This is a genomic window from Streptomyces sp. NPDC044033 (genome assembly GCF_056434425.1).
The window spans coordinates 109,968-196,743 of record NZ_JBWKFF010000018.1; the positions used below are offsets into that span (position 1 = coordinate 109,968).

79 protein-coding genes, 3 pseudogenes and 3 CRISPR repeat arrays (1 of these 85 running past the window's edge) are annotated in these 86,776 nt (G+C 71.3%); of the genes and pseudogenes, 41 read left to right on the plus strand and 41 right to left on the minus strand.

Annotated elements, in window-relative coordinates; all coding sequences use genetic code 11:
* The 4 genes from AC07AB_RS28490 to AC07AB_RS28505 form a co-directional block, all read right to left on the minus strand.
* Positions 1–266, minus strand: partial view of a hypothetical protein gene (locus tag AC07AB_RS28490; RefSeq protein WP_478572485.1) — the 5' portion only. Its footprint begins 1,114 nt before the window's first position; only the first 266 of its 1,380 coding nucleotides appear in the window; its start codon is at positions 264–266; its stop codon lies beyond the left edge, outside the window.
* 119 nt (positions 267–385) lie between these two features.
* Positions 386–1,312: an N-acetylneuraminate synthase family protein gene (locus AC07AB_RS28495; RefSeq protein ID WP_478572488.1), complete on the minus strand. Its 927-nt coding sequence runs from the start codon at positions 1,310–1,312 to the stop codon at positions 386–388.
* A 91-nt stretch (positions 1,313–1,403) separates the two neighbouring features.
* The gene (locus tag AC07AB_RS28500; RefSeq protein ID WP_478572491.1) at positions 1,404–2,645 is read right to left on the minus strand and encodes a cytidylyltransferase domain-containing protein; all 1,242 of its coding nucleotides are present in this window, start codon (positions 2,643–2,645) and stop codon (positions 1,404–1,406) included.
* A gap of 23 nt (positions 2,646–2,668) precedes the next feature.
* Positions 2,669–4,006, minus strand: a complete 1,338-nt coding sequence (locus AC07AB_RS28505) for a DUF6716 putative glycosyltransferase (RefSeq protein WP_478572494.1) — start codon at positions 4,004–4,006, stop codon at positions 2,669–2,671.
* 187 nt (positions 4,007–4,193) lie between these two features.
* Here AC07AB_RS28505 and AC07AB_RS28510 point away from each other — a divergent pair, with 187 nt between their 5' ends.
* Genes AC07AB_RS28510 through AC07AB_RS28525 form a run of 4 tightly spaced genes read left to right on the plus strand, consistent with a single transcriptional unit; the run spans position 4,194 to position 7,967 of the window.
* Positions 4,194–5,171 carry a glycosyltransferase family 2 protein gene (locus AC07AB_RS28510; RefSeq protein ID WP_478572497.1) on the plus strand — a complete coding sequence of 326 codons (978 nt, stop codon included), beginning with the start codon at positions 4,194–4,196 and terminating at the stop codon, positions 5,169–5,171.
* A complete protein-coding gene (locus tag AC07AB_RS28515; RefSeq protein ID WP_478572500.1) occupies positions 5,171–6,607 on the plus strand; it encodes a polysialyltransferase family glycosyltransferase in 1,437 nt (478 codons plus the stop codon). The genes AC07AB_RS28510 and AC07AB_RS28515 overlap by 1 nt, the downstream gene beginning before the upstream one ends.
* Positions 6,604–6,729 carry a hypothetical protein gene (locus AC07AB_RS28520; protein ID WP_478572503.1) on the plus strand — a complete coding sequence of 42 codons (126 nt, stop codon included), beginning with the start codon at positions 6,604–6,606 and terminating at the stop codon, positions 6,727–6,729. Before AC07AB_RS28515 ends, AC07AB_RS28520 begins: the two co-directional genes overlap by 4 nt.
* Positions 6,726–7,967 carry an acyltransferase family protein gene (locus AC07AB_RS28525; protein ID WP_478572506.1) on the plus strand — a complete coding sequence of 414 codons (1,242 nt, stop codon included), beginning with the start codon at positions 6,726–6,728 and terminating at the stop codon, positions 7,965–7,967. Before AC07AB_RS28520 ends, AC07AB_RS28525 begins: the two co-directional genes overlap by 4 nt.
* A 206-nt stretch (positions 7,968–8,173) precedes the next feature.
* Here the strand turns inward: AC07AB_RS28525 and AC07AB_RS28530 are convergent, their stop codons facing one another.
* From AC07AB_RS28530 to tgmA, 3 genes are read right to left on the minus strand one after another with little or no spacing between them, the layout of a single operon-like run.
* Positions 8,174–9,328, minus strand: coding sequence for a methyltransferase domain-containing protein (locus AC07AB_RS28530; RefSeq protein ID WP_478572509.1), 1,155 nt, complete (start codon positions 9,326–9,328; stop codon positions 8,174–8,176).
* Positions 9,325–10,272 carry an ATP-grasp ribosomal peptide maturase gene (gene tgmB / locus AC07AB_RS28535; protein WP_478572511.1) on the minus strand — a complete coding sequence of 316 codons (948 nt, stop codon included), beginning with the start codon at positions 10,270–10,272 and terminating at the stop codon, positions 9,325–9,327. Before tgmB ends, AC07AB_RS28530 begins: the two co-directional genes overlap by 4 nt.
* Position 10,273: 1 nt before the next feature.
* The gene (gene tgmA, locus AC07AB_RS28540) at positions 10,274–10,501 is read right to left on the minus strand and encodes a putative ATP-grasp-modified RiPP (protein ID WP_478572514.1); all 228 of its coding nucleotides are present in this window, start codon (positions 10,499–10,501) and stop codon (positions 10,274–10,276) included.
* A gap of 295 nt (positions 10,502–10,796) precedes the next feature.
* Between tgmA and AC07AB_RS28545 the strand changes: the two genes are divergently transcribed.
* The 3 genes from AC07AB_RS28545 to AC07AB_RS28555 all read left to right on the plus strand — a co-directional run bounded on the left by AC07AB_RS28545 (position 10,797) and on the right by AC07AB_RS28555 (position 14,799).
* Positions 10,797–11,114, plus strand: a complete 318-nt coding sequence (locus AC07AB_RS28545) for a VOC family protein (protein WP_478572517.1) — start codon at positions 10,797–10,799, stop codon at positions 11,112–11,114.
* 158 nt (positions 11,115–11,272) lie between these two features.
* Complete coding sequence (locus AC07AB_RS28550; protein ID WP_478572520.1) at positions 11,273–13,270, plus strand: hypothetical protein; 1,998 nt, start codon at positions 11,273–11,275, stop codon at positions 13,268–13,270.
* Positions 13,267–14,799, plus strand: coding sequence for a type 1 periplasmic-binding domain-containing protein (locus AC07AB_RS28555; RefSeq protein ID WP_478572523.1), 1,533 nt, complete (start codon positions 13,267–13,269; stop codon positions 14,797–14,799). The genes AC07AB_RS28550 and AC07AB_RS28555 overlap by 4 nt, the downstream gene beginning before the upstream one ends.
* Before the next feature lie 127 nt (positions 14,800–14,926).
* Here the strand turns inward: AC07AB_RS28555 and AC07AB_RS28560 are convergent, their stop codons facing one another.
* Complete coding sequence (locus AC07AB_RS28560; RefSeq protein WP_478572526.1) at positions 14,927–15,589, minus strand: TetR/AcrR family transcriptional regulator C-terminal domain-containing protein; 663 nt, start codon at positions 15,587–15,589, stop codon at positions 14,927–14,929.
* Between the two features lie 72 nt (positions 15,590–15,661).
* Here AC07AB_RS28560 and AC07AB_RS28565 point away from each other — a divergent pair, with 72 nt between their 5' ends.
* From AC07AB_RS28565 to AC07AB_RS28585, 5 genes are all read left to right on the plus strand, one after another.
* Positions 15,662–17,188 carry an FAD-dependent monooxygenase gene (locus AC07AB_RS28565; RefSeq protein ID WP_478572529.1) on the plus strand — a complete coding sequence of 509 codons (1,527 nt, stop codon included), beginning with the start codon at positions 15,662–15,664 and terminating at the stop codon, positions 17,186–17,188.
* A gap of 541 nt (positions 17,189–17,729) precedes the next feature.
* Positions 17,730–18,673: a CRISPR direct-repeat array (repeat unit 30 nt; unit sequence GTGGTCCCCGCGCGTGCGGGGGTGATCCCG).
* Positions 18,674–18,768: 95 nt separating this feature from the next.
* On the plus strand, positions 18,769–19,365 hold the full coding sequence (locus AC07AB_RS28570) for an MvdC/MvdD family ATP grasp protein (protein WP_478572532.1): 597 nt from the start codon (positions 18,769–18,771) through the stop codon (positions 19,363–19,365).
* Positions 19,366–19,381: 16 nt separating this feature from the next.
* Positions 19,382–20,527 (plus strand): methyltransferase domain-containing protein, encoded by a 1,146-nt coding sequence (locus AC07AB_RS28575; protein WP_478572535.1) that lies wholly within the window; start codon positions 19,382–19,384, stop codon positions 20,525–20,527.
* 176 nt (positions 20,528–20,703) lie between these two features.
* Positions 20,704–21,338: a CRISPR direct-repeat array (repeat unit 25 nt; unit sequence TCCCCGCGCGTGCGGGGGTGGTCCC).
* 97 nt (positions 21,339–21,435) lie between these two features.
* Positions 21,436–21,666, plus strand: coding sequence for a hypothetical protein (locus AC07AB_RS28580; RefSeq protein WP_478572538.1), 231 nt, complete (start codon positions 21,436–21,438; stop codon positions 21,664–21,666).
* Positions 21,663–22,325: an HAD family hydrolase gene (locus AC07AB_RS28585; protein ID WP_478572541.1), complete on the plus strand. Its 663-nt coding sequence runs from the start codon at positions 21,663–21,665 to the stop codon at positions 22,323–22,325. Before AC07AB_RS28580 ends, AC07AB_RS28585 begins: the two co-directional genes overlap by 4 nt.
* A gap of 1,426 nt (positions 22,326–23,751) precedes the next feature.
* Positions 23,752–24,512: direct repeats of the CRISPR family, unit length 29 nt; unit sequence GTGTTCCCCGCACGCGCGGGGGTGGTCCC.
* Between the two features lie 469 nt (positions 24,513–24,981).
* On the opposite strand, the gene AC07AB_RS28590 is transcribed toward AC07AB_RS28585, so the two are convergent.
* Positions 24,982–25,944 (minus strand): hypothetical protein, encoded by a 963-nt coding sequence (locus AC07AB_RS28590; protein WP_478572544.1) that lies wholly within the window; start codon positions 25,942–25,944, stop codon positions 24,982–24,984.
* 341 nt (positions 25,945–26,285) lie between these two features.
* Between AC07AB_RS28590 and AC07AB_RS28595 the strand changes: the two genes are divergently transcribed.
* Positions 26,286–26,627, plus strand: a complete 342-nt coding sequence (locus AC07AB_RS28595) for a hypothetical protein (RefSeq protein WP_478572547.1) — start codon at positions 26,286–26,288, stop codon at positions 26,625–26,627.
* Between the two features lie 163 nt (positions 26,628–26,790).
* Here the strand turns inward: AC07AB_RS28595 and AC07AB_RS28600 are convergent, their stop codons facing one another.
* The 4 genes from AC07AB_RS28600 to AC07AB_RS28615 all read right to left on the minus strand — a co-directional run bounded on the left by AC07AB_RS28600 (position 26,791) and on the right by AC07AB_RS28615 (position 28,635).
* The gene (locus tag AC07AB_RS28600; RefSeq protein WP_478572550.1) at positions 26,791–26,997 is read right to left on the minus strand and encodes a DUF397 domain-containing protein; all 207 of its coding nucleotides are present in this window, start codon (positions 26,995–26,997) and stop codon (positions 26,791–26,793) included.
* 191 nt (positions 26,998–27,188) lie between these two features.
* Positions 27,189–27,395: a DUF397 domain-containing protein gene (locus tag AC07AB_RS28605; RefSeq protein WP_478572552.1), complete on the minus strand. Its 207-nt coding sequence runs from the start codon at positions 27,393–27,395 to the stop codon at positions 27,189–27,191.
* Positions 27,396–27,587: 192 nt separating this feature from the next.
* Entirely contained in the window at positions 27,588–27,716 is a 129-nt protein-coding gene (locus tag AC07AB_RS28610; RefSeq protein ID WP_478572555.1) for a DUF397 domain-containing protein, read from the minus strand.
* Positions 27,676–28,635, minus strand: coding sequence for a helix-turn-helix domain-containing protein (locus AC07AB_RS28615; protein WP_478572557.1), 960 nt, complete (start codon positions 28,633–28,635; stop codon positions 27,676–27,678). Before AC07AB_RS28615 ends, AC07AB_RS28610 begins: the two co-directional genes overlap by 41 nt.
* A 739-nt stretch (positions 28,636–29,374) precedes the next feature.
* Here AC07AB_RS28615 and AC07AB_RS28620 point away from each other — a divergent pair.
* The gene (locus AC07AB_RS28620; RefSeq protein WP_478572560.1) at positions 29,375–29,830 is read left to right on the plus strand and encodes a DUF6255 family natural product biosynthesis protein; all 456 of its coding nucleotides are present in this window, start codon (positions 29,375–29,377) and stop codon (positions 29,828–29,830) included.
* Between the two features lie 63 nt (positions 29,831–29,893).
* Here the strand turns inward: AC07AB_RS28620 and AC07AB_RS28625 are convergent, their stop codons facing one another.
* From AC07AB_RS28625 to AC07AB_RS28635, 3 genes are all read right to left on the minus strand, one after another.
* The gene (locus AC07AB_RS28625; RefSeq protein WP_478572563.1) at positions 29,894–30,037 is read right to left on the minus strand and encodes a hypothetical protein; all 144 of its coding nucleotides are present in this window, start codon (positions 30,035–30,037) and stop codon (positions 29,894–29,896) included.
* 10 nt (positions 30,038–30,047) lie between these two features.
* The gene (locus AC07AB_RS28630; RefSeq protein ID WP_478572566.1) at positions 30,048–31,445 is read right to left on the minus strand and encodes a GntT/GntP/DsdX family permease; all 1,398 of its coding nucleotides are present in this window, start codon (positions 31,443–31,445) and stop codon (positions 30,048–30,050) included.
* Positions 31,446–31,602: 157 nt separating this feature from the next.
* On the minus strand, positions 31,603–32,121 hold the full coding sequence (locus AC07AB_RS28635; protein ID WP_478572569.1) for a gluconokinase: 519 nt from the start codon (positions 32,119–32,121) through the stop codon (positions 31,603–31,605).
* 172 nt (positions 32,122–32,293) lie between these two features.
* Between AC07AB_RS28635 and AC07AB_RS28640 the strand changes: the two genes are divergently transcribed.
* Positions 32,294–33,019, plus strand: coding sequence for a FadR/GntR family transcriptional regulator (locus AC07AB_RS28640; protein ID WP_478572572.1), 726 nt, complete (start codon positions 32,294–32,296; stop codon positions 33,017–33,019).
* A gap of 167 nt (positions 33,020–33,186) precedes the next feature.
* Here the strand turns inward: AC07AB_RS28640 and AC07AB_RS28645 are convergent, their stop codons facing one another.
* The 4 genes from AC07AB_RS28645 to AC07AB_RS28660 form a co-directional block, all read right to left on the minus strand.
* Positions 33,187–34,098 (minus strand): glutamate ABC transporter substrate-binding protein, encoded by a 912-nt coding sequence (locus AC07AB_RS28645; RefSeq protein WP_478572575.1) that lies wholly within the window; start codon positions 34,096–34,098, stop codon positions 33,187–33,189.
* 46 nt (positions 34,099–34,144) lie between these two features.
* Positions 34,145–34,951 carry a hypothetical protein gene (locus tag AC07AB_RS28650; RefSeq protein WP_478572577.1) on the minus strand — a complete coding sequence of 269 codons (807 nt, stop codon included), beginning with the start codon at positions 34,949–34,951 and terminating at the stop codon, positions 34,145–34,147.
* Positions 34,948–35,415 (minus strand): hypothetical protein, encoded by a 468-nt coding sequence (locus AC07AB_RS28655; RefSeq protein WP_478572580.1) that lies wholly within the window; start codon positions 35,413–35,415, stop codon positions 34,948–34,950. The genes AC07AB_RS28650 and AC07AB_RS28655 overlap by 4 nt, the downstream gene beginning before the upstream one ends.
* 335 nt (positions 35,416–35,750) lie before the next feature.
* Entirely contained in the window at positions 35,751–37,523 is a 1,773-nt protein-coding gene (locus tag AC07AB_RS28660) for an alpha-keto acid decarboxylase family protein (RefSeq protein ID WP_478572784.1), read from the minus strand.
* Positions 37,524–37,670: 147 nt separating this feature from the next.
* Between AC07AB_RS28660 and AC07AB_RS28665 the strand changes: the two genes are divergently transcribed.
* On the plus strand, positions 37,671–38,159 hold the full coding sequence (locus AC07AB_RS28665) for a MarR family winged helix-turn-helix transcriptional regulator (protein WP_478572582.1): 489 nt from the start codon (positions 37,671–37,673) through the stop codon (positions 38,157–38,159).
* Between the two features lie 11 nt (positions 38,160–38,170).
* On the opposite strand, the gene AC07AB_RS28670 is transcribed toward AC07AB_RS28665, so the two are convergent.
* Positions 38,171–39,802 carry an amidase gene (locus AC07AB_RS28670; RefSeq protein WP_478572585.1) on the minus strand — a complete coding sequence of 544 codons (1,632 nt, stop codon included), beginning with the start codon at positions 39,800–39,802 and terminating at the stop codon, positions 38,171–38,173.
* A 183-nt stretch (positions 39,803–39,985) separates the two neighbouring features.
* Here AC07AB_RS28670 and AC07AB_RS28675 point away from each other — a divergent pair, with 183 nt between their 5' ends.
* From AC07AB_RS28675 to AC07AB_RS28740, 14 genes are all read left to right on the plus strand, one after another.
* A complete protein-coding gene (locus tag AC07AB_RS28675; RefSeq protein ID WP_363133489.1) occupies positions 39,986–40,117 on the plus strand; it encodes an SCO1431 family membrane protein in 132 nt (43 codons plus the stop codon).
* A 170-nt stretch (positions 40,118–40,287) separates the two neighbouring features.
* Positions 40,288–41,787 (plus strand): alpha/beta hydrolase, encoded by a 1,500-nt coding sequence (locus AC07AB_RS28680; RefSeq protein WP_478572588.1) that lies wholly within the window; start codon positions 40,288–40,290, stop codon positions 41,785–41,787.
* Between the two features lie 93 nt (positions 41,788–41,880).
* Positions 41,881–42,459, plus strand: a complete 579-nt coding sequence (locus AC07AB_RS28685; RefSeq protein WP_478572591.1) for an SseB family protein — start codon at positions 41,881–41,883, stop codon at positions 42,457–42,459.
* Complete coding sequence (locus tag AC07AB_RS28690; RefSeq protein WP_478572594.1) at positions 42,456–43,031, plus strand: hypothetical protein; 576 nt, start codon at positions 42,456–42,458, stop codon at positions 43,029–43,031. The genes AC07AB_RS28685 and AC07AB_RS28690 overlap by 4 nt, the downstream gene beginning before the upstream one ends.
* Positions 43,031–47,920, plus strand: a complete 4,890-nt coding sequence (locus AC07AB_RS28695) for a putative T7SS-secreted protein (protein WP_478572597.1) — start codon at positions 43,031–43,033, stop codon at positions 47,918–47,920. Before AC07AB_RS28690 ends, AC07AB_RS28695 begins: the two co-directional genes overlap by 1 nt.
* A gap of 1 nt (position 47,921) precedes the next feature.
* Positions 47,922–48,281: a hypothetical protein gene (locus AC07AB_RS28700; protein ID WP_478572600.1), complete on the plus strand. Its 360-nt coding sequence runs from the start codon at positions 47,922–47,924 to the stop codon at positions 48,279–48,281.
* Between the two features lie 1,155 nt (positions 48,282–49,436).
* Positions 49,437–50,270 (plus strand): SGNH/GDSL hydrolase family protein, encoded by an 834-nt coding sequence (locus AC07AB_RS28705; RefSeq protein WP_478572602.1) that lies wholly within the window; start codon positions 49,437–49,439, stop codon positions 50,268–50,270.
* Positions 50,271–50,279: 9 nt separating this feature from the next.
* Positions 50,280–51,521 (plus strand): acyltransferase family protein, encoded by a 1,242-nt coding sequence (locus tag AC07AB_RS28710; RefSeq protein WP_478572605.1) that lies wholly within the window; start codon positions 50,280–50,282, stop codon positions 51,519–51,521.
* Positions 51,522–51,737: 216 nt separating this feature from the next.
* Positions 51,738–52,436: a response regulator gene (locus AC07AB_RS28715; protein ID WP_478572608.1), complete on the plus strand. Its 699-nt coding sequence runs from the start codon at positions 51,738–51,740 to the stop codon at positions 52,434–52,436.
* Positions 52,433–53,959: a sensor histidine kinase gene (locus tag AC07AB_RS28720; RefSeq protein WP_478572611.1), complete on the plus strand. Its 1,527-nt coding sequence runs from the start codon at positions 52,433–52,435 to the stop codon at positions 53,957–53,959. The genes AC07AB_RS28715 and AC07AB_RS28720 overlap by 4 nt, the downstream gene beginning before the upstream one ends.
* Positions 53,956–54,489 carry a hypothetical protein gene (locus AC07AB_RS28725; protein ID WP_478572614.1) on the plus strand — a complete coding sequence of 178 codons (534 nt, stop codon included), beginning with the start codon at positions 53,956–53,958 and terminating at the stop codon, positions 54,487–54,489. The genes AC07AB_RS28720 and AC07AB_RS28725 overlap by 4 nt, the downstream gene beginning before the upstream one ends.
* 119 nt (positions 54,490–54,608) lie before the next feature.
* On the plus strand, positions 54,609–55,082 hold the full coding sequence (locus AC07AB_RS28730; protein WP_478572617.1) for a hypothetical protein: 474 nt from the start codon (positions 54,609–54,611) through the stop codon (positions 55,080–55,082).
* A 249-nt stretch (positions 55,083–55,331) separates the two neighbouring features.
* Entirely contained in the window at positions 55,332–55,526 is a 195-nt protein-coding gene (locus AC07AB_RS28735) for a DUF397 domain-containing protein (RefSeq protein ID WP_478572620.1), read from the plus strand.
* Positions 55,527–55,675: 149 nt separating this feature from the next.
* Entirely contained in the window at positions 55,676–56,008 is a 333-nt protein-coding gene (locus AC07AB_RS28740) for a hypothetical protein (protein WP_478572623.1), read from the plus strand.
* Positions 56,009–56,176: 168 nt separating this feature from the next.
* Here AC07AB_RS28740 and AC07AB_RS28745 read toward each other — a convergent pair whose 3' ends face one another.
* The 3 genes from AC07AB_RS28745 to AC07AB_RS28755 all read right to left on the minus strand — a co-directional run bounded on the left by AC07AB_RS28745 (position 56,177) and on the right by AC07AB_RS28755 (position 59,363).
* Positions 56,177–56,389, minus strand: coding sequence for a hypothetical protein (locus AC07AB_RS28745; RefSeq protein ID WP_478572626.1), 213 nt, complete (start codon positions 56,387–56,389; stop codon positions 56,177–56,179).
* A gap of 225 nt (positions 56,390–56,614) precedes the next feature.
* Positions 56,615–57,772 (minus strand): nucleotidyltransferase domain-containing protein, encoded by a 1,158-nt coding sequence (locus AC07AB_RS28750; RefSeq protein ID WP_478572629.1) that lies wholly within the window; start codon positions 57,770–57,772, stop codon positions 56,615–56,617.
* A 1-nt stretch (position 57,773) separates the two neighbouring features.
* Positions 57,774–59,363 (minus strand): acyl-CoA mutase large subunit family protein, encoded by a 1,590-nt coding sequence (locus AC07AB_RS28755; protein ID WP_478572631.1) that lies wholly within the window; start codon positions 59,361–59,363, stop codon positions 57,774–57,776.
* A gap of 193 nt (positions 59,364–59,556) precedes the next feature.
* Here AC07AB_RS28755 and AC07AB_RS28760 point away from each other — a divergent pair, with 193 nt between their 5' ends.
* Positions 59,557–60,510, plus strand: a complete 954-nt coding sequence (locus tag AC07AB_RS28760) for a L,D-transpeptidase family protein (protein WP_478572634.1) — start codon at positions 59,557–59,559, stop codon at positions 60,508–60,510.
* A 383-nt stretch (positions 60,511–60,893) separates the two neighbouring features.
* On the opposite strand, the gene AC07AB_RS28765 is transcribed toward AC07AB_RS28760, so the two are convergent.
* The 9 genes and pseudogenes from AC07AB_RS28765 to AC07AB_RS28805 form a co-directional block, all read right to left on the minus strand.
* Positions 60,894–61,643 (minus strand): sulfite exporter TauE/SafE family protein, encoded by a 750-nt coding sequence (locus tag AC07AB_RS28765; RefSeq protein WP_478572636.1) that lies wholly within the window; start codon positions 61,641–61,643, stop codon positions 60,894–60,896.
* A gap of 160 nt (positions 61,644–61,803) precedes the next feature.
* A pseudogene (locus tag AC07AB_RS28770) lies at positions 61,804–61,974 on the minus strand (rhodanese-like domain-containing protein); the annotation flags it as partial.
* Between the two features lie 73 nt (positions 61,975–62,047).
* A pseudogene (locus AC07AB_RS28775) lies at positions 62,048–62,248 on the minus strand (antibiotic biosynthesis monooxygenase family protein); the annotation flags it as partial.
* A 316-nt stretch (positions 62,249–62,564) separates the two neighbouring features.
* On the minus strand, positions 62,565–64,082 hold the full coding sequence (locus AC07AB_RS28780) for a hypothetical protein (RefSeq protein ID WP_478572639.1): 1,518 nt from the start codon (positions 64,080–64,082) through the stop codon (positions 62,565–62,567).
* Positions 64,082–64,732, minus strand: a complete 651-nt coding sequence (locus AC07AB_RS28785) for an RNA polymerase sigma factor (RefSeq protein ID WP_478572642.1) — start codon at positions 64,730–64,732, stop codon at positions 64,082–64,084. The genes AC07AB_RS28780 and AC07AB_RS28785 overlap by 1 nt, the downstream gene beginning before the upstream one ends.
* A gap of 34 nt (positions 64,733–64,766) precedes the next feature.
* Positions 64,767–65,978, minus strand: a complete 1,212-nt coding sequence (locus tag AC07AB_RS28790; RefSeq protein ID WP_478572786.1) for a DUF4328 domain-containing protein — start codon at positions 65,976–65,978, stop codon at positions 64,767–64,769.
* 312 nt (positions 65,979–66,290) lie between these two features.
* Positions 66,291–66,836: a hypothetical protein gene (locus tag AC07AB_RS28795; protein WP_478572644.1), complete on the minus strand. Its 546-nt coding sequence runs from the start codon at positions 66,834–66,836 to the stop codon at positions 66,291–66,293.
* Positions 66,837–67,097: 261 nt separating this feature from the next.
* Complete coding sequence (locus tag AC07AB_RS28800) at positions 67,098–69,242, minus strand: glycosyltransferase (RefSeq protein ID WP_478572647.1); 2,145 nt, start codon at positions 69,240–69,242, stop codon at positions 67,098–67,100.
* A 243-nt stretch (positions 69,243–69,485) separates the two neighbouring features.
* Positions 69,486–71,081, minus strand: a complete 1,596-nt coding sequence (locus AC07AB_RS28805) for a beta-N-acetylhexosaminidase (protein WP_478572650.1) — start codon at positions 71,079–71,081, stop codon at positions 69,486–69,488.
* Positions 71,082–71,334: 253 nt separating this feature from the next.
* Here AC07AB_RS28805 and AC07AB_RS28810 point away from each other — a divergent pair, with 253 nt between their 5' ends.
* The 5 genes from AC07AB_RS28810 to AC07AB_RS28830 all read left to right on the plus strand — a co-directional run bounded on the left by AC07AB_RS28810 (position 71,335) and on the right by AC07AB_RS28830 (position 75,608).
* Complete coding sequence (locus AC07AB_RS28810; RefSeq protein WP_478572653.1) at positions 71,335–71,874, plus strand: 2-oxo-4-hydroxy-4-carboxy-5-ureidoimidazoline decarboxylase; 540 nt, start codon at positions 71,335–71,337, stop codon at positions 71,872–71,874.
* A gap of 321 nt (positions 71,875–72,195) precedes the next feature.
* Positions 72,196–72,576 (plus strand): succinate dehydrogenase, cytochrome b556 subunit, encoded by a 381-nt coding sequence (gene sdhC, locus AC07AB_RS28815; RefSeq protein ID WP_363133459.1) that lies wholly within the window; start codon positions 72,196–72,198, stop codon positions 72,574–72,576.
* A 1-nt stretch (position 72,577) separates the two neighbouring features.
* Positions 72,578–73,048: a succinate dehydrogenase hydrophobic membrane anchor subunit gene (locus tag AC07AB_RS28820; protein WP_030893260.1), complete on the plus strand. Its 471-nt coding sequence runs from the start codon at positions 72,578–72,580 to the stop codon at positions 73,046–73,048.
* A gap of 23 nt (positions 73,049–73,071) precedes the next feature.
* Positions 73,072–74,826 (plus strand): succinate dehydrogenase flavoprotein subunit, encoded by a 1,755-nt coding sequence (gene sdhA, locus AC07AB_RS28825; protein WP_478572656.1) that lies wholly within the window; start codon positions 73,072–73,074, stop codon positions 74,824–74,826.
* On the plus strand, positions 74,826–75,608 hold the full coding sequence (locus AC07AB_RS28830; RefSeq protein ID WP_478572659.1) for a succinate dehydrogenase iron-sulfur subunit: 783 nt from the start codon (positions 74,826–74,828) through the stop codon (positions 75,606–75,608). Before sdhA ends, AC07AB_RS28830 begins: the two co-directional genes overlap by 1 nt.
* 147 nt (positions 75,609–75,755) lie before the next feature.
* Here AC07AB_RS28830 and AC07AB_RS28835 read toward each other — a convergent pair whose 3' ends face one another.
* Entirely contained in the window at positions 75,756–76,487 is a 732-nt protein-coding gene (locus AC07AB_RS28835) for a PIG-L family deacetylase (protein WP_478572662.1), read from the minus strand.
* Positions 76,488–76,903: 416 nt separating this feature from the next.
* On the opposite strand from AC07AB_RS28835, the gene AC07AB_RS28840 reads away from it, so the two are divergent.
* The gene (locus AC07AB_RS28840; protein ID WP_478572664.1) at positions 76,904–76,993 is read left to right on the plus strand and encodes a K(+)-transporting ATPase subunit F; all 90 of its coding nucleotides are present in this window, start codon (positions 76,904–76,906) and stop codon (positions 76,991–76,993) included.
* A gap of 273 nt (positions 76,994–77,266) precedes the next feature.
* A complete protein-coding gene (locus tag AC07AB_RS28845; protein ID WP_478572667.1) occupies positions 77,267–79,132 on the plus strand; it encodes a DUF4132 domain-containing protein in 1,866 nt (621 codons plus the stop codon).
* Here AC07AB_RS28845 and AC07AB_RS28850 read toward each other — a convergent pair.
* Both AC07AB_RS28850 and AC07AB_RS28855 read right to left on the minus strand, forming a co-directional pair.
* Positions 79,061–80,584: an ABC transporter substrate-binding protein gene (locus AC07AB_RS28850; RefSeq protein ID WP_478572669.1), complete on the minus strand. Its 1,524-nt coding sequence runs from the start codon at positions 80,582–80,584 to the stop codon at positions 79,061–79,063. The genes AC07AB_RS28845 and AC07AB_RS28850 overlap by 72 nt on opposite strands.
* 116 nt (positions 80,585–80,700) lie before the next feature.
* Positions 80,701–81,129 (minus strand): ATP-binding protein, encoded by a 429-nt coding sequence (locus tag AC07AB_RS28855; protein ID WP_478572672.1) that lies wholly within the window; start codon positions 81,127–81,129, stop codon positions 80,701–80,703.
* A 340-nt stretch (positions 81,130–81,469) separates the two neighbouring features.
* On the opposite strand from AC07AB_RS28855, the pseudogene AC07AB_RS28860 reads away from it, so the two are divergent.
* Positions 81,470–81,697 (plus strand): annotated as a pseudogene (locus AC07AB_RS28860) (SCO4848 family membrane protein); the annotation flags it as partial.
* Positions 81,698–81,824: 127 nt separating this feature from the next.
* Here the strand turns inward: AC07AB_RS28860 and AC07AB_RS28865 are convergent.
* Complete coding sequence (locus tag AC07AB_RS28865; protein ID WP_478572675.1) at positions 81,825–82,529, minus strand: TetR/AcrR family transcriptional regulator; 705 nt, start codon at positions 82,527–82,529, stop codon at positions 81,825–81,827.
* Positions 82,530–82,690: 161 nt separating this feature from the next.
* Here AC07AB_RS28865 and AC07AB_RS28870 point away from each other — a divergent pair, with 161 nt between their 5' ends.
* Complete coding sequence (locus AC07AB_RS28870; RefSeq protein ID WP_478572678.1) at positions 82,691–83,824, plus strand: FAD-dependent oxidoreductase; 1,134 nt, start codon at positions 82,691–82,693, stop codon at positions 83,822–83,824.
* A gap of 122 nt (positions 83,825–83,946) precedes the next feature.
* Here AC07AB_RS28870 and AC07AB_RS28875 read toward each other — a convergent pair whose 3' ends face one another.
* Positions 83,947–84,276: a branched-chain amino acid transporter permease gene (locus AC07AB_RS28875; protein ID WP_478572681.1), complete on the minus strand. Its 330-nt coding sequence runs from the start codon at positions 84,274–84,276 to the stop codon at positions 83,947–83,949.
* Complete coding sequence (locus tag AC07AB_RS28880) at positions 84,269–85,144, minus strand: AzlC family ABC transporter permease (protein WP_478572684.1); 876 nt, start codon at positions 85,142–85,144, stop codon at positions 84,269–84,271. Before AC07AB_RS28880 ends, AC07AB_RS28875 begins: the two co-directional genes overlap by 8 nt.
* Positions 85,145–85,206: 62 nt before the next feature.
* On the opposite strand from AC07AB_RS28880, the gene AC07AB_RS28885 reads away from it, so the two are divergent.
* Entirely contained in the window at positions 85,207–85,665 is a 459-nt protein-coding gene (locus AC07AB_RS28885; protein WP_478572687.1) for an Lrp/AsnC family transcriptional regulator, read from the plus strand.
* A gap of 138 nt (positions 85,666–85,803) precedes the next feature.
* Here the strand turns inward: AC07AB_RS28885 and AC07AB_RS28890 are convergent, their stop codons facing one another.
* Together AC07AB_RS28890 and AC07AB_RS28895 are read right to left on the minus strand one after the other, a co-directional pair.
* On the minus strand, positions 85,804–86,193 hold the full coding sequence (locus AC07AB_RS28890) for a VOC family protein (protein ID WP_478572690.1): 390 nt from the start codon (positions 86,191–86,193) through the stop codon (positions 85,804–85,806).
* A complete protein-coding gene (locus tag AC07AB_RS28895; RefSeq protein ID WP_478572693.1) occupies positions 86,190–86,483 on the minus strand; it encodes an ArsR/SmtB family transcription factor in 294 nt (97 codons plus the stop codon). Before AC07AB_RS28895 ends, AC07AB_RS28890 begins: the two co-directional genes overlap by 4 nt.
* Positions 86,484–86,776 lie beyond the last annotated feature (293 nt).

The window sequence follows — 86,776 nt, forward strand, 5'->3', positions numbered from 1 at the left end:
GACGGGTCGGACGAGTCGGACGAGTCGGACGAGTCGGACGAGTCGGACGAGTCGGACGAGTCGGACGAGTCGGACGAGTCGGCGCCCACGGCCTCGTACGGCTGGCGGGGGACGCCGTCGTAGAGGGTGTGCACGGGCGACCGTACGACGTCCGAAGCGCCGGGTGCGGGCGCGGGGGCGCCGCCCGGCACGACCGCTGCCTCCTTGTCCGCGCTTTGGGAGTAGGACCACTCCAGTACGTTCAAGAGCTGGACCGGGCTCTCCACGAAAGCCAGGGTTCCGCTCGCGGCGGCCCGGGGCCCCCGGAAGCGGGCGGCGGGAGCGGCCGCCGCTTCCGGGGGTGGGCCTGCCGGCCCCGCTGTCGGTGTCACCGGGTCCGGCCGCCTCAGACCGCGACCGGCTCGCGGTCGCCGGCCTCGGCGACGACGCCCGCGACGCGGCGGAGCTTCTTCATCGGGCCCAGCTCGCTCTCGTACACCTTCTTGACGCCGTCGCCCAGCGACTCCTCCACCACGCGGATGTCGCGGACCAGCCGCTGGAGGCCCTGCGGCTCGACGGAGGCGGCCTGGTCGGAGCCCCACATGGCGCGGTCGAGGGTGATGTGGCGCTCGACGAACGTGGCGCCGAGGGCGACGGCGGCCAGCGTGGTCTGGAGCCCCGTCTCGTGGCCGGAGTAGCCGATCGGCACGTTCGGGTACTCGGCCTGGAGCGTGTTGATCACGCGCAGGTTCAGCTCCCCGGCCTTGGCGGGGTACGTGGACGTGGCGTGGCAGAGGAGGATGTTGTCGCTGCCGAGCACCTCCACCGCGTGCCGGATCTGCTTCGGCGTGGACATCCCGGTGGAGAGGATGACCGTCTTGCCGGTGGCGCGCAGGGCGCGCAGCAGCTCGTCGTCGGTGAGCGAGGCGGAGGCCACCTTGTGCGCGGGCACGTCGAACTTCTCCAGGAAGGCGACGGCCTCGGTGTCCCACGGGGAGGCGAACCAGGAGATGCCGCGCTTGGCGCAGTGGTCGGAGATCTTGCGGTACTCGTCCTCGCCGAACTCGACGCGGTGCCGGTAGTCGATGTACGTCATCCGGCCCCAGGGGGTGTCGCGCTCGATGTCCCACTGGTCGCGCGGGGTGCAGATCTCCGGCGTGCGCTTCTGGAACTTGACCGCGTCGCAGCCCGCGTCGGCGGCCGCGTCGATGAGCGCGAAGGCTTTCTCCAGATCACCGTTGTGGTTGATGCCGATCTCGCCCGTGACGTAGACCGGGTGGCCGGGGCCCGCGATCTTGGCGCCGAGGGTCCGGGTGCGGAGAGTGGAGCTCATGGAAGGCGGGTTCCTTGCTGTTGGGGGGACTGCTGGCGGGTGGTTCTGCTGTGGGGCTGGTCGGTTCTTGGGGACTAGAGGGACTTAGGGACTAGAGGGGCTGGAGGGACGGGCCGAGAATCCATGCGGCGATCTCCCGGATGGCCCCTCCGCCCCCTGGCGCCGAGGTCACGGCGCGTGCCGCGCCGCGTACCACGTCGTGTGCTCCGGCGACCGCCACCGGCCAGCCGACGAGGTCGAAGCACGGCAGGTCGTTGACGTCATTGCCGACGTACAGCACGCGCTCGGGTGCGATGCCCTGCTCTTCGCACCACTGCTTCAGTGCCAGGTCTTTACGGTCGATGCCGTGGAGGACGGGAAGTTGGAGCTTCTTGGCCCGTGCGGCGACGACCGGGTTAACTTCCGTGGACAGGATCAGCATCGACAGCTCCGCGCGGCGCAGCGCGGCGATGCCGAGCCCGTCGCCGCGGTGCACGGCGACGATCTCGCGGCCGTCGGCGTCGATCAGGACCCGGTCGTCGGTCTGGGTGCCGTCGAAGTCGAGCACGACCGCGTCGATGTCCGCGCGGCCGGGCAGCGTCCCCGGGCGGGGCGCGTCCAGCAGCGGGGCGAGGGCGCGGGCCCGTGCCAGGTCGTGCGGGTCGTCGACCTCCAGGACGCGGGCGGCGTCGGTCCGTACGAGCTCGGTGCGGCCGAAGAACCGGTGCTTCTCGATGCGGAAGACGTCGGCGCGCATCCCGTAGGCCGCGCCGGTCTCCAGGAAGTCCTGGGGTCGGTCCTGGCGGCGGGGCCGGTAGGACTTGTCGTGGTTGACCCCGGCGCCGCCGGACGCCGTGGCGCCCGCGCCCTGCGCCGGGGCGCCGTCGGCCGGGAGGTCGTCCTCCGCGTCGGGTGCGCGCCATACGAAGCCGTGGAACGGGGCGACGGTCAGCGCGGTGTCCGCGCCGCCGGCGAGGATGGCCTCCGCGACCCCGTCGATGTCCTCGCGGGCGATGAACGGGCTGGTGCACTGGACGAGGAGGACCACGTCGACGCTGGTGCCGTGCGCCGTCTCGTACGCGTCCATGGCGTGCAGCACCGCCGCCTCGCTGGTGGCGGTGTCGCCCGCGATGTCGCCGGGGCGCTGCACGACGACGGCGCCCGCGCCGCGCGCGGCGGCGGCGATGCCGGGGTCGTCGGTGGAGACGGCGACGTCGGTGATGTGGCGGGCGGCCCGGCACTCGTGCACGGCGCGGGCGACCAGCGGCACGCCGCCGACGGCGGCGAGGTTCTTGGCGGGCACGCCCTTCGACCCGCCGCGCGCGGGGATGACGGCCAGGACGGTCGGGGGCATGGCGGCTCCTTGGGGATCGGTCGTCACAGCTGGCCCATGCGGCGGATGACGGGGGCGACGCGCTGCACGCCGTGCCGGTAGGCGCCGCGGGCGGCGTCGCGCATGGCGTTGCGGGTGGCCCGGCGCAGGGCGCTGACCTCGCGCGGTTCGGCGGCGGCGTGCGGCAGGGGGTGGCCGGTGGGGTCGAGGCCGTGCCGGGCGAGGATGCCGGGGAGGTACCCGGGCGCGGTGACGGGGGTGTAGTAGGGGGCGAGGGGCGGGAGTTCGGGGGCTGCGATCAGGTCGGCGACGCGGTCGCGGGCGGCGTCGAAGGCCCGGTCGTACGAGCCGTCGGCGGCGACGCCCTGGCGCGCGGTCCAGTGCGGGTCCGGCTCGGGGAGGTGGCCGGCGTCGAGCTGGTCCCAGGAGGCGAGGCAGCCGGAGCCGAGGAAGTGGTGGTTGCCGAGGGGCTCGCGGATGCCGAGGTCGGTGAGGACGGCGGTGGGGATGGCGCGGTGCAGGGATTCGAGGGCGGCGGTGGAGCTGACCGTCACCAGCAGGTCGGTGCGGTCCAGGACCTCGCCCATGTGCCCGTAGACGAGGCGGCAGTTGCCGGGCACGCCCTCGGGGAGCTTCGCGGCGAGCTTCTGGTAGGGCAGCTCCTCGATGTGCGTGGTGTGTTCGCCGGGCTTGCTGCGGAGCTTGATCAGCACCTCGCGCTCGGGGTGCAGGGTCGCGTGCCGCACGGCCCGCTCCAGCAGGTACGTACGGGCGGCGCGGCTCTCGGGCACGGAGGGCTGGGCGGCGAACACGACGGTGTAGGGGCGCGCCTGGACCTCGCCGGGGGCGGCGGGTGCGTAGCGGGCGCCGCCGAGGAAGGGCAGCGCGCATTCGACGACGCTGTCGGCGGGCGCGCCGACGCCGCGGTAGACGTCGCGGAACCGGTCGGCGTCGTGGCGGGAGTTGGCGAGGACGACGTCCGCGCCGTGGCGCAGCAGGAGGCCGTCCGCGAGCTTCTCGTAGACGACGCCGACATAGCCGGTGACGAGTGCGGGGCGGCGGCGCTGTCCGGCCCAGGAGCGGGCGAGCCCGTGCACCATGGCCTGGACGGCGCCGCCGACGCAGGACAGCACGATCACGTCGTAGCGAGTACGGTCGGCCGTCCGTACGAACTCGACGCCGGTGACCTCGGTGAGCGCGTCGGCGCGCACGCCGACCTCGGCGAGCTGGCGCACCGTCGGGGTGGCGCGGCCGCGCAGCAGGAATCCGTCGAGCCGGCCGCCGGGGGCGATGCGGTGCGCGGTGAGCGCACCCCATTTCCACCGGGTGTCGGAATCGGCGAGGACTGCTACTCGCGGCGGTGAATGCGTACGTGATGGCACGACGCCGACGATAGGAATCCATTCCGATTCGTTGCCCAACGCGAGTTCAACAACCGGTAAACAACAGGCCGACAGAAGAAGAACCAGCCTTTTGGTGTGGCCGGTTCACCATTTGGACGTTCTTCGTTCACCTTCACGTCCGCCCCGCGTCAAGACGAATGCCGGACGGCCCCCTACCGTCACCCGGGTGGTTAAGCTCTCCGTCATCGTGCCGTTCTTCAACGTGCAGACCTACGCCCCCGACACACTGAGGAGTCTGCGTGCCAATGCGCGGGCGGACTTCGAATTCATTCTCGTCGACGACTGTTCGAGCGACGGTACGCCGGAGATCCTCCGGCGGGCCCAGCGCGAGCTGCCGGGGGCGGTGCTGGTGCGGCACGAGAAGAACGGCGGCCTCGCCACCGCCCGCAACACCGGCCTGGACGCGGCGAGCGGCGAATACCTGACCTTCCTCGACGGCGACGACTGGATCGCGCCCGGGTACTTCGCGGAACTCCTGGAGTTCATAGAGGAGTTGGGCGTCGACTTCGTCCGCGCCGACCATGTCCAGTGCTCCGGCCGGGCCCGCTCGGTGCACCGGGTGCCGCAGGGCCGGCGCGGCGTGGTGCTCAACCCGCGGGACGCGATCCTGCCCGCCGACCGCTCCACCTCCGTGGACTACGCCTATGCGTGGGCGGGCATGTACCACCGCCGCCTCCTGGACGACGGGCTGCTGCATTTCAAGCACGGGCTGCGCACCGCCGAGGACCGGCCGTGGATCTGGCGGCTGCACCGCGAGGCGCGGACTTTCGCGGTGGCCGGACTTCTCGGCGTCTTCTACCGGCGCGGCGTCGCGTCCTCGCTCACGCAGATCGGCGATGTGCGGCAGCTCGATTTCATCCACGCATTTGATCAGGTCATCGAGGAAACGGCACGGGACGCGGACGCGGACCGATTGCTGCCGAAAGCCGTACGTACCTATTGCGCGATTATCTCTCATCAGCTCGGCACCATCGAGCGGTTCGAACCGGCCGTGGCCAAAACACTGCGCTCGATGAGCGCGGCCGCGATGAAACGGATGCCGCAAGACCTTCTGAAGGATGCGCTGAATTCCATGGATTACGAGCGCGCGGCACGGCTGCGCAGGGTCCGGCGCCGTACGGCCGCGACGGAGGTGTCGACCTGATGACCTCCCGACCCGACCCCCTCCCCCGGACCGTCCCGAGCGAGCGCCCCGGCCGCACCGGCCGCCTGGCCCGGCCGCGTACCCAGATCTTCCTCGCCTCGACGCTGTACGGGGCCGCCACGCTCGCCGCCGCCCTCGACGCGGGCCGCTTCGCCCCCGCCGGCCGCCGGCTGCTGCTCGTCTCCAACAACGCGGCCATCCCCGAGACCACCCCCTCGTTCCAGGAGGCCCCCGGCTTCGAGTCGCTGCGCGACCGCTTCGACGGGCTGCTGTCCTGGAACGAGACGATCCGCCCCTTCCACCCCGGCGGCTGGTCGCCCCGCCCGGACGACGCCCCCCTGTGGGAACGGCACCTGCGGATGCTCTGGGACCTCGGCGACGACGAGATCGAGCTCGTCGTCGAGTCCATCCAGGTCAACCCGGCGCTGGCGCTCACCCAGCTCTTCCCCGACGCGCCCGTCGAGGTCTACGCCGACGGCCTGATGAGCTACGGCCCCACCCGCAACAAGCTCGACCCCCTCATCGGCACCCGCATCCGCCGCCTCCTCCACCTCGACCTGGTGCCGGGGCTGCGCCCGCTGCTCCTCACCGAGTTCGGCGTCGAGGCGGAGATCATCCCCACCGACGCGTTCACCGAGGTCCTGGCCCGCCTCGGGACCGCGGCCCCGGAAATCACCGCACCGAAGGGGGCCGCGCTCCTCCTGGGCCAGTACCTTTCGGCACTGGACATCCTCACCCCGGTGGAAGAGGAGGAGCTGCATGTGCGAATGCTGCGCGGCGCGGTCGAACTCGGTCATCGAGCGGTGGTGTTCAAGCCCCACCCCACCGCGCCCGCCCGCTGGTCGCGGATGCTGGAGGAGGAGGCCGGGCGGCTCGGCGTCGAGCTGGTGGTCCTGGACACACCCGTTCTGGCAGAGGTCGTCTACCAGCGCGTGCGGCCCGCACTCGTCGTCGGCTGCTTCTCCACGGCACTGCTGACCGCGAGCGCCCTGTACGGCCTGCCGGTCGCCCGGATCGGCACGGAAGTGCTGCTGGAGCGGCTCACCCCGTACCAGAACAGCAACCGGGTACCGGTGACCATCGCGGACGCCCTGCTGCCCGACCTCGGCCGCCCCGAGACCGTCACCGGCTGGTCCCCGCCGGTCGGGGACGCGGCGGGCAAGCAGCTGACCGGCCTGCTCTCGGCGGTCGGCTTCGCCATGCAGTCGCAGATCTACCCGGAGCTGCGCCCGGCCGCCGAACGCTATCTCGCGGCCAACCTCGACTCCCATACCTGGCGGTACTTCAAACGCCGCCGGCTGACCTCGCTGGCCCTGCCCGGCGCGCTCCCCTCCCAGCTCGCCTTCCTGCCGCGCAACCCGACGGTCCGCAAGGTGGCGCGGCGCGCCCGGGCGATGCAGCGGCGGCTGGCCAAGCGGACGGCGGCGCTGGGGTGAGCGCGTACGTCACGGTGGCGGCGGACGACGCCGCAGAGGCGTACGACCTGACGGGGGCGTTCGGCGCGGCGGGGGCGTTCGGCGCGGCGGGGGCGTTCGGCGCGGCGGGGACGGCCCGATGAGCGCCGCCTCCGGCACCGCCTCCCTGGAGCCCCCGGCCCCCACGAGTACGGGCCTGCGCCTGCCCGACCCGATACCGACGCCCCCGCCCGCCGACCCGGCCCATAACGGGACCGCGCCCGCGCCCAAGAGGGCGCACGGCCGGCTGCGCGCCCTCGACGGGCTGCGGCTGATCGCCGCGGTGATGGTCGCCCTCTACCACTACGGCGGCCGGGGCGGCGAGGTCGGCCAGGCGTGGGGCAGCTCGCCGCGCACCCAGTTCCCGTCGCTGTCCACGGCCTTCTCCTACGGCTGCCTCGGCGTGCAGATCTTCTTCGTCATCAGCGGCTTCGTGATCTGCATGAGCGGCTGGGGCCGCCCGCTGCGCTCGTTCTTCGCCTCCCGCGTCGCACGGCTGTACCCCGCCTACTGGGCGGCGATCCTGATCGTCACCGTCGTCTTCGCGCTGCCCTGGGTCGCGTACAAGACCGTGTCCCCCAGCGACACCCTGGTCAACCTGACGATGCTCCAGATGCCGGTCGGCGCGCACCGGGTGCTCGGGGTGTGCTGGACCCTCTGGGCGGAGCTGCGCTTCTACGCCCTCTTCGCGCTCTTCGTCGTGCTGCCCGGCGCGACCCGCCACCGGGTGGTGCTCTTCTGCGCGGTATGGACGCTGGGCGCGGTCCTCGCGGACGCCTCGCACCAGGAGTTCCTCAAGACCGTGCTGATGCCGGAGTACGCCCCGTACTTCATCGGCGGCGTCGGCCTGTATCTGATCCACCGCTTCGGCCACTCCGCCCTGTCCTGGGGCATCGTCGGCGTCAGCTTCCTGATCGGCCAGCACTACGCGGTCGCCGCCCTGTGGCACGCCCCGAACCCGCACTTCTTCTCCTACCGCTCGCCGTACGTCATCATCGCGATCATCGCCGTCGGGTACGCGGCCGTGGCCGCCATCGCGCTCGGCAAGTTCCACTGGGCGAACTGGCGCTGGCTGACCGTCGCGGGCGCCCTGACGTACCCCTTCTACCTGGTGCACGAGCACGTGGGCTGGGTGGTGATCGGGGTCCTGCACCGGAAGCTGGGCATCCCCTCGTACGCGACGTTCGCGCTGACGCTCGCGCTGATGCTGGTACTGGCGTGGCTGCTGAACCGGCTGGTGGAGCAGCGCCTGACGCCCGTACTCCGCAAGTCCCTGGCGGGCAAGCCGCGCCCGGCCCCTTCCCTTTCGGACGCGGTCTCCGAGACGCCCCGGACCATGTAAGATCATTTACGTAACTCCGGCGCACGACGCGGGAGTCACGCGTCTGTGGTCCAAGGAAAGACGCCCGCCATCCAGCGGGAAATGCAGGTGCAAGGCCTGCCGGGCGCTCCACACGAAGGCCCCGTACTCATCGAGTACGGGGCCTTCGGCGTTGCCCCGGCGCGGCAGCGCACCCGCCCGGGAGCGGGGCCGGACGGACCACGCTGTCAGAGGGCGAACGACCAGGATTTGCCGGGGGCGTAAAGCATGCCGCCCTCGGCGCCGAGTTCGGCCCGCATGGTGTGAAGGGGGAACCGGCCGCGCTCCTCCCACTGACGACTCACGTCGTCCAGGGCATCCCAGAGCCGACGGGGGCCGCCCTGATGGATAAGCGGGCGGGGGCCGTCCTCGGCGCGCGCCCACGATCCGTCGGAGGCGAGCAGCCAGACGACGCGGAGTCCGTCGTCGTAGACGGCGGCGCGCGTCTCGACGCCCGGCGTGTCCAACTCGAACAGGTAGCGCAGCGGCCATTCCTGCCACAGGTCCGGGATCGGCCCGTACGGGGACCGCACATCGTCGCCCTCGCGTACGCGGGCGGACCCGAACACCTCGTCGAGTTTGGGCGGGTAGTCCGCCTGCCGTCGGGCCTCCATGAACGTCGCGGGTTCCGGCTGCACCGCTCCCCTGGCGGTGCCGTCCTCCCCCATGTCCGCCGCGATCAGGAGAGCGGTGCGGGCGACCGTCGTCACCAGCCGCCCGCCGGGGCGCAGCGCGCGAAGCCACGACGCGGGAACGGGCCGTACCGAAACGGTCGCCATGATGCGGTCATAGGCGGTGCCGGGCAGTTCCCCCGTCGCGTCGACGGCTGCCATGCGCGGATCGCGCCCGAAGCCGACGAGGCGGTCCCGGGCGGCACTGACCAGGTAGGGGTCGACATCCACACTGGTCACGTTCGCGTCACCGAAGCGGTACCCGAGCAGTGCGGCGGAGTAGCCCGAGCCGGTGCCCACGTCCAGCACGCGGTCACCGGGCCCGACTCCGAGCCGGTCCGCCATCGACACGACGAGCCCCGGCAGGGTCGAGGACGACGTGGGGTCACCGGCCCCCCGCTCGTCCGGCTTCGCGTGGTCGGCGTGCAGGGGCCCGACGCGGGTCACCAGCGTCTCGTCCGAGTACGCGGCGCGCAGGCGTTGCGGGGAGTCCTCGGGGAGGTCCACCAACTCCCATTCCCGCGTCGGGCTGTTGGGGACACGCCGCCACCACCGGGGCACCAGCAGATGCCGAGGCGTGTTGCTCACCGCCTCGTGCCAGTCGGGCGCGCCGGCGGTCACCGCGTCGGCGAGCGCCGACGCGGCTTCGGCCCACGGGGGCGTCGCGGTCATACGGGTTCTCCTTGCAGTGCGCCGGCCATCGCCTCAACGAGCGGGATACCGGCCTTGACGGCGAGCCAGTGCCATTGGCCATTGGGGTTCACCTCAAAGAACACCCACCGGCCGGCAGGCGTCACGGCGAAGTCCAGAGCACCGAAGTACAGACCGAGTTCGTCCATGAGCCGGCGGACACCCTGCGCCACCTCGGGGGGCATGTCCACGGACTCATAGGTGAGGGACTGGTAGTCGGACCGCCAGTCGAGTTGTGCGGCCTCGCTCCCGGCGTGGATGGCGACGGGGAACATCCGGCCCCCGATCACGGTCAACCGCACCTCGAACGACTTGGGCACGCGCTCTTGGAGCAGATGGGCGGTACCGGCCACCCCGTCATCGATCTCCTCGGCGGAAACGAGCGCCACAGGGAGGAAACGCCGCTTGCCGCCGGGGCCGAGCACCCCGCCGCCGAGCCCCTTATAGACGACCTGATCGGACCCGATGAACTCGCGGGCGTGGTCCGGGTCGGACGTGATCACGGACCGGGGCACGTCGAGTCCGACGCGTGCGGCAACGGCGAGTTGCCTCGGCTTGTAGTTTGCTGCGGCGTCGGCTGCGGGATGGTTGATCCAGCGGACCGGCAGGGAGCCGAGCACGCCCAGCAGCCCGGACCGTGCTTCGGACAGGGCCAGCGCCCGGGCGAGGCCGGGCCAGTCGTCGGGGGTACGGAACTCGTTCGGGCGTCGCCACCACACCGACTTGACCGATTCGAGCCTGACTCTGCGGGAGCCGTCGAGTAGCCCCGCCCAGCCGTCCCCGGTGAGGGAGACGGCCAGGCGGGAAGCGGTGGGGAAGTCGGCGGTGTCGAACCTGACGACTTCCTCACCGCGCTTCGCCAGCTCCTCGACCACAGCATCGGCCGTGAGATCGTCCCGGCCCGTGAGGATGAGGATCGATCCCATGTCAGTACAGGTCGGTTCCGCTGTCGGAGCCCGGGGCGCTGCTGTCGCCGTTACTGGTCTCGGTCTGCGTCTCGGGCATCTCCGCCGTGATCGCGTGCCACGGGTTCCCCTCGGCGGACACGTTCATCTGGAGCGCGTCGCTGTAGGTGATCACCGGGGCCTCGCTGGTGTTCTCCGGCGGCGACACCAGGTGCCGGACCCCGAACGGAAGGGCGGGGGCAGTGCTCATGACGTCCTCGATTCCTACTGTTGTCGACCCTCCGCCCAAGATGGGCGCGAGGGTATCCAACCCCGCTTTTCAGTCGGGTTGCTGGATGGCCTTCTCTTGGTCCGTGGTGGGGTGACACGCGGCCGAGATGGAAGCCTGCGGGGAGGAGCGGCGCCGGTTCCGCCGTCGCAGCCTCACTCAGCGACCGCCCGGCCCACACCCCTGCGAGGTGCGGCCCCGGACGTCTCAGTCCTGCCGAAAGAACGGCCACCACACACGGAACGTGCGTGACCAAGTACGGTGAGTATACGAGTTCTTGGGAGGAGGCAGCGGAGTCGAGCTGGACCGGGAAGGTGACGGCAGCATCGAAATCGGGCCGCCCCACGTGGGATTCGGCGGTGCGCAGCCGACCCTCATCCTCAGCCCGAGCCACAACCCCCGGCTCGCAAGGCTCCCGCTGCACATCGACGTCAACGCGACCGACCGCGACCAGGAGGCCGAGCTGGCCAGGCTGCTCGCGCTGGGCGCCATGCCCGCCGACGTCGGCCAGAGCGGAGACGAGAGCTGGCGCGTCCTAGCCGACCCTGAGGGCAACACCTTCTGCCTCTTGCGCAAGCAGCTGAATCCCCTCTGACCTCCCGCCCGGCGGTCGCCCCTCACCCCCGCAGGGGTACTTTCCGCGGACGCGCTGACGCGCCCGTCCCCGTCCGCTAGGTTCCCCCTGCGCGAAGGGGGCGGCCGGCGCCGCCGCCCGGCAGCGGTCGCCCGTCGCGGGCGGATGGGGGATGGTCCATGGTGCGGAGCCTGTACGGCCTCGACGTGCTGCTCGACGGCCTCGTGCCGTCCCTGGTCGGCCGCGAGCGCGGCGGCGGCATCCGCGCCTTCGCGTACCGCGACGGCAATCCGGTGGTGGAGCTGGTGGGCGGCCGGGACACCGGCAAGAGCGCCCTGCTCGAAGCGCTCTTCGCCGCGTACAAGGACCAGGCGCCGCTGGCCCGCGCCGACTTCGCCGACAGCCAGTACGGCGAGCCCGGCCTGGTCTCGGGCGTGCACGACCAGGAGGTGCCGAACGCCTCGCCGGTGAGCAACCTGCTGTATCTCGTCTCGCACAAACTGGGGCTCAAGGCGGGCCCGTTCCACCGGGCGGTGCGGTTCCCCCGGCTCCACCTCGGCCTGCTGGTGGTGACCGCCTGGCGCCCGGACGGCGAGGGCATCGGACCGCCGGGGCTGCTGCGGGCACAGGAAGAGCTGCTGCGGCTCATCACGGAGGACCAGCCCGACCCCCGGCGGCGGCGCGCCGCGCTGCGCCAGTGGGTGGACGCGGTGATCAGCAACCTGGGGACGCTCGTACCCGGCTTTCCCGGCATCGACGCCGTCATCGCCGCCACCCTCCAGAGCGCCAGCGACCAACTGCTGACCCGCCCCGACCGGGGCGCGCTGCGCTGGTGGGGCGAGCACCTGCCGTTCTTCCAGGGCGACGGGCTGCAAAGGCTGTTCGCGTCCGTATGGGACTTCCGGCGGTACGGGGAGCGCCGGAGGGAGGCCGAGGGGCTGCTGGTCGCCGCCTTCCTCGACGACATCGGCGAGCACTACGGCCTCCTGCAGAAGTGGAACAAGGCGCCCCGGCCGCTGCTGCTCCTCGACAACGGGCACATGCCGGCCGGCCGGCGGTTCCTGGGCCTGCTGTGCGACCAGTACGCGCGGGCCGGGGGCGGCACGGAGCGCCCGGCCGTCGTCGTCACAGCCCTCGGCGACGGCCGCGAGCACGCGCCGCCCCACCCCGATGTACGCGACCTTCCCCAGCAGTGGCCGATGATCTCCCTCGGCGTCCCGGCCGTCACCGGCTCCGCGATCAGGGCCATGCTCAACGCGACCCCGGACTACCCGGCCGAGCTGCCCGGCATCGTCGAGCACTACAGCGGCGGCCGGACCGGCAGCGCCCGCCTCCTCGCCGATGAGGCGGTGCGGCTGCGGCGGGACGGGGAGCGCGCGGACGCCCGGCGGCTGCTCGACGCAGCGGCGCCGCGGCTGCTGGAGCGCCTGCTGCCGGACGCCGACTCGCGCGCGGTGCTGACCTTCCTGGCGGCGGCCCGCGACCGGCCGGCCGCCGTCCGGCTGTGGGCCGCCTTCCACCCGGACGGCGACGCCGCCGCCCGGGTCGAGCAGGCCGCGGACCACCTCGCCGCGGCCCGGCTCCAGGACGACCGGGCCGTACGGGCGCTACTGCTGCACCGGCTCGCGGAGGACCCGAGGTGGTTCCGGGTGCACCTGAACCTGCGGGCCGGCTACAACCCGAACGGCCTGGACGAGTACGCGCCGGGGCACTGCGACGCGTACCTGCACCACACCCTCGCGCTGCGCCGGGTCGAGCCCGTGGCCCAGGCGATGCACCGCCGCTTCGCGGACACCCCGCCCGCCCGGTGGCTCGCCTCCGCGAACCTGATCTGCGCCGCCCCGCACCCGCGCGACGCCCTGACGCCCGAGCCGCCGCCCTCGGACCCTCCCCTCCGGCCGCCGGCCTGCGGCGCCTGTCCCCCGGGCGAGGGCCCCGACGACCTGCACTGGGCGATCAGACGGCTGCTCGCGACCGTATGGCGGCTCTCGGACCCGCTGTCGTACGCGCCGCGCCCGGAGGACCTCGGCACGGTACGGGCGGAGCTGGAGCGGCTGCACCAGGCCAAGCGTTCCGAGGACACCACGTACCGCCAGGCCGCGCAGGACTGGGCCGCCGGGCTGGAGAACCAGACGCGCGCCCCCGACCTGCGGATTCCGGAGGGTGAAGGCTCATGAGGTTGGCACGGTTGCGGGCCTGGGGCCCGCTGACGAAGGCCGCGGCCGGGCTGCTGGCGCTGGTGCTGCTCTCCGCGGGCGGCTGGGCGCTGTACGACTGGCTCCGGCCCGACCGGTCCTGCGCGGCGGGCGTCGACCGGAGCGGCGGGGAGTGCGTCGGCGTGACCGACGGCGGCTTCAGCTTCGCCGGGAACCTCGATGAGGTCAGCGCGCGGATCAAGGCCGAGAACGACAGCGTCGCGGGCGCGCCGCACGTCTCCGTCGCGATCATGATCCCGATGACCGCGGCCGAGCCGTTCGAGCAGCGCAAGGTCCTCTCCGAGGTCCAGGGCATGTACCTCGCGCAGTACCGCGCCAACCACCGCTCCAACGACCAGACCCCCAAGATCCGGCTGCTGCTCGCCAACCCGGGGCGCGACCACGCGTACTGGCCCCGGGTCTCCGACGACCTCGCGCGCCGGGCCGGGACGAAGGAGAACCTGCGGGCGGTCGTCGCGTTCAACGTCAGCGTGCGCGCCACGCAGCAGGCCATCGCCCATCTCACCAACGACCGGCACATCCCCGTGGTCGGGGGCGCCGTCACTGCGGGCGACATCGGCAACAGCGCCGCGCACCCGGACGCGTACAAGGGCTTCGTCCGCGTGCTGCCCACCACCCGCGACCAGGCGGTGGCCCTCAAGTCGTTCAACAAGGACCTGGACCCGAAGCGCTCGCTGGTCGTCGAGGACCTGCGCCAGGACGACAACTACACCGTCACCCTCAAGCGCGCCTTCCACGAACTGACCGAGGGCGCGCCGCGCGCGCCCGAGCAGTTCCGCTCCCCTGCGGACTTCAGCAAGGAAGGGAGCACGTCCAACGACTTCCACCAGATGGTCAACACCATCTGCAACTCACCTGCCCAGGACATCTACTTCGCCGGGCGGCCCGTACAACTGCGCCAGTTCATAAACGAGTTGGGTGCGAGGGCCTGCACCGACCGGAAGTACCGCGTCGTGACCGGCTACGCCGCCTCCACCCTCGCCTCGGACGCCAAGCTGAACTGGGACGCGCTGCGGAACGGCGTGACCGTCGAGTACGCGTCCGTCGCGCACCCCGACGCCTGGACCACGCCGGGCGCGCCCGCCACGGGCGGCTCCAAGGCGGCGTACCAGCAGCTGAGCGACCTGGCGGCGGAGGCCGCGCGCAAGCCGGTCGGCCCGATCGGCACGGTGGACCTGACCGATTCGCGGGCCGTGACGACGCACGACGCGGCGTGGACCGCGATCACGGCGATCCGCAACAACTCCCGTAACGGGGCGCGGATTCCCAGCCTGGACCAGGTGCGCAACGCGTGGCTGCGGCTGCACGGCGCGGACAAGGTGGAGGGCGCGAGCGGCTGGATCTGCCTGGACAACTACGGGAATCCGTACGACAAGTCGGTCCCCGTGGTCCGGCTCAACCCTCGCACCAAGAGCATGGACTTCGTCGGCCACGCCTGGCCGGAGCACGGGAAGCCGCCGCCGGAGGACTGTACGGCTACGGGTGGGTGAGGGGCGGCCGACGGGCGGGGGCGGGACAGGCGGACGGGGCGCTGACGAGTCGTCACGAAGGGCTGGCCGTAGGACAGGGGAGGCCGACGCACCGTCACACCGTCACACCGGGAACCGGCCTCCATGGTCAGCGGCGCGGCAGCAACGTCGCCTCGACCCCGGCGACGATCGCCGCCAGACCGGCCTCGAACCCCTCGTCGTACTCGGCGAATATCTCGTACCCCGCCGCCGCGGCCAGCGGGTGCTCCCGCAGCCGCTCGGCCCGCTCGTCCACGTCGTACCCCGCTTCCGCGTCTCCCCCGCTCCACGAGTCGCCGCGCGTCGACTGCTCCTCCACGACGAACCCGGTCGTGTAGGCGTACGCCGTCATGACCGCCCGCGAGGCGGCGCCCAGCGCGAACCCGGCCTCCGTGAGGACGGCGAGCTGCTGGTTCATGTGCGCCGCGTACGCGGTGCCCTGGAAGCGCGTACCGCCGTACACCTTCCCCCCGTCGCGGTAGCGGAGGAGTACGCGCCGCAGCGCGCACATGGCCTGGGTCAGCATCTCCTGCCAGGTGGTCTCGCCGGAGCCGGCGCGTGCCGCGTCGAAGTCGGCGGCGGCGCACCGCAGCAGCTCGGTGGCCATCTCGTCGAGCAGGTCCTGCTTGCTCTTGACGTGCCAGTACAGCGCGGGGGCCTGCACCCCCAGCTCATTGGCGATGCGGCGCAGGGTCAGCCCTTCCAAGCCGACGTCATTGAGGACGCGCAGTGCGGTGCCCACTACCTGTTCGCGGTCGATTCGAGTTGCCACCTTGACAGTTTAACGCCGTTCAGCACATCCTTAACGTTGTTAAATTGAACGCCGTTAAGGAAGGGTGTAGCCATGCCTGAGGCCGCCACCGAAACCGGAGCCGACACCGAAACGACCGAGGTCCTCATAGCCGGGGCGGGCCCCGCCGGCCTGGTACTGGCCCTGGAGCTCAGCCGGCGCGGCGTACCGCACCGCCTGATCGACGCGGCCGCCGCCCCGTTCGCCGGCTCGCGCGGGAAGGGGCTGCAACCCCGCACGCGAGAGGTCCTGGACGACCTCGGGGTCATCGAGGCGGTACACGCGCAGGGCAGCACGTACCCGCCGATGACCACCTGGGAGAACGGCGAACGCGTACGGGACTGGGAGATGCTGACGCGCGGCGAGCCGACGCCGGCCGCACCGTACGCCGAACCGTGGCTGCTGCCCCAGTCGCGCACCCAGGCGATACTGCGCGACCGACTCCAAGAGCTGGGCGGGCGAGTGGAGTTCGGCGTGAGGCTGACACACTTCGAGCAGGACGCGCAGGGAGTAACAGCCGAACTGATCAATGAACAGGGTGCGTTGGAGCACGTACGGGCGTCATACCTGGTAGCGGCGGACGGGGGCCGCAGTACGGTGCGGGCGGCGCTCGGCACCCCCTTCGCGGGCGAGACGGTGGACCCGGCGCCGATGCTGACCGCGGACTTGGAGATGGAGGACCTGCCCCGTACGCACTGGCACACCTGGAACACGCACCCGGACGGCGCGGTCGCCCTGTGCCCGCTGCCGCACTCGAACCTCTTCCAGATGTACATCAGGTTCGAGACGGGCGAGCCGGACCCTGACCCGGAGGCGCTGCGCCGCCTGATCACCGAGCGGACCGGGATGCGGGCGGGGAAGGTGCACTGGTCGTCGGTGTTCCGGGCGCGGGCGGCGATGGCGGAGCGGTTCCGCGAGGGCCGGGTCTTCCTCACCGGCGACGCGGCCCACATCCACTCCCCGGCGGGCGGCCAGGGCCTGAACACCAGCATCCAGGACGCGTACAACCTGGGCTGGAAGCTCGCCGCCGCACTGCGGCAGGGCGCGCCGGACGCCCTCCTGGACTCGTACGAGGCGGAACGGCTCCCCGTGGCCGCCGACGTCCTGGGCCTGAGCACCCGCCTGCACCGGGGCGGCGGCGGCAACGGCCCCATCTTCGGCCGCCGCGGCACCGACAGCCACCAACTGGGCCTCGGCTACCGGGACAGCCCCCTGTCGGCGGAGCGCCGCCGGAACCTCCCCGAGGACGCCCTGCACGCGGGCGACCGCGCCCCGGACGCCCCGTGCAAGGACGCCGGTACGGGCGAGACGACCCACTTGTTCGACGCGTTCCGCGGCCCGCACTTCACGCTGCTGGCGTTTGGTGACGTTGAACTGCCACTGCCAGGCGCGGAGTTGCCGGAGACGATCCACACCTACCGCATAGGCGGACCGACCCCGGACCTCCTGGACCCGGACGGCCACGCGACGCGCGCCTACGCGGAACACGGCCTGTTCCTGATCCGCCCGGACGGCTACGTGGGACTGGCGACGGACGCCCCGGCGGACGTACTGAGGTACTGGCCGGCCTGCACCACCTGACTGGCACGGTCTATCTCCCCGACATGGCTGAGATGGCTGACACGGCTGACATGGCCTGTCGCAGTACGTCGCAGTGCGGTTCCGGCCGCCTCGCGGCGCCCCTCCTTTGAGGGACCTCTCGCCAGCCGAGTGGGGGGCCGCTGTGGCCGCTGTGGACGCTATGGCCGCGCTGTGGCCGCTGTGGACGCCGAACTGGAGCGGCTGCACGGCGCTGTGGGGGCCAGTTTCGGCGGAGTGGGCGGTAGCCTCCGTCTGCTGGTGCGGGGCGGTGGGGTGCGGTGCGGTGCGGTGCGGTGGCCGGGCTTACGGGCGGGTGCCGGGTGACGAGCCCGGAGCAGCGGCTGCTGACCTTGGTTCGATCGTGGTGGCCATTGCCGATAGACGCTGGCCTGGCTGACGTTGAGGGCACTCTGGTGGGGCTGCTCTCGTTGTTCCAATGGTGAGCCCTGGGCCTGGAGATGGGGTTTTGTGCCGTATGCCGAAATCTGCGCAAGTGGTGAGAAAACCGGGTCTGCCGACCTGAAACAGCAGGTCGCGGAGGGTGGTCCCCGCGCGTGCGGGGGTGATCCATCACGCAGCCACATCTCCCCAAGCCGCCCTTCGTGGTCCCCGCGCGTGCGGGGGTGATCCCGGAACCGCTGAGAAGACGCAAGTGCTGGCCAGGTGGTCCCCGCGCGTGCGGGGGTGATCCCGAAGCGTCCGGCCTGGCGGCCGACGACAGCAGTGGTCCCCGCGCGTGCGGGGGTGATCCCGCTGCCGGGGTGACCTTCAACAACGCGTCCACGTGGTCCCCGCGCGTGCGGGGGTGATCCCGGCCGCCCGGTCCGCGTCATCGCCGGCGGCAGGTGGTCCCCGCGCGTGCGGGGGTGATCCCGCGTGACCCTCACCATGCGGCCCGAACCCGAAGTGGTCCCCGCGCGTGCGGGGGTGATCCCGGCCGGGACCCCGACTCCGGATGGGGGATCCAGTGGTCCCCGCGCGTGCGGGGGTGATCCCGCGATCTCGCCGGTCCGGGTGTTCAGCACGATGTGGTCCCCGCGCGTGCGGGGGTGATCCCCACCCGATGCACCATGGCCTTGTGGTAGCCCAGTGGTCCCCGCGCGTGCGGGGGTGATCCCATCAAACTCCTCGACAGCAGGGGAGATGGCTTGTGGTCCCCGCGCGTGCGGGGGTGATCCTTCAGACCCCCTATGTGCCGTGGGACCCGGAAAGTGGTCCCCGCGCGTGCGGGGGTGATCCCGCTACGAGGCCGCGACCCCGTGACGTCACCAAGTGGTCCCCGCGCGTGCGGGGGTGGTCCCATGCGATCAGCGTGGACTCCCCAATTGGGGAGGTGGTCCCCGCGCATGCAGGGGTGGTCCCAGCAGTACACCCCAAAGGTGCGATGACCAGGTGTGGTCCCCGCGCTTGCGGGGGTGGTCCCGAGAGCTTCGCGTGCTCGACCTTGGCGCTGACTTGGTCCCCGCGCGTGCGGGGGTGGTCCCAAGCTCCAGACCGAACAGCAGGCGCGAACCGATTGGGCGCGGGGTGCGGCGGGGATCGGGTTCGGCGGGGTGCTGGCGAGCTTGGATGTGGGGTGGATGAATCATCCGGGGCGGGCGTCGGCGGCGGAGTTCAAGCCGCGGCAGTTGTGTGCGGCGCGGGCGGCGGGGCTGCCTGTTCCACGCACTCTGGTCACCAACAGCGTTGATGAGGTCCGCGGGTTCGCGAAGGCGCTGGACGGCCTGCTGGTCACCAAGCCGCTGGGCGTACCGGTCATCTCGCATGGTGACCAGCGGGAGACGATGTATACGCGGCCCGTGGATCTGGACGCGCTCGATGGCGTCGAGGTGACGGCGCACCTGTTCCAGGAGCAGGTCGCCAAGGCGTTCGAGGTCCGGCTGTTCAGCGTCGGCGATGCCCTGCACGGGTTGCGGATCGACGCGGGCAGCGAGGCATCCCGCGCCGACTGGCGGGCGGACTACGACGCCCTCACCTATGGGCCGGTCGCCGTGCCAGAGAGGGTCGCGGCCGGTGTACGGGCATACATGGCGGCGATGGAACTGTCCTATGCGGCGATGGACTTCATCGTCCGGCCGGGGGGCGAGTGGGTGTTCCTGGAGGCCAATCCGTCGGGCCAGTGGGCGGGTTGGACTCCCCCGAGGTGCCGCTCGCCACCACGATCGCTTCTGTTCTGAAAGGCTGGTGCTCAGCATGAGTGTGGTCTGGAGGCCGTTGGCGCGAGAGCTGGCGGACGTGCTGGAGAAGTCCGGGGACCTGGCCTCCGGTCGGGTGCGGGCTGCGTTCGAGGGGGTGCCGCGGCACGTGTTCGTACCGGCCTACTTCGAGGCCGGTGGCGGGTCGCCGACGGTGTGGCGGCGCCGGGAGGCCGTGGACGAGGACGCCGGGCTGTCGCCGGTGTACGCGAACCGCACGCTGGTGACCGCTCTCGATCCGCGCACGGCGCGGCAGGTGGAGGGGGGCTGGGTGGGGGTACCGACGTCGTCGAGTACGCAGCCGAGCCTGACGGCGCGGATGCTTCAGGCCCTGGCTGTGCGGCCGGGCCAGGCTGTGCTGGATGTGGGGACGGGGACGGGCTATCAGGCGGCGCTGCTGGGGCATTTGCTGGGCGGTGACGGCAGGCTGGTGTCGGCGGATGTCAATCCGGCGCTGACCGACGCCGCTGTGGGCCGCCTGGCTGGGTTGGGGCTGGCTGCGGAGCTGGTCGCCTGCGACGCGACGGACCACGGGTGGGGGCAACGGTTCGACCGGGTGATCGTGTCGTGTGCGCTGCCGCGGGTGACCGAATCGTTGCGGGCGGCGGTGGTACCTGGTGGTCGGCTGATCGCAAACGTGATGCCGCCGGGCTCGGGCCTCATCATCCTCGACGAGTTCGGCGGCGTGCTGGAGGGCCGGTTCCATCCGGGGGGCGGTTCGTTCATGGCCGCGCGCACGGACCGGGCCAGCTACCCGCCACCGGGCCACCCCGCCGTGGAGGACGCCGCGGAGGGGCCGGCGGGTGTGCCGGCGGATGCGTTCAGCGGCTACCACTTCGCGTTTTTGCTGGCGGCTCATTTGCCGGGCGTGCAAATGCAGTTCGGTACGGACGATGAGGGGGTGCCGGTGCGGCGGCTGGTGATGCCGGACGGTGCGAGCGCCGAGGCCGTCTACCCGGAGGACGGGCCGTCGTTGTACCGGGAGCGCGGCGAGGGCGGCATCTGGGCGGCGGCGGAGCGGTGCTGGACGTGGTTCGAGGAGCACGGCCGCCCGTCCTGGGAGCGCTTCGGCCTGACCGTGACACCGGACGGCGGGCATCAGCTCTGGTTCGAGCAACCCGAGCAGGTGGTTCAGGCGTGGTGATCACTGTCGATGATCGCTGGCCTGGCTGACGCTGCGGGCACTCTGGTGGGGCCGCTCTCGTTGTTCCAATAGTGGTCCCTGGGCCTGGAGATGGAGTTTTGTGCCGTATGCCGGAATCTACGCAAGTGGCGAGAAATCCGAGTCTGCCGACCTGAAACAGCAGGTCGCGGAGGTGGTCCCCGCGCGTGCGGGGGTGATCCCCAGTCGGTCAGTAGCTCGACTTCGGCGCCGAGGTGGTCCCCGCGCGTGCGGGGGTGGTCCCGAGTACATCGACCGGCACCGCACCTGAAAACAGTGGTCCCCGCGCGTGCGGGGGTGGTCCCGTCAAGACGTTGCGTGCGAAGTCCTCTTGTCGGTGCTCCCCGCGCGTGCGGGGGTGGTCCCCGATGAGCCAGCGCACCAGCAGTTGGCAGTCCGTGGTCCCCGCGCGTGCGGGGGTGGTCCCTCAAATCATGGCCGGCCGCTGCTATGCCCACCGTGGTCCCCGCGCGTGCGGGGGTGGTCCCGGGCGCGGTCCTGTACGCGGCTTTCGGGCCCTGTGGTCCCCGCGCGTGCGGGGGTGGTCCCAAGCCCGTCAGGGGAAAATGCTGTCGAGCTGAGTGGTCCCCGCGTGTGCGGGGGTGGTCCCTTGTTCAGCACGTTCGCGAAAGTCGCCTCGGCGTGGTCCCCGCGCGTGCGGGGGTGGTCCCGTCTGGCTCGGCGTCAGCATCGAGGACCAGCGGTAGTCCCCGCGCGTGCGGGGGTGGTCCCGCGGCCTGGTGGGGGTGGTACTGGAAGCCGTGGTGATCCCCGCGCGTGCGGGGGTGGCCCCTCTCGGCACTTCACGCGCGGCAGTCGGCGGTGGCACCTTCAGCCTCTGAAACTGGGAAGCGGGAGTCGAAGAGCGCAGTCTTCAAGGTGAAGCCAACGTGTCCGCCGAGCCGGTGGAGTTCGAGTCGCTCGCCTCGGTGCAGACCAGCGTGGCCTTGCACGAGGGGACCTCAGCGTTGAGCTTCGCACCGGCCCCCTTCGCCATCGACGCCGTGGCCTTCTCCTCCTCCTGCTCGGGCGCGTGCGAGGTCGGCGAGCTGGTGCCCTTGACGAGGGGCAGGGCAGAAGACTCCCCCGCGTCCTCGCTGCGCCCTACGCTGCCCGCATGATTCGCGCTGTCGTGTTCGATGTCGGTGAGTGCCTGGTCGATGAGACGCGGGAGTACGGCACGTGGGCCGACTGGCTCGGCGTGCCCCGCCACACCTTCGCCGCCGTGTTCGGCGCCGTCATCGCACAGGGCCGCGATTACCGAGAGACCTTCCAAGAGTTCCGTCCCGGGTTCGATCTGTACGAAGAGCGCGAGAAGCGCGCGTCAGCCGGCAAACCGGAACACTTCGACGAGGGCGATCTATACCCCGACGTACGGTCCGCGCTCGCCCAACTGCGCGCCGCCGGCCTATGGCTCGGCATCGCGGGCAACCAGACCGTACGCGCCGGACGCATCCTCCGCGAGCTGTTCACCGGCGACGTCGACCTCATCGGCACGTCAGACGACTGGGGTGCCTCAAAGCCGGACCTCGCCTTCTTCACACGCGTCGCCGAGGTCGTGCCCTTCACCTCCGATGAGATCCTGTACGTGGGCGATCGGCTCGACAACGACATCCGCCCGGCCGTCGCCGCGGGGATGAAGACCGCCCTCATCCGGCGCGGTCCATGGGGCACGATCCAGCAACATGACCCCGAGGCCGACCGCGTCACGACCATGCGCCTCGACTCGCTCAGTGAGCTGGCGGAGAAGATCGCGAAGTTCAACGCTGAAGAGCGCTGACCGTCGCCTCCCACCCGTACAGCCAACCGTCCAGGTCACGGAGGTACTGCGCGCCGCGCCGTCGCGAAAGGGCCCGCCGCACCTCTCGTACGAAGTCCATTCCCGTGGCGTACCGCTTGAGTGCAAGTTAATCGAGAGCTCGGACCGCGTACTCGCACGCCGCAGCGGGCCTTCCCTCAGCGGCTTCAACCTCCGCGAGACCGCCGTAGATCACTGAGCACTGCTTGTCCGCCGTGGTCGGCAGGTCTTCCAGTACGCCCAGTAGGGTTGTTCGCGCCTGCGCCAAGTACCCATTATTCAAGCGGCGTTGACCTCGAACGCGGTCAACCGCACAGCGCTGAGCCAGTCCATCCATACCGCCGTGGAGTTTCCGGAGCTCGCGCTAAGGACGTCTTCAGCGTGCCCTATGAGGTGCAACGCGGTACGCAGATTCCCGCAGCGCGTCTCACACTCTGCCTCACCAGCGTCCAGCCACGCCCTTACCTCAGCGGACGCTGATGCTCTGCGCGCGTGGGCGCGGGCTGCGGGCATTCGCTCAGCGGCCTGGCCATGCTCCCCGGCCCAACCGGGGATGACTGCCGTGTGTGCGAGGGGCTCCACCCCGAGGAGAGCATCACCGGCCTCACCTGTCGCCTGGAGTGCACGGAGCAGAGTTTCACCGGCCTGACCCGGCCGGCGGAGGTCGAGGGATTCGCCACGGCCCGCCAGAAGATACGGCTCCGCAAGAGGGGCGGCCACGCCAGGCGTGCACGAGTTCGCCGTCTCGGGCAGCCGGGCACACCGAGTCGGGCGTGTTCCAAGAGGGCAGGGTGCAGGGTCGCGGTAGCACGCCCCCAGTACAAGCGACGGTGCGCCCGCGCCACCGAGGCAAAGTCAGGGCTCACGGTGGCCGGTTGTACGACAGAAGCCGCGTGTCGACCGGCACAGTCGCCGAACCTGGCGTTGCGACCGCCCCCGTGATGATCGTGCGCCGGGTCGGGGGTGGTCGCTCGCCCGCCGCCCACGAGGGCTCGAAGCCGAGTTCCTCCAAGCCCTGGCCCAGCAGGTGGGCTACCCCCGGCCAAGCCCGGGATACGGCCACGGCGGGTCCGCCGACACCCACCGCCGCACCTGGCGCGCGCCTACCTTCCACCCTCGGTAGCCGATCTTCGGAGCAGCCACTTCAACCGCGTCAGAGAGTGCCCACCTGAGCCCCACTTCGCAGTACGCGCCCTCACCGAAGCAGGCATCGAGGCCGCCCGCGTAGACGGTAGCTTCGCCAACGATCGCCACCCTGACTGACGTCGCGGGGCACTCTGGCCGGGCTGCTCGCGTTGTTCCAATGGTGGGCCCCGGGCCCGAAGATGGGGATTTGCGTCGTATGCCGGAATCTATGCAAGTGGTTAGAAACCCAGGTCTGCCGACCTGAAACAGCAGGTCACGAAGGGTGTTCCCCGCACGCGCGGGGGTGGTCCTAGCCAGATGAATATCGTGACCCGTATCCACGTGTGTTCCCCGCACGCGCGGGGGTGGTCCCCAGCCCACCAGCCGAGGTCTCGGCACCCCGAGGTGTTCCCCGCACGCGCGGGGGTGGTCCCGCGTCATCGGAAGCGGGCAGGAGGTGCAGCCGGTGTTCCCCGCACGCGCGGGGGTGGTCCCCCGAGGTCGGAGGAATGAGCCACCGTAAAGTCGTGTTCCCCGCACGCGCGGGGGTGGTCCCGGTGTACTCCCGCCCTGGCACAAGCTTCTTGAGTGTTCCCCGCACGCGCGGGGGTGGTCCCAGTTCGGTGGTGTCGTCGTCCGCCATGCGGTCGTGTTCCCCGCACGCGCGGGGGTGGTCCCGCGTCCGATGGGTTGCCACAGGTGGCCGGGGTGTGTTCCCCGCACGCGCGGGGGTGGTCCCGACGGTGTATGGCGCTGCGTGCGTTGAACGGAGTGTTCCCCGCACGCGCGGGGGTGGTCCCCGGTTACCGGCACGGTCGTCAGCCACGGCCGGGTGTTCCCCGCACGCGCGGGGGTGGTCCCTCGGTCGGCAGCCAGGTGCAGAACGTGCTGAGGTGTTCCCCGCGCGTGCGGGGGTGGTCCCGCAGACGAGTACGCCCAGCCCTTGAGCGAGGTGTGGTCCCCGGGCGTGCGGGGGTGGTCCCTGGAGGCGGTCGCGGGTGCGCAGGAGCATGACGTGGTCCCCGCGTGTGCGGGGGTGGTCCCGACTGCCCGGTAAGTTCCCCCTGTTGGAGGATGTGGTCGCCGCGCGCGGGGGTGGTCCCATCAGGGAAAACCCCGCAGTGACCCTGCTTGTGTGTTCCCCGCACACGCGGGGGTGCCCCATGCTGGACCGATCCCCGCCGACCCCGCCCCGCCAACCGGCGCGGCGGATGCGGCGGATGCCGCAGCTACCTCACCGATGCCCTCACCCTCAACACCTCACCTCACCCGGTGCCGCCACCCGGGCCGCAGGCCGCCGGACCGATGCTGCGCGCTGCGCGAATGGGGCACGCGGCCGGACTGCTGCCAGCAGGGGATCACCCCCAACTGGCAAGCTGCACAACTCGACTCGCCCTCCCCAGGCCCCGAACCTGCCACCCGGCGCGGCTCGCAAGAGCCCAAACCGCTCGCCGGCCGCCCCGGGCCCCGGATTCAGGAGCCAAAGGCCAAAGGCCAAAGGCCAAGACGATCGTCAGCCTGGTCCGGCGGCTCGACTCACGGACATGGCCGCCTCGGCTCGCTCCTGCCGACAGGGGCCGCAGTGTGTCTCGTCGGCTACGGGCCGGAAGACGTGTTCGCTGCCGGGCCCTTGGCAGGTCGCGAAGGGGGCGGGCTGCGCGGGGGGTTGGGCGGTGCGGGAACGCCGCTGCTGCTCGGGGAAGCTCCGTGCCTCCGGCAGCTTGTCGGCGAGACGGCGGCGTACGAAGCCCGGTGCGTACCGCACCCCTTCGGGCGGCAGCCCGGTCGTCAGCGCCTCCCGCAGCTCCCCGGCCCGCGCCCCGCGCAGAAACCACTCAGCGGCAGCACCGGCGAGTTCCCGCGCCTCGGATGCGCCGAGGCGTAGGCGGCGGTCGGCGTGGCGGAGTGACAGCAGGACTCTCTCGGCTTCGGCGAGGTGGGGTTCGAGGACCGCTGGTCGCAGTGATGCGGCGGGATCGAGGGGGGTGTGCGGCCCGTCCGGACGATCCTGAACGCCCGGCTCTTCGGCCGGAGCGACGGTGGGTGGGCGGGAGGAGTTCTTCTCCTCGTTCTTCTTCTTACGGAGATAACCACCGGCCCTCCGACCGGTCGGCCCACCGACCGTCGGAGACTGCACACCCGGCGGGACCCCGTCCCGCACCCGGACCGCCTCCTCGCCGCTCAGGACGATGTTGGAGAAGACCTGTTCCGTGATCCAGCGCCCGCGCTCGCCCTGCCACCGCCAGTCATGGAAGTACCCGCCCTCGACAAGCAGCCGCTTGGCCTTCTGGAACGCCCGCCCCGTGATCCCGACCCGCGCCGCATGCTCACCGAGCGGCCTCGCGGACTCGGACTCGGGCAGACCCTGAACGTAGATGAGGAGGATCTTGGCGTCACTGTTCAGACGACAATGACGGACGACGTCGTGCGACGCCTTCACATAGCGCCCGGTGGGCGCGATAACATGCCGGAGCATCCTGGTGGACCTGGTTTCCACTCGCGGTGAAGGCCCTCAGACCGGTGTTAGCGCACCGCTGGGGGCCGCTCCGTACGTACGCACGGAGCGTGATGACCCGGTCACAGTACCGCCAAAGCCGCACCTCGCGCCCCGGATTGGCTTGCACTCACGCCCAAACGCTTACGGGCAAGAGTTCGCCATCTTTGAAGGCCCACCCGGAAGGTCTCCCCTCGACGCCGAGCCGACGATCACGGCGATCAAATGCCCCCGCGTCCGCACGCCCGCACAGGTGAGCGATAGTGCTGGAGCCTGGCGACACGCCCCTCGCCCACACCAAACGCAAGTAGGGGAACACTTATATGGAACCGGACACCCGCGAAGCTCTGGCCAACCTGATCCGTTGGGAGTCACCTCTGGATGGATTGATCTACGCCGCAGGCCAATGCGATCGACTTGCAGACACCCCAGCGACTCTGGACCGCAGCGCCGCACGGGACGTGCTGCACCGGTGCGTATCCAGGGATTTGGACGTCAAGGAATTGCCGCAGTGGGCCACTGCGGTGCACCTGCTGGGTAACGTCGACATCGAAGAGTCAGACACCGACCTGCTGACGCAGCTCCTCTTCGAAGTATCGAGTCCGGAACTGTTCGAGCCGGTCACCACGGACCTGTGCCGGCGCTGGCTCAGCAAGCTGCGCTGAGCACATCACACCGGCTCAGGCAGAAGGAGTGAACCACTCCCGGATCAGTGGAGGCTCTATGCGTTGACCCCAACCGCCAGGCCGGGACTCCACGAACACGAAGCCAGCCGTCACCGAACTTTCTTGTCAGCGGGCGCACTTGAAACTTGACGAAGACCCGCCCTCAGACTTCACAACCGGCAGCGAACGCGACAAACGCCGCCCACGCCTCCAGCGAAACCCCGAGCATCAGCCCCTGCGGATTCTTACTGTCCCGAACCGGGACGACGGGGATACCTACGCCCCTGCCTACCTCGACGCAATTTCCGCCGTTACTTCCGCTATAGCTGCTCTTGACCCACGCCACCGCACTGAGATCGTCTGTGGTCATGCCATCCGAACCCTTCCATCTGGATCGGGATGCCCGCACACGCACACGAACACACAGGCGCAATTACGGTACCCCGCCAGCACGCCGCTAAGCCGCCCACGCGGGGCAATGCTCCTTCACAAGCACAAAAGCCCGCCGTCACCGAACTACGCTGTCAGCGGGCGCACTTGGAACTTGACGAAGACCCGCCCTCAGACTTCACAACCGGCAGCGAACGCGACAAACGCCGCCCACGCCTCCAGCGAAACCCCGAGCACCGGCCCCTTCGGATTCTTACTGTCACGAACGGGGACAATGGGGATACCTGCGCCCCGGCCCACCTCGACGCAGTCGCCGCCGTTGTGACCGCTGTAGCTGCTCTTGACCCACGTCGCCGCACTGCGATCGTCTGTGGTCATGCCATCCGAACCCTTCCATCTGGATGGGGATGCCCGCACACGAACACGGAACATGCAGGCGCAATTACGGTACCCCGCCAGCACGCTATTAAGTCGCGCACGCGTGGCAGTACTCCTTCACGAACACAAAAGCCCGCCGTCACCGAACTGCTTTGACGGCGGGCACACTTGGGGCCTGACGACGAACTACCCTCAGGCTTCACGACCGGCAGCGAACGCGACGAACGACGCCCACGCCTCCGGCGCAACCCTGAGCACCGGCCCCTTCGGATTCTTGCTGTCACGAACGGGGACGACGGGGATACCTGCGCCTCGGGCCACCTCGACGCAATTTCCGCCGTTGTTTCCGCTGTAGCTGCTCTTGACCCACGTCGCCGCGCCGAGATCGTCTGTGGTCATGCGATCCGTACCCTTCCATGATGCGTCTGATCAGAGCGGCAGACTCAGAGGCTGACAGAGCGTCTGCCCTGAGCACATCATAGGTCCGCGCATGCCGCGCGTGGGCTACTGGATCGTCGCTGAAGTAGCCGCGATCCAGAGACTCCGAGTAGACCCATTCTTGGCCATCGGGCAGCGTGATCAACGACATTGACGTGTTGGGCCGCACTATGGCGGCCTGCGGTGCGGCAGGTGCCACCTGGATGCGGATGTTCGCCCTCTGGCCCACGGACAGCAGGTGCGCGCACTGCCCGTACATCACCTCGCCGAACCCCACCACCGTTCGAAGCGCGCTCTCGTCGAGGACCGCCACCAGCAGGGGGCCGTCAGCGGCCAGGAACCGCTGCTGTCGACTGAGTCGCGCGGCGACGCGCTCTTCGAGCAGCTCCCCCGAATCGACCTGCGCGAACAGCGCCCGCGCGTAGTCCTCGGACTGGAGTAGCCCCGGTACGACCTGTGTTTGGTACTCGCGAAGAGCCACCGCAACGGCATCCATCTCTGCTCGCCGCCTGAACCAGTCCGGATGTTCCACCGCCGGATACCAGTCGATCTTGTGCCAGAGCTTCAGGAGCGCCCCGCCGGTGCCCAGCAGCTCGTCGCAGAGTCGGGCGAAGCCCTCCTGCGGGACCCGTGTGCCCGACTCGACGCGCGCGAGGGTCGAGCGGTCGCAGGGGATCTTCCCCGCGAGTTCGTCCTGGCTGTATCCCGCCGACTGGCGGTAATGCTTCAACAGTTCGCCGAACACAGCTCCCGGAGTCTGTACCGTGACCGTCTGGCCGTCCTGGGCATTGCGTCGCCGCATGGTGAACCCCTTTGTTCCAATTGCTTGTTGGAACACTGAAACCCTTGTGACTCTACTCTCCGCGACGCGACGCTTGCCTTGACAGTTCATTGTTCGCCCATACGGGCCACCTGTGACCTCAATCAAGGCACGGAGCAAGGCGGTTGATCCACATGAAGAGCACAGCACGGGCCGCACTCTCACGACTCATCGAGGAGTACGGGATAAACGGCTCACTCCTCGTGCCGAATTCGTTGTTCAGGTACGACGACTCGGAGCGTGACGAGAGCCCGGCGCCCGGCTCGATGGCCTTCCCCGTGTGCCGATGCCCCGAACATCGTGGCGGCGCGGCCTCGTCGCCCATAGACGCGTGTCTGAGTTTCAAGAGCTCGATGGCACGGCGGCGGAATTCGGTGTCAGCCGACCCGTCTGCACCGGCTACGCCCTTCTACGAGGCGTTCGCGCTCCCCCACACCCCGGACCTGTGGCCCGAGTACGGAGTCGTATGCGTCTCGGGCGGAGAAGAGGAAGAGGAGTGCGGCGAGGGGCTGCCGTGCGCGACGCGGGCGGGGTGGGTCGATGAGTGGATGCGGCGGCACTCGTACGAGACCGGGCACGCGTACTTCCGCCGGACCGTCCGCGATTACGCGACGTTGGAGCCCCCGGAGGAGTTCGCGGTCCGCGTGGTCCCCAGCGCAAGGCCGGGGCCAGGGCCAGGGTCGACGCCGGCCGCCACCGGAGCGGTCCGAGACGGTCGTAGATGAAGCGCGTGTACACAGGGGAAGTAATCGCCGCGCTTTTCGCGTTCACGGCGTCGGCGGCCGTCGGGCTGACGGTCACCCTCGCGTTCACCCATCGAGTGCAGAGACCCGCCTCGCCTTCCATTGCCGCTCAGCTCGCGCGGAATCCACGGGCGGACGGAGAACGGGCCGCCGAACGGCTCGCTCGCGTCCTCCGAGTTCCCGTTGCAGAAAGGGAGTCGGTGCGCCGACCGACCGTGTGCGACGGTCCGGCGTTCGGCCGGATGAACGTCGTGTGTCCGCATCCCGAAGGGCTCGTACGCGATCTCGGAAGCGAGTCGTGCGACGTGTGCGGCACTGTCCGGTGGACGGCGTACGGGGCGCTTTCTCCCCGCCTGGACCCGAGAGAGTTCGTGGAATGCGACGCCCCCGACCACCACGGGGCGGAGGAACGCGAGAGGGACTGCGGAACGTAGGAAGACTGCGGAACGCAGGAAGGTGAGCAGCGGAATACGGTCGGCTCGTACGGGCGGGTGGCGTCACCTCCGCCCGTACGAGCCGTACGAGCCGTACGAGCCGTACGAGCCGCACCCAAGACCGTACGAGCCCGCCCCGCCCGTACGAGCCGTACCCGTACCGTCCATACGGGCCGCGTCCCACCCGTACGGCCCCCACAGGCTCACCCCAGCGCCGCTACAACACCAGCGACAGCAGCAGCACGAACACGATCCCGACCACCGAGATGATCGACTCCATCAAGGACCACGTCTTGACCGTCTGGCCGACGTTCATCCCGAAGTACTCCTTCACCATCCAGAACCCGGCGTCGTTGACGTGGCTGAAGAAGAGCGAGCCGGAGCCGACGGCGAGGACCAGGAGGGCGGTGTGGGTGGTGCTCATGTCGGCGGCCAGGGGGGCGACCAGGCCGGCGGCCGAGATGGTGGCGACGGTGGCGGAGCCGGTGGCGAGGCGGATGGCCACCGCGATGAGCCAGGCGAGGAGGAGGGCCGAGATGTTCCAGTCCTTGGAGATGTCCAGGATCATCTCGCCGACCCCGACATCGATCAGCGTCTGCTTGAAGCCGCCGCCCGCGCCGACGATCAGGAGGATGCCCGCGATCGGGGCCAGCGACTTCTCGACCGTCGTCGCGATGCGGTCGCGGCCGAAGCCCGCGGCGCGGCCGAGGGTGAACATGCCGACGATGACGGCGGCGAGCAGCGCGATCAGCGGCGAGCCGACGACGTCGGTGACGCGCTGGACGTGGTTCGACGGGTCGTCCACGACGATGTCGACCAGGGCCTTCGCGAGCATCAGCACGACCGGCAGCAGCACGGTCGAGACCGTGATGCCGAAGCTCGGGCGGCGTTCCAGGTTCTCCGAGGCGCGCTCCGGGGTCAGGCCCTCGGGCGGGGAGATGTCGACCCAGCGGGCGGCGTAGCGGCCGAAGACCGGGCCCGCGATGATCGCGGTCGGGATGGCGATCACCACGCCGAGGGCGAGCGTGACGCCGAGGTTGGCGTCGATCGCGTCGATCGCGGCGAGCGGGCCGGGGTGCGGCGGGATGAAGCCGTGCATGACGGAGAGGCCCGCGAGGGCGGGGATGCCGATGCGCATGAGCGAGTAGTTGCCGCGCTTGGCCACGAGCAGGACGACCGGGATCAGCAGCACGATGCCGACCTCGAAGAAGAGCGGCAGCCCGATGACGCCCGCGATCAGCACCATCGCCCAGGGCAGTGCGCGACCGCTCGACTTGGCGAGGATCGTGTCGACGATCTGGTCCGCGCCCCCGGAGTCCGCGAGCAGCTTGCCGAGGATCGCGCCGAGCGCGATGAGGACGCCGGTCCCCGCCACCGTGGAGCCAATGCCCGTGGTGAAACCGGCGATCGCCTTGTCCAGCGGCGCGCCCGCCACGGCCCCGAGCACCAGCGAGCCGATGGTCAGGGAGAGGAAGGCGTGCAGCTTGAACTTGGTGATCAGCAGGACGATGGCGGCGATACCGGCCAGTACGGCGATGCCCAGCTGCGCGTGGCCTGCCGAGGTGATCGGCGCCGCTGCGTCCGCTGCCAGCATCTCGACGCTGAGATGAGTCACGGCGGGTTCCTAACGTCTGAAAGTTGTTCTCTGTTTCGGCGGGAGCTCGGGGTCCGCGGGGGTTCGGGGTCGGCGGGAGCTCGGGGTCGGCGGGAGCTCTGTTTCAGCGGAGGCTCGGGGTCGGCGGGGGCTCGGGACGCGGGTCCGCTCGACCCCGCTATCGGCCGTCCGGGCCCCGTAGCGCGGCGACCGCCCGTTCCGCGATCTCCTCCGGCGTACCGGTCACATCCACCGCCACACCCGCCTCATCCGTCCCCAGCGGCTGAAGCGTGGCGAACTGCGAGTCCAGCAGCGCCGTCGGCATGAAGTGCCCCTTGCGCTCCGCCATGCGGCCCTCGATCAGCTCGCGGTCGCCGGTGAGGTGGAGGAAGACGACATCGGGCGCGGCGGCGCGCAGCCGGTCGCGGTAGGCGCGCTTGAGCGCGGAGCTGCTGACCACGCCGCCCTGCCCGGCCCGGCGGTGCGCCCACGCGCCGATCGCGTCGAGCCACGGCCAGCGGTCGCTGTCGTCCAGGGGGGTGCCCGCCGACATCTTGGCGATGTTGGCGGGCGGGTGGAAGTCGTCGCCTTCGGCGTAGGGCACCCCGAGCGCGGCCGCCACCAGGGGGCCGATCGTGGTCTTCCCGGTGCCGGCCACGCCCATCACGACGACCACGTGGGGGGTGCGGGTGCTCATGGGGACCTCACTGTCCGCTGTATGCACTGCCTTCTCGGCAGCTGTCTTCATTGACATCGGTACGTCGCCACACTGAAACCCATACGTACGACGTATTCAAGAGCTTGTGACGCAAACGTCATACTTAATATTCCGCCGGGGAGCGACGCGGGGCGGCCCGTAGGCTGAGCACATGGACACGCAGGGGACGCCACCTGGGACGCAGGGGATACGCGGGCTGCACGCGCGCGTGCTCTCCAGCCTCGGCCCCGCGATCACCGCGGGCGAGTACCCGCCGGGCTCGGTCCTGCGCACGGACGAGCTGGAGCGGCGCTTCGACGTCTCCCGCACCGTCATACGGGAGGCGATCCGGGTCCTGGAGTCCATGCACCTGGTCGCGTCGCGCCGCCGGGTCGGCGTGACCGTACGCCCCACCGAGGAGTGGAACGTCTACGACCCGCAGGTCATCCGCTGGCGGCTGGCCGGGGCCGACCGGCCGCGGCAGCTCCGTTCACTGACGGTGCTGCGCTCCGCCGTGGAACCGGTCGCGGCCGGCCTCGCCGCGTCCCTCGCCACCCCGGAGCAGTGCGCCGCCCTGACGCGGCACGCGCTGGGCATGGTGGAGACCTCGCGCGGCCAGCAGCTCGACGGCTATCTCGTGCACGACACGGCCTTCCACCGGGTGATCCTCAACGCGTCCGGCAACGAGATGTTCGCCCGCCTCGGCGACGTCGTCGCCGAGGTCCTCACCGGGCGCACCCACCACCACGTGATGTTCACGGACCCCGACCCGGCCGCCGTCACCCTCCATGTCCGCGTCGCCGAGGCCGTACGGGAGCGGGACGCCGCCCGCGCGGAGGAGCTGACGCGCGAGATCACGGTCGGCGCGATGGCCGAGCTTGACGTGCTGGCTCCGTAACGCCGCATCATCAGGCGACGTTCGACCGCTCCGCGTCGTTCGGGCGTTGGGGAGCTGTCAGCTGGCACTGGGGTAGCTGACATACGGCGCCGGGGTCGCTGTCAGCTGGCGCTGGGGTAGCTGTCATCCGGCGCTCGGGAAGCTGCCAGCTGGCGCCGGGGTCGCTGTCAGTCGTTCACCTTCTTGTTGCCTGGCTCGTCGCGGCAGGAGTAGGTGTCGATACCGGCGTCGGTGGGCCTGGCCTTGTCGCGGATTTCCTTGGGGACGCTTGGCAGATTGATCTGGAAGTCCCGGTCCCAGTCGTTACTGTGCGCATACTCTTTGAGGGCCTGCCGGAGCTTCTTGCAGTCGTCGCGGTGGCCCTTGGTCATGGCGATGCCGTAGTCGTTGAACGGGCCGAACGTCAGACCTTGTTCGACGGTGAGGCTGGGGTCGTCTGCCATGAATCCGTAGAGAATGAGCTGGTCGGTGGAGACGGCCTCGACCGTTCCTTTCCTCAGTCTCTTGACGCAGTCACGCGCGTCTGTCTCCGTGGTGGTGGCGACGCCGTATACGTGTTTCGCCAGCTCATTTGCGGAGGTGGTGCCCCTCCAGACGCAGACGAGCTTTCCCTTGAGGTCATCGAGCTGCTTGTAGCGTCCGGCGTCCTTGGTCCTTACGAGGATGCCCTGTTGGGTGGATGCGTAGGGGCCGGCGAAGTCGAGCCCCTCACCGTCACTGCCTTCCGACTCCGGTGCCATTCTCTGCTCCGTGATGGAGAAGGTGGCCGCGATGAGCTGGACGTCCCCCTCATGCAGGGCTCGGGCCCGGTTCTTGGACAGGACGCCTTTGAAGCTGGGGTCCTTGACCCCCACCCTGCCGAGTATTTCCCTGGCCACCGTGATGTCGAAGCCGTTGAACTCGCCGTCGTGGGGTGAATAGCTCGTGCCCGGCTGATCGCTCTTGGCGCCGACCTCGACCTTTCCTCCGGCGAACAGCGACGAGGGCCCCGAGGAGCAGCCGGCCAGGGCAGCGCCCGCGAGGGCCGCCACTGCGGCCCCGGTGCGGATCGCGCGGGAACGGTGCCCTTTTCTGCCCATGAACGGTCTCCCAGTCGCTTCGCTTCAGTCGTTCAGTCGCTTCGCTTCAGTCGTTGTGCAGCGTTCCGCGGGCCTGTGCGAGGCGCATGGAGCAGCCTGTCTTCGGCTGCACGGCGACCGTGAACCGGAGGGGCCCCTGCTGCCCGCCGAGGTCGAAGTCGACGGTCGACCGCGCGGGCACCTCCCGCGTGCTCGGGGTGACGCCCGGGGTGACGGCGGTGACCCTCGCCGTGATCACGCCGACACAGGTGGCCGTGCCCGGAATGCCGTCGGTGATGGTCAGTGCCAGACGCAGCTTGTTCCGTGCGTCGCCGGAAGCCGGCCGCTTCATCTCCACCGTGAGTGTGCCACCGGCCTCGCCCAGGGGCTGCGAGCCCCGGATGGCCATCTCCACGCCGACCTCGCCGGTGCGGTCGACGTCCACCCAGGCGAGCGCGCCGCCACCGCAGCAGAGCGCGGCGGCACCGACGAGAACGGCACGGACCATCCCGCGCCGCCGGGTGTCGGCGGCCTTCCGCACGGCGTCGCCGGCCTGCGCGGTCCGGCCGGCCGGGTACAGGGCGGCGACGCCGGCGATCAGCAGGGCGAGGGCCCCGAGGACGTAGGCCCACACGTACTGGCTCTGCGGGCCGCCGGGCCACTGGGCGACGGCAAAGATGGCGAAGCCGATGGTCGCGGCGATGACGAGGCAGGCGGACACCGGGAGCCACGCGACGTTCGTCAACGTCCGCTTGAGCTCCCATTTGAACGTGGCGTTGTCACCGACCGCGCCGAACGAGGACGAGCCGACGCCGCTGGAGCTGACATGGCCGGCCTCGGGGGTCTTGTCCTCACCAGAGTCGGCGGATCTCACGATCCTTCCTCGTGACGACCGTCTCCGCCGCCGAAGCGGAAGGTGGCGCCGTCCCCCACCGAGCCGATGGCGGCGGAGTTCGGGCCGTGGGCCGTGACGTGGTATGTGCGGGCGGGTGCCGGGGTGGCTGCCATGAGTTCCGCCAGGCGGGCCTCGTCCGGGCCGCGGTCCTCCTGTTCGCCGAGCCATGCCGCCAGGGCCTCGGCCAGCCGCTGCCTGTCCTCGGGGGAGAGCACACCGAGCAGCTGGTCGGCGCGCTGTTCGCTGCGGCCCTCAGGCAGGGCGATCGGGGTGTCCTCGCCGCTGCCGCGACGGAAGAGCCGGCGAAAGTAGCCCTGGCCCGCGTCGATCGATCCGTCCGCGATGCGCTGTGCGGCGCTCGCCACCATGGCGGCGCCCAAGGTCTCGGCCGCCAGCGAGAAGTAGGTGGCGAGTTCAGCGGAGATCTCAGGAAAACTGGACATGGACGCCCCGTCACTGATCGTTGGTGCGCTACTTCCAAGCTGACAACTCGCCCATGCTAGAACGCTTTTGATGATCTGTGTAGGTTCTCCATACATGCCGTGCGTGAGTGCGCGCGAGGTCCGATCCGGTACGTACGACCGGGCAGCGGCAAGGGTTCGCGTGGTGTTCCGTGCCGCATAAGACAACGTTTCCCACCCGCGCCCGCCACCCAGGCGAACGCTGCCTGATGCCGTATCAGTTGAGCTGCGCGACACGGCCCTCGCGCGTGCACGTACAGGCGTACGGACCGACGCCCCTCGCCGATCCGTACGCCCCCTTCCCCCCTACGCCCCCATCAGGCCCCGTAGTCGTTCTGCGCCGCGAAGCGGCCCGCCAGGGCGGTGAGCAGTTCCGGCGCGTCGTCGCGGGAGAGCACCGCCTCGATCAGGACCAGCTTGTCCGGCGTACGGGCGGCCAGCGCGAGCGCGTCGGCGAGCTGCGCGGGCGTCTCCGCGCGGACCGCGACCGCGCGGTCGCCGCCGCCGAAGACCGCCGGGAGGGCGGTGTAGTCCCAGGCGGCGATGTCGTTGTACGAGGCGGTGGCGCCGTGGATGGCCCGTTCGACGGTGTAGCCGTCGTTGTTGATGACGACGATCACCGGGGCTGCGCCGTACCGCGTCATGGTGCCCAGTTCCTGGGCGGTGAGCTGGAGTGAGCCGTCGCCGATGACGAGGACCGAGCGCCGGTCGGGCGCGGCGAGCTGGGTGCCGAGCGCGGCCGGGAGCGTGTAGCCGATCGAGCCCCACATCGGCTGCCCGATGAACCGCCCGTCCTCGGGCAGCGGCACTTCCTGGCCGCCGAAGAAGGACGTGCCCTGTTCGGCGAGGAAGACGCCGCGCGGGGGGAGGAACGCCTCGATGGACGACCACAGTTGACGCTGCGTCAGAAAGTCTGCGGGAGCGTCCGCCGCAGCCTCCCGCTCCATACGCCCGTATCCGGCCGCGTCCGCCGCAGCCTCCCGCGCCGCACGCCCGTACCCGGCCCCGTCGGTCACCGCCTCCCGCTCCATACGCCCGTACCCCGCAGGCTCCGGCAGCCCCGCGTCCCGCAGCAGCTCCGTCACCCCCGCCACCGCGTCCGCCATCCGCACCCCGTCGAATCCGGCCCGGCCCACGGCCGCGCCGTAGGGCCGCAGTTCGATGGTCCGCTCGGGGGTGAAGTGGTGGCTGAAGCCGCCCGTCACGCTGTCGGTGGCGACCGCGCCGACCAGGATGAGGCAGTCGGCGTCCTCGACGGCGATCCGCGCCGCCTTCTGGCTGAACTCGCCCGTGTACACGCCCGCGAAGCCCGGCGCGGTCTCGTCCACCACGCCCTTGCCGCTGGAGAACACGGTGGCGCGCACCGGGGCCGCCGCGAGCAGTTGGCCGAGCGGCTCGCGCAGCCCGTACCGCTCGGCCTCGTGCCCGGCGAGCACGGTGACGGTCCGCGCGCCGTCGAGCAGGCGCGCGCAGTCGTCGAGGAAGGCGCGGAGCAGCGCGGGTTCGGTGGTCTCCTCGGTCGGTATGAGGGGGCCGTCGGGGGCGGGCACGCGGGCCAGTACGACATCGGTGGGGAGGTTGAGGTGTACGGGCCTGCTGTGCCGCAGCATGGCGCGCAGCACGCGGTCGATCTTCGCGGGGGCGGCGGCGATGTCGTCGGCGGATGCGGCGGAGAGGGTCGCGCGGTCCACGGTAACCTCGGCGAACATCCGGCCGAAGTGGTCGTACTCGCCGTCCATCAGCGTGTGGTGCACCCGCTCCCCGGCTGCCGCGACCGCCGTCGCGGGCATGCCGGTGACGGCGATGACCGGCACCGACTCGGCGTACGAGCCGGCGACGCCGTTGACGGCCGACAGCTCGCCGACGCCGAAGGTGGTCACGAGGGCGGCGGCGCCGCGGAGGCGGGCGTAGCCGTCGGCGGCGTAGGCCGCGTCGAGTTCGTTGCAGTTGCCGACCCAGGTCTGGCCGGGCGCGTCGAGCACCTGGTCGAGGAAGCCGAGGTTGTAGTCACCGGGCACGCCGAAGAGGTGCTCGATGTTCAGCTCGCGCAGGCGGCGGAGCAGGTACGCGCCGACGGTGATGTCCGACATCGCGGTCACTGGCCTTTCTTCGTTCCGTTCCGTGCCGAACGCGCCGCGAGCCCGCCGGTCGGGCGTACGGGCGGCATATCGACACCATTAGGTCAATGTTGTTGACCTTAATCGTGAGCATAGGGAGCCTCGGGCTAATATGTCAACATGCTTGACCTTAATCGTCCGGACGGCTTCGACCGCGACTTCACCCTCTTCTACTTCGCCTACCGCGCCTTCACCGGCGCGGCCGACGAAGCGCTCGACCGGCACGGCATGGGCCGCGCCCACCACCGCATCCTCACGTTCCTCGCGTACTCCCCCGGCATGAGCGTCGGCGAACTGTGCGCGACCCTGCGGCTGACCAAGCAGGCCATCAACGGGCCGCTGCGCAGGCTCATCACCGAGGAGATGGTGCGGGTCGCACCCGGAGCGGACGACCGTCGGCGCAAGGAACTGCACCTCACCCCGCGCGGCGCGAAGCTGGAGCGCGAGCTGCACGAGCGGCAACGCGAGCTGTTCGCCGGGGCGCTGACGGAGGCTCTGGGCGATGCTGGCCCGGAGGCGGCCGAGGGCTGGCGGGCCGTCATGACGCCGCTGGCCGGGGAGGATTGGGCGCGGTTCTCGCAGTCCGTAGCCGAACGCGAAGGCCAGTAGGGCGAGCCGCCTCAGCCCTGGAACCCCGGCGGCCACAGCTCGTACCACCGCTGGTCCGCCTCCAGTTGGGCGGCGAGCGAGACGAGAAGGGGTTCGCTGCCCGCCGGGCCGAGGAACTGGGCGCCGACCGGCAGCTGCCCCGCCCCTGCGCTCACGAACCCGGCGGGCACGCTCACGCCCGGCCAACCCAGTACGTTCCAGGGCCAGTTGTACGGGCACGCCGTGATCATCGCCTCGTCCGTGCGCCAGCTGCCGAGCCCGGACAGCGCCCCGATCCGCAGCGGCGGCACGGCCGTCGTCGGCGTCAGCACCACGTCGAAACGCCGGAAGACCTCCCCGACCCTGCGCCGCAGCGGCCCCTCCGCCGCCCGCGCCAGCCGCTGCACCCCGCCGCCGAGGAGCAGCCCGTTACGGGCGTTGGCGCGCGTACGCGGGTCCAGCGACCGCGCCTCCGGGACCCGCCTCGCCCACTCCCGTACGCCCGCGGTCGAGCGCGGCACGAAGGTCAGCCCGATCGGCCCGTACCGCGGCTCCGCCTCCGCCACCTCGTGCCCGAGCGCCGCCAACCGCTCCGCGACCCGTACCACTCGGGCCCGTACGGCCGGGTCGAGCCGGTGGCGTACGGCCGCGAAGGCGGGCCGGAAGGAGAGCGCGATCCGCCGCCGCCCCGGGTCCCGCGTGGCCGCCGAGCGGACGTCGACGGCCGGCGGAATGTGCCGGTCGCCGGGGTGCCGGCCGCTCACGACGTGCAGGAGGAGCGCGGCGTCGGCGACCGTACGGGCCAGCGGGCCGAAGCAGGTGATGCCCCGGAACGACTCGGGCTCCGGCCAGGTCGAGATCCGGCCGCGCTGCGGTTTGACGCCGATCAGGTTGGTCCAGGCCGCCGGGATACGGACCGACCCCGCACCGTCCGAGCCCAGCGCCGCGGGCACGATCCCGGCGGCGACGGCCGCCGCCGAGCCCCCGGAGGACCCGCCGGGCGTGTGCTCGGGGCTCCAGGGGTTGCGGGTCTCCCCGAAGGCGGCGCCCTCGGTGTGCGGCCACTGCCCCAGCTCCGGGGTGTTCGTCTTCCCGACGATCACCGCCCCGGCCGCGCGCAGCCGCCGTACGGCCTCGCTGTCGGCGGACTTCGGCGGGAAGTCCCCTGGGCACCCGAAGGCCGTGGGCTCGCCCGCCACGTCCATATCGTCCTTCACCGCGACCGGCACGCCCAGCAGCGGCAGCCGCTCCCCCGCCGCCAGCCGCAGGTCAGCGGCGCGCGCCTCCGCGAGGGCGGCCTCGGCCCGTACGAGCCGGAAGGCGTTGAGCGTGGGCTGGGTACGGGCGATGTGCGCGAGGGCCCGTTCCACCAGGGCTTGCGCGCTCACCTCGCCCTCGGCCAGTGCTCGTGCCTGGTCGGCGAGCGTACGGGTGTGAAGGGCCGAGGCGGGTGGGGGCGGCGTACGGGCGTGATCGGGCGACGTGCCGGGGCGACCAGCCGACGTGTGATCGGGCGGCGCGTGATCGGGCGACGTGCCGGGGTGACCAGCCGACGCGTGATCGGGCGACGTGCCGGCCTGACCAGCCGCCGCATGATCGGCCGACGCGTGATCGGCCGACGTACGGGCGCGATCGTCCGGTCCGCGCGGTATGAAGCCGGTCACGGTGCTCCCCCTCATGACGGGTGCCGCTCGGACCAACGAACCGTAGCCGCCCGCGAGTTCACCGCACACCGGCGCCGTCCGGCCCGCGTGTCCTGAATCACTCCCCCTTTACCGCCGGGTCCGGCAGCCGCACTGTGAGGGGATGGGAGGGGCGTAGGGAACACGAGACGAAAGTTGGCGCACATGGCGGAGATCGCGGCGAGCCGGGCCGGTACCGGCGGGCCTTCCGACAAGAACAAGATCGTCGAGCAGGTGGTCGGCTGGGCCCTGGTCGTGGTCCTCGCGATGCTGGTGACGCAGTTGGGCCTGTTCTAGCCCTCAGTCCTCAGCCCTCAGGTAGCACCACTGTCGGCTTCCGGCCCCCCAGGCAGCACCACAGCCCCCAGACAGCACCACTGTCGGCTTCCAGTCCCCCAGGTAGCACCACTGTCGGCGTCTGGTTCGCCGGATGGGCACGGGCTTCGCGGGCCACAACGATGGCCTCCATGAGCCTCTGGAACCGCAGAACCCTCGCCTTCCCGCTGGCGGCCGCCGCGGCGGCGCTGACGATGACGGCACCCGGCGCGGAAGCCGCCGGAACGGCCCGTTCGACCGTTCCCGTCGCGTGGTCGACATGCGAGGGCAAGGGCCTCGACCCGCGCCAGGAGTGCGCGACCGTGTCCGTACCGCTGGACTACCGCGCACCGGACGGCCCCCGCCTCGACCTGGCCGTCTCCCGCATCCGCAGCGAGAACCCCGACCGACGGCGCGGCGCCCTGCTGCTGATCCCCGGCGGCCCCGGCGGATCGAGCTGGAAGGACCCCAGCGCCAAGCTCGCGAAGCTGCCGAAGTCCGTACGCGACACATACGACCTCGTCGGCTTCGACCCGCGCGGCGTCGGCCGCTCCGCGCCCATCAGCTGCGGCCTGTCCCACGAGGACGTGGCCCTGACCACCATCCGGTCCTGGCCCGGCCCCGGCGGCGACATCTCGCGGAACGCGGCAAGCGCCCGCCGCGCCGCCGACGCCTGCCTCCGCGACGGCGGCCCGGTGCTGCGCAGCGTGAGCAGCGTCAACGAGGCCCGCGACATCGACGTCATCCGGCGGGCGCTGGGCGAGGAGAAGCTGTCGGCCTGGGGCGTCTCGTACGGTACGTACGTCGGTTCCGTCTACGCGACGATGTTCCCGGGCCGCACCGACCGCGTGGTGCTGGACAGCAACGACGACCCGAACCCCGAGCTGGTGGAGCGCGGCTGGCTGGCGAACGGCGCCGTCGGGGCCGAGGACCGCTTCCCCGACTTCGCGCGGTGGGCCGCCGCCCCGGAACGCGGCGCGGGCCGCCTCGCCCGTACCCCGGCCGAGGTGCGGCCGCTGTTCCTGCGCCTGGCCGCCCGCCTGGACCGGCATCCGCTCCCCTGGCCAGGCGCCAACCCCGCGGAGCTCAACGGCAACGTACTGCGCCAGTCCCTCTTCGACGCGCTCTACGACAGCGACCGTTTCGCGGCGGTGGCCGACCTGATACGCGCCGCGTCCGACCCCGCGCACCGGGCACTGCCCGCCCCGAACACCCCGCCCGACGCGGCGATGCAGAACACCGCCGCCATGGCCGTCGCCACTCTCTGCAACGACGTGTCCTGGCCGAACCCGATCCCCGCCTACGCCAAGGCCGTCGCCGCGAACCGGGCCCGCTACCCGCTCACCGCGGGCCAGCCGGCCGGCATCCTCCCGTGCGCCTTCTGGCCCACCGGCCCCGCCGACAAGCCCGTACGCGTCACCCCCCGCGGCCCCTCCAACATCCTGCTGATCCAGAACCTCCGCGACCCCGCGACCCCGTACAGCGGGGCCCTGAAGCTCCGCCACGCCTTCGGCGACCGCGCCCGCATGATCGCCGTGGACGCGGGCGGCCACGGCTCGTACCTCGCGCACGGCAACGCCTGCGGTGACGCGCTGGTCACCGCGTACCTGACGACGGGGCACCGGCCGGGGCGGGATGTGACCTGCCGGTAGGCCGCGTGGGGCGGCGGGTGCCGGAATTCGGGGCCGTGCTCCCGGTTGTCAGTGGGGCTTTGTACGCTGCTGTCCACAAGGGGGGTGGGTGCGGTGTCACTGACGAATGAGGTTGCCGCGGTTCACGCGGAGCGGGGGCACCCGGCCGCGATGGTCGGGGAGTTGCGGCGTACGGCGGTGCTGGTGCCGACGGAGGGGCCGGGCGAGGACGGGCTGTTGTCGGTGGAGTTCGGGGGAATCCGCTGGATCTGCGCGTTCACCGACGAGGCGGCGCTGGCCCGGTTCGCCGCCGCCCGGGGAGGCGGCGGAGGCGGCGAGGGCGGCGAGGGCGCGGACTGGGAGTACCGGTCCGTGCTCGGTGCCCGATTGCTGGACGTCGTCGTGCCCGCCGTCGGCGTCCCGGCGGGGGTGGCGCTGGACGTCGGCAGCGAGCACCCGATGATGTTCCCGCCGGTGGTGGGCATCGTGCCGGACGCGTGCGCGGTCGACGCGCCGGAGAACTGGCGGCCGGAGGACGCGGCGGTCGCGGACCCGGAGGGCGCGGACCCGGAGGGCGCGGCGGGTCAGGAGGAGCCGGCGGACGCGGCAGGCCCGGCGGACCCGTCGGACCGGGCCGAGCGGGCGGACCGGGCGGACCCGACGGACCCGGCTGATCAGGAGGGGCCGCGGTGAGCGGCGGGGACGGCCTCAAGGCCGGCAAGGAAGCGCTGGGCAACATCACCAAGGGGCTCGACGGGGCCATCGGTGAGCTGAAGAAGGTCGGTTCGCCGGGCGACGCGGCGGTCGGGCGCGGTTTCTCCGAGCTCGCCCTGAGCGGCCTGGAGGCCGGGCAGGAGGACCTGACCTCGTCCTTCAAGGCGTTCTGCGACCGCTGGGAGTGGGGCGTACGGGCCTTGGTGCGCGACGGCAACGAGTTCGCCCACCGGGTGGGCCTGGCGGCGGGTTATTACCACGAGACCGATGAGTACATCTCGAACACCCTCAAGGTCACCACGAACGCGGCCATGGGCAACCCGCACCTGACGGAGGAGCAGGTCGAGAAGCAGTCCTGGGGAGAGACCCTGGCGGACAACCCGTATACGCAGGTGCGGGACGCGGACTACAGCGCGAAGTCCTTCCAGGACGCGGCCGGGAACGCGAAGGAGACCTGGTCGAGGACGGCCGACGACGTCCAGTCGGGCTGGGGCCTCGGCCCCGTCGGCCCGGCGGTGCATGTGGTGAGCAAGATCGAGGACTACGGCTGATGGGGTTCACGGACTGGGTCGACAAGGGCGGCGACTGGGTCGAGGGGAAGGTCGAGCAGGGCAAGAAGCTCGTCGGCGAGGGCGTCGAGTACGCGACCCACAAGGTCAGCGACGGCCTCGACCACATCGGCCTGCACGACTGGGCGGATTCTGTCGAGGACTGGGGCGACGAGACCGCCTCCGATCTCGGCGCGGAGGTCGACGAGAAGCAGCTCGGGCAGACCGAGGAGGCCGATGAGCTGATTCACGGCGACGTGAAGCGGATCGAGGCGGCGGCCGAGCACCTCAAGAAGTTCCACACCGCCTTCGACACCGTGCACGCCGGGCTGCTGAAGGTCGGCTCCGCGGAGTGGGAGGGCGAGGGCAAGGAGGCGTTCGCCAAGAAGTTCGCGGAGCATCCGAAGAAGTGGGCGCGGGCCGCCGACGCCTGCGAGGACGCCGCGGGCGCGCTGACGGCGTACGGGCACACGGTCACCTGGGCGCAGAAGCAGGCGAAGGAGGCGGTCCGCCTCTATAAGAAGGGCAAGGCCGCGTCCAAGGAGGCCGTGGACGCGCACAACAAGAAGATCGACGCCTACAACGCGAAGGTCGACAAGGGCGAGGACCCGGGGCCGAAGCCCGGCGCGTTCCACGACCCGGGGGTGGCGGACGGCAAGGAGGCGCAGCGGATCCTCGCCGAGGCCCGTAAGCAGCGCAACACGGCGGCCGCCACCGCGAAGACGAAGATCGACGCCGCGACGAAACTGGCCCCGGACAAGCCCGAGTTCCACGACCGGATGGCCGGGGACGCGCTCGACGGGTTCGAGGGCGGCCAGGTCGAGCTGCTGCACTTCACCGGCGGCGTCATCCGCTCGGGCACGGACGTGCTGAAGTTCGCCCGCGGCCTCAACCCGACGGATCCATACAACCTCACGCACCCCGCGACGTACCTCGACACCGTCTCCAACACCGCCGCCGGCATCCTCTCCCTCGCCTCCCACCCGGAGCGGCTGCCCGGCGCTCTGCTGGGCACCGGCTGGGGCTCGGACCCGTCGGAGGCGGGCGGCCGGCTGTTCGGCAACATCATCATGGCGCTCGGCACCGGCGGCGCCGGGACGGCGGCGAAGGCGACCGAGGGCGCGGTGCTCAACGCCACCAAGAAGGCGGCGGAGGAGGGCGCGGAGACCGGCGCGAGGCAGGCCGGCAAGAGCGCGGCGCGGCACGAGGCCGAGCGGGGCCCGCACGAGGGCTCCCGCCCGGACGGCACGAAGGCCACGAAGGGCACGGACCCGGTCGACCTGGCCTCGGGCCGGATGTTCCTGCCGCAGGTCGACGTGGTGCTGCCGGGTGCGCTGCCGCTGGCGTTCGTACGGAAGGCGCAGTCCGGGTACCGGGCCGGGCAGTGGCTGGGGCCGTCCTGGTCGAGCACGGCTGACCAGCGGCTGGAGATCGACGCCGAGGGTGTGGTGTTCGTCGGCGAGGACGGCATGGTGCTGTCCTATCCGCATCCGGTGCCGGGCGTGCCGACGCTGCCGGTCGAGGGGCCGCGGTGGCCGCTGGAGGTTCCCGAGGACGGCGGCTTTGCCGTGCGGGACCCGGCTACGGGGCGGACGTGGCACTTCGGGGTGTGCGGCGACGAGGGACTCGCCTCACGTCCGGGCGAAGGCGGGACCGCCTCACGTCCGGACGGAGGTCCGTACGCGGGCCCGCACGGAGACACGTACGGAGGCGCGCACGAAGGCCCGTACGGAGGCGCGTACGAAGGCCCGTACGGAGGCGCGTATGCAGGCCCGTACAGCAACGGGACGGCCCCGCTGGAGCAGATCTCGGACCGCAGCGGCCACTGGATCGCCTTCGAACGGGACGCGGGCGGCGTACCGACCGCCATCGTCCACGACAGCGGCTACCGCGTCCGCGTGACCACGGGCGCTACGGACGGGGGGCCGCGCATCACGGCGCTGCACCTGGTGGGCGGCGGGCCGGGCGGGGCCGACGCGGAGCTGGTGCGCTACGGCTACACCGGCGGTGACCTCACGGAGGTCGTCAACTCCTCCGGGCTGCCGCTGCGGTTCGAGTACGACGAGGGCGGCCGCATCACGGCGTGGACGGACCGCAATGACAGCCGTTACGAGTACACGTACGACGAGTGGGACCGCTGCGTCTTCGAGTCCGGGGCCGAAGGCCATATGCGGGCCACTCTGGAGTACGGGCCGCGCGACCCGGACACGGGCCTGAGCGTCACGACCCTCACCAACTCGCTTGGCCACACCAGCCGTTACGTCATCAATCGTGCCCTCCAGGTCGTCACCGAGATCGACCCCACGGGCGCGGCCGTCCATTCCCGGTGGGACCGCTACGACCGGTTGCGCTCACGCACCGACGCGCTCGGCCGCACCACCGAGTACCGCCGTGACGAGGCGGGGCGGCTGACCGCTCTCATCCGCCCGGACGGACGCGCGGCCACGGCCTCGTACAACGAGCTGGGCAGGCCGGAGACGATCACGGATCCGGACGGCTCGACATGGCACCAGACGTTCGACGGCGCGGGCCGGCGCACCTCGGTCACCGATCCCGCCGGCGCCGTCACCCGCTTCACGTACGACGCGCTGGGCCACCCCGCCTCGGCGACGGACGCGCTGGGCGCCACCACCCGCATCCGGTGCGACGCGGCCGGGCTGCCGGTGGAGATCACCGACCCGCTGGGCGGCACGACCAGCTACCGGCGGGACGTCTTCGGCCGCATCACCGCTGTCGTCGACCCGGCGGGCGCGACGACCCGGCTCTCCTGGTCGGTGGAGGGGAAGCTGGTGCGCCGCGTCGAGGCGGACGGTTCCGAGCAGTCCTGGACGTACGACGGCGAGGGCAACTGCACCGCGCACACCGACGCGCTCGGCGGCGTGACCCGCTCCGAGTACACACACTTCGACCAGCTCAGCGCGCGGACCGGGCCGGACGGGGTGCGCCACGAGTTCAGGCACAACACTCAGCTCCAGCTCGTCGGGGTGGTCAACCCCCAAGGCTTGGAGTGGAGTTATGAGTACGACCCGACGGGCCGCCTCCTCGCCGAGACGGACTTCGACGGGCGCACGCTGACGTACGCGCACGACGCGGCGGGCCGCCTCACGTCCCGTACCGACGCGCTCGGGCAGACCATCGGCTACGAGCACGACGTGCTCGACCGCGTCGTCGCGAAGGACGCGGCGGGGAACGTCACCCGGTTCCGGCACGACGCGGCGGGCCGGCTCATGGAGGCGGCGGGTCCGGACGCGACGCTCGTCTACGGCCGCGACCGGCTCGGCCGCGTCAAGTCGCAGACGTGCGACGGCCGCACTCTGACCTTCGCCTACGACGAGCTGGGCCGTCGTACGCGCCGGGTCACCCCCTCGGGCGCGGTCAGCACCTGGTCGTACGACGCGGCGGGCCGCCGCACCGCCGTGTCCGCCTCCGGGCACGCTTTCGCGCTGGAACACGACGCGGCGGGGCGGGAGGTCGCGCGCCACTTCGGCGACGAGCTGACGCTGACGCAGGCGTGGGACCCGACCGGGCGCCTCACGGACCAGACCGTGACGACGGGTACGGCCGAGGCCCCACTCCAGTCACGCGCGTACACCTACCGCCGCGACGGCAACCTCACCGCCGTCGACGACCTGCTCGCCGGTCCCCGCGCCTTCAGCCTGGACGCGACGGGCCGCGTCACGTCGGTCGACGCCCCCGACTGGACGGAGCGCTACGCGTACGACGCGGCGGGCAACCAGTCGGAAGCCGACTGGCCGGACGACCACCCGGGCGCCGAGGCCCGTGGCGCCCGCGCCTACACCGGCACCCGCGTCACCCGGGCGGGCGCCGTCCGCTACGAGTACGACGCGCTGGGCCGCGTCGTACTCCGCCAGAAGACCCGCCTCTCCCGCAAGCCGGACACCTGGCGCTACGAGTGGGACGCGGAGGACCGCCTCACCTCCGTGACGACCCCGGACGGCACCCGCTGGCGCTACCGCTACGACCCGCTGGGCCGCCGCACGGCAAAGCAACGCCTGACGGAGTCGGGCGAGGTGGCGGAACAGACCGACTTCACCTGGGACGGCCCCACCCTCACCGAACAGACCACGACCACTACCACCCACCCGAACGCGGTCACCCTCACCTGGGACCACAACGGCCTCCAGCCGATCGCCCAGACCGAACGCATCACGGCGTCCGAAGCACCCCAACAGGAAATCGACCGGCGCTTCTTCGCCATCATCACGGACTTGGTGGGCGCCCCGAGCGAACTCGTAGCCGAGTCCGGTGAAATCGCCTGGCGCAAAAGATCCACTCTCTGGGGCGCCACCACCTGGCCGGTGAACAGCCCCGCCTACACCCCACTCCGCTTCCCCGGCCAATACTTCGACCCGGAAACCGGCCTCCACTACAATTACCACCGCCACTACGACCCGGAAACGGCCCGCTACGCTACGCCGGACCCGCTGGGGCTGGCTCCGGCTCCGAACCCGGTCGCGTATGTTCATAATCCGCATACGTGGATGGACCCCTTGGGGCTCGCTCCGTGCCCAAATAACGTGGCCCTCGGGATCCGGAAACATGGCTTGCGGGAATTCGCCGCTAATAATAACTATACGCATTTTTTGGACCACTGGGACTGGGAATCCGAGGTGCGGGCAGCGGCACACAATCCTGATATCCATCTACACATCCCCATTGATGGTTTCATTGGAAAAACACCGGTGGACCGCTTCATGAGGGCATACGAGAACGGCATGGGGAATAACTGGTGGGCCACAGAGCGTGAAATGTACCACGTTGGGAAGTCGGTTCGCCTTGGAGACCGCTCGTGGGAGAGTGTAACCTTCTACGACAACGGGAAACTGCAACCCATACCACCGCCAGAAGAATGGCCAATACCTAAGAGGTAGCATGCAAGAAATCATTTCATGGGATCGAGAATTTCAAGTATGGCAATATTCAGTAAGCCACTCGATGCTACTGCTGAGGAGTTTTCATCCTCAGCAGTACGAAACGCGGATCGACGTCGCCTTCCCGGCGGTCACACTCATGCACGTGAAACCCAGCTATGACGCGCTCTCCATCAGCGAAGCGACTGAACAAGAAAGGTTGGACACACTAGGGGAAACCGCAGAGAAAATCACCCACGGATCCTTGTTTCTCTTGAACAACGGCGAAGGTTACGTGCATGCCGCACAATGTGTCTGGCATGAGGACCACGGCGACCATCGCACGCCCTCGAAGTACGGCCCACTCCGGGGCACCGAATAGGTCTTTCCGTCGACGCAATAATTCTACGCAGCGGTATCGAATGTCGGGCACAGTGCAGCCGGTCGGATTCTTCCGTGAGTTGGAGACCGATTCACCGCGGACCCATCAGGGTTCGATCCGGGACTCCCTCACCATTCACCACCAATACCCCAAATGGCGAATCGTCCGATACCTTAGCTCGGGGCACCCGATCCTGGACATCATGGAAGTGACCGTCGATGTCCTTGAGGGGGCCTTTCGAGTGCCTGACGGTTCATCAATCCTGACGGACGGCACTTTCATTTGGCGCCTGGATCTGCCAGCCTATGTCGAACGGTACCCGATCCATATGCCGTATGAGTTCCTGGATTTCATATCGGAGAATCATTTCACGGTTCCGTCTCCGACTCGCGAACATCTGATCGACACCTCTCTGTCCGCATCCGCCTTCCTTGGCTTCCGGTCCGACCCCGGCACTGGGCCTCGGGAGCAGTAACCGGGGTAGCCGGCCTCGCTGGCAGGGCAGTCGAGCGTTCCGCTTCAAGAGACCGACAGGTTGGGCGGCAGTCGGCGACGATGGCTGGTCGGCTTTCTGGTGCCCGAACTGGCACGGCCTCACCTGCCGCCCCAGCGCCGAGCTGCTCGTATTGGCAGGGCCCCGCACGGTCCCTTCCGCTCGGTTGCGCAGCGTGTTTGACCAAGGGGCACAGCCCGGCAGCCCGTCACCCCGCCGCCAGCACGAACCACACCCCCTCGCCCCGCATACCCCCAGCCCAGCGGAGCGCCCTGGCATACGCCCCACTTGTCCGCCAGCGCGCCCACCAAGTGCAGACCCCTGCCGTGTTCGTCGAAATCGGGAGACGGGTGGGAGACCGGTTCGGTGGGGTTGTCGTCGTAGACCGTTACGCGGGGACCGAGGGCAGTCCGATCGCCAGCCAGAGGAGGGAGCCCGCGCCCCTGGCCTGGAGGCGTGGAGGTAGGTGTTGGTCACCAGTTCCGATGTGAACAGGGCCGCCGCGTCCACGGCGGCGGTCAGGTCCAGGGCGTGCAGGACCGGCGACGAAGTCACGGCCGGGGCGTCGTACCGAGTCGAGATCCATGAGGGTTTCTTTCCCGGAATATGAGCGGACGATGACGGGCGGCGATCCGGTGTCATCCGGCTGATTTTCTCAGCGCATGAGCGACACGAACAGCATGAACAGCAATGAGAAGCACCGCCCCCCGTACCGCCCCGTTCTGACCGCAGTGGCTGCCGTAGCCGTGCTCGGGCTGGCGCTGGTGGGCTGCGGGCAGCAGGAGTCGGGCTCCGGGGCCGAGGGGAAGGGGAAGCAGAAGGCGTCCGCCGGCAGCGGGGCGAAGGTTCTGTGGGTGGGTGACTCCATCGCCGGGGCCGAGGCTCCGGCGATCGGCGCGGCGCTGGAGGCGAGCGGCGTGAAGTTCAAGGACGCCTCGTCCGAGGGCGGCGGCACGGTCGTGGACAGCGGCGAGAAGATCACGCAGATGATCTCCGGCGACACGTGGAAGCAACTGGCCGAGAACATCAAGACGTTCAAGCCGACCGTGATCGCCTATCAGGTCACCACGTACGACTGGGGAAGCGCGGACCAGCAGCGCGCCGCGTACGACAAGCTCGTGCGCACGGCGAAGAACGCCGGGGCGAAGGTGGTGTTCGTGCCGTCACCGCCCATCAAGGTCGACGATTTCTACAAGCAGCACGAGGCGCAGATGCGTACCGCGCCGAAGACGGCCGAGGAGGTCGCCGGGAAGAGCGGGGGCGCTGCGGCGTACCTGGACGCCTCGCAGCTGTGGGGCACGGACAGGTCGGCCAAGAAGGCGCAGCGTGGGCCGGACGGGATTCACAACTGTCAGCAGGGGGCGGCTGTCTTCGCCAAGTGGTTCGGCGAGGAGCTCGGCAAGCGCGAGGGGTTCAAGCCCGCGCCCGTGGACAAGTGGGCCAAGAGCGGGTGGACCGGTTCCGACCGGTACGGCAAGCTCAAGTGCGAGAGCTGAGGGGCCGTAGTGGCCTCGTCGGCGGCAGCTCTTGTCCCTGCCGTTCCCGGGCGGCACCGGCTACCCGATAGCCGGGGAACCGCCCGTAACCATGTCTCCGCGCTCGACGGGCTGCGCGGCTTCGCCGTGGCGGCCGTACTGCTCTTCCACGCCGGCCTGCTGAGCGGCGGGTTCCTCGGAGTCGACCTGTTCTTCGTGCTGTCCGGGTTCCTGATCACCGGCCTGCTGCTCGGCGAAACGGCGAAGAAGGGCCGGATCGCCTTGGGCGCCTTCTGGTGGCGCCGGGCCCGGCGGCTGCTGCCTGCCCTGGTCTGTGTGGTGGTCGTCGTCCTGCCGGCCACTTGGGCGTGGGGCGGCCCCACCTTGCTGCGGTTCGCGCTGGACGACGTGCCCTGGGTCGGGGCCCAGGCGGTCAACTGGCACTACATCGGTGAGCAGATCGGCTACTGGGAGGGTTCCGGCACCCGGGTCTTCGCCCACCTGTGGAGCATCGGTGTGGAGTGGCAGTTCTATCTGGTCTGGCCGCTGGTCGTGGCGGTGGCCGCCCGGGGGCGGTACCGCCAGCGGATCGTGGCGGTACTCGCCGGGGCGGGCGCCCTGGTCTCGCTCTTCCTGACCGTCTGGCTCGGGACGGCCGTGGACACCACCCGCGCCTACGAGGGCACCGACACCCGCGCGGCCGCCCTGCTGCTCGGGGCGCTGGCCGCCACGGCTCCGCTGCGGTCCCTGGCACGCCGGGTACCGCGTCGCGCGGCCGACCTGGTGTGCCTGGGGATCGCGTGCGCCCTCGCCGTGGCCTGGACGGTGACCGGGGGCGAGGGCTCGCCGCTGCTCTTCAAGGGCGGGCTGTTCCTACACTCGCTCGCCGCGGCCGTACTCATCGCGCTCCTGACGCACGTACCGGATACGTACGCGGCGCGCGTCGCCGGCAGTCGGCTCCCGCGGGGCCTCGGCGCGCTCTCGTACAGTCTCTACCTGTGGCATTGGCCGGTCTTCCTGCTGTTGTCGCCCCGGCTCACCGGGCTCGGCGACTGGGGTGCGGCAGCCATCGCCATCGCGGTGTCACTGGTGGCGGCGGCGCTGACGAAGGCGGGCGTAGAGGACCCGGTGCGGTTCCGGGCGGGCTGGGCGCGCGGCCGACGCGGAGCGGCCGCCGTGGCCGTGGCGGCGCTGGCGACGGCCGTGTTGTGGGCGACGGTGCCCGAGCCGGTGACGGGAGCGGGCACGGTCGACATGGAGCAGTTGCGGTGAGCACGCCGTTGAGTCGGCGGCCGTACGCTCCCTGCGGTGTCGAGCCTTCCTACGTCGTGGAGTCAGACTGTGTCGTGGGGCGACAGCCGTACGTCCACTGCGTCGTGGGAGGCGACGGCTGTATGCCCCTGCGCGTGGAGTCGACGACCGTACACACCCTGCGTCACGATATGAACCGATATGACATCTGTGCTCGCTGCCCGGGAGGTACCGTCCATGTCCCGCGTCCTGCTGATCGAGGACGACTCGGCCGTACGCCGCGGCATCGTGTTCGGCCTGAACCGCATGGGCCACGAGACGGAGGCGGTCGGCACCGGTGAGGACGGTCTGGAGGCGCTGGAGGCCATCAGACCCGACCTCGTGCTGCTGGACCTGATGCTGCCGGGAATGAGCGGCCTGGAGGTGTGCCGCCGCATCCGCGAGACCAGCCAGGTACCCCTGGTCATCCTGTCCGCCCGCGGCGACGACATCGACATCGTCGTCGGCCTTGAGGGGGGCGCCGACGACTACGTCGTCAAGCCGGCGAGCGCCGCGGTCATCGAGGCGCGGATGCGCGCGGTCCTGCGGCGCGTCGCCCCCGCCCAGGACGCCGCCGGCCCGGCCACCGGCCTGACCCGGATCGGCGATCTGGAGATCGACCGCGACGCGCTCATCGTCCGCAAGAGGGGCGCGGACCTCGTCCTCGCCCCCTCGGAGCTGAAGCTGCTGCTCTTCCTCAGCGCCGCCCCCGAGCGCACCTTCAACCGCCAGCAGCTCCTTGAGGACATTTGGGAGCACAGCTACTACGGGGACGCCCGCCTGGTCGACGCCTGCGTCATGCGGCTGCGCTCCAAGATCGAGGACGACCCGCGGCGGCCACTGTACGTACAGACCGTGCGCGGCTTCGGCTACCGCTTCGGCCCGCTGCCCGCATGAAGCTCACACCACCCCGCGGCCTGCACCCGCTCCGTGGCCTGCACCCGCTCCGTGGCCTGCACCCGCTCCGTGGTCTGCGCCCACCCCGCGGTCTGCGCCCGCGCCTGATCATCGCGTTCCTCCTGGTCGCCGCGGTCAGCGCGCTGATCACGGCCGCGCTCACCTACCGCCAGGCCCGCCAGTCGATCCTGGACCGCACCCAGCACAGCGCCGTCGGCGACCTGCGCCTCCAGACCAATTCCCTCGCCCCGAACCTCCCGGCCGACCCGACCGACGACGACCTGCGCGTCTTCGCCCGCCAGCTCGACCGCGCCTCGGGCTCCCGTGACTGGCACACCGCCGTCTCCCGCGACGGCGGACCGCTCATCGGCACCACGGCCGACATCAGCGGCGCCCTGCGCACCGCGACCACCAGAAAAGGCGACACCGCCTTCTACGAGCGCGTCGACCACGGCGCCCGGCCCCGCCTGATCATCGGCATGCCCGTCGACTACACCCGGCACAGCCGACAGAACGAGGGGAAACCCTCGGGCCTCGTCGTCTACGCGGACCTCTCCCTGGACCGCGAACGCGCCGACATCTCCGCCCTGATCACCGCCGCCTGGGCAGGCGCGATCCCGGCACTGGCGTTCGCCGTCTTCCCCGCCCTGTTCGCCGCCCGCCGCGTACTGCGTCCCGTACGACGGCTGCGGGCCGCGGCCGAGAGGATCACCGAAGGCGCTCTCGACACCCGCCTCGACACCGCGGGCAAGGACGAACTCGCCGCCCTCACCGGCACCTTCAACACCATGGCCACCGTGCTGGAACGGAACGACACCAAGCTGCGGCGCATGGAATCCAACTCCCGCCGGTTCGCCGCCGACGTCACACACGAACTGCGCACCCCGCTCGCCGCGATGGCCGCCGTCACCGACGCCCTCGACGAGGACGCCCACTCGGGCAAGCTGCCGGCGGACACCGCCGACGCGGTCCTCCTCATCAGCGACGAGACCCGCAAGCTGACCACGATGGTCGAAGACCTCATGGAGATGTCCCGTTTCGACTCCGGTGCCGCGCTCCTCCGCCCGGACGACGTCGACCTGCGCACCCTGATCCACAAGACGCTCCAGCTGCGGGGCTGGCACGAACCGCACCAGGTCGTCACCGACCTCCCCAGCGGCAGTACGCACATCCGCGTCGACGCACGCCGCATCGACGTGGTGCTCGCCAACCTCATCGGCAACGCCCTGCGCCACGGCGCGGCCCCCGTCACCGTCCGGGCGACCGCCACGCCCCACTCCGTCGTCATCGACATCGCCGACAGCGGCCCCGGCATCCCCGAGGAGGTCCTGACCCATGTCTTCGACCGCTTCTACAAGGCGGACACGGCGCGCACCCGGTCCGAAGGCAGCGGCCTGGGCCTGTCCATCGCGCGAGAGAACGTACGCCTGCACCACGGAACCCTCACCGCCGCCAACCTCCCGGACGGCGGCGCGGTGTTCACCGTGACGCTTCCGCAGCCGCCGCCGAAGGAGCCGTCGTGAAACGCTCACTCGCGTGCCTGGCCGCCTTGCTGGCGCTCGGCGTGACCGGCTGCGGGGCCGGCTCCACCGGCCCGGTCCAGGCAGGCGCCCCGGCTTCCGGACTGCGCGAACCGGGGTCCGGGGCCGGCTACGCACAGCTCTACTTCGTCAGCCCCCTCGGCCTCCAGTCGGTAGCCCGCGAGGTCACCGCCCCCGCGCCCCCGCAACAGTCGCTCGACCTGCTCCTCAAAGGCCCCGACGCCGCCGAACGCGCCCGCGGCCTGACCACGGAAGTCCCCCCGTTCAACGGACGCGTGACCGCACAACCGGCCAATGGCGCCGTGGACGTACGCCTCCCCGTCCCCGTGTCCCAGATGAACGGCGGCGGCCTCGGCCTCAGCCAGATCGTCTGCACCGCGGCCAACGCCCGCCTCCCCGGCGGAAAGCAGCCGCCGGACGTGACCGTACGAGTCCACGAGCCCGGCTACGGGCAGCCATGGACCGTACGCTGCGACGCGGCCGGCAACGTCGTTCCGCTGCCCGGCCGCTGAAGACGGCCGTCTCGACAAAAGCGACACTTCCGCCGTCATCACCCTCTTGAACTTTCGGATCGCCCCAGGACGTTCGTCGACGCAACGGCCGTGCCACTCCCTCCTCTAACCTCTATGTGGTGACCATGGAACCCATGAGGCTGAAGTTCAGAAAGTGGAACATTTCGTACTACCCCGCAACGGTATTGATTGGCACGCATGAGAAGATCGTCAATTACAACGCGGCCGACGATGAAGTGCTCGCGGCACATCCCCGCATGCGGCGGTTCTTGGTGCGCGTGATGCCGCACTGGCCTTTGACTTGCTTTTATCTGCATTGGAGCAATGGAGCCGACCTGGCTCGGATGGATGAGCGGGTAGCAGCAGGCATCGCCACTCGTGAAGACTTCTCGGACGCCGTAGCGGGCGAAGCGCTCGCAATGACCTGTATGGAGTGCAGAGTCGGCATGCGCGTGGTGACCGCCTCGCCGGATCTCCCGCTCTTCACGCTGGAGGAAATGAAGGCGAAGCGGCCGATCTACCGACCACACTGCCCCAGCTGCGGGAAGGCGTGGACGGCGCGCGTTCTCGAATTCATTCCACCCAATCCTTGACGGCAGCCCGACAGCCGGCCGCCGCAGCGGCTTTCCGGGCCATGAACAAGCCGGCGGCGATCATCATTACTCTTCGCCTGCGGCAGCGTTCCGCAGCTCGATACGGTTCACCTGGACGCCTCGCACGGCAGTACGTTCCTGGATGCCGAGCCACAGCTCAAGCGCTACCTGGCCCACCTCGGCGCTGGACCCTGGCAAGTCCCGAGAACTCATCCACCGCATCGCACAGGACATGTGAAAGGCGTAGTCGTGCCCTCATCGATCACCTGGCAGAAGTCCTCGTTCTCCGGCGGAGGCGAGGAAGAGAACTGCGTCGAGGTCGGCATATCGGCCGGCCGCGTCCACCTCCGCGAGAGCGACGAACCCAGCATCGCCATCACCACCACCCCACTGGCCCTGAAATCGCTCCTGCACCTCATCCGGGAGGGCAAAGCGGCGAGTTGACGCTCATCGCCACGTCGCGGGAGGCCGGACCGTTCACCTGACGGCAGCTCGGCGGCGGAGGCAACGTTCTCGCGGCAGGAGAAACCCCACTGGGGCCGGCGCAGCGGCGCGGAGTGGGGCTGCGCGGCTGCGCGGCCCGGCATCGGACCGTGTCCGCCCCCGCGAAATCGCCCCCCGCCGTCACCATCACACCCCTGCCCCTGAATGCGCTACTCCGCATCAACCAGCAGCCACAGGACGCGAGTTGCTGTCAGCCCCTGGGCATTCGCAGCGGAAGAACCGTCGCGCGCATCGCGCTCACCCTCGCCGACGCCCGCCGGAATCCGCAGCTCGGCCAGGTTCTGGCCCTCTTCCGTACGGACACCGGCGGCAAGCCCGCGCCGCCGCCCACTCGGAGGGCGCCACCCCTGCACGGCCCGTCGCTCGGCCCGTCGCTCGGCCCGCCGCACTGCTCGGCGCTCGCGTCGGCGCGCCGCTCGTGACGCTCCGGGCGCGGATCCACACCGCGTACGGGACGCGTACAAAACACATACGGGACGCGTACGGAAGCGGTGTCAGCCGTCGTGTCGACGGCGTGGCCCACGCGTACCCCGCCTCCGGTGAGCCGCCCCGCCGCGCCCCCGGTGCGGCACCAGCCCGTAGCCGGGCGGCTAGAACAGCGGCTGCTGGCCGGGGGTCGGCGGTGCCTCGGGGTCGAAGAGTTTGGGGGCCGCCGCCATGAGGGGGGCCATCCGGCGGGAGCCGGGGCAGGAGATCAGCTCGAAGCTCGTACGGCGGCCCGGCGGGTCGTGGCGGGCGTAGCGGCCGCCGACTACGGCGATCTCGCGGGTGCAGATGGGGCAGGTGCGGCGGGGTGACGACATGACACCAGTTTGACTCAGACTGATCGGTCCTCCGGTCCGGATCGGCCGGGATCGACCCGGATCAGACGAGATCGGCCCGGGCAGTCCAGCCCAGCCCGCATCGGCCCAGGTCGCCCGGATGAGTCCACTTCGACCCAGAGTCCGCTTCGGCCCGGATCAGACGTGGTCGGCCCGGATCAGTCCAGATCAGACCACATCGGCCCGGCCCCCAGCCCAACCCCGCCCCTACACATCCAGCTCAATCGCCGCCAGCTCGCGGACCCGGCCCGCGAAGGCCCGTACACCCGGGCCCCCACCCCCCGTGCCTTCCTCCTTCGCTCCCTCCACCGCTTCCTCCGCCGCGTCCGCCAGCCCCCGGATGTCCTCCCTCCAGCGGCCCGTGGCCCGGCGCTCGGAGCCGATGCGCTCGAAGCCCCGGTCCAGGAGGCCGCGGGCCGCGTCGGGCCGGTCCCGTTTGACGGCCTTGACGGCGGCGACCGCGTTGGCCAGCGCGCTCGCGGGCAACGGCCATCCACCGCCCGCTGTCAAAGGCCCGGCCGGGGTACCGGACTCCGTCCGTATCTCCAGGTCCAGGCGCCAGAACAGCGGCAGGTCGCGGAAGGTGAAGAACAGCAGGCGGCGGTCGGCGCGCAAGCGGAAGTCGGGGTCGCTGCGCGTCGGCAGGAGGAGCGGATGGACGGCGTTCAGGAAGGACGCCACCGAGTCGACGCACGCCGCGAAGTCCGTGTCCGGCACGGTCCACACGAGGTCGAAGTCGCTGAAACGATCCGCCGTGTCGGTGGCCAGCGAGCCGCGCAGAGCGGCCGTACGGGCCTGGGGGCAGCAGGCCGCCAGGGCGTCGACGATCTCGCGCAGGGCCTCGGCGAAGGCGAAGCCGCAGCGGTCCCCGATCGCCTCGTAGACGATCTCGACGGGGACGTTCGGCAGCCCGGGTACGGGGATCTCGGCCGCGTCCAGGACGTAGCCGGGCTGCCCGCCGCCCACGGCCAGCGGGCCGTGCAGCCGCGCCCGGCCGTACGCGCCGTCAGGGGCCGCGACCCAGTAGGCGCTCGGGCGGAACAGCTCCGCCTCGTACAGCACGGGCCGGCCGAGCCGGGCGGCGATGCCCAGGCCCAGGGTCCGGCCCGCGGGCGGATCGGGGGCGCCCTCCCGGACGCGGATCTCCAGGTGCCAGGAGACGTCGCCGGTCACGGACCGGTACACGCATATGACGGGGCAGGCCGCGGGCGTGTGGCCCTCCGCCGCCACGCAGGTCTCCGCGGCCGACACGCCGAAGCCCTCCGCGAGGGCGTCCGTCAGCCGCGCCAGGTCCAGCCCGCCGACGACGAAGAGGCCGTAGCCATGGCTGAAGCCCAGCCCGCCGCCTATGCCCCCGCCCCTCACGTCAGAACGCGTCGGTCGGCACGTACGTCCCCCACACCTCGCGCAGCGCGTCGCAGACCTCGCCGACCGTCGCCTTCGCCCGCAGGGCGTCCTTCATCGGGTAGAGGACATTGGCCGAACCCGCCTCGCTCTCGGCGGCCTTCCGCAGTGCGTCCAGCGCCGCGTCCACCGCCGCCTGGTCCCGTCCGGCACGCAGCGCGGCCAGCCGGGCAGCCTGCTGGGCCTCGATGGCGGGGTCGACGCGCAGCGGCTCGTACGGCTCCTCGTCGTCGGTCCGGAAGCGGTTGACGCCGACGACGACGCGCTCGGCGCTGTCCGTCTCCTGAGCGATGCGGTACGCGCTGCGCTCGATCTCGTCCTTCTGGAAGCCGTTCTCGATCGCGGCGACCGCGCCGCCCATGTCCTCGACCCTGGCCATGAGGTCGAGGGCGGCCCCCTCGACCTCGTCGGTCATCGTCTCAACGACGTACGAGCCCGCGAAGGGGTCGACGGTCGCGGTCACGTCCGTCTCGTAGGCCAGCACCTGCTGCGTGCGCAGGGCGAGCCGCGCCGACTTGTCGGTCGGCAGGGCGATGGCCTCGTCGAAGGAGTTGGTGTGCAGCGACTGCGTGCCGCCGAGCACCGCCGCGAGCCCCTGTACGGCCACCCGTACGAGGTTGACCTCGGGCTGCTGCGCGGTGAGCTGCACGCCCGCGGTCTGGGTGTGGAAGCGCAGCATCTGCGACTTGGGGTTCTTCGCGCCGAACTCCTCACGCATGACCCGCGCCCAGATCCGGCGCGCGGCGCGGAACTTGGCGACCTCTTCGAGGATCGTGGTCCGCGAGACGAAGAAGAAGGACAGCCGCGGCGCGAAGTCGTCGACGTCCATGCCCGCCGCCACGGCCGTACGGACGTACTCGATGCCGTCCGCGAGCGTGAAGGCGATCTCCTGCGCGGGCGAGGCCCCGGCCTCCGCCATGTGGTAGCCGGAGATCGAGATCGTGTTCCACTTCGGGATCTCGGCCTTGCAGTACTTGAAGATGTCCGCGATCAGCCGCAGCGAGGGCTTGGGCGGGAAGATGTACGTGCCGCGGGCGATGTACTCCTTGAGCACGTCGTTCTGGATGGTGCCGGTCAGCTGGTCCGCCCGTACGCCCTGTTCCTCGCCGACGAGTTGGTAGAGGAGCAGCAGGAGCGCGCCGGGCGCGTTGATCGTCATCGAGGTGGAGACCTTGTCCAGCGGGATGCCGTCGAACAGGATCCGCATGTCCTCGATGGAGTCGATGGCGACGCCGACCTTGCCGACCTCGCCGCTCGCCAGCGGGGCGTCGGAGTCGTGGCCCATCTGGGTCGGCAGGTCGAAGGCGACGGACAGGCCCGTGGTGCCGTGGGCGATCAGCTGCTTGTAGCGGGCGTTGGACTCGGTGGCCGTGCTGAACCCGGCGTACTGGCGCATGGTCCACGGCCGCCCCGTGTACATCGTCGGGTACACGCCGCGCGTGAAGGGGTACGAACCCGGCTCGCCGAGTATGTCGGCCGCGTCCCAGCCGGCGAGTGCGTCCGGGCCGTAGACCGGCTCGATGGGCAGGCCGGACTCTGTCTCACGCGCCATGGGTTCCATGCCTCCCGCTGAGTCGCCGAAAAGTGGATGCCGGGCCTCGCCACGGACTGTAGCGGCGGCCGTGCGAAGAGTGGAGCCGCCCGGCCCGGAACCTTCTCAGAGCCTGCCCGTCGACCGGGGCGGTGCCACCTTTGGCGGCGGGCGAGGTTCGGTTTCGGGCGGCCCGGGGCATCATCCACCGGTGATGCAGCAGACAACTGTCGTACGCAGAGTGCTCGTCGCGGCAGGAGTGGCGGCGGGAACGGTGGCGCTGACCGCCGGGTGCAAAGTGCAGACGGCCCCCGTCTCCGGCGCCTCGGGCCCGGTCGGCGCCAGCCATGCCCGTACGGACCCGGGACCGGTCGGCGCCAGCCATGCCCGTACGGACCCGGGACCGGACTCCAAGGCCGTGACCGGCGAGCGGCCGTGGCCGTCCTGGCCCGGCTCACCCGGACGCCCCGCCTCCCACACACACCACAACAAGCCCGATCGACCCCACTCGCCGCATACGACCCGTCCGGTGGCGCCCAAGATCGTCCTCGCGCCGGGCGCGCGCGGCGAGCGCGTGCGCGAGTTGCAGGCGCGGCTGCGCCGGCTCGCCCTCTTCGACCGCAACCCGACGGGCTACTACGGGCCGGCGACCAAGGGCTACGTGGCCGCCTTCCAGCGCGGGCACGGGCTGAACGGCACCGGCACGACCGACCGCGCCACCTGGCGCGCCCTGCGCTCCGCGACGGGCCGGCCGTCGGCCATGGAGCTGCGCCCGCCGACCGCCAAGCCGCTCGCCACACCCGACCGGCGGTGCCGGACCGGGCGGGTGCTGTGCATCAGCAAGAAGAGCGGCACGCTGGCCTGGATGGTGGACGGCAAGGTCGTCTCGGCCATGGACGTGCGGTTCGGCTCGCAGTACTCGCCGACGCGCGAGGGCACGTTCAAGGTGGACTTCAAGAGCCGCGACCACGTGTCGACGATCTACCACTCGGCGATGCCGTACGCGATGTTCTTCAGCGGCGGCCAGGCCGTGCACTACTCCTCGGACTTCGCGGCCCGCGGCTACGCGGGAGCCTCGCACGGCTGCATCAACGTCCGGGACAAGAAGAAGATCGCGGCGCTCTTCCGAGAGGTCCGCAAGGGCGACCGCGTCGTCGTCTACCGGTAGCCCGCCACGAGTGGGCGTCCGCCCGCAGACGTGCACTGGTGGAGAGCGGCGCGGGTGCGCGCAGGGGCGGGGGAACGTGCCCCGGTGGAGAGCGGCGCGGGCAGGACCGGGGGAACGTGCCCCGCCCGCGCCGAATGCGCACTGGCCGTTGGTACGGGGGGAACCCCGGCCTCATGCGCGGCCGATGACCAGTCGACCTGTTTCCTTCAGCGCCGGCCGTCCGGAAAACGTCACACCCGGCGGTGTCGCCCGCCCGCCGAGGCCGGAACCCGTACCGCCGAAGCGGCCCGATTCTCGTACGGCTACGGCAGACGGCAGACGGCTACAGCAGACGGCAGACGGGCAGGGGCCGGAGAGGCCGCCGTCGCCGGGCCGAGCCGCCATCACGTCACGGCGTCGGCAAGCATGAAGGCGGCCACGGCCAGCAGGACCACCGCGAAAATGCGCTGGAGGCGGGGCCCGGAGACCTTCGCGGCCATCCGCTTGCCGTCCCAGGCGCCCAGGATCGCGGCTCCGATGAACGGGCCGATCACCGCCCAGTCGAGTGAGGCGGCGGCTCCGGCGCGAGTGGCCAGTGAAGCCAGCGAGTTGGTGGTGATGACCAGCAGGCTGGTGCCGACCGCGGCCTCCATCTCGAAGCCCAGGACGGTGACCAGGGCGGGGACGGCGAGGAAGCCGCCGCCCACACCGAGCAGTCCGGTCAGCGCGCCCAGGCCGGCACCGGCCCCGGCCGCCTTGCCCGGCCGTACGTCGCCGCTTCCGAGGGGGGCGGTGGCAGCGGGCCGGAGCATCTTGCCGGCGGCGAGGGCGGCTATGGCGGCGAAGGCGATGGTGAGGGCGGCTTGGGGCAGGTGGGCGGCGGCGGCCCCGGCCGCGGCCGCCGGAAGAATCCCGGCGGCCGCGAACGCCGCTCCGGCCTTCCACCGCACCTGTCCGGCCCGGGCGTGCGCGTACAGGGCGGTCAGGGACGTGGCGGTGACGATGATCAGGCTGGCGGTGGTGGCCGCGGCCGGGGTGAAGCCGAGCAGATAGATCAGCGCGGGCACCGCCAGGACGCTGCCGCCGCCGCCGAGCGCGCCGAGTGCCAGGCCGACGGCGGCGCCTGCGATCAGGGCCAGGACCAGGGCGGTCACGCTATTCGCCCACTGTGTCCGCTGTCGGCGGCCACCGGCAGCCCGGTCCCGGTGGCGCGGGGGTGGGCCCGTTCGGGGCCGAGGCTGCCAGGACCGTGGTGGGAGAGGAACATCGCGTGCCTTCTGTGCGAGTGGAGCGGGGTGTGTGTGACACAGGCTCTCAGGGCCTGATGACGCTCAGCCCCGCGTCGGCGGCGGCCTCGAAGCCGTCATCGATGGCGACGACCTTCCGGCCGGTCGCGTCCAGGAACGAAGCGGCGATCGCCGCGCGCATCCCGCCGGCGCAGTGCACCCACACCGTGCCGTCCGGCACCTGGCCGATCCGGCCGTGCGGCCTCGTAGTTCGAGGCGTGGGCGACGGCTATCCGCTGTCCCAGCATCGGGCAGACATTCATCGCCGCTTCCCAGTGGTCGGTGGACTCCCATTCCGCCACGTTGACGAGAGAGAATTCGCTCCCCGGGACGATCGTGCGGAACATGTACGTCCGAATGGCGCCGGACTGAGTGGCCATCACTTCCGCGGCACCCTGCCAGGCGTCGAGATACGAGCTTTCCTTCTCCTCGTCGATCTCGATCGGGATGATCACGACATGGCGATCTTCCATCTGCCGCCTCCTCTGTCCTGTGGAGCAATTGTTCTGTGGAGCAATTGACTTCTGACGTGCCGCTCGGGCCGGAGGGGCTCCCGGTGAATGAGGGAGAACGGAGGGAGAACGGCCGATTCCGGGAGGCGCCGGCTTTGTTGTGGTGCGAGCCGGCGCTTTCTGGATGCAGACTGCGCGCACGTGTCCAGGAGTGGCGAATAGCCTTGTGGAAATGGCAACAAGGCCGGCGTGGACCGATACGGCGGCGGCCCGGGTACCGGACGCGCTCGCTCGTTCATTCCAACGAGGGCCCTGCCCGGGGAAATGAGGGCCAGGGCTATTGAACGGCGCTGTACGTCCGTGCGCCGAAGCCAGATGACAACAGGGCCGAAGCGGTTACCGGCGGGGTGGTCCGAGGCGGGGCGGTCATAGGTGGGGCGGGCGTGTGGGTGGGAGGGACGGGGCGGGTGGTGGGGCTGGGGCCGGAGTTTCCGCCGCCCATGCCCCCGCCTGGGCCCGAGCCGTCGCCACCGCGCCCTCCCCCGCCGTCGTTCCCGCCCCCGGCGCCGTCACCCGCGTGGCCGTGGCCACCACCGCCACCGTGACCGCCACCGCCATGACCATGGCCGTGCCCACCACCGCCACCGCCACCGCCACCGCCATGACCGTGCCCGTGGCCGCCGCCCGCCTCGTCATCGCTCCCGGAGCCCGACGATCCCCCGGAACCCCCGGAACCGGCACCCCCAGAACTCCCGGAGCCACCGGCGCCCCCGGAATCCAGCACGCGCTCGCAGTACTTGCGCGCCGCGGCCGGGCCGCCCACTGCGCGTTCCAGCCGGCGCAGCTTCTTGTCCTCGACCTCACCACTCGGACCGCGCTTCGCGGACAGATACCCGCGGCACGCCTCTTCGGCCCAGACCCTGCCGGACTTGCCGGACTTACCGTCCTTGCTGTCCTCGCCGTCTTCGCCGTCCTTGCCGCCGCCGCGCTCCCCCTTGCCGCGGTGCTCGCCGTCGTCCTTGCCACCGTGGGACGGGTCGGCTCCGTCCTCGCCCCGGCGCTCGTCCCCGCGCTCGTCCCCCGCCGCCCCGGCGCTCGGCGACGCGGACGGGCCCGGAGTGCCGGTGCCGGACGAGCCCGACGGGTACCCCGAGGGCCCCTCCGTGCTCAGTTCGAGGTCGGGTTCGGACGACCGTGCGCCGCCGGTGTCATCGGCCGCCGAGACGCTGGTCGCGGGCGACGGTTCGCCGCCGCTGAACGGCGCCGGCAGCATGCCCGTACCGGCCGCGACCGCCACACCGCCCAGCGCACAGCCCGCGAGGGCCAGGGCGAACGCCGCCTTCAGGCGCCGCCGTACGAAGGAGGGCCGGCCGGCCAGGGCGCCCAGCCATACGGTCCGCACCGGCGCGGCCCGCTCGGCGCTCGCCGCGCGGAACGCGGCGAGCGCCCGTTCCTCCCCGGGAAGCCCGCCGTCCGGCCCGGCGGCCGTCAGCTCGGCGGAGACGGCGGCGAGGGCCTCGGTGAACCGATCGGCGGCGGCCTGCCCACTCCCGTGGCCCGCGCTGCCCGCGCGGCTCCCGCCGCCCACGCCCTTCGCGCCCCGCGCGTCTTCGGCGTCACCCGCCACATCGGCGGCTTCACCCGCCACGTCCACCGCGTCCGCCGCGTCCACCGCGTCCACCGCGTCCACCGCGTCCACCGCGTCCACCGCGTCCACCGCGTCCACCGCGTCCACCGCGTCCGCACCGGCCGGATCATCCACACCGGCCGGATCGTCGGCATGGACCGGCTCGCCGCGCAGCAACCGCTCCACGGCGTCGTCGTCCAGCCAGCCGTACCGGTGGTCGTCCGCCATCACATGTCCTTCTGCGTTCCGGAGCGCAATTGCGTCACACTTGCGGAAGCGCCCACACCGGTCGGCGGCGTGCGCGCCGCCCGCCGCCCCGTGGCCGGGTCCGGTCCCGTCACCAGCTCCGCCAGCCGCCGCAGACCGCGGTGCGCGGCGGTACGTACCGCGCCGGGCCGCTTGCCGAGCACCCCGGCGGCGCTCTTCGCGTCGAGGCCGACCACCACGCGCAGTACGACGGCCTCCGCCTGGTCCTGCGGCAGCTGGGCTATGAGCGCGAACGCGCGTCCGGTGCCGAGGGATTCCAGCGCCTCCCCGGCGGTGTCGGCGTCGGCGGCCCGGCCCTCCAGCTCGCTCTCGTCGCCGCTGATGGCCGGGCGCCGCCCGCGCAGCCGGATATGGTCGAGGGCGCGGTTGCGGGCGATACGGGCCGCCCAGCCGCGGAACCGGTCGGCGTCGCCGCGGAACCGGCCGAGGTCGCGGGCGATCTGGAGCCACGCCTCGGAGGCGACGTCCTCCGCGTCGGGTTCGCCGACCAGCGTCCGCAGATAGCCGAGCAACCGGGGCTGCACGGAGCGGTAGACGGTCCTGAAGGCGGTCTCGTCCCCGCCCTGGGCCGCGTACACGGCGGCGGTCAGCTCAGCGTCGTCCCCCGGCACGCCCACATCCTGCCCCACTCCGGTCGGCCCGCGATCAGTAGCCCGCCGGGCCGGAGCCGTACGGAGGCTGCTGGCCCTGCTGCCCGTACGGGCCCGCCTGCGGCGGCGGGCCCTGCGGCGGGCCGGGGTAGCCGTAGCCGCCGCCCGGGGCCGGGTAGCCGTAGCCGCCGCCCTGAGCCGGGTACCCCGGGTTGCCGTACGGCATGCCCGGTGCGCCCGGCATCGCGCCCGGGTACATCGCGCCGCCCTGCGGCCCGAGCCCGGCCCGCTGTTCCTGCATCACCGTGAGGCGGCGGACGAGGAGGATCGCGAGGATCGCGGCGGCGAGCAGCACGAGGTAGGCGACGATGCTCGCGGCGATCGCGTTCTGGAAGGCGTCGACCCGGCCGCGTACGTTGAAGACGGCGACGTCGGCGTCGACCATTCGCCCGCGCGCGACGATGTACTGCATGGTGGTGGCCGAGTTGAGCACGGCCCCCACGATCCACAGCACCCACCAGGCGTTGAGCAGCCCGCGCGGCGCGTACGGCCCGGCCGGGGAGCTGGTCCGCCAGATGTCGTTGGCGATCTGCTTGGGGAACCAGAAGCTCACCACCGGCGTGAACCAGGCGCCCGCGGCCCAGCCGCTGCCGTACCGGTGCTGACCGGGCGCGATCACCTCGGCGTTGAGCCGTAGCCGCCGGAACCAGACCGCCCACACGACAGCGGTCGCCACCTGTGTCAGCGAGCCGAGCAGCAGCATGACCCGGAAGAAGTCGTCCGCGCCGTCGAGGTCGGACTCGCTCGCCCGGCCCCCGTCGAGGGCGTCCGAGATGACGCCGTACTGCCCGGCCGCGGCGACGACCCGCAGCACCAGCACGACGATGGTCACCGCGAACAGCACCGTCACCGTCGTCGCGAGCCCGCGGCGCAGGTCCACTCCGCCGGCGGGCATCGACGCCGGCGCGTAGGGGGCCGGCGGGTAGGGGCCGGGCGGGTACGGGCCGGGCGGCATGCCCATCGGCCCGCCCTGCTGCGCGGGGTAGGCACCGGGCTGCGCGGGATATCCGCCGGGCTGCAGGTACGGGCCCGGCTGCGGCGGAGGACCGGCCGGCTGCGGCGGGGGGCCCGCCGGCCGCGGCGGCTGCTGGTACGCCCCCTGCTCCCCCTGCGCCCCTTGGTCCCCCTGCTGCTGATGCGCGCCGCACGCGGCGCAGCGGCCGTCCTGCCCCACGGCGACGGCGCGGCAGCTCCCGCACGGATACATTTTCAAGACCCCCAGGGGACGTGACCGCTTCGCCAGTCACGGGCGTGATGAGCGAATATCGCGCCCACCGGCGCGGACCAGCACGTTACGGGCACCCGGCCGGTTCCGTCCAGGGCAGCCCGACCGCCCGGCCGAGCACCCGGCCGACTGCTCTTACGGCCGTGCGGTGTGACGGTTTCGCGGCGCGCGGCGCTGTAGGAAGTACGGGCCGTACGCGCGCCCGTAACCGGACGGCGGCCGGGGCCTCTCCTGTGGGGGGTGGCGGCCCCGGCCGTCCCTCCGCGACCGGCCCCGACGCGGCCGGACGCCCTGTCAGCCCTCGCGCCCGCGCTCCGGGTCGCTCTCCTCCGCCTCGTCCTCGATGCCGAGTTCCGCGAGCAGGTCGTAGAAGAGGTTCTCGACGAACGGCTCGGGCTCCGCCGCCAGCACCCGCTCCAGCGCGCCCGAGTTGGCGGTGTGCCCCGCGGCGGCGGCCCACGCGACGCCCTGGGAGGCGGCGTCGCGCGGGGTGAGGAACAGTTCGCCGATGTCCATCTCGCTCCGCTCCATATAGCGGGCCATCGTCGCGCGGCCCAGACACGCCGACCAGGAGCCGCCGGAGGGGTCCGCCGCCGCCACGACCGCGCACTCGCTGTCCATCACATACGCGGCGAGGGCCGGGGCGCCGGTCTCCTTCGTGAGGCTCCGCACCAGCGAGTCGATGTCACCGAGCTCGGGCTCGGGCGGGTGCTGCCACAGCTGCCAGCCGTCCGCGAAGGTCTCCGTGAGCTCCAGTTGATCGTGGCTCCCCTCGAAGACAGCGCACTCGACGAGCCCCCGTTCGCTCCGGCCGACGACGAAGTAGCCCCAGAAGCCCATCCTGATCTCCTTTGATCACACGGCTCTTGGCCTTACAGCGCACGGCCCCACAGGAACGTCACACCCCGGCGCTCACACCCTCCGCCGTCCGCCCGGCGCCCCCGTGCCCCCTCGCGCCGGCGCCCGCGCCCCCGCGTGATCCGCGCGTGCCGGAGGGCTCGTGGGCGGCCGGCGGCACCCGTCCATCTTGCCGCCTTGCCGCCGCTCCCGCCGAAGTTCGCCGCCGCGGAGCCGGACGCCCCGGCGGCGCCCGGCTCCGGATCAGCCCTCGTCGGCGGCGTCCTTCACCGAGACCGTCAGGTCGTTGGTGACCGTGAAGTACGGGCGCAGCCGCACCTCGCCGCGCGCGCCGGCCGGGAAGGTGTCGACGCCCTTGCGGTCCGCGAGGTCCCCCCGGAGGCGGCCGACGCGGACCAGTTCGGCCCCCTTCGACGGGCGTACCCACAGATCCCACAGGTCGGCTTCGGCGCCGCGCCGCTGGGCCATCGGCCCGTACGGCAGGCACCCGCGGTGGTTGTCGATCGGCGCGCGCACATCCGCGGCGGAGCCGTCGCCGCCGCGCAGCCGGGCGACCAGCTCCGCGCCATCGCCGAGCCGCTTGCCGCCGAGGGCGGGGCCGACGTCGACGGCGACGGTGATGCCGTCCTCGCCGACCACGATCTCGGTGGCCTCGGCGTGCACGGCGCGCTGCCAGGTGCGGACGGCGAGGAAGCCGTCGCTCGTCTCGTACGGGACCCAGTGGCCGACGCCGTCGGCGCTCTCGGTGAGCGGGAGGTTCAACAGGCGCTTCTGCTCGACGAGTTCGGCCTTGAGACGGCGACGGGTCTTCTCGCCGGCGCGCTCCACGTAGCTGTCCCAGCGGCCCTCCTCCATGGTGTGCGCCGCCCGCTCGACGCGGACCTCGACGCGCTCGCCGGGCAGCCGGCGCTTGGGGATCTCGACGCGCACGGACTCCTTGCCCTTGGTGCCGCGGTGGCGCAGCAGGAGGTGGGTGTCGGCGGCGGCGAGCTGCTCGGGGCGGAGCGCGACGGTCAGGGCGCCGTCGCGCTCGACGGCGCACCGGGCGTCGGGGGTCGGGTCGGACGGGCTGTGGGCGGGGCCCGCCTTCTTCTTGGCTCCGGTCTTGGCTCCGGTCTTGGCATCGGTCTTGGCACCTGCCTTGGCTCCGGCCTTGGCACCTGCCTTGCCGCCGAACAGCCCGCGCAGCAGCCCGCTCTTGGGCGGGGCGGCGGTCGTGGAGCCGGGGCGCAGCTCCTCGAAGAGCTGCTCGTAGCGTCCGGCGATGGTGGACGGCTCGTAGCGGTGGGCGGTCCTGCGGGCGGCGGCGCCCAGCGTGCGGCGCAGCTCGGCGTCGCCGGTGAGTTTCAGGAGCGCTTCGGCGTAGGCGTCGACGGCGTCGGAGTCGTCGAGGGGGACGAGGAGGCCGTCGGTGCCGTCGGTGAGGATCTCGCGCGGGCCGTACGGGCAGTCGGTGGCGACGACGGGGAGGCCCGCGTGCATGGCCTCGACGATGGTCATGCCGAAGGACTCGGCGTCGGAGGCGACGGCGGCGATGGAGCCCTTGGCCCACTCGGTCTCGATGGGCGAGCGGGCGCCCATCAGCAGGACCCGCTCGTACAGCCCGAGCCGCTCGATCTGCCCCCGCAGCTTGGCCTTGGCGGGGCCGCGTCCGTAGATCCGCAGGTTCCAGTCGGGGCGTTCGGCGGCGACCTTGGCGAAGGCCGCGATGAGCCGGTCGTAGCGCTTGACGGCGACGAGGCGGCCGGCCGAGACGATGGTGTTCGTGGCGCCCGCGCCGAGGTCGGCGGGTTCGGCGGCGGGGGCGGGCACGGCGTTGGGGATGCACAGGATGCGCGCGTGGGCGTCGGGGAGGGCGTCCCGGTAGTGCCCGGCGTCGGCCTCGGAGACGGTGGCGAACGCGTCGAGGGCGGCGATGGCCGGGTCCATCACCTCGTGCAGCTCGGGTACGTGCGCCTCGTGGGTGAGGTGTTCCTGGCCGAGGCGGAGGTAGCGGTCGCTGCCGTACTCCGCGAGGTAGCCGATGAGCTTGGGGCGGGTGGCGATGACGACGTCGGCGTCGGTGGCGGCGAGGTGCGCGGCGATGCGCTGGTCGGTCAGGGCGGTGGCCGCCATCCGGCCGTTGTCGATCCGCTCGTCCCGGAAGAGGGCGCTGGGCCGCTGGTTGAGCGGGTCGGCGTACTCGTCGGTGTCGGCGCCCTCGCGCAGGTCGACGAGGGGGGTGACGGGGACCCGGGGGTCGATCATCAGCTCGGGGGCGTCGGCGGGGCGGTTGACGCTCGTGATGCGGACGTCGTGCCGGTCAGCGAGTGCTGCGGCGAGGTTGACGGTCGAGCGGATCGTGCCGCCGATTCCGTACGCGTTGTGGATCAGGAATTCGATCTTCATCGGGCCCTCGTTCAGGTGCGCGGGCGCGCGAACGCGCACTCCGCCGTAGCTGGATACGCCAGCGTCGGCAATGGTTGTCCCCCATATTGACAACCATCCCTGTGGCCCAGTGCCACCCGGGGCCCGAAACCGGGTGCCCGCGCGGCCCCGGAGCCCCGGGGTGAGACCCCCGGCCGGGGGCTGAGCTTGTGCCATATCCCCGGCCGGGTGCGCGACGCCCGGCCGGGGAGGCGGTACGGGCCCTCAGTGCTCGACGCGGTCGGCGAGCGCCGTGAACTCCTTCCAGGGCAGTCCGGGCCGGCGCGGGTCCCACAGCTTCTGGGCCAGGGCCCGCAGCGGCAGCCGGATGCCGCGCGCCACCTGCTGGGTGGTCTGGGCGTCCGGGATGTCGCCCCAGATCGCCAGCCGGCCGCCGAGTACGCGGTCCGGCCCGGCGAGGGAGGCGGGTACGGGCTCGGTGCCGCGCAGCACCGCGGGCGTCCACCGCTCGTAGATCCGGCGGCCGGTGGGGTAGCGGAACTGGTTGGGCTGGCCGAGCACGTAGTAGAGGAACTCGTCGTTGAGGTTGACGAGTTTGCGGCCCTCCTTCAGATACTCCAGCGGGTCGCGGGCGCCGATCTCGGTGCCGGTCCAGTACTCGATCTCGCGGTTCTTGTCGGTGGCGACGACGCCGCCGGCGTGGACGCCGTCGTTCCACACCTTGGCCTTCCCGCCGAGGGAACGCACCGTCGCGGCCCGGTCGTTGAGCCAGCCCGTCGCCAGGTCCTGGACCTTGGCGTCGGGCCCGTACTTGGCGCGGGCGCTCTCCGCGAGGCCGGGGTAGGTGCTCTCGGGGTCCTTGGCCATGAGGGCGAGGTACTCGTCGCCGCCGAGGTGCGTGTACGGGCCGGGGAACAGCGGGGCGTACTCGCGCAGCAGGTCGTCGACGATGCGGGCGGCCTTCTTGTCGGAGATGTCCGCGGCGCCGCGGGCGGGGGTGCCGGCGGCGCTGCGGAGTTCGAGGCCGGGGTGGGCCTTGAAGACCGCGCCGAGGTGGCCGGGCGAGTCGATCTCGGGGATGACCTCGATGTGCAGGCTGGTGGCGAGGTCGGTGATGTGGCGCAGCTGATCCTTGGTGAGGTGCTGGTCGGAGACGATCTCGGGATGGCTCTTGCTCTCGATGCGGAAGCCCTGGTCGTCGGAGAAGTGCAGGCAGAGCTGGTTGAGTTTGAGGTCGGCCATCTCGCGGAGGCGGTCCTCGACCCAGTCGGCGTCGAAGAACTTGCGGGCGATGTCGAGGTTGAGGCCGCGCTGGGGTCGGTCGGGGCGGTCCCGCACGCTCCCTTCGGGCACCTGTCCGCCGGAGCGCACGGCCTGCACGACGGTGCGGGTGCCGTAGAAGGCGCCGGCCTCGTCCGCGCCGGTGATCACCACGCGGCCGTCGCGGGTGGTCATGGTGTACGACTCGGGGCCGCCGTCGTGGCCGAGGCGGAGTTCGACGTCGCCGCGGCGGGCGGGGCCGGAGGCGGTCTTGAGGCCGAGGTCGCGGGCGAGGACGCGGGCCGAGTCGCCGAGCGGTCCGGACGGGCCGGCGATGACGCGGCCGGTGCGCGACGGCCGCCAGCCGGGGCCGCGGGCGGCGTCGAAGGCCCGTACGGCGGGGATGGTGCGGGGCGCCTTGGACAGCGGGCCGGTGGGGGCGGGGGTGGGCGTGGGGCTCCGGGCGGGCGCGCTGGGGGTTGTGGGGCCGTCGTCGCTGGGCCACACCAGGAAGGCGATGACGACGGCCACGACCACGGCGGCGCCCGCGATGGCGGCTCGTACGGCCGCTGCTCGGCTGATCCTGCGGGGCAACCGCATGGCGCATACCTCCTGTTTAGGGTGATTTCGGGGCGAAGGTATTGGGTGTTGCCCCTTCAGCCGTCACTTACGCGCCCGTAGGGCCTCACGTCCGGGTGAAATTCGCGCATCCGTCGGACAGTGGCCGAGTTGCATCGCTACGGTGACGACTCAATCCCCCGCGCCCCACCCTTCACGCTCCCCCCTTCCCTCTCCCTCTCCTGTCCCCCTCCCTCTCCCCTCCCCTTACCCACCCGATCCACCCGAGGAATTCATGCACCACGGCCTCGACCGTCTCAACTCCGCCGCGCCCCGAGCGGCCGAGGAAGCGCTGCGCGCCTGCTGCGGCAGCCGCCGGTGGATCGAGCGGATCGCGGCGCACCGCCCCTACCCCGACCTGGACGCGCTGCTCGCCGCCGCCGACGAGGCCGCCTACGACCTCACCCCCGCGGACCTCGCCGAGGCACTCGCGGGCGAGCACGCCGCGCACCACCCGCCGCTGGCCGCCGACAGCGGCGACCCGGCCGGCCCGCCGGGGCCCGGCACCCTCGCCGCATACACCGCGCTACGGGCCGCGCACGCCGCGTACGAGAGTAAATTCGGCCATGTCTTCGTGATCTGCCTGGACAGTTTCGCGCCGGAGGAGGCGCTGGGTCAGGTGCTGGCCGCCATCCGCGTCCGGCTCACCCACGAGCCCGACGAGGAGCGCGCCGTCACAGCCGACGAGACGCGCCGACTCGCCCGCGGCCGGCTGGCCCGGCTCGTCACGGAGGCCGCGCCCGTACCGGACACGCAGGGGTGCCCGGGGGCGTGAGCGCCCCTCCGACGCGCCGCGCACACGCCGGCCGCGTCGAACACGAGGGCCCGACGCGCCGCACGCGTACCGGTCGCATCGAACGCCCGTACGGACATACGCCCGGAAATCGGGCTTCCAGGGCGGCCCGCACCCCTCGCGAGTAGGCCGTACGTGCCTGTTTGATCACACCTAAGGACCCCGGGCGAACGAACCGACACGTCGTCGCTACGATGGCCAGGGCCGGTGGACCGTACCCGGCCGGGCCCGACCGACAGTGCTCCTCTCTTACTCGTTAGAAGCTGGCGGCAGCCCCCAATCCCCGCTCCCGGAGGGTTTTCAGTGCCGGCTGGAACGCTGTACCGCGGCCGGGAAGGCATGTGGTCCTGGGTGGCTCATCGAGTCACTGGCGTCCTCATTTTCTTCTTCCTGTTCGTGCACGTCCTCGACACCGCTCTCGTCCGCGTCTCTCCCCAGGCGTACGACGACGTCGTAGCGACGTACAAGACGCCCATCGTCAACGTGATGGAGTACGGCCTCGTGGCCGCCATCCTCTTCCACGCGCTCAACGGCCTCCGGGTCATCGCCGTGGATTTCTGGTCGAAGGGCCCGAAGTACCAGAAGCAGCTGCTCTGGACCGTCGTCGGCGTCTGGGTCGTGCTGATGGCCGGCGCTTTCTACCCCGTGCTGCAGCACACGCTGCGCACGCTGTTCGGGAGCTGAGATGTCCTCCGCAGAGACCACAACGCCGCACGACTCCGTGTCGCTGTACGACGCGGACCACCCGGCTCCGGTGATCGAGCCGCCCCGCGCCCGCACCAAGAAGACCCCCAAGTCGACCCGCACCAACTTCGAGATGTACGGCTGGCTCTTCATGCGCCTGTCCGGCATCGTGCTGGTCGTCCTGGTCCTCGGCCACCTGCTGATCCAGCTCGTGCTGGACGGCGGCGTCTCCAAGATCGGCTTCGCGTTCGTCGCCGGCCGCTGGGCCTCGCCGTTCTGGCAGGTGTGGGACCTCACGATGCTGTGGCTCGCGATGCTGCACGGCGCCAACGGCCTGCGCACGGTCATCAACGACTACGCGCAGCGGGACAACACCCGCTTCTGGCTGAAGATGCTGCTGTACACCGCCACGGTGTTCACCGTCCTTCTGGGCACGCTGGTGATCTTCACCTTCGACCCGAACATCCAGTAGACCCCGGGGCTGAGGCTTAACCCATGAAGATTCACAAGTACGACACCGTGATCGTCGGCGCCGGCGGTGCCGGCATGCGCGCGGCCATCGAGTCGACGAAGCGCAGCCGCACCGCCGTGCTGACCAAGCTCTACCCGACCCGCTCCCACACCGGCGCGGCGCAGGGCGGCATGGCCGCCGCCCTCGCCAACGTCGAGGAGGACAACTGGGAGTGGCACACCTTCGACACGATCAAGGGCGGCGACTACCTGGTCGACCAGGACGCCGCCGAGATCCTGGCGAAGGAGGCCATCGACTCGGTCCTCGACCTGGAGCGGATGGGCCTGCCGTTCAACCGGACGCCCGACGGCACCATCGACCAGCGACGCTTCGGCGGCCACAGCCGTAACCACGGCGAGGCCCCCGTCCGCCGGTCCTGCTACGCCTCGGACCGCACCGGCCACATGATCCTCCAGACGCTGTACCAGAACTGCGTCAAGGAGGGCGTGGAGTTCTACAACGAGTTCTACGTCCTGGACCTGCTGCTCCAGGAGGTGGACGGGGTCAAGAAGGCCGCCGGCGTCGTCGCGTACGAGCTGGCGACCGGCGAGATCCACGTCTTCCAGGCGAAGGCGATCATCTTCGCCTCCGGCGGCACCGGCAAGTTCTTCAAGGTGACCTCCAACGCGCACACCCTGACCGGTGACGGCCAGGCCGCGGCCTACCGCCGCGGGCTGCCGCTGGAGGACATGGAGTTCTTCCAGTTCCACCCGACAGGCATCTGGCGGATGGGCATCCTCCTGACCGAGGGCGCGCGCGGCGAGGGCGGCATCCTTCGCAACAAGGACGGCGAGCGCTTCATGGAGAAGTACGCGCCCGTCATGAAGGACCTCGCCTCCCGCGATGTGGTCTCCCGCTCCATCTACACGGAGATCCGCGAGGGCCGCGGCTGCGGCCCCGACGGCGACCACGTCTATCTGGACCTGACCCACCTGCCGCCGGAGCAGCTGGACGCCAAGCTGCCGGACATCACCGAGTTCGCGCGTACGTACCTGGGCATCGAGCCCTACACGGACCCGATCCCGATCCAGCCGACCGCGCACTACGCCATGGGCGGCATCCCGACCAACGTCGAGGGCGAGGTGCTCCTCGACAACACCACCGTCGTGCCGGGCCTGTACGCCGCCGGCGAGGTCGCCTGCGTCTCCGTGCACGGCGCCAACCGGCTGGGCACCAACTCGCTGCTCGACATCAACGTCTTCGGCCGCCGGGCGGGCATCGCCGCCGCCGAGTACGCGGCGAAGAGCGACTACGTCGAGCTGCCCGAGGACCCGGCGTCGCTGGTCGCCTCGCAGGTCGAGTCCCTGCGCGACTCCACGGGCACCGAGCGCGTCACCGAGCTGCGCAAGGCGCTCCAGGAGTGCATGGACGCCAATGTGATGGTCTTCCGCACCGAGCAGACGATCAAGACTGCCGTGGAGACCATCGGCGAGCTGCGCGAGCGCTACAAGAACGTGTCCGTGCAGGACAAGGGCAAGCGGTTCAACACCGACCTGTTGGAGGCCATCGAGCTGGGCAACCTGCTCGACCTGGCCGAGGTCATGGCCGTATCCGCGCTGGCCCGCAAGGAGTCGCGCGGCGGTCACTACCGCGAGGACTACCCGAACCGCGACGACGTCAACTTCATGCGGCACACCATGGCGTACCGCGAGACGGACTCCTCCGGCAACGAGACGATCCGCCTCGACTACAAGCCGGTCGTGCAGACCCGCTACCAGCCGATGGAGCGTAAGTACTGATGAGCACCCCCACGCTTGACAAGACCGACGGGCATTCGGCCTCGTTGGACGCGCTGGAGGCCGACCAGGGCCACATGGTCACGGCCACCTTCCGGATCCGCCGGTTCAACCCGGAGGTCTCCGCGGAGGCGGTCTGGGAGGACTTCCAGCTGCAGATCGACCCCAAGGAGCGGGTCCTCGACGCTCTCCACAAGATCAAGTGGGAGCTGGACGGGACGCTGACCTTCCGGCGCTCCTGCGCGCACGGCATCTGCGGCTCCGACGCAATGCGCATCAACGGCAAGAACCGCCTCGCGTGCAAGACGCTGATCAAGGACATAAACCCGGACAAGCCGATCACGGTCGAGGCCATCAAGGGCCTCACGGTCCTCAAGGACCTCGTGGTCGACATGGAGCCGTTCTTCCAGGCGTACCGCGACGTCATGCCGTTCCTGATCACCACGGGCAACGAGCCGACCCGCGAGCGCCACCAGACCGCCGAGGACCGCGAGCGCTTCGACGACACCACCAAGTGCATCCTGTGCGCCGCGTGCACGTCCTCGTGCCCGGTGTTCTGGAACGACGGCCAGTACTTCGGCCCGGCGGCGATCGTCAACGCGCACCGCTTCATCTTCGACTCGCGCGACGAGGGCGGCGAGCAGCGGCTGGAGATCCTCAACGACAAGGACGGCGTCTGGCGCTGCCGGACCACCTTCAACTGCACCGACGCGTGCCCCCGCGGCATCGAGGTCACGAAGGCCATCCAGGAAGTCAAGCGCGCCCTGATCACGCGCCGCTTCTGAGCTTCGCCCGGAGTCCTCTCCGTACGCGCTGGGCCCCGCTTCCGTCTCCGGACGGGGGCGGGGCCCTTCGCCGTGCGGCACCGCGCGCTGCCGCGTCCCGAGTTCACCGGCATGTCCATCCTGCATGCCGGGACGGACGGCGGCGGGTCAGCTCAGTTCCCAGACCAGTTCGGTCTGGAGGGGGCCGGGGCGGCGGAGGAATGCCTTGTGGTCGACGGCCACCGGGGCGAGTTGGGAGGTGTAGCACAGGACGGCCTCGCGCTTGGCGATCCACTCCTCGTCGTCCAGCCGTACGTCCCGCACCACCTCAAGGCGGTACCGGGCGCTCAGCTCCCGGTACGCGCCGCCGCTGCCGCTGCGCTCCAGCCCGGCCGACGCGTCGTCGGTGCCCCACTCGGCCGCCGCGCCGGAGTAGGGCAGGTCCGCGTAGATCCAGGGGCGCGGCGCGTCGGCGGCGCCGGGCCGCGCGGCGAGCGCTTCGAGCCCCTGGTCCCGTACGGCCGCGTGGTCGCGCTGGTTGGTGCCGAGCGGGAGCAGGACCCGGGTGGCGAGCGGCAGTCCGGCGAGGAAGTCCGTCAGCGCGGTCAGCGGTTCCCTGTCGCGGTACGGGCCGTCGGCGTGGTCGAGGAGTACCTGGTCGACGCGCATCAGGGCGCACGCGCGGGCGTCCTCCGCGAGCCGGGCGCGGTGGGTCTCGACGGTCGAGGTGAAGCCGCAGACCGAGTCCCAGTAGGAGAGTTCGCGGTCGGGCGGCGCCGCGGCGGCGTGCACGGTGACGACCGCGGCCGGCTCGTCGAGGCGGCGCAGGAGGCCGGCGAGGGAGAGGGCTGCGTCGTCGAAGTGGGGGGATATGACGACGGTGGTCCAAGGGCTGGGCACGTGGTACTCCGGCGTGTTCGGGCGGGCGGGGCTCTGGCGGTGGTCCGGGCCGGCGGCGGTTCGCGAGGGCGGTGGCCGGCCCGGTCGGATCTTCCACGACGTTCCGCATGGGGAGGTTTCCGCCCTTGCGTCGAGCCATCGGGCCAGGTCCAGACCAACGAACGTAGCAGGCGCTCGCCCCTGCTACCAGAGCGTAAGCGAGTAATTGGAGTGGCCGGAGGTGCCGTTGGGACGCACCGTCCCCCGCGCTCCTGCCCGTTTCGCCCCAGCGGGTGAAAGCGCGTCAAATTGGCGTCAAAGTGTGAGCGATACGTGCCAGAGGACCGTCAACAGGGGTCCCTATAGGCAGTGGCGCGCGATGCGCTACGGGAGCCGGCTTTCTGCCCCGGCCCCGACCCTCACGCATGGAGTGCGCAGTGACTGTTGAGAACGTCGTCGGTCTCGTGATCGCGGCCGTGCTGGTCGGTCTTCTGGTCCTCGCGCGCGCCTTCCCGGACCGGTTCTGATGCCGGGCCGCCCCTGAGGGACTGTGGCGTCCGGGGCGCTCGGTGTACGGCCCGGCGGAGGCGGTGAGCGGGACGCTCACGCCGGAGGGCGCCCCGGCGGCGGCCTGACGGCGGCCCCGCCCCCGTCGACCGCGACGGCGGTCCCGCCTCCCTCGACCGCGACGGCAGTCCTGCCCCCGGCGGCCGCAAAGGCGACCTGACTCCCAGCGCTGTCAGTGGTGCCGCCTATCGTCTTCTGTACGGGGCCGGTGGGATCGGGGAGGGATGCGCACCATGACGGTGGGCGAAGAGGGCGTGGTGTCATGCGGCTTGCCGCCGGACATCCTCGACGACGGCGACGCGTACGGACCGGCGATGCGCGCCGCGCATCCCGCGCTGCTCGGCTCCCCGGGCGTGGCCGGACTCCTGGACCACTGCCGCCGCCTGCCCGGCGGCGGGCGTGTGACCGGGCGCTGGCGGCGGACGGCGGTCGTGCTGCTGGGGGCGGCCCCGCGCGGCGGGGAGGCCGTGGAGGCGCTGCTGCGGGGCGTCGCGGCCCAGGACGAGCACCCGCTCCGGTCCGGGGCGCGGGGAATCGCCGGGGAGGGCAACGCCGAGCTGGTGCGGGGGCTGCTGTGGGCGGCGGCCGAGAGCGCGCGGGGCGGCCCGGACGCGGAGCGCGCCGACCGGGCCGTCGGCCTGGCGGGGGCCGTCGCCCTCCGTGCGGGGGTCGGGCTGGGCGGGTCCGGCGGCCAGTGCCGCCATGGGCGGATCGCGACGGCCGCCGTCGCCGTGCTCGGTACGTTCGGCGGCGCCCAGGGTGAGCGGGCCGCACAGGAGTTGGAGCGGGTTCGGGACGAGGTCCGCAACCGCACGGTGCTCAAGGGCGTGGACCGGGCGCTGGAGGAGATCGTCGCGCGCGGGGGCGTCGCCCCGGGGCGGGTGCGCGAGCGGTCGGTGGACACCGTGGGGCTGGACGCGCGCGGCATGCGGGAGGAGCAGCTCGGTCCGTACACGGCGGTGCTGTCCGTCTCCCCCACCGAAGCCGACCTCTCCTTCCGGGGGCCCGAGGGCCGGGTGCTGAAGTCCCCGCCGAAGGCGCTGCGCGCGGAGTACGGCGCGGAACTGGCCGAGCTGCGCGCGGCGTTGAAGCGGCTGCGGGCGCTGCTGCCGGCCGAGTGCGACCGGCTCGCGGACCAGTTGGCCGGGGGCACGGTCTGGTCCGCCGAGGAGTGGGCCCGGCACTGCGTGGACCACCCGGTGACGGGCGCTCCGGCCCGTACGCTGCTGTGGGAGGCGAGCGACGGCGCGGGCGGCGCGTGGACCGCCGGGTTCCCGGAGCGTACGGGCGGCGGCTGGGCCCTGGCCGGGGCGGACGGCACGGCGGACCGGGTGGAGGCGGGCGCGCTGCTGCGGCTGTGGCATCCGGTACGGGCCGGGGCCGAGGAAGTGCGCGTGTGGCGCGAGGAGTCGGCGGACCGCGAGCTGAGACAGCCGTTCCCGCAGATCTTCCGCGACGCCTGCCGCCCCGGCCGGGCGGAGGAGGGCGCGCCCGAGGAGTCCGTACGCTTCGCGGGCCGCCTGCTGCGGTACGGGCCCGCGAAGGCGCTGATGGCGAAGGCCGGTTGGACGGGGGGCCGGATCGGCTACGCCGACGCGGAGCGGCGGGCGGAGGCGGTGCGGGAGCTGCCCCGGCCGGGTGACTCGCGCCGCGCCGAGGGCGAGTTCTGGCGGGCGCGGCTGCTCGTGGAGCTGGTGCTGCCGGGGGAGGTTCGGTACGGGGCCGGGGGCGGCGTTGGAGGCGGGGCCGAGGGGCCGGGAGGGGGCGAGGACCGGGACGGCGGGCCGCCGCTCTGCGCGACGGGGCCGGTGCGCTTCGAGCACCGCCCAGGGCCGCGCGGCGCGTGGACCCCGGCCGCTCCGGCGGACGTTCCGGCTCTCGTGTTCTCGGAGGCGATGCGCGACGTGGGGCTGTTCGTGGCGGGTGCGGAGTCCGGGCCTTCGGAGACGGCCGGGGCCCCCGGGGCGGCTCTGCCTTCACAGGCGGCGGGAGCCCCGCAGGCCGCCGCTCCCCCGGCCGCCGCCCCCTCAGATCCGGCTGAGCTTCCACAGCCGCCAGATGCCGGTGCCGTCCGACAGATACTGCGTACCGGAGATTGACCTGCCGCTGAGCACGTAGTCCTTCTTCTGCCAGAGCGGCAGCATCGGCACGTCCTGGGCGACGGTCTTCTGGATGGCCCGGAAGTCGTCGGCCGTGCGTCCGCGCAGGTCCTCGCGCTCGGTGTCGCGGATCAACTGCTCGATGCGGGAATCGTGGTAGCCGGAGTGGAGGGAGGAGTCCACGCCGACGAGCGGGGCGGTGAAGGTGTCGGGGTCGGGGAAGTCGGCGAGCCAGCCGACGCAGTAGGCGTCGTACGCGCCCTTGGCGTAGCCCTGCTGGAACTCCTTCCACTCCACCCACTTGGCGTCCACCTTGAACAGCCCGGTGGCCTCCAGCTGCTTGCGCAGCGTCGCCGCCTCGTCGCCGGTGGCGGCTCCCTGGGAGTAGGCGAGGTCGAAGCTGACCGGGGTCGTGATCCCGGCGTCCCGCAGCAGTTTCCGGGCCCGCGCCGGATCGGGCTTCCGGTAGGCGTCGAAGAAGGGGGTGCTGTGGCCGGTGAGGCCGCGCGGGATGAGGGAGTAGAGCGGTTCGACGGTGCGGTGGTGCACATCGCGGGCGATGGCCTCGCGGTCGACGACGGCGGCGATGGCCTGCCGCACGGCGCGGTCGTTCATCGGCGAGCCGGGGCGCACGTTGAAGACCATGGAGCGGGTGGCGGCTCCGGAGTTCTCCATGACCCGCACGTCGTTGTCGGTGGGCGAGAGCGCCGCGAGGTCGGTGGGCGGCATCTGCCGGGCCACGACGTCCACGGTGTGGTCCCGCCATGCCCGGCTCATGCGGGCCGGGGAGGAGAAGAAGCGCACGGTGACGTCCCCGCCGACGCTCTTGACCGAGCCCCGGTAGCGGGAGTTGGGCTTCAGCCGGGCGGTGGCACCCGTCGCGTACTCCTTGAGGACGTACGGCCCGGAGCCGCTGACGGCGCTGTCCGGGCGGAGCCGGTCGGCGGGGTAGCTCCGGGGGTCGACGATCGACCCGGCCCCGGTGGCTATCTTGAACGGGAAGGTGGCGTCCGGGACTTTGAGGTGGAAGACCACCCTGCGGCCGGCGGCCTGCACCGAGGTGAGGTTCGCGGTGAGCGGGCTGGGCCCCTGCGGCGACTTGATGCGCTGGATCCGGTCGAAGGAGTACTTGACGTCCTCCGTCGTCACTTCGCGGCCGTCGGCGAAGGTGAGCCCGGCGCGCAGCTCGCAGACGTACGTCCGCAGCCCCGTGCTCTGGAAGGCGCAGCTGCGGGCCGCGTCGGGCACGGGCTTGTCGGAGCCGGGTGCGAAGGTCATCAGCGACTGGTAGAGGTTGCTGAACAGCTCCCAGGACCCGGCGTCGTACGCCCCGGCCGGGTCGAGCGAGGTGATCGTGTCGGTCGTGCCGACCGTGATCGGCCCCTTGTCCTTCTTGTCAGGCGCCACCAGCTGGCAGCCGCCCGCCCCCACGGTCACCACGACCGCACACATGAAACTCGCCCATAACCGGCCCCCACGCATCCCTGCGCCCCCTCCACCCAGTGATGCGCATCACCTAAACACAGGCGTCGCACGCGCGCAGGCGAATCGGGCAAAAGATCGGGTCCCTATACGGATCGGACGGTTCCATCTGCCGCCGGCGGCCCCAGAACCGCCCATACGGTCTTGCCGGAACACCCCCGCTGCCATACCCCCCAGGTCTCCGCGACCGCCTCGACCAGATGGAGCCCGCGCCCGGACTCGTCCTCGTCACCGACGAGGCGCGGCACCGGGGGTCTTCGCCCGGAGTCGGTGACCTCGACGAAGCACGAGCCGTCGGCGAGCACGGTGACGGCCACTTCGAACTCCCGGTCCCCGAGGGCGCCGTGCCGGACCGCGTTGGTCGCGAGTTCGGAGACGACCAGCATGGCCGTGTCGACGGCGTCGCCGGTCCGCCCCCAGGCCGCCAGGTGCTCACACACCCGCAGCCGGGCCAGCCCCACCGAGGCCGGCTGCCTGGGCAGCCGGAACGCATTCCGCCGCGGTAAGCCCACCACACGTGTCCCCTCCGCTCGACGCGCTCACATATTGAATACGTGATTGAAGAGGAAGCGAGGTGTGTGTGGTACTTCGCGTGCGAAGCGTGAGTGAGTTTCGGCCATCCCCCGCTACGGTGTGTAAACGCGGGCGGTCCCGCCCCCGCCCGCCGGCCCTCGCGCCCGCATGGTCCGCGTTCCGGGCGGCCGTACGGTCCGTATGCCCGTACGGGCGTACGGGCGTACGGGCACGGGCGGTTTGCGGCAGCACACGCGGCCGGCCACCCCCACCCCCGCCGCACGGCGCGGGGCCGCCGGTCGGATACTGGCAGGGCACGCCCCCGCAGCAGAGGACACCGCCATGAAGCTCAGCCGCCCCGTCTCCTGGTTCCTGCTCGCCTTCGGCGTCTGGTCCTGGGTGGTCTGGACGACCTTCGCCAAGAACCTGTGGAAGGACGGCAGCGGACTCGCCTTCGACGACGGCAAGCCCACCGCGTACTTCTGGGTGCACCTGACGCTCGCCGTGGTCTCCTTCCTGCTCGGGACGGCGATCGGCCTCATCGGGCTGCGCGGCGTTCGCGCGCACCGCGGCGCGGACAAGCAGAAGGCGGCAGCGCGAGACGCGGCACCGCAAGAGGCGGCGTCGCGCGAGACTTCGTCGCGAGAGGCCGCGTCGCAAGAGACGGTTTGACGGAGCGCGCGGGTAACAGAGCCGGCTAGGACCGCGCCGGGCCGGTCGGCGTCCAGTGCGAGGCGATCCCGGCGAGGATGAGGTCGATGCCCGCGAGGAACTCCACCCGGTCGTCGTGCACGCGTAGCTGATCCGCGACGCCTCGGGTGAACGGGTACTCGTCGGGGTCGAGATCCGCCCACGCGACCGCGGCGGCGTCGAGGAACTCGGTCCGGTTCGTGCCCGGATCGTGGACGTGCTGCGCACGGGCGTTGGCCGCGTTCTGCCCGCCCGTGCCGAGGATGTAGCTCTGCAGCGCGGACACGGCGGTGAACTGGGCGGCGTGGGGCACCCCGAGCGCCTGGACCTGACGTCCGAGCCGCTCGAAGATCCGCAGCATCGGTGACCGCGCCGGGGCGCGGGCGAGGTCGTTGCCGATCCACGGGTGGGCGTCGACCGCGTCGAACACGCCGAGGGCGAGGGTGCGGATCGCTTCCTGCGGGGTGGCGCCGGCGGTGTCGGCGGTCATGACGTCGGCGACGACGGCGTCGGTGGCGGCGTTGAGGAGTTCGCCCTTGCTCGCGACATGCCAGTAGATCGCGCCGGGGCCGGTGGCGAGGCGCCCGGCCAGCGTGCGGAACGTGAGCCCGCCCTCGCCCGCCGTGTCGAGGAGTTCGATCGCGGCCTCGACGATGCGCTCCCGCGAGAGCGGTTCCTCTCGCCGCTCCGCGCGACGCGCCGTGGTTGCCATGCGCCCATCCTGACATACCTCTGGAACCACGTTCCAGCTTGACAACCCTGGAACGCCGCTCCAGTCTGCAATGAGGGTTGGAACAACGTTCCAGAAGGAATCGCGGCGTTGGCCCGCCGGGCGCTCCTCCCGCAGACATGCGACAGGCAAGAGGAATCACCATGACCACTGACGTCACGATCATCGGCGCCGGGCTCGGCGGACTCGCCCTGGCCCGCGTCCTGCACCTCCACGCCATCCCGGCCACGGTCTACGAGGCGGAGGCTTCCCCGACGGCTCGCGCGCAGGGCGGCATGCTCGACATCCACGACTACAACGGGCAGCTCGCCCTCAAAGCGGCCGACCTGATGGACGAGTTCCGCGACCTCATCCTGGAGGGCCGCCAGGAGATGCGGATGCTCGCCCCGGACGGGACCCTGCTGATCAAGGAGGACGACGACGGTACGGGCGGCCGCCCCGAGGTGCAGCGCGCCGAACTGCGCCGCATCCTGCTCGACTCGCTCCCGGCCGGCACCGTCAGGTGGGGGCGCAAGGTCAGCGGCGCCCGCGCCCTCGGCGAGGGCCGCCACGAGGTGGTCTTCGCCGACGGCTCCACCGTTGCCACGAGCCTGCTGGTCGGCGCGGACGGCGCCTGGTCACGGGTGCGCCCGCTGCTCTCCGACGCCACACCCGAGTACACGGGCAGCTCGGTCGTCGAGACCTACCTGTTCGACGCCGACACCCGGCACGCCGTCACCGCGCAAGCGGTCGGCGGCGGGTCGATGATGGCCCTCGCGCCGGGCAGGGGCATCATGGCCCACCGCGAGAGCGGCGACACCCTGCACACCTACGTGTCGCTGTCGAGGCCGCGGGAGTGGTTCGCCGCCGTCGATTTCACCGACGCCGACGCGTCCGCCGCGCGCATCGCGGCCGAGTTCGACGGCTGGGCGCCGGAGCTCACCGCCCTGATCACCGACGGCGACACCGCGCCGGTCCTGCGCCCCCTCCACACCCTGCCGACCGAGCACCGGTGGGACCGGGTGCCGGGGGTGACCCTGCTCGGCGACGCCGCCCACCTCGCGGTCCCGAACGGCGAAGGCGCCAACCTGGCCATGCTGGACGGCACCGATCTCGGCCAGGCCCTCGCCGCGCACCCCGCCGACCTCGAAGCCGCGCTCGCCGCGTACGAGCAGGCCATGTTCCCGCGCAGCGCCGAGGCGGCCGCCGAGGGCAACGAGTTCTACGAGCTCATGTACGGCGACACGGCGCCCCAGGGCCTGATCGACATGTTCACGAGCCAGGGGAGGCCCGTATAGCCGGGGCCCGTAACCAGTGGTCCGTAGCCAGGGGCCGTAGCCAGGGGTCCGTAGCCAGGGCCCGTAACCAGTGGTCCGTAGCCAGTGGTCCGTAGCCAGGGGTCCGTAGAGCCGGGCGGGGCTCAGGCGGCGAAGACCGTGCTGGCCAGGATCACATGGACGGCTGTGCCGCCGAGGATGCTCAGCAGCGCGCTGCGGCGCCACAGGTGCAGGCCGACGGTGACGGCCAGGGCGATCAGCGGGGCCAGGCTGCGGGCGTGGGTCAGGGGGGTGTCGCGCAGGCAGTAGACGAGCAGGATCACCATGACGCCGGCGGGCACGCGCACGCTGAGGTACTGGACGGTCTTGCTGGCCCGGAGCGGGGTGAGGGCGGCGAAGGGCAGGGCGCGCAGGCCCCAGGTCACGGCGGCGGTGACGAGAATGGCGGCGATGGCGTAGGGCGTGTCAGGCATGGCTCGGATTCCCGCTGGTCGGGTTGCTGCTGCTCGGGTTGACGCTGTTGTCCGGGCTGCTGTTCAGATTTCCGCTGGTCAGATTGCCGCTGCTCAGGCTCAGGTTGCCGCCGTTCGCGTCGCCGCCTGCCAGGTTCCTGCTGGTGGCGAAGTGGCGGGCCAAGAGGGCGGCCGTGAACAGGCCGAAGGCGGCCAGGAGCATCTCGCCGGGGAAGAGAAGCCGGGCGGCCAGCGCGCTGAGCAGGGCGAGTACGGGGGTGGGCAGGTCGCCGCGCAGATCACGGACGGCGTCGACGGCGAGGACGGCGAACAGGGCGGTGAGGGCGAAATCCAGGCCGGTGACGCTCTCCGGGATGAGCGAGCCGAGCAGGGCGCCGGCGACCGCGCTGCCGACCCAGTACATATGCAGGAACAACTGGAGCCACACGATGCGCCGGCCGGTCCAGGCGCGGGCCTGTTCCCCGGCGGCCAGCGCGTACGCCTCGTCGCACAGGGCGAAGGTGCTGTACGTCTTGCCGAGGCGGCCGGGTATGCGGTGCAGGGGGAAAGACAGCGCGTAGAAGACGTGCCGGACGTTCACCATGAACGCGGACACCGCGATCGCCGCGAGCGGGGCCGCGGCGGTGACCAGGCCGATGAGCAGGAACTCGAACGATCCGCCGAACGCGAGCGCCGCGGACAGCCCCGCCCACCACCACTCCAGGCCCGACTGCATCACCAGCGCCCCGAAGGCGAGCCCGACCGTGACGAACCCCAGCCCCGCGCCCACGGAGTCCTTGAAGGCCGCGAACGCCTGCGACGAGGGCGCGGCTGGAGGGGCGGGCGCGGGCAGCGGTCGTTCCGCGGTGACGGGCGGGCTCATGTGCATGGAGAAATTCTAGGAAGAATTCCGCCTTATTTGGTTGCTTATTGCAGCCCTATAATGACGCTGTGAGCAATGAAGTGAGCCTCGATGCCGTCGATCGGGAAATTCTGTTTCATCTGCGTCGGGACGGCCGGCTGACCAATGTCGAGCTGTCCAAGCGGGTCGGCCTGACTCCGCCGCCCTGCCTGCGGCGGGTCAAGCGGCTGGAAGAGACGGGCGTCATCACCGGATACCGGGCCGTCATCAACCCCGAGGCCGTGGGCCGCGGCCTGGAGGTCCTGGTCGCCGTCGAGATCTACGCCCAGGACCGCAAGAGCTTCGAGGAATTCGAGGAAACCATGGCCTCGTACGAGGAGGTCATAGAGTTCCGCCGCATGTACGGGCGCCCCGACTACTTCCTCCGCGTCGCCGTCGCGGACCACGCCGCGTACGAAGCGTTCCTCACGCGGAAGCTCAGCGGTTTGCCGGCGGTTCTGCGCCTCGAATCGCACCTGACGATGAAGGAGGTCAAGACGAACCAGTAAGCGATGGTCCGGATAGGGGCCGCGTACGGGCTTCGCGGAAGCGCACACCTCATGACGGAGGCGCCCCGCCCCGAACTCCGCAACCGGTCGACCCGGCCGTCCAGGAAACCGCGGCGTGCGCCTGGGCGGGTCCGCGCCTTACATGCCGCCCTGCATGATCTGGATCAGGTTGCCGCAGGTGTCGTCGAAGACCGCGACGGTGACCGGGCCCATCTCCACCGGCTCCTGGGTGAAGCGCACACCGAGCCCACGCAGCCGCTCGAACTCCGCTCGCACATCGTCCACGGCGAACGCGGTGGCCGGGATGCCGTCCTGGACCAGCGCCGTCTTGTACGGCTGCACCGCCGGGTGGCCAGAGGGCTCAAGCACCAGCTGGGTCCCGTCGGGCTCTTCCGGCGAGACCACGGTCAGCCAGCGGTCATCGCCCACCGGAACGTTCTCCTTCAGCACGAAGCCCAGCACGTCGGTGTAGAAGCGCTGGGCTACGTCCTGGTCGTCGACGAAGACGCTGGTGAGGTTGATTCTCATGGGTCCTTCTCCTGTGCGTCGGGCCTGAGCCACCGGTTCACGATGCACTCAAGGGGTTCGGTGTTCAGATCGTGGAACTTGTAGCGGCCCTGCCGCCGCGAAAGGACCAGGCCCGCGGATTCGAGTACGGCCAGGTGCTGGCTCACCGCCTGGCGGGAAATCCCCAGACCGTGCCTGGTCATCAGCCGCGCGCATATCTCGAACAGGGTCTGGCTGTCCCGCTCCACCAGCTCATCAAGGATGCGCCGACGGGTGGGGTCGGCCAGCGCCTTGAAGACGTCCTCTGTCACGATTCCACCATAGGCAAGCCGCGACTTGCCTGACAACTCGGATGCCCAGCGCGAAAAGGTCCGTTCCACTCCCCCATGCGGGCGGCCTTCTCGTGGCGGGGGCCCGGCCGGCCCGGCCCGGTGGCCCGCCGGTTGCTCGTACGAGGGGGCTGTGGCCGGCTTCGCGAGGGGGTGCCGCTGCCACTGCGGGGGGGGGGGGGGGGGGGGGGGGGGGGGGGTGGGGGGGGGGGGGGGGGGGGGGGGGGGGGGGGGGGGGGGGGGGGGGTCATGGGGGTGAGAGTGGAAGAAAGGGT

Coding starts and splice junctions, on each gene's coding strand:
- AC07AB_RS28820 (WP_030893260.1), top strand. CDS start 72,578: ATGTCCTCCGCAGAGACCACAACGCCGCACGACTCCGTGTCGCTGTAC.
- AC07AB_RS28640 (WP_478572572.1), top strand. CDS start 32,294: ATGGACACGCAGGGGACGCCACCTGGGACGCAGGGGATACGCGGGCTG.
- AC07AB_RS28600 (WP_478572550.1), bottom strand. CDS start 26,997: ATGACCACAGACGATCTCAGTGCGGTGGCGTGGGTCAAGAGCAGCTAT.
- AC07AB_RS28720 (WP_478572611.1), top strand. CDS start 52,433: ATGAAGCTCACACCACCCCGCGGCCTGCACCCGCTCCGTGGCCTGCAC.
- AC07AB_RS28805 (WP_478572650.1), bottom strand. CDS start 71,081: ATGCGGTTGCCCCGCAGGATCAGCCGAGCAGCGGCCGTACGAGCCGCC.
- AC07AB_RS28525 (WP_478572506.1), top strand. CDS start 6,726: ATGAGCGCCGCCTCCGGCACCGCCTCCCTGGAGCCCCCGGCCCCCACG.
- AC07AB_RS28665 (WP_478572582.1), top strand. CDS start 37,671: ATGCTTGACCTTAATCGTCCGGACGGCTTCGACCGCGACTTCACCCTC.
- AC07AB_RS28845 (WP_478572667.1), top strand. CDS start 77,267: ATGACGGTGGGCGAAGAGGGCGTGGTGTCATGCGGCTTGCCGCCGGAC.
- AC07AB_RS28865 (WP_478572675.1), bottom strand. CDS start 82,529: ATGGCAACCACGGCGCGTCGCGCGGAGCGGCGAGAGGAACCGCTCTCG.
- AC07AB_RS28870 (WP_478572678.1), top strand. CDS start 82,691: ATGACCACTGACGTCACGATCATCGGCGCCGGGCTCGGCGGACTCGCC.
- AC07AB_RS28755 (WP_478572631.1), bottom strand. CDS start 59,363: ATGGCGCGTGAGACAGAGTCCGGCCTGCCCATCGAGCCGGTCTACGGC.
- AC07AB_RS28620 (WP_478572560.1), top strand. CDS start 29,375: ATGAAGCGCGTGTACACAGGGGAAGTAATCGCCGCGCTTTTCGCGTTC.
- AC07AB_RS28700 (WP_478572600.1), top strand. CDS start 47,922: ATGCAAGAAATCATTTCATGGGATCGAGAATTTCAAGTATGGCAATAT.
- AC07AB_RS28605 (WP_478572552.1), bottom strand. CDS start 27,395: ATGACCACAGACGATCGCAGTGCGGCGACGTGGGTCAAGAGCAGCTAC.
- AC07AB_RS28530 (WP_478572509.1), bottom strand. CDS start 9,328: ATGACCGCGACGCCCCCGTGGGCCGAAGCCGCGTCGGCGCTCGCCGAC.
- tgmB (WP_478572511.1), bottom strand. CDS start 10,272: ATGGGATCGATCCTCATCCTCACGGGCCGGGACGATCTCACGGCCGAT.
- AC07AB_RS28590 (WP_478572544.1), bottom strand. CDS start 25,944: ATGCTCCGGCATGTTATCGCGCCCACCGGGCGCTATGTGAAGGCGTCG.
- AC07AB_RS28810 (WP_478572653.1), top strand. CDS start 71,335: ATGCACCACGGCCTCGACCGTCTCAACTCCGCCGCGCCCCGAGCGGCC.
- AC07AB_RS28890 (WP_478572690.1), bottom strand. CDS start 86,193: ATGAGAATCAACCTCACCAGCGTCTTCGTCGACGACCAGGACGTAGCC.
- AC07AB_RS28875 (WP_478572681.1), bottom strand. CDS start 84,276: ATGCCTGACACGCCCTACGCCATCGCCGCCATTCTCGTCACCGCCGCC.
- AC07AB_RS28850 (WP_478572669.1), bottom strand. CDS start 80,584: ATGTGTGCGGTCGTGGTGACCGTGGGGGCGGGCGGCTGCCAGCTGGTG.
- AC07AB_RS28570 (WP_478572532.1), top strand. CDS start 18,769: ATGAATCATCCGGGGCGGGCGTCGGCGGCGGAGTTCAAGCCGCGGCAG.
- AC07AB_RS28575 (WP_478572535.1), top strand. CDS start 19,382: ATGAGTGTGGTCTGGAGGCCGTTGGCGCGAGAGCTGGCGGACGTGCTG.
- AC07AB_RS28795 (WP_478572644.1), bottom strand. CDS start 66,836: ATGGGCTTCTGGGGCTACTTCGTCGTCGGCCGGAGCGAACGGGGGCTC.
- AC07AB_RS28615 (WP_478572557.1), bottom strand. CDS start 28,635: ATGCGGCGACGCAATGCCCAGGACGGCCAGACGGTCACGGTACAGACT.
- tgmA (WP_478572514.1), bottom strand. CDS start 10,501: ATGAGCACTGCCCCCGCCCTTCCGTTCGGGGTCCGGCACCTGGTGTCG.
- AC07AB_RS28745 (WP_478572626.1), bottom strand. CDS start 56,389: ATGTCGTCACCCCGCCGCACCTGCCCCATCTGCACCCGCGAGATCGCC.
- AC07AB_RS28715 (WP_478572608.1), top strand. CDS start 51,738: ATGTCCCGCGTCCTGCTGATCGAGGACGACTCGGCCGTACGCCGCGGC.
- AC07AB_RS28500 (WP_478572491.1), bottom strand. CDS start 2,645: ATGCCCCCGACCGTCCTGGCCGTCATCCCCGCGCGCGGCGGGTCGAAG.
- AC07AB_RS28800 (WP_478572647.1), bottom strand. CDS start 69,242: ATGAAGATCGAATTCCTGATCCACAACGCGTACGGAATCGGCGGCACG.
- AC07AB_RS28880 (WP_478572684.1), bottom strand. CDS start 85,144: ATGCACATGAGCCCGCCCGTCACCGCGGAACGACCGCTGCCCGCGCCC.
- AC07AB_RS28660 (WP_478572784.1), bottom strand. CDS start 37,523: ATGTCGGACATCACCGTCGGCGCGTACCTGCTCCGCCGCCTGCGCGAG.
- AC07AB_RS28515 (WP_478572500.1), top strand. CDS start 5,171: ATGACCTCCCGACCCGACCCCCTCCCCCGGACCGTCCCGAGCGAGCGC.
- AC07AB_RS28830 (WP_478572659.1), top strand. CDS start 74,826: ATGAGCACCCCCACGCTTGACAAGACCGACGGGCATTCGGCCTCGTTG.
- AC07AB_RS28680 (WP_478572588.1), top strand. CDS start 40,288: ATGAGCCTCTGGAACCGCAGAACCCTCGCCTTCCCGCTGGCGGCCGCC.
- AC07AB_RS28780 (WP_478572639.1), bottom strand. CDS start 64,082: ATGGCGGACGACCACCGGTACGGCTGGCTGGACGACGACGCCGTGGAG.
- AC07AB_RS28495 (WP_478572488.1), bottom strand. CDS start 1,312: ATGAGCTCCACTCTCCGCACCCGGACCCTCGGCGCCAAGATCGCGGGC.
- AC07AB_RS28550 (WP_478572520.1), top strand. CDS start 11,273: ATGGTGCGGAGCCTGTACGGCCTCGACGTGCTGCTCGACGGCCTCGTG.
- AC07AB_RS28655 (WP_478572580.1), bottom strand. CDS start 35,415: ATGTCCAGTTTTCCTGAGATCTCCGCTGAACTCGCCACCTACTTCTCG.
- AC07AB_RS28555 (WP_478572523.1), top strand. CDS start 13,267: ATGAGGTTGGCACGGTTGCGGGCCTGGGGCCCGCTGACGAAGGCCGCG.
- AC07AB_RS28595 (WP_478572547.1), top strand. CDS start 26,286: ATGGAACCGGACACCCGCGAAGCTCTGGCCAACCTGATCCGTTGGGAG.
- AC07AB_RS28585 (WP_478572541.1), top strand. CDS start 21,663: ATGATTCGCGCTGTCGTGTTCGATGTCGGTGAGTGCCTGGTCGATGAG.
- AC07AB_RS28705 (WP_478572602.1), top strand. CDS start 49,437: ATGAGCGACACGAACAGCATGAACAGCAATGAGAAGCACCGCCCCCCG.
- AC07AB_RS28790 (WP_478572786.1), bottom strand. CDS start 65,978: ATGTATCCGTGCGGGAGCTGCCGCGCCGTCGCCGTGGGGCAGGACGGC.
- AC07AB_RS28635 (WP_478572569.1), bottom strand. CDS start 32,121: ATGAGCACCCGCACCCCCCACGTGGTCGTCGTGATGGGCGTGGCCGGC.
- AC07AB_RS28675 (WP_363133489.1), top strand. CDS start 39,986: ATGGCGGAGATCGCGGCGAGCCGGGCCGGTACCGGCGGGCCTTCCGAC.
- AC07AB_RS28695 (WP_478572597.1), top strand. CDS start 43,031: ATGGGGTTCACGGACTGGGTCGACAAGGGCGGCGACTGGGTCGAGGGG.
- AC07AB_RS28565 (WP_478572529.1), top strand. CDS start 15,662: ATGCCTGAGGCCGCCACCGAAACCGGAGCCGACACCGAAACGACCGAG.
- AC07AB_RS28760 (WP_478572634.1), top strand. CDS start 59,557: ATGCAGCAGACAACTGTCGTACGCAGAGTGCTCGTCGCGGCAGGAGTG.
- sdhA (WP_478572656.1), top strand. CDS start 73,072: ATGAAGATTCACAAGTACGACACCGTGATCGTCGGCGCCGGCGGTGCC.
- AC07AB_RS28645 (WP_478572575.1), bottom strand. CDS start 34,098: ATGGGCAGAAAAGGGCACCGTTCCCGCGCGATCCGCACCGGGGCCGCA.